The following is a 114,340-nucleotide window of genomic DNA, read 5'->3' as shown; positions in this document are numbered from 1 at the left end:
CAGCTGCAAATAAAAGATTATAAAGAGGTCCTTTATGCAGAATGGCAGGAAGACAGCGGATTACAACTATCGAAATATGAATATTCATCAAGTACTTAATTTTATTTAGGAAGGTGATTATATTGAAAAAAATGTTCATGTTGCTGCTTTTAACAATACTCCTTTATAATGGTGACCTTGTGTCTGCAAAAACAGAAGAGAAATCTGAAAAAGTAGATGGGTATTTTACAGCGGAGGATATCTTATTTTCTATTATTGAACCAAAATTAATCAGAATCGTACATAATCAATACGACAAAGACATGATCGTTAATCCAGTTAAGGTTGAAGATGTTGCCATGATGCAAAAACAGATAGAAAAAGGCAAATATAACGGCTGGTTTGAGGTTAAGCTGTCCGTATTAGTTGGCGAACCTGATGGCGAAACGAATATGGACACCGTCATTTTAGAAATTGATGCACCTAATATTGGCGGAACAGCTCCTCGGCTCGAAAAAGATGGGGTAAGCGGCATTGAGATCAAGCTTGTTAAATATTATAAAGGAAACTAAAAAAGGGCTGCCTCGCTGGCAGCCCTTTTAACCACTTTTTCTAATGCCCTTAATTAGACGTGAATATCTCTTTTCTACACTAGATTCAGACCTGTTTAATAGCTTGCTAATCTGTTTATAGGTTAATCCCTTTTCAATCAGCACATGCAGCTTTTTTAGCTCGCTTGTTGTCCAATGACGGTAGCGAACACTTGTTCTCGCCGCTTTTATGTTGCCAGACACCCATTCAGGCAGGGTTGAAAAATCTTTTTTTGACAGCTTCGTAAAGTCAATTAAGCTTTTATTCTGTTCGGCCCATTCCCAAAAATTCTTCATTTTAATGAGAATAAATTGCTTTTTATATCTCGTTACCCTCGTAACTGTCTTAAGTCCATATGCTTCCCAGCTTACAACCGTTTTCGTCGTTACGCCAAGCTTGTTTGCGAGTTCTCTTGCCGTTAACATGCCTGTCTGCTTCCTTGTTGCACCAAGACCAAGGCGGCTCAGTTTGTTGGAAACTGCTCCTGGTGTCCGCCCGAGCTCTTTTGCAATTGCAGTCACTGACCTTTGTCCAACTAATGTTTGTAGAAGATTAATTTCTTCCGCTCTCCATGGTTTTTTGCTCATACATTCTCACCAAACTTTAGTTTTAGATTTTAAATTGCTTAATAAGATTGTTTAATTCTTCTGCAAGCTGAGCCAGACTAGTGGAGGAAGAAGCAATTTCCTGCATGGATGCGAGCTGTTCTTCTGTCGCGGCAGTAACATTTTGCGTGCCAGTCGCAGTTGTATCCGCAAGTGATTTAACTTCATCAACAGATGTGTGCACTTGTTCGTTTGATGCAAGCAACTTATGGACTAGCTGCTTTTCTTCCTCTATTTGCGGCGTCACATCAGAAATAATTGTTTCAATATTAGTAAAATTAACACCAACTTCTTGGACGACCACTAAACCTTCTTGTACTTCCTTTGTAGCCTGATTGACCATGTACATTGTTGAATCTGTATCCTTTTGAATTTGGCTGACAAGCCTGGAGATTTGCTGCGCTGAAGCCGCGGATTCGTCTGCCAGCTTTTTTACTTCCTCGGCGACTACACCAAATCCCTTGCCAGACTCCCCTGCCCGTGCTGCTTCAATCGCAGCATTAAGCGCTAGAAGGTTCGTTTGGCCAGCAATACTAGTAATCACATCGTTAATATTGCCGATTTCCTTTGATCTTTCTCTAAATTCCTTGAACGATTCAGCCACAGAATGAACGGTATGATTAATTTGTGTCATTTGACCGCTGACTTTATTAATCACTTTTCTTCCATCAGCTGAAACCTCTGCAGCATTTTGGACGTTTTCTGTGATAACCTCTGTATTGGCAAGAACTTGCTTTGACATGACTGCATTATCGTCGATGATAACAGAAACATGATTCATATTGCTCGCTTGTACTCCGCTTGCTTCCGAGACATCTACAATTGTAGCGGTAATGAACTCACTCGCCTTCGTATTCTCCTCTGCGCTGGCACTTAATTGTTCTGCTGCCGCAGCCACCTGCTCAGACGTAACTTTTACCTTCATCATTATGTTATTTACATTTTGAATCATGTTATTAAATGACTTGCTTAAAAAGCCTAATTCATCCTTTGCCTCATACGTTCCTTTCACCGTGAAATCACCTTTTTCGACTTCTCCTAGAAGCTTGACAATTTCTCTAATCGGCACATTTATTGCTTTAACGATGAACAGACCAATCACAAAGCTGGTAATTGCTGATACGCTAATGGTGATGATGAGAAGGATGGTTACCTTTTTTTGCATATTTATGGAATCATGATATGCCTGTTCTGACTCTGCTTCTAATAAGCTGGTAATTTCGTGCAACAGACCGTTTACTTTCTTTCTAATTGATTCTGCCTCTTGTAAAAAAATAGCATAAGCTTCCTTGTTTTTATTTTTAACTGCCAGTTCTATTATCTTGTTATTTGTTTCAATTAAGTCCCCTCTTGCTTTCATATAATCAGCAAATAGAAGATTCACTTCTTTCGTATGATTATATTCGGATGAAGGAAATTGTTTTGTTAACTGCTCCTGGTCTATTTTCAATAAATTTAAGTTATCTATATATTGTTCATTCAAGCTATCATCACTCGCAAGCATCAGCTTAAAAATTTCCATATTAATCATTAAGCTTTTAGTTTCCATATCGTGTATTAACTTAATCGGCCCAAGGTTTTCTTTAAAAATAATCTCAGAACTTTCTGATATCTTATTTATAGTGACAATACTGAATACTCCGAGTGCTATTAATGGCACAAAAAAAGTGACAAACAGTGTCAACAATTTGTTTTTAACTTTTATATTTTTGAAAATTTTCATTTTCCACACCTTCCATTATTATTCATACTATTAAAAATATTTCCTTCACTAATGGTCTGATAGTAATCTATCAAATTAATAATCGTAAACAGATTCTGATTGAATTCTATTGTTCCTTCGCAGAACGCTCCATAAGGCATATCCAAAGCCGTTTTTTTAATACCATTTTCCTTTAAATACTCAATATAAATAGCATCGTCGATTACAAATGAAAGATATTGATCGCCAACATCATACACAACAAGTTTTGAAGAGGAAGATAAATCAGATTTCTTTTGGAACAAAAGTTCACTTGTATCAATGATTCCTGTAAGCAGCTCTTCTGCTTCTTGATTAGGATTAATTGTTAATAGCGGCGTGTATTTAAGCTTGGTAAAACCAATAAACCTGGAAGAATCCTTTATCGTTCTATTAAAAAACTCAGAGTCTTGAATGGAATCTGTCAAACACAATGTTTTCATATTTTTCAGTGACAAGGCGAAAAAGTCCTCTCCTATAAGAGTCAATAAATAACCAGTCATTCGTAACCTCCTATAATTTTTAAAATAATGAATGAAAGCTTAATAATATCCTTTTCAAATGTCTGCTCCTAACTGCTTGGCCAGCAGATAAGCTTCATGTGTTTCCACACCTTCGTGAATGAAATAGATGGATATATACTGTTAAATAGATAACGTTTTCAATAGTGTATGGATGCTTTTAGATAACTTGTTCTAAAAGTCACTCAAGACTTATTTGGGCTGCATAGCTGCATATAGTTCTGACTGACAGCAATAAATTGGTTGAAATTGATGTGTAATCATGGTGATTTGTTCTTCCAAGCAGTTCTTTTTCACCAACCGGTCTCCTGTCCTCCTTTAAGTTTGAATAGGTAAATGCAAGCACAACTTTTTACTAGTGCCTGCAAACTGAAGTCTAATATAGAAAAACCGAAGCGTAAATGTAAGAAAACTAAACACAGTGTAAAGAAAAACTTACTCTCAAAGCTAGTTTAGGAAGGAAAACAGAGGCTTAATGCTCTAACAAAGCCAATCATTAGTTTCTAGTTCTACTCTCAAATATTCCATCATCTTCTATATTTCTGTCAGTTATCTCTAACATGAAACTTCCCGTTCTAAAATTGAGACAACGAGAAAAAATTTTTTTAGTACTATTGAGATAGTGCAAATGTTATATATCCATCACTTCAGTAGTAAGCCTTAAATCCATTGTCTATTACAAGCAGGAGGACCAAGATGAATTTGGAACAAATTGATTATTTATTAGAAGTAGCAAAAGAAAAATCTATCCGTAAAGCAGCAGACAAATTGCATATAACCCCTTCGGCAATCAGCCAATCCATCCTTCAAATAGAGGCAACACTTGGAGTGACTATTTTTCAGCGTTCTAATAAAGGAACCATTCCTACATCAGAAGGGAGTATTGTTTTAAAGCAGGCATTTGAGCTGCAGTGCAAATTTAAAGAGCTGTATGAGGGAGTAAAAGGCATTGCCCAAGGAAGCTTAAGTGTTCCATTGCGAATTGCCTTCACACCAACCTTTGGAAATGTAGGCTACAATGCCTTCATGGCTTTAAAGGCTGAACATAAAGAGCTGAAGGTTGAAATACAAGAGGGAATGCATGAGGATATTATGGAAACAATTATTAAAAATAATGGCGCATTCGACATTGCCTTTATTGTAGAAAACAGAAATCTGTATGCTTATGATGACTTGTTCCATATAGAGCCCCTTTATAGCAGCTATGTCTGTGTTGCAGTTGGCAAAAACTCCTCCTTACGATCAAAGAAGTTTCTGACCACAACTGATTTAACAAATGAAAGCATCGCTATATTTGAAACGGCAACACATCGAGAACTAGTGAAAAAGACAGGACTAGAAGACAATTCTGTGTTTGTAACATCCAATAACAGTTTCCTAATCAGAAAGGTTGTAAAAGATGGTCATGCTATTTGTGTACTTGACGATTTTTCCTTAATGAATCATCCAGACACACTGAATGGCGAAATTTTCGTGTTGCCTTTTAGAAATCCACATTATATTTATCGCGAAATGTGGGCGGTATATCCTAAAGAAAGTGCTAAAAATGAGAATGTCATGAACTACTTAAACACAGTCAAAAACTTAATACGGCAAGGATGTCCATTAGAAGCATTAGGATGACATTTGTTAGGAGGGTCCATAATGGAAGCCCTCCTATCCCGCTTCATCCTTCTATTTTTATGGCAGCATTATCTCTTTGGACCACTCCATATGAATTCTTTTTAACTGTAATAAACGCAATAGTAAATGCAGTTCCGATGGCGAGGATAATGCCTATAATCGCGTATGGAAAATATGGACCAACATAGGCAACAAGGCTGACAATGCTTGAGAGAATATATCCATAAATTCTAACTCCCATTGCTGCAAAAAATGTTGCTGCAACAGTACTTCCAATTGTACAAGCAATAAATGCCTTACGGTTTTTTATCAGCACTCCGAACAAGGCCGGCTCTGTTATTCCTAAAATGGCAGAGATTGTCGCAGATAATATAATAGACTTTTCTGTCTTATTATTCGCTTTAAAAAACATCGCGAAGGTTGCTCCGGCTATGGCCATATTTGTCATAAACATCATTGGCATCAGCATATCATAGCCCTTATCTGCAAAGTTCTGCAAGGCAATCGGAGTAATGGCATGATGCACTCCGAACACAATTTCAATTGGTCTTGCTCCTCCCATTACAACCCCTGCTAATACTGGAGAGATGTCAAACAGCAGTTCTACCATATAAGCCAGCCCTTTTCCTACATAACTGCCCAGCGGACCTGATGCGATAAGTGTAAATGGAATAGTTAAAAATAATGTCAGTGTTGGTGTAAAAACTGTGCGCAAAACAGACGGCATAAACTTATCTACCCATCTATAAATATAACTTAACGCCCAAACAGAAAGAATAATAGGAATAACAGTGCCTGAGTAATTAATTACCGGAATAGGCAAGCCTATAAATTGAAATTGACTTACCTCGCCAAGCTTTGCTGCATCAAGCAAGGATGGGTACATAAAACCGCCTGCTACTGCTATAGCTAAGTATTGATTTGTTTTAAATATTTTGGCTGCCGATGCTGCTAAAAAGAACGGCAGAAAATAAAAGACACCGCTGGCAATTAAATCGAGAATGACTACTGTTTCGCTTTCCTTTGGCAATATATTGAGTGCCAGTAAGCCTGCCAAAATTCCTTTAATCATACCTGCACCTGCTATAGCAGGAACAATAGGTCCAAAAACACCAGAAACTACGTCCAGCAGTCTCCCGAATAAGCCTTTTTGCGTTTTATCTTCCTTCAATTGGCTCCCTTCATCATTCTCATTCATCTCCAGTTCCTCCATTAAAGAAGAATAGTAGGATTGTACATTTGTTCCGATTATGACTTGATACTGATCACTCTTTAATTGCTCTCCGATTACTCCGTCTATCTTTTTCATATTTTCATGATCTATCATAGACTGGTCTATTAAATCAAAGCGAAGTCTCGTCATACAATGCCAGGCCTTCTTTATATTTTCTTTTCCGCCAACATAGGCTATGATTTTTTTAACAGCTTCTTTTTCCTTCATATTCAGCATCCTTTCATAATTCAGGTAACGAACAAAGTAAAACTTGCTAAATGGAGCCTTGATTTGACAAGCAAATAATAGCACAGCATCAGCATTTATGAAAACGGTTTAAAAATAACCAAAAAAAGAGAGAATCCCTTTATTCACTTGGGTTTCAACCTTCCTGTCTCCGCAAATTGGTATGGTAAATGAACTTATACTGATTACTTACCTGACCAAATTGACTTCTAGATTGGCTCTGTGCTTAAATGAAATCACTAAATGACTTGATTTGACACGAATGAAATGAAGAGAGAAGGAGATTAATAGTTGGAACCGACAATCATTACTGACATTGCATCATTTGTCACTAACCCGCATCGCCATAATCTTATTGTGGTGAAAGTAGTAACAAACAAAGGAATTTATGGATATGGATGTGCGACTTTTCAACAGCGCCCATTAGCAGTTCAAACAATTATTGAGGAATATTTAAAACCATTGCTCATTGGCCGGGATGCCAATCATATTGAAGACATTTGGCAAGTAATGATGGTCAATGCGTATTGGCGCAACGGACCTGTCATCAATAATGCGATTGCAGGTATTGATATGGCGTTATGGGATATTAAAGGAAAGCTTGCTAATATGCCACTTTATCAGTTATTTGGAGGTAAGTCTAAGGATGCCATTGCTGCCTACACACATGCGGACGGCCTAACGATAGAAGCGCTATTCAGTGAAGTCGACAAGCTGATTGAAAAAGGCTATCGTCATATTCGCTGCCAGCTCGGCAAATATGGCGGGAAGAACCATAAGATGCATTTGCCTACGCAAATTAGCGGAGGGGAATTTTTTGATCAGGACATCTATCGCAGGGATGTTGTCGCAATGTTTAGCGCCTTGCGGGAAAAATACGGATTCTCCATTCATTTCCTGCACGATGTGCATGAAAGGCTTTTTCCTAATGATGCCCTGCAGCTTGCGAAGGACTTAGAGGCATATAAACCTTACTTCCTGGAGGATATCCTTCCGCCTGATCAAAATGAATGGCTTGCACGATTGAGAAGTCAATGCAGCACTCCGATTGCCACAGGAGAATTGTTCAACAACCCACTTGAGTGGCGCAATCTGATTGTCAACAGACACATCGATTTTATCCGTTGTCATGTCTCCCAAATTGGTGGCATCACACCTGCATTAAAGCTTGCTGCCTTATGCGAAAATTTTGGTGTGCGAATAGCTTGGCATGGACCTTCGGATATGACTCCAATAGGTGTTGCTGTTAATACACACTTAAATATTCATTTACATAATGCGGCGATCCAGGAAGTACAGGAACCTGATGAAGAAACGAAAAAAATGTTCCCAGGAAATGTTGAAGTAGTGGATGGCTATATCTATCCTATCGAGAGAAATGGGATTGGCGTTGAATTTAATGAGGATTTGGCACGCAAATATCCTGTCATCTACCGTAAGCATAAGTGGACAGAATCACGTATTCCAAACGGCAGCATTCACACACCGTAACAGCTACATCTATTGCTTAGCCTCCTGCATGAATATGAGGAAACTAATCTTATCATAGAGGTATAATGATGAAAAAACGAGATTTCATTGCAGAAGATATTCTTAGTAAAATATATCAAAATAAATACAAGGCTGGACAAAAGCTCCCTACAGAACGGGAGCTTTCTAGTATATATGCTGTTTCAAGATATACCATTAGAGAAGCGTTAAAAAAACTTGTCAATATTGGGTGTGTATCCATTATTCAAGGTTCCGGTATCTTTGTTTCAGACACTAAATATAAAAGCCCCTTGATTTATAATTCATTAACTGAAAAAAAGTTCAACGAAATCACTTCTGAAATAATCTATTTCAAAAAAATTAAGCCTAATCAAGAATTAGAAAAGATATTTGATTTGCGCCAATTGCCTCATGCACGATTATGGGAATATAAACGAGTCAGGATTGTCGACTATCAAAAAATGCAGATTGAAACGTCGGTTCTTCCTTTTACCTATTTTCCAGATCTTAATGAAGAAAAGATAAAAAGCTCTGTTCATGATTATGTTCAGCAATGCGGTTATCACATATCCCACTTTATCACAACATATCATGCGATCAATATTACGAAAGAAGATGCAGAACTGCTTAACTGTAAAAAAGGAAGCGCAGCTATGCGGATTATTAATAGAGGAATTTTAGAAAATGGTAAAGTGTTTGAATACAGTGAAATCATTAATTTGGATTACTCTGTATCTTATTTCACTCCGTTCAACAAACACAGTCATGAATATAGAAAAAATTAAAAAGACCAGGTGCAATTTATGCCACTGGTCTGTATTTTCTTATTCCATAGTTTAAGAGTGATGCTCTACAATCTTATTCATATCTTCAAGCTTTGCCGTAACCTTCCCGGCATATGTATAATCACCGTAGCAATAAGGGTACCGGAAGTTTAGTTTATCGTTATTGCAAGTATACAGCTCAGGCGATTTTTCTACCATGTATTCAGAGTAGGATTTGGCTATTTCCTCACTGTGATTTGTCTCCTTGCTGACAACGTAATCAATATAGCCTGGTCCCATATTATAACTTTGAATAATCGTATCAATGTCTACCCCATTTGCCTCTCCATATTTGTACATTTCAGAAAAATGGAAGACTCCTTGTTTAATACTTTCAGTCGGATCGGTGATTTCATTTCGGCTCAGGCCCGCAGATTCTGATGACTGCATCGGGTCAGTGCCTTTCCCATGACTTTCCTGATCCATAATCGCAAGCAAAACAGGTGCAAACTCATCAGGTTCGAGGTCATTTCTTTCTAATTCATTGATGATATCAGGCAAATAATTCACTAATCTAGTTTGTTCCGTATGTTTAATGGTTTTAGCGGTCACTAAGTATCCAATATACACAATCATTATTAACAGAATAAGAATCGGCAGCTTCCTTACTTTTCTTCTTTTCTTCAATTTAACCCCTCATTAAAGCAATATAATAATTTTTCGTCGTTATTTACGTTTTCCATTATACAGGATATAAGCAGAAATTTCTTTCTTCAACAGAAAGGTCAGAATATTTTTACCTTTTCGTTCTTCTGAGAGGAGATTATTAAAAAAGGAGATTGATTGGAGCGTAAAGGAAAGACTGCTACTTAGGATGAATGGGACAGGCGAGAGCCTAACACAAATCTCTTCGGTACATATTATCCTTTGCAGATCCTTGAAGAATAAAAAAGAGCAGCTATCCTTTAAGTTACATGGTGTAGAGTGAGAAAGCTGCTTTTACTAGGCTGTACTATTAAACTAACAATCATCTTCTTGCTAATAGTTCGACTGCTTCTTTCACTGGAACAACTTTCGCAAACCGCTTATTCCAAATTTTGTAGTTATAAAATTGATAGGTTTTTTCCCCTGATAAAAACTCATTATCATATGTACTGTTCGTTTCTTCTGGTATGATTACTTCGAATCCTAGCTCGAAAGCGCTTTTGCAGGTCGAATCAATACAATATTCTGTTTGCAGGCCAACTAAAACAATCGTGCTCGTTTCATTGTCTTGTAAATACTGTGTCAATCCGGTTTTTAGAAAAGCACTATTATAACGTTTTCCAAATCTCTTCTCATTATTTATGGGAGCAATGGCAGAAAAGACTCTCCACCCATCTGTGTTTCGTTCAAGTTCCTCGCCTGGATCGTCTTCATGCTGCACATAGATTACTTCTTGATTATTATCCCTTGCAGCACTTATCAGCAGCTTTATATTCTCCACCAATTTTTGCTCATTATATGGATGTTCTGCCATCAATGCCTCTTGAACGTCAACTACCAGCAAGACTGTTTTGCCCATTGTATTCCCTCTCCTTTAACACGATAATAAGCTTTATTTGATAAATAAGGATAAATTTGAAAGGTTTGCTGCTTATACGCACCAAACCTTTTTTAAGTTCCATATGAGATTAACGTTTCGCTTTTTTGTATCTATATGTTAAAAATTTGTATAATCCATAAACTAAAGCAAGCAGCACTAGTAAGTTTAATAGCTGCCAAGCACCAGTTAAAAATGACATAGTTTTCCTCCGACAATTTCCTCGCAGATAATCTTACCATGTTTTTCAATTTGTTAATAGGGGCTATGGAAGAATTTCTTCCTAGATTATCTAGTTCTTGCGGAATGATTTCTGATAATTACAACAGATTACTTCTTATTAAACTTTTTATATGGTATATTTTAGCTATTAAAATTAGCTAGGAGGAATAGGAATGACAGTAAACGATTTTCGCAAGCCTGATTTTGAGATATCTCCCCAATTTATTAATCGCTGGTCGCCGAGGTCTTTTGTAGAGAAGGACATTCCCGAAGAGGTTTTATTCAGTGTCTTTGAAGCAGCACGTTGGGCTCCTTCAGCTTCAAATATGCAGCCTTGGAGATTTGTTATTGCTCGTACACAGGAAGATTTAGAAAAGTTTCATTCCTTTATTGTGCCAGGAAATCTTACTTGGGCCAAGCATGCTTCTGCTTTAGCTGTTATTATTTCAGAAACAAAGACGGTAAGAGGAGAAAATGCGTGGCATGCATTTGACGCTGGTACTGCATGGAGTCATCTTGCGCTAGAAGCTGCCAATAAAGGCTTGGTTACCCATGCTATGGGCGGCTTTGATAAAGAAAAAGCTCGTCAAGTTTTGAATGTGCCAGAGGAGTATGCACTTCATGCAGTAATTGCAATCGGCTTTCAAGGCGAAAAAGATGCCTTGCCGGAAAATTTGCAAGAACGGGAAATACCAAGTGGCAGACGCCCATTAAAAGAATCTCTTTTCGAGGGAACCTTTGGTAAAGAAGCTCTTAAATAACGACTAAATACATAAGAAAAGGGAAGATAGAGCAATATTCCCTTTTCTTCCTTTAAGCATTATCATCCGCATTTTCTTGTGTCGGTTCTAACCCATCCAAAATCATATAGCCTTCTTCATATTTAAAAATTGGCCTATAAACATCTCCCCAGCTTTTTAATGTTTCTTCAATGAGCATACGCAAGGAAGAAGCCGTTTCGTCTTTCTCGTTCGTATTATTCGTTTTATGTCTGCGATGATAAAGCATAAGCTCGTCAATCCAATAAAAACGGTGTGAGACAATAAGCTTTAGCAATATTCTAATATCCTCGACATACCTTCCGCCATATGGATCATCTACAGGCCAGCCGCCGACCTCTCTTACTGCAGAGGTTCTGTAGCATCTTGGCCATATAGACGTGTTTGCAAGTAAAAAATCATATGGATTAGTATAATGTCTGCCTTGTTTGATTCGCGACATATAAACCTGTCCATTTTCATCTTCAAAGCTAATATTGATATTGCCGCTGATCACAGCAACATCTTCCGGCTGTTGTTTCGCTTCATTAGCCATGCTTTGCAATGTGTTCGGATAAAGCCAATCATCAGGATCGAGCTGTACAAAAAAAGGTGTATCTATATGGCTCAGCCCTGTATTCAAGCTAGCCGATTGCCCTAAATTCTCTGGATGTCTTACATATGAAATTCTAGGATCGACAAGAAACTGTTTTACTAACTCTGGACTTTCATCGGTAGAACCATCATCAACCAACAAGATTTTCCAAGAGAAATAAGGCTGTGCGTAGATGCTGCTGATTGCATCAAGTATATATCTCCCGGGGTTATAAAACGGAATCAGGACTGTAATAATATTATCCATCTTTATTCCCTCCAACCTTTCATATTAAATACATATTTATTCTATGAGAGGAAGTATAAAAATGTATGTTCAAACATCTGCCTTTCGCAATTTTGGCATTCGCGTAGTAGATTTCAATATTTATATGTCTATTTAATATAAGCAAAAGGCCTTTTACTTTAAAAGAAAAGACCTACTTAAAACCTATTCTGTTATATGTACTATAAAAATATAAATATTTAATTCTTATAATTAAATGTCCATATTGTTTATAAGGTATTAATAATGAGCTTCAATCGCTAAAATCCCTTCAGTATTAAAAGTATTTTATGCCTATCAATAAGGAATATTTCTTTGCACTATCCATCCTTGTCTATATTTTATAAATGAGGTTATACCAAGCTGTCCCTGCATGCTGGGACTCTGATAGACCATGGTTTTTAAATCCTAATTTCTCATAAAAAGGAATCAATTCTTCCTTGCACGTTAATGTAATTCCTAGTCTGTTATTTTTAATTACAAGCTCTTTTAATTTGTTCATCAAAAGCAGGGCAACCCCTTTGTAACGGGCCTCTTTTGCTACCGCTAATCCAAGAATACTTTGAAATCCGCCTGCAGACGGATTTTGCTGAATACTTTCAAACAGATTATCTGTTATATATGGATAAGGAATGATTGGACCATTAATATAGCCAATGATTTTCCCCTCTTTTTCCGCAACAAGAAACGTATCCTTTATTAAAGCAATTCTTTCTAAAAAGGCTTCCTTTGTTGCTGCTTCTTCTTTTGTAAACCCTTCATTTTCAATGGTTAGCAATCTTTCCAAATCCGTTTCTTTCACATTCCTTATTTGAATCATTTTTCCTATCAACCTTCCGTTTATCTATTATCCGTTCAAGCTTATTATGTATTTTTTCTAGTAACATACCGTCTAACAATTATTCTATTTTTCCACCTACTTCTTGTAAAGAGAGAATTACTTCTTACATAAAAAAACAGGAAAAAGCCTGTTAACTCTTTCCTGACATCATTCAATATGAAGGTAAATTCCATTTGATAATAAGACCTAGATGTGTGAGTCCCCCTCCGAAACCATACAAAAGCAGGCTGTCTCCCTCTTTAATTTTTTGGTCATATAATCCTAGTTGAATCGCCAGTGGGATAGAACTGGAGGATGTATTCCCATATGGTACCATGCTTGTTAAAGTCTTTTCGATTGCCGCACCTGATTTATCACAAATAGACTCAATCATTCGCAGATTCGCACTATGGGGAACGAACCAATCCAGTTCCTCTATCGTCATATCTGCCTTTTTTAAAAGCTCTGCCATTGCTCCAGGCACCGTTCTTGTCGCCCATTTATAAACCTCGCGGCCATTTTGAACCATCTTCCCGTTTGTCTTTAAAGGCTCACCATTCATTTGCTCCGACATGGCAGTTCGGTACACATGAATTCCTCCCTCTCCGTTTGTACCCATATGGGATGCCAGAAAGCTAGGATTTTCCTCATCATATTCAACGAGCATGGCACCAGCACCGTCTCCAAATAAAATACATGTCGTCCGATCTGTATAATCAGTCACCTTAGACAGCGTTTCTGCAGCTACGACGAGCACTTTTCGATGCATTCCTGAAGTAATCAGACTATTCGCGAGATGCAAGCCATATGTGAAGCCCGCACATGCAGCACTTAAATCGAATACTCCAGTAGAGCTCATGTGAAAATGTTTTTGAATTTGGGCAGCTACACTTGGGAAGCTGAAATCAGCTGTAGTTGTCGCAACAATAATAAAGTCTACGTCTTCAAGTGACTTTTTTGAGTTTGCAGCCAAATGTTCAATCGCCTTGATTGCTAATGTGGAAGAAAACTCGTCTTCTGCTGCTATCCTTCTTTCTTTTATGCCGGTTCTTTGCACAATCCATTCGTCATTTGTCTCTACCATTTGGGCCAAATCATCATTTGTCAGCCTTTTATCAGGCACGTATGTCCCGATTGCCGTTATTCTTGCTTTAGATATCATGATTGTCTCTCCCTTTGTTAATTTATAACCAGTTTATATATCCAACTATTAGTATCAGGTACTAAATTTATAATATTATTTTCTCGCTTCATTTGTCAACATACTAGTATTGGAAAAGGCTCTGTCCTTTAAATAAGAAAAAGCTATTTTATATAAAATGTTTAAAGCCTTGCATCTGCGACTCAGCTCTTCAAAAACGGGCCATTACCATAAAAAAGACGCTCCTCTAAATAGGAACGTCTTCATTCTTTATCCTTGTTTTGCTGCAAGCTTTTTCTTGGAACTGCGGAAGGCATGCTCAATTTCTTCAAGTGAGCGTCCTTTCGTTTCAGGAACAAATCGTTTTATAAAAATTAGACTCAATATTCCTAATCCTACAAACAGGAAGAAGGTAGTCGATAATCCGAATGCATCAAATAAAACAGGGAATAGCAATCCTACAAGGAAATTCATCATAAACAGACAGAATATTGATATTCCCATCGCTAACCCGCGCATATGAAGGGGAAAGATTTCAGATTGCATCAACCATGTGACAGGTGAAACGGCACCTTGCTGGAATGCTAAAAATAACACCGTCAAACTGAGAATAATAAATGGCAGCATGGCAGATCCTTTCATTACAATCGAAATGATACCGATAAGCAGCAGAGATGTGCTTGTCCCTGCCATGCCGACAAATAGCATTGGGCGTCTGCCCACCTTGTCAAGCAAGGCTATTCCTACGAAAGTCGCCAATACGGAAATGACTCCATTGGCAATATTGCCGATAAGGGCAGCTTCCGTTGAAAATCCTGCATCCTTTAATATTTCTGTTCCATAATACATAATGGAGTTTACTCCTGTTAACTGCTGTATCATGGCGATTCCAATTCCTATAAGTATAATTCTGCGAACATGCGGAAGTTTTAAATCCTTAAAAGTAGCTTTTTTAAGCTTTCCTTCTTCTTTGATTGTATTTTCAATTTCCTTCAGCTCTCTTCGTGCTTGAACTCTTTCTCTTATCTTTTCAAGCACTGCCTGTGCTCCTTTTATATTACCTTTCGAAGCTAACCAGCGCGGACTTTCCGGAACGATTAGCATTCCTATCCACAACAGCACTGCTGGAAGTGTTGCGATAACTAACATATATCTCCAAACATTACCCATTTCTCCGAAAGAATTCGCAAGGATTGCATTAAATATGTAAGCGAGCAGTTGCCCTGTAACAATCATTAATTCATTTTGTGTAACAAGTCTTCCCCTTTTCTCTGCAGGAGCCATTTCTGCTAGGAAAGCAGGAACTGTCACCGATGTAGCTCCGACGGCAAGACCTAAAACAAATCTGCTTAACACCATGATTTCCATATTAGGTGCAAATGTACAGCCGATTGTTGCGATAAGAAATATAAATGCGACGCTGATGATTGTTTTCCGTCTTCCCTTCCTGTCAGCCAGCCTGCCTCCGAAAATAGCACCAAAAGCTGCCCCGAACAAAAGAGAACTAGTGACTAGCCCTTGTGTAAAAGGAGTCAAATTCAACTGGTCTTCTCTTGACATATAGGGAAGAGCACCATTTACTACGCCGGTGTCATAACCATATAAAAGACCTCCAAAAGTTGAAATGAATGTAATGAGTTTTAAGTATGCCTTTTGTGAAAGCTTCTGTTTTTTCTGCACATTTCCTGTCTTACTTGTGCGGTCTGTAGAAGATGTTCTCACAAAACCAGGTTCTTCGCTTGTTTTCATGTACTACTATCTCCCTTATAAGAAAAAATTGTGAGTTATACTTCCATTATTCTAAGAAGTGTATACAAGTTAATTACCTTTTCAGGAGATTGTTTAAACATAGAGACAGAAAATACAAGGTAAATGAAAAAAAGCTGCCATTTTGGCAGCTTAGTGTCGGACGACTTATTCTTGCTCATTTTCGACAATGAATTTTGCTTGCTTGTCCATTTTTAAACCAGCAACACATAAAACAATAATAAGAAGAAAGGCAATCAATGCCATCAGAGGAATCGTAATGAACCCAAATAAGTTAAAATAATCGGTCGTACATGATACTCTTCCACATGAGCCTAATTCCGGTGGAAACAGCATAATATAATTATGGTAAAGAGAAATGATAAACCCTATACTCGCTAATGATAAAAAGCTCCAGATTTGATTATAATCTTTCCTTATAAGAGCTAATCCAACAATGACCGGCAGAGGATACATAAATATACGCTGTAACCAGCAAAGCTTACATGGTTCATATTTCATAATCTCTGAAAAAAACAGGCTGCCGAATGTGGCAATAGTCGAGACTAGCCATACAGCCATCAAAAGTCTCTCTTTATTTTTATTTTTCACCTAACATATCCTCCTTGCTGCAGACGAAAAGTTATTGTTTTATAACTGTCATCCATGTCTTCACATTCTTAATACGATAACATAATTTTCTCCTATTAAACATGGCTTGTCTATCCAATTATGGGTATTAAGACAACCATAGGAATTAACTCTTTGTTTGCCAAACATTTTACTCACTTATTATAGTTTATTTGCGGCAATTAATGTAGGTATGAAAACAAGGTATTGACTTTTGCCAATACCTTTTATTTATTTCACTCTGCTTGTGCAATCACTTCCAGACTGCTATCCTCTGCATAATGAATGATATTAGTGATTTTGTAAAATTTTTTGTCGATTTTAATGGTTTCTCCTATGGATGGAGATGTCTGAAAGATGATCTGTTTGGATTGCCAGCCTCTCTCTTTGTCTTGATACAGTGTATTTAATCTTACCAAAAGGATCACCTCCTATCAGTGTGCTCCCCATAACATATAATTTTTTTTGTTATTTATGACAATTTTTTCTGTTACAGCTATATCTCGTCAGCAAGCTAAATGGAAAAAACAGGACATTGCTGTCCTGCTTTTTTCTAATCTTTTTGGTTATGTACTATGCTGTTTTTATAAATTCTTATTTTGTATCTTCCAATACATCTCGGATAAATAACCCTAAATTTCCGCTCGAATCAAAAAAGATTGACCATAAAAACAAAATTGGAATAGCTACTGTTAAATAACAGTATTTGAATACTTTTTTCATATCTTTTCAAACCATCCTCTCACTAAACATTACTATATTTTACCATAAAAATTTCTTTATTTCGAATAATCTCACTTTTCCGTCGTTGTATTGGAACAGAATCAAAACTTTATAATAAAATAATTTAAATAAGTCTGGTTCACTAAATGACAAATAAAGGGAAGGATTTTTTATGGGTGTAATCAGTGGCAAAGCTTTAATTGAACGTATTGACAGAATGAATACAGAAATTTGGCTGGACGGCTCCAAGCTAGTGGAAAAGCCTTCCAACCATCCAGCATTTAAAGGAATTCTTCAAGCAAAGGCTGCTTTATATGATATGCAGACAAATCCGAACAGATTAAAGGACATGACCTTTCCCTCTCCACTTACAGGCAATCCTGTCGGTTTATCCTATTTGCAGCCAAAAACGATGGAGGATTTACGGAAAAGACGTACAATGATGGAAGCCTGGGCTAAAGCGACTTATGGAATGATGGGCAGAAGCCCTGATTATTTAAATACGGTGATAATGAGTCTGGCTTCATCTGCTGGACTGCTCGCTGGTGAAGAAAATTGTTTTCCAGAAAATATTAAAAATTTATTTGAAGAAGCACGTGAAAAAGATTTGACTTTTACACATACATTTATCACCCCACAGGTTAATCGGTCCCAGGTATTTTTGGAAGACAGCAAGGAACCAATTTCCGCAAAAGTTGTAGCAAGAACCAAGGACGGCTTAATAATTAAAGGGGCACGGCTGTTGGCCACTCAAGGCGGTATTACAGACGAGGTACTCGTTTTCGGAGCACCTAAATTTGATAAAAATGAAGCGTTCGCCTTCAGTATTGCATCAGATACACCAGGGCTTAAGTTTATATGCAGAGAATCCTTTGCAGGCGGCGATTCACTCGTTGACTACCCTTTAAGCGCAAGATATGAGGAGATGGATTGTATTCTCGTCTTTGACAATGTTCTTGTTCCGTGGAATCGGGTGTTCTACTATGACAATCTTAAAGCAGCCAATGACTTTTTGAATAGGAGCTCCTTTCACCACTACGCATTGCATCAAGTGCTGATAAGACAAATAAAGAAAACTGAATTCATATTAGGCATAGCCGAATCTATAATTGACACCATTGACATTAGAGAGTATTCACATATACAGGAAAAAATGGCGGAGATTATCATCGCATTAGAGACTATGAAAGCTTTATTAGAAAAGTCCGAGCATGATGCACAGCCTGATCAATGTGGACATCTCGTACCAAATATCCTTCCTCTTCAAGTTGCAAGCAATATTTTCTCGAAAAGTTATCCCCGTTTTAGTGAAATTATTCAGTTGATTGGTGCAAGCGGACTTGTGACATTGCCGCAAGAGAAGTCTTTTCATTCTGCTATTCGCAATGATTTACTTCAATACATGCAAGGTGCAAGTAAAAAAGCGGAAGATCGCAATAAAATATTTCGGTTAGGCTGGGATTTGACGATGAGCGCTTTTGGCACAAGACAGACTCAATACGAACGATTCTTTTTCGGTGACCCAATACGCTCAGCAACCAGTTTATACAAACATTATTCATTGCAGCAGCATGTACAACAAGTAAGCGAGTTTTTAAACTTGCAGCAACCAGATGAGCACAGTTCATAAGAGCCTGTATCTTTTGATAATAGGCTTTTTTGTTTTTTATTATCTCATTGCTTTGCCCTTCTATACAATAAATGGCACAAATCTTCCTCATACATATTCAAGTTTGTTATAGGGAAAACTGAATTTGAAACTTATTAAGGAGGGTTCTAGCGCCATGAAAAAAGTAAAACATTTGCTTGCAGTCGCAGCCTTGACAGCAGTTATGACAGGGTGCGGCAATGATGATGATAATAACGGCACTGCCATGAATGATAATAATAATAACAATACCGAAAACAACTTGAACGCTGACAATATCGGCAATAACTCAGACGAACGCAATAAAGCGGACCTTGACGTAGCTGATAAAGCGGCTGAAAAGATAAAAGATATGAAAGAAGTGAAACGTGCAGTTGTCATGAAGACAGATGAAAATGCCTTTGTTGCTGTACAGCTTGAAGGAAATCAAGAAGATGGTGTAACAAATAAACTAGAAGATAAAATCGCTGACAGAGTGAAGGATACGGATAGTGAAATTGATAATGTGTATGTATCTTCAAATCCAGATTTTTATGATCGCTTCACTAATTATGCTGATGATATTGAAAATGGCAAACCAATCAGCGGTTTATATGATGAATTTGTTGAGACAGTAACAAGGATTTTCCCTAATTCCCGCTAGAAAAGTAAAACACCCAAACCAGTGGTTTGGGCGTTTTTAGTTTATTAATAAGGATAGTATGGGTATGGGTATGGGTATGGGTATGGCGGATATGGATAATACGGATATCCTCCATAATACGGGCCGCCAATAAGAGCACCAGCAGCTAGACCCCCTAGCAGTCCCGCAGCGAAAGGTGCACCAAAGCCGGGCCGAAAACCCCATGGACGATAAAATGGGCGTCTGCCAAAGCCAATTGGTCTTCTTAAATCATTTTGGTAAAATCCATAATTTGCAGCTATCTCATTCATCTGTAGTTTACCTCCTCTTTATAATCCCTAATAAGATATTCACCCACCCAGCGTCTTGCTTAGGTAAAAGCACTAGTCATTACGGAAAAAAATCGGAGACAAAATCAGAGGCATTCAAGAATAGCGATTTTCTTTAAATCCTTATTATTGTTTTTTGTTTTCCTGTAGCTGTCTTTTGATGATTTCCGGTAAACGGCTAAGAAGTCTTTAACAGACAACACCTTAAATCTCGCTTCTGCTTCCACCTTCATTTCTAACAGGTTATAAGCAACTCCTGCAAAGTGAGGCAGGTCTTCTTCATAGGCGAACCCTATTTCAAACCCATTTTTCTCAAACTTATGCTCGTGTAAATCTGTCAGTTCATACGACAGCTTTTCCATCATTTCCTTTAAAAGGGGCCATTTCTCCTCTATATAAGATATTGGCACAAGAATATCAATATCCTGTGGGTTAAAGTTAATACCCGTTACGACTTCAAGCCCTAATGACCCATATAAAACAGGAGTTATACCAAGGTTTTTATTTAAGGCCTTTCCTATATAGAGGAACTCTTGATAAAGTTCGTCACTTGTCACTTGACCATCTCCCTCCTTTACACCTAACTTCAGTATAAAATACCTTTAAGGATGAATAAATCATTATCTCATTTAAACAAATCAACAAAATAGCCGATATAAATATATAGTAAGACAAAAGGGGTAATAGATATGGAAAGAAAATATTTAAATGTGATGGAAGAAATTGTAGAGTCTCTTGTTACCTATTTATTACTAAGTCCAGATTTTCAGCTTTTTTGCAAGTGCGAAAAGTGTAAAATGGATATAATTGCATACAGCCTAAACAACCTGCCTCACCATTATGTAACAACAGAAAAAGGCAGACAACATGTGTTTGACCACTTAAACACAGAAGAAAACAGAAAATGGATAAATAAACGACTTATTAGCGCCATCTATCTTGTAGGAAACTACCCAAAGCATGAGCAGCAGTAACTAGCTGTTATAGAAAAATAAAAAAGGAATGAACTGGACTCACCAGATCATTCCTTTTTTGCTGTTAGTTTGTTGCTGGTTTTCTATTTGGGCTTCCTTGCTTCTCAAGCTCTTTAACTGCTTCTTGACTTGTATCGACTCGTTTAACAAACAGTGCCAGAATTAAAGCAATAGCATTAATAGCAAGTGTCACGTAGAAGGAATATTGAATTCCCTCAAGCAGCGCTTTTTGTGTAAGCAGTGCAGCTGAAGCTTCTGTCACAGAAGCTGGATCTACTCCAGCCATCATACTTTCCGCTTCGTTTTTTGTGACTGTATTCATAATTGTAACAAGTATCGCTGTCCCGATTGATCCTGAAACTTGCTGAGCTGTATTATTAACAGCCGTTCCATGAGGATTCAAACGTGTTGGCAATTGGTTTAAGCCGTTTGTCATGATTGGCATCATTACCATTGACATTCCGAACATACGCAATGTATAGACAAGAATAATGTAGGCATGTGTTGAATCTATTTGCAAATGTGCCAGCATATAAGTCGATACACCTGTAATAGCCAGACCTATAACGGCAAGAACACGGGGACCGAATTTATCGAACAGCCTTCCTGTGACCGGCGACATAATCCCCATAATAACTGCACCAGGAAGCATCATTAAACCAGAATCAAGTGGCGATATCCCTCTGACGTTTTGTACATATGCTGGTGTCAAAATCATCCCGGAAAACATCGCAACCGCATTAACTATCGCAATAACAGAGCCTAGCGCAAACATTGGATATTTATAAACACGCAAATCAAGCAGCGGTTCTTCCATTTTTAATTGTCGCATGATGAATACCGCCAATGCTATAGCACCGGCAATCAATGATATTAATACAACTGGATCAGACCAGCCGTCGGAGCTTGCGGAGCTGAAACCATATAACAATCCGCCGAAACCGATGGAAGATAATACAACCGATGTATAATCTAGTGTTGCATTTTTATTTTGTGTCATAACATTCTCAAGCTTCCATGCTGCCAGCAGCAAGCTGATTACAGCAAGCGGAAGAATCATTTCAAATAAAAGTCTCCAGTCATAAAATTCAACAATATAACCAGATAATGTTGGTCCGATTGCAGGAGCTGTAATCATAACCAATCCGAAAATCCCCATAGCAGCACCACGTTTTTCACGGGAGAAGCTAATTAGCATGATATTCATTAACAGCGGGCCCATAACCGAAGACCCTGCCGCTTGGATCATTCGTCCTGCAAGCAATGTGCCAAAGTTAGGAGCAAATGCTGCCAATGCAGTACCTGCTGTAAAAATGGCCATGGAGGTAATGAATAGGCTTCTGTTCGAAAATCTAGTTAACAGGAAGGCTGAAGCTGGTATTAATACACCACTGACAAGCATATAGCCTGTTGACAGCCACTGTACCGTCGAATAATCGTCAATTTTTAGGTCAACCATAATTGATGGTAATGCAACATTCAAAAGTGAGTTGTTTAGAAATGATACAAATGCACCTACAAATAGAATGGCAATCATCAAATATGGAGGTTTCTTTTGTTGTAAACTGGAATCCATATAGTTTTTGTCTCCTTACCCTTAGTAAATTAATTTATCTTTTTATTATCTGCACATGCTAATTGGAGTATGTCAGGACGTTTGATAATTTGCGCAGAAATGTTTTGCTTCTGAAGTGTGTCGACAAGCTTTTTTAATTGCATGTTGATTAAATCCTTCATCATACTTCTTCCCTGCCGAATCCCCTTTTAAGAAGATCCATTTGCTTCAGATAACTGTCAGTCGCCTCTGCAACGGTTAAATCCTTCACATACATTTGAACAATATTATGGAAGGTAACGGCTGTCATAACTCTTACCATGTGATGCAATTCACTTTCATCCTTTAGGTTCAGGTTGCTTTTGTTAATCGATTGGGAGATATTTAAGAAAAGACTTTTTTGCTTTTCTTCGTATACATTATTAGCTAATGTGTTCTCCAATTTATAGTTCATATTCAAAAAGGCGTTTTTAAAAAAGTTTTCATGATTTTGTTCTTTATGATTTGTCACCATAAATTGAAAGGACTTAATAAAGGTTGCGAATAAATCTCCGTCATTTTCCTCTAATATGGAAAGGAATCGCTTCGTATTTTTCTTGGAGATTTCACTTAATAAATAAAAATACAAATCCTCTTTGTCATCGAAATACTGATAAAAACTTCCTCTCGGAATACCTGCGCTTTTAATAATATTGGCAATAGATGCCTCATGTAGCGGAACTCTTGAAAATTCTTCTTTTGCAGCATGAATCAACGTATCTTGCTTATCTGCTGCTAAATGGAAAAATGTTTGTTTTGGCATAAGACAACTCCTACTTCCTATACATGACACAGTGTCACATCTGATAACAAAATTTATTATATGTGACAGCGTGTCATCTTGTCAATATATTAAGATGACATCATGTCACTTTTTTCGGAAAAAATCTTAAACAGATACAAGTTAGCATTTTCCTATTATTTCAAATCGATTATAGGTCTAAAAGATTACACAGTGGCACAAAAGCCCTGCAAGAGAAAAACAAAAAAAACCAGAACAAGACTCTTTCTAAAAAGGTCTTGTTCTGGCTATCTTTGAATGAGCCTGTTATTTGTTTCCTTTTTGTCTGTCTATTTCCTGCTTAAGACGACCTTCCGGTGCGAAGTCCTTTTCCCAGTTCGGCGGCTTAATGATTTTTCCGTCTTCTTCTCTAAATCTTGGTTTACCGTCTTCAAACAGCTTGCCCATATTTGCTTCTTGAACAATCTTAAACAGATTAAATGGCTCTACGCCTGCAATGACAAAGCTTCCCTGGTTAAAATACTCCACATCTGTCAATGCGTCCATTTGTGCAACAAGCACATCATCGACAGGCTTTTTCTCTGTCGTAATTTTAGCAGCGGCTTTATGAAGGCCAGCAAGAAATGCTTGAAACAGCTCCTGAAATTTTTCTTCTTTTCCGTCAGCTGTTGCATAAAGAAATTCTACAAGCTCTTCTCCTGTCCATACAGCTCTGTTTACAGCTGTTTTTTCTTCAATCGGTGCAGGTGTTTCTCCGACTTGATGTCCGAATGCTTGGTGAAAATCTTTCACCATATTATACATAATATTAAGGTCTTTATTTTGTTCGTTTCCCATAATGACTCCCTTTAAAAAAATTCTTCCATGAGTATTTTACCATTAATGCTACCAATATGGGACTTCCATTCTGTTTTTTTTGTAATCCTTGTAAGAGAATATGCGATTTCCTTTTATATAACAACGTTTTGGCCACCGCGGCCTGAACCAACAAAGCAATGTGAAAAAACATTAATTTACTAGTATTTAAACCCCTGTTATAATACTAGAGGAAAGAGGTGTTGAATCAGTGGATATATTCAGTGTTAAAGAATTGTCAGAGGTTGTACGTCATGTAGAAGTCGAAGGTCAAGGGGGTATTTTTACAGAAGAAACTGGAAAACTGCCAAAGGATTATCCAAAAGAATTTCTGAGTAGAATTGTCAACTATATATCCGATCAAGTGTTGATTAATAAGATTGATGCTTTAACCGAGGATGAAGCACTTCATATGTTTGTTAAATCCGTTTATATTGTACGAATCAAACATTTGGAAAGCCCTAATAATTTCGAGGAAAATGCACTTATAGAAAAAGTTTTTGAAGATTATATAATGGAACCTTCCGCGCTTAATTAACCTGCGCTCTTTAGATAAATGTTTTCAGGCTGTTGAGGGCATACCCAACGGCCTGAACTCTCCATATATTTAAGTCCTTATCGAGTCCGTTTGTTGCGATTTAGATTACTTACGATTATTTCCACCGTATTTTTCTTTGCAAGTAAATTCTCATATTTTCTTTGAGACATTAAGTTATATTTCCAATCCGCTTGCCATTTTTTTGTTTTCAACTCATAAGTATTCACAGGTTTCCACACCTTTCCAATCATTCTAACAAAGTTTTACCCGCCTACATCATTCTGTAAACATCTTTTTTTATTTCAAAATAATAAATATTCGCTGTCTCTTTTTCAGCTGTTGGAGTACAATAATAAACAGTGAAAATAGGAATGGAGCAGTTAAATGGAAATTAGACAATTAATGTACTTTGTTGAAGTAGTAAAGCAGAAAAGCATGACGAAAGCATCTGAAAAACTGCATGTTTCCCAGCCTGCCCTTAGTAAAGGTGTCAAAAGTTTGGAAGAAGAAATCGGCATCACGCTAATTAATCGATCAAATAAAACACATGAACTAACAGATGCTGGCCAGATCGTTTACGATTACGCGCAAAAGATAATGGCTCAAATGGATGAGATGGCAACTACCCTCCACGATATGACTAATCTTGCTCGCGGGAACATTAACATCGGTATTCCGCCAATGATCGGCAGCCTCTTTTTCCCTAAAGTTATATCTGCATTTCACAAGGCGTATCCGAATATTCAAATCAATATTAAAGAGTATGGAGCGGCTAAAGTAGTCAAGAGTGTCGAAGAAGGAGAAATTGAAATTGGTATTGCCGTATTGCCAATAATGGATGAGTCTTCGTTCCACGTCTTCCACCTTGTGAGTGAAGAAATTAAATTAATTGTCCACAAACAGCATCCTCTTTCCAATCGAAAAAAAGTCCATATGAAAGAACTTATAGATGAAGAGTTTATTTTTTACAGTGAGGATTTCGCCTTATATGAAATGATGAAACGTGGATTCATCAACGCAGGATTTGAGCCGAACATCATCTTTAAAAGCTCACAATGGGACTTCATGATTGAAATTGTTGCTGCGAATTTAGGGATTTCCATGCTTCCAGAATCGATTTGCAACCGCACAACAAACAATCAAGTAAGATTTATTGATTTAGAACCAGTAACTAATTGGCAGCTTGCTGTCATAACAAAAAAAGACCGTTATTTATCTGTCGCCGGGAGAAGATTTATTGATTTTATTCTTCAGCAATAAATGATCATCTCCCCTGCTCCTCCCCCATTTACGCATCACCTTCTGCACGCACCCATTATAACTATTGGTTATTATAATTATAATAATTATGTATTTTACGAATAGCAACATTCAGCGTATGATAACTTATATAGTTAATCTAAGGTTTAAGGGCGAGCATTTATTCCATTGATTGACAGGGAAGGTGATCGTATTGAAATTTCTAATCATTATCGGGCAAATTGCTTTTATACATCTTTTTCTTTTTCTTGGAATGGGAGTAAAAATGGTTGTGTCAGTTCCGCTGCCAGCATCCATGATTGGTCTCATTTTTTTATTTATAGGTTTACAGCTTAAGTGGATTAAACTGAAGTGGGTAGAAACTGGTGCAGCCTGGCTGCTGGCTGAACTGCTGCTGTTTTTCATTCCATCTGCTGTTGGTATCGTTAACTATGAAGAAATCCTTAATATGAAAGGAATTGAAACGGTTCTTCTCATTGCTGTCAGCACCTTTATCGTGATGGGAGCAACCGGATTTACAGCAGAAAAAATCTATAATAGAAAGAGAAGTTTAAATAAATGAACATTATAATGTTTACTGTATTAACGTATATATTTTACAGAGTGACAAAATGGAGTTATAAAAAATGGAAAAATCCATTGCTGCATCCGCTCCTGCTGTCACCACTGCTTTTAATTCTGTTTATCAGCTGTCTCCATATTCCAGCAGGAAGCTATTTAGAATCATCGCGGTTGTTGACACACCTGCTCGGCCCTGCAACAATCGCCTTTGCGGTGCCGATATATAAACATAAGCATCTGTTGAAAAAATATTTCGGTGTTATGCTAATAAGTGTCACAACCGGTACTGTAGTAGCTATCACGTCATCTTTTTTTCTATCACAATTAATTAATTTGCGAGCAGATTTCATTATAAGCATATTGCCGCGATCCATCACAACGCCAATCGCAATTGAAGTATCGCAGGAAATTGGCGGACTTCCGACATTAACAACCGTGTTTGTCATCATTACTGGAATCATCGGCGGGATAATTGGACCATATGCAATAAAACTTTTATCCTTGAAATCGCCTATTGCTAAAGGATTAGCTTTAGGAATGGGTGCACACGGTGTCGGAACAACAAAAGCGATGGAATTTGGCGAACAGGAAGCAACCTTTTCGACCTTGGCAATGATATTAGCTGCTTGGATTACGGTGATTTGGGGCAGTTCGCTCATTCCTTTGTTAATGAATATTACAAGCTAAAAAAAAACTAAAATCCAAAGGATTTTAGTTTTTATTTTGAGTAAATGCTATTATTATTGACGACTTGCAACTCTCTAGTCGTTTTTTCCATATCACTGCCGCATATTGGGCATTTTGGTGTTTCAGTGCTTTTAAAATTGTCCCGAATCCAGCATTTGCATGTTTCAGATACACAATCCCAAACTACAACTTCTTCTTTTACAATTTCCTCGTTATTCTTTCGGCCAAATCCCATTGCCAAATGAAACACCTCCATGAAGCTTTTGTTTGATTAGAGCCCACTATCAAAAAAAAAGAGCCCGTAAAACATAAAAAATCACTTGCAAACGTAAGAAATCTACAGACTAGACCTTAAAAACAAGTGACCAAACATATCTATCTTTCTTTTAACCTATCTTCCTATTATAACATACATATATAAAAAGTCAAATAATTAATATTCCATCTTATCATATTCCATTTCAATTGAAAAGCATTAGCTATCCTGTAAGCAATATGATATTATTTTCGAGTATGCAATAAATTCACCCATACTTTGAAATACTATGCAGTGATAGATATAGGAGGTCATCAATAATGAATATAACAGAGTATACAGTGGAAAAGATCGAAGATCCAACTGGCATTTTATCAGGAGAACGATATGAATTCTTTTTAACTCTGGAAGAGGATGAGGAGGACGAGCTGTTTGAGGACGGCACCATTCAATTAAAGGTATTGTTCTTCGTTGAGGAGTCAGAAATGAAAGTGTTAAATTATGACTTTTATAACAGCAGCCAAGACAAGTACTTGGATTTTGCTTTAGAAGAGGACGAGCTTCAAGAAGTATTTAATTTTTGCAGCAGTCATTACAAAGAGGCTTAAATTACATAAAAAGAGCAGGAGACATGTCTCCTGCTCTTTTTATTATACTTCGACCGACTTGCCATCTTCCACAATATGATGCATTAAATGCGCAAGATAGTGGATTGGACCAAAAGCGTCCTCTGCTTCTTCCTCTTCATCCTCATCAATTTGCAAATCATTTAAATGAAGTGCTATAAATTGGTAGAAGTCCTTTAATTCAAAGGAAAAACAAGCAGATGGTGTTTCACTTTCTTCCAGATATTGAAGAACTAAATACGATTCTTTTCCACTTTCATCAACTGCATCAAAATAGATGAAGTAGCCGATATTCGTATCCAACTCAAACAACTGTCTAGTTCCACCGCTAGTTACTCGGTTAAAATCTTCTTCACTCAATTTTTGGACTGTAATGTTTTCCATTCCATCTTCTTTATGAAATTCAACAGTAAATTCTTTCATTATGTAGCACCTCTTTCTTTATCAGCCTTTATTGTAACAGACTTTGTCCAATTAACAAAAATATTGCTTCTAAAAAATTATGCTAAAAAGAACCCTGTCATTAGCAGGGTTCTTTATCATCAGCATATTAAAGTTTCGTTACGTTAACAGCTTGCGGGCCACGTGCGCCTTCTTCTATATCGAAGTTAACTTCTTGACCTTCATCCAAAGTTTTGAATCCGTCTGTTTGAATAGCAGAAAAATGAACAAATACGTCATCTCCACCTTCTACTTCAATAAATCCAAAACCTTTTTCTGAGTTAAACCATTTTACTTTACCTGTTGCCATTTTATTGCCTCCTAGATTTAAATAACCAGGATATACATTTATATCCTTCATTTGTTTATATTAACCAATTGGAAGAGAAATTAAACATAAAAGAGAAATATTTTTATTAATCTCTATTTCTGTTTCTGTTTCTGCTTCTTCTTTCTCCGCCGCCGCTGCCGCCGCCACGGTTACGGTCATATCCACGTCCGCCTCTGTCATTACGACGACGTCCGCCAGAACGGTCACCTTTCGGCTTCTTAGAACGAAGCGGTTCAACTGCAGTCAATTTAACTGGCGTTGCATCTGGCTCTTTTGTAAGAAGCTTCAATGCACTTGCAAGCAATGTCACAGAATCAGTTTCTTCCAATAATGTTTCAGCAAGACGCTTATATTCTGCAAATTGATTTTCTTCAACTGTTTTTTGGATTTTGTTAATTGTTGCCTGTTGGTTTCCAGCCAATACATCTGTAGTAGAAGGTATCGGGTTTTTCACCATTTTTTTCTTCGTAACATTTTCAATGATGCGAAGATGATCCAATTCTCTTGGAGATACAAATGTTACAGCATAACCTTTTTTACCTGCACGGCCAGTACGTCCGATACGGTGTACATAGCTTTCAGGGTCTTGCGGAATATCAAAGTTGTAAACATGTGTCACACCGCTGATATCCAATCCGCGGGCAGCTACATCTGTCGCTACCATGATGTCAATTGTTTGTTCCTTAAAGCGACGGATTACTTGATCCCTTTTGCCTTGCGGAATATCACCATGAATTCCTTCTGCAGAATATCCACGCTTGATTAAGCCTTCAACCACTTCATCAACACGTTTTTTTGTTCTACCGAATACAATTGCAAGTTCTGGTGATTGGATGTCAAGAAGACTGCACAACACATCAAACTTTTGGCGCTCTTGTAATTCGATAAAGTTTTGCTCAATATTTGTAACCGTCATTTCTTTTGCTTTAATTTTAACAAGCTCTGGTTCAACCATGAAGCGTTCTGCTAATGATTGAATTCTTTTTGGCATTGTTGCAGAGAAAAGCAATGTTTGACGTGTTTTTGGTGTTTCACTTAGAATTCTTTCGATATCTTCAATGAAGCCCATGTTTAACATTTCATCTGCTTCGTCCAAGACGATCATTTTTGTATCTTGCAGACGAATTGTTTTACGTTCGATATGATCGATTAGACGACCAGGAGTCGCTGCAATAATTTCTGGTTTTTTCTTCAATCCGCGAATTTGGCGGTTAATGTCTTGCCCACCGTAAATTGGTAATGTACGGATGCCTTTCACTGCACCGATACGGTTAAGTTCTTCTGCAACCTGTACAGCCAACTCCCTAGTAGGTGCGATTACAAGACCTTGAACTGGTTTACCCACTTCAATTTTTTCTAAAAGAGGCACACCGAACGCTGTAGTTTTACCAGTACCTGTTTGTGCTTGTCCAATCATATCCTTGCCAGCAAGACCGATTGGAATCGCCTGTGCCTGGATTGGTGTTGGCTCTTCAAAGCCCATATTGGATAATGCTTTTTCTAAACTGCTGCTTAAATTAAAATCTGAAAAAGTGGTCAATACTTTTTCCTCCTTCATTATTGCTCATTGCATTTAATACTTATAAAGAATGGACGTTATCTATTATGATTGTCCATTTTGGATACCCTAGCCTATTTTACCCAAATTAGTAGGCATTTAAATAATCTTATCTTGAAAAATATTGGAGCAAGAGCGTTTTATAAATAATAATAAATATATACTCTCCACTTCCATTCACTTTTTTTCATGTTCTAAAACATTCTGGAAAAAAATATTAGGGGATTTAAATTCCTGATGAAAATGATTGGGTTTATGGAGAATGGCGAAGCACTTTTTGTACTACACTAAAAAAAGGTGATGCATTAAGGAAAGGCATCACCTTTAATCTAAAAATTATTAAGCTTTAGTAACGTTAGCTGCTTGAGGTCCACGGTTACCTTCAACGATTTCGAAAGTTACGTCTTGACCTTCTTCTAAAGTTTTGAAACCTTCTGATTGGATAGCGGAGAAGTGAACAAATACGTCTTGTCCTTCAGTAGACTCGATGAAACCGAAACCTTTTTCTGCATTAAACCATTTTACTTTACCTGTGTTCATTGTAAAACCTCCAAAATTGTGTTACACCTTTAAGAACTTATATAAATCTTTAGGAATCAGTGAAGCATCGCTACCTTTTCGGACATAAGCTATATTTGCAACTATGACCATCTATCCTTAAAAAACATATACCGAACTTACAAGCGTTAAATACATCATATATTCAATAGTGACTTTTGTCAAACATATTTTTTTCTTAATTAAATTCCTTCAGCAGAATCCACTGTGTGCTTCAGCAGCATACTTATTGTAACAGGACCTACTCCGCCTGGTACTGGAGTTATTGCAGATGCGTTTTCCAGGCATGCCTCATAATCGACATCACCGATATTGCCTTTATTATAGCCTGCGTCTAATATTACCGCGCCTGGCTTAATCCAGTCTCCTTGGATGAAGTTCGGCTTGCCGACTGCTGCCACTACGATATCAGCCTGTTTTACGTGGTCTGCTAAATTTGTTGTGCGGGAATGGCATGTAGTTACTGTTGCATCTTCATTTAACAGCAATGCAGATACCGGTTTACCTAAAATCGGGCTTCTGCCGACAACAACAGCATGTTTTCCGCTCGCTTTAATACCGTAATGCTCCATTATCTTCATAATGGCTGCAGGTGTACAAGATGGGAATTTGCCAAATCCAAGAGCCGTTTGCCCATAACCGAAGCTTGTTACCCCATCAACATCTTTTTCGATTGCAATCGTTTCAAATGCCTTTCTTTCGTCAATATGACCAGGAACAGGATGCTGCAGCAAAATTCCATGGACATTATTGTCGTCATTTAAGGCTTGTATCGTTTCAAGTAATTGTTCTGTTGTTGTCTCTTTATCAAGATGGATTCTTTTACTGTCTATTCCTAGCTTTGCACACGCATTTCCTTTCATGCGCACATATGTCTCGGAAGATGGATCGTCTCCAACGAGAATTGTCGCCAGACAAGGTGTTACGCCTTTTGTCTTTAACGCTTCAATTCGGCCTTTCAGTTCTTCCTTAACAGCATTCGCTACCACGTTTCCATCCAGTATTACTTTTTCAGACATGTATATCCCTCCAGGTATTGTGTTAGAAAGGTTAATTTACCTTTTGCCCAGACGACCGGCTATACACTTTTCACAGCTCCCATATGGTTCATTCCATTATTGTCGTCAGTCACTGCGAAACGAATCGTTTTTACTACGTAATCATAACATAGCTTTAATTTCATGAAAACATGTTTCGACAATAAAAAAGGCATCTCCGCATATTTGGGAGATGCCTGCTGTTTTGTGCTTGTGATAGATCTTTACTCATTTATTATTCGAAAATAATTAGACCTATGTAAAAACCGCACTTCTTGGCATATACTTAAGGGTCATGCACCGTGAAACGTGCCATACCTAAAACAATGAAAGCCCTGCCTCTCTTTCATCCTTACGGCTCCGAGGCCGTGCCAGTGTGAATTAGTTCTATGAATTAGAACGGTGGCAAAAATAACATTAACTAGAATAATTTTTTGGAAGGGTTAATCCGCATTTAGGAGATTATTTTAATGTGATTTTTGGAGAAGATTGTTAAAGTGGTGTTTGTTCTATATATCAACTGTTCCTTGTTGTCTTGCTTCTACATAACTTTACACAAGTTCTTTATGATCAATTCCGTTCTTACCTCAAATACATACAAGCAATATCATATCCTATTATTTACAGTTTGTCAATTCTATTTAAACCAAAAGATTAGTCACGGGATTGCCCGTGACTTAATTTTTTTACATTATATGATCCAATAGCTCTTCTGACTGTAAATCAGCTGGCACTGTAGCATGGAGGATTTCCTTTTCAAGCTGTTTTTTATAAAACAGCTGTTCTGCTTGATCCCATCCATAGTAGCTCGCCATATATGCCAATACCTCTTCCTTATATTGAACTGCTTCTTTGATGCCAAACAGCAGCAAGCCTGTTCTGCGCAGGAGCACATCGACTGGAGTCATCGCAAGCTCGTGTTCCAATGCATAATGCACTTTTGCCCATAAAAGCACAGGCATATTATTTTCAGCAGATGCTTTCTGTTCTTTAACAATGCGGTAAACAACCGGAGCATTGCTTCCATACATTCTCGCAACAGCTTCTGCATCTTCCTTCGTCAAGCCAGCATCCATTCCATCTGGAACAATTCCGGCAACATAGCTGTCAAACTTGCTCGATCCCCCCACTTTCCCGCCAGATATTGGCAAATGCTTTGTCTGACATTCTGAAAAGCTTTTATTTGCTTTTGCAAATTTCCCACTGACTAAATTGACAACTGTTTCCGCCATTTTACGGTAGCCAGTCAGCTTTCCGCCAGCAATTGTCACAAGTCCAGACTCCGATTCCCAAATCTCGTCTTTTCTTGAAATTTCAGACGGATCCTTACCGTCTTCTAAAATCAACGGTCTAACTCCAGCCCAGCTTGATTCCACATCATCCTCTGTCACATTGACAGAAGGAAACATATATTTAATTGCATTTAAGATATATGTTCTGTCCTCCACTGTCATAGCTGGGTTAACAGGGTCTTCTTTATAGAAAGTATCTGTTGTTCCTACATAAGCTTTCCCATCTCTAGGAATGGCAAAAACCATTCTGCCGTCTGGTGTATCAAAATAAATGGCTTGCTTTAAAGGAAAAACCGATTGGTCGATAACAAGATGGACTCCTTTTGTAAGCTGCAATGTTTTCCCTTTTCTGCTGCCATCTTTTTCCCGAATGCTGTCAACCCAAGGACCGGCAGCATTAACGATAACTTCTGCGAAAACTGAATACTTCTCGCCAGTTAAAACATCTGTTACTGCTACTCCATTGATTTTCCCTTCTGTATCGTAAAGGAGATTTTCTACCTTTGTATAGTTTAATGCTGCCGCCCCTTTGTCTATCGCTTCCTTCATTACTTCTATTGTTAATCTGCTGTCATCTGTTCTGTATTCCACATAATAACCGCCGCCTTTTAATCCATCCTTTTTAACTAGCGGTTCATATGCCAAGGTTTGTTCTTTCGAAAACATTTTCCGTCTTTCCTTTTTTTTCACTCCTGCAAGAAAATCATACACCCTTAATCCAATGCTTGTCGTAAACTTGCCGAAAGTGCCGCCTGTATGAAAAGGCAACAGCATCCATTCTGGTGTTGTAACATGAGGTCCATTTTCGTAAACAACAGCCCTTTCCTTTCCGACCTCTGCTACCATTTTCACTTCAAACTGTTTCAAATATCGGAGTCCGCCATGAACAAGCTTTGTAGACCGGCTAGATGTGCCTGCCGAGAAGTCCTGCATTTCAACTAAAGCAGTTTTCATGCCTCTTGTAGAAGCATCCAGGGCAATACCAGCACCAGTAATTCCCCCTCCGATTACAAGCACGTCAAATTTGTTTTCTTTAAGTTGTTTTTTCAGTAAGTTGCGGTTTGTTTTCATTTTGGAAGTCCTCCTAAGGAATAATGTCCAACAAAAAAGAGACCACAAAGCATCATTACCATTATTTGATAACGACTTTGTGGTCTCTCCTGATCTCCGGACATTTTATTAACTTGTTTTTAGTATAACATACTTTTTTATATATTCACAGTATTTTGAATTAAATGATGTAATTTTAGTTTTTGAATGCCATTGTAGCGTTGACTGCTTTTTTCCAGCCAGCATATAGCTCTTCTCGCTTTTCTTCCTCCATGGCAGGATCGAACGATTTTTCTAACTTCCATTGTTCAGCGATTTCAGCTTGGTCCTTCCAGAAGCCGACAGCCAATCCCGCTAAATAGGCCGTACCAAGAGCGGTTGTTTCATTGATGACAGGTCTTTGAACAGGTACATTTAAGATATCTCCTTGGAATTGCATCAAGAAATTGTTCTTAACTGCTCCTCCATCTGCTCGTAATGTTTTTACGCTAATGTTCGAATCCGCTTCCATTGCAGATAAAACATCTCTCGTCTGATATGCAAGTGATTCAAGTGTAGCTCTGACGAAATGCTCTTTTGTTGTTCCTCTTGTTACTCCGAACATAGCTCCCCGCACATCACTGTCCCAATATGGAGTTCCAAGCCCAACAAATGCTGGCACTAAGTAGACACCATCTGTTGACTCCACTTTCGTCGCATATGCTTCACTGTCTTTTGCATCCTTCAGCATTCTTAAGCCGTCACGAAGCCATTGAATAGCAGATCCTGCTACAAAGATACTACCTTCTAGGGCATACTCCACTTTTCCATTCAATCCCCATGCAATTGTTGTCAGCAAACCATGATTGGAACGGACAGCTTTTTCTCCTGTGTTCATCAACATGAAACAGCCTGTTCCATACGTATTTTTTGCCATACCTTCCTCAAAGCATGCCTGACCAAATAATGCTGCCTGCTGGTCGCCAGCCACACCAGCAATTGGAATATTCTTTCCGAAGAAATGATAGTCTACTGTATGAGCATAAACTTCAGATGACGGCTTTACTTCTGGAAGCATTGACTTTGGAACAGTTAAAATTTCAAGCAGTTCCTCATCCCATTTAAGGTCATAAATATTAAACATTAATGTGCGAGATGCATTCGTATAGTCTGTTACATGCGCCTTTCCGCCAGACAGCTTCCAAATAAGCCAAGTGTCAATCGTCCCGAACAGCAATTGACCGTTTTCCGCTTTCTCTCTTGTACCTTCGACATTATCTAGAATCCACTTAACTTTTGTGCCTGCGAAGTACGCGTCAATTAACAAACCCGTTTTATCTCTGAACAATTGGTTGTATCCTTGTGCTTTCAATTCTTCACATATTCCGTTCGTTTGTCTCGATTGCCACACAATCGCATTATAGACAGGCACACCAGTCTCTTTATCCCATACTACTGCTGTTTCCCGTTGGTTAGTAATACCGATGCCTTCAATTTGATCTGCCTTAATATCTGATTCTGATAAAACTGTTGCGATTACAGAGAGAATCGAACCCCAAATTTCACTAGCATTATGTTCCACCCAGCCTGGCTTAGGAAAAATTTGTGTAAACTCCTTTTGTGCTGTATGAACGATTTCCCCTTTTTTGTTGAAAATAATCGCTCTTGAACTTGTTGTCCCTTGATCTAAAGATAAAATATATTTCTCCACAAAAATACCCCCTAATTAGTTTTAAAAATTAATCTAGTATGTGAAAACTAGTATTATGCTGCTTTTTTCATTTTAATAGAATTGTTGCTTTTTGTGCCAAAAAATGCAAGCACTAACACCACTATACTTACGATGATAACTAGCCAAAAATAAGTAGATACTGTTCCTTTATAGAAATATTGATAAAATACAGAAGCTAATCCGCCTCCAAGAATTGGACCTACTACAGGAATCCATGCGTACTTCCAGTTTGAATCTCCCTTGCCTGCTATCGGAAGCAATGCATGAGCGATACGGGGCCCTAGATCTCTTGCCGGGTTAATGGCATAACCAGTTGTTCCGCCAAGAGACATACCGATTACAACAATTAATAGTCCAACTGCGATTGGGTTTAAACCTTCTGCAAACGAATTAGCTCCAATGTAAAGCAAGCCTAAAACTAACATGAATGTCCCAATTAATTCTCCAAGCAAGTTAGAAAATGTGTGCGGGATTGCCGGGCCTGTAGAAAATACAGCTAATTTCGCGCCTGGATCGTCTGTTGCCTTCCAGTGAGGTAAATAATGTAAGTATACGATGACTGCTCCGATAAATGCTCCAAGCATTTGAGCTATGATATATTCAGGCACTAGGCTCCATGCAAAATCACCATTAAGAGCAAGTGCTATTGTTACGGCAGGATTTAAATGGGCACCGCTGATACTGCCGACAGCAAAAGCACCCATCGCAACAGCTAATCCCCAGGCAACCGTTATCACAATCCACCCGCTATTATTAGAAAACGTTTTCTTTAAGTTGCTGCCCGCAACTACTCCTCCCCCAAAAACGATTAAGATCATTGTACCAATAATTTCACCTAAAAATGCAGACATTCAAAATCTCCCCCTTTACACCGAATGAAAAACAAAGTTAAAAAACAGCAAAAAAGGAGAGCACAACAGAAAAATATCACATCAAAATGTGAAAATCTGTGTGCATCTCCTTATCTCCGACACGTTTTATTAACTTGTAGGTTCATCATAACCCACTATGAAAACGCTGTCAACACATTTACAATATTTTCTCTAGAAAAATAGTAAGAACCTATTTATCCCATAATGTCCGTCTGGAAGTAGTTATGCCAGCTGCTCCAGCTTTAATCGCATTATTGACATCCGCTTCCGACCGTATTAGTCCGCCTGCTAATATCGGAACATCCAGCCGTTGTTTAATTTCTTCAATCATCCATGGCATCGTCCCTGGGAGAAGTTCAATATAATCAGGTCTTGTCCTTTGAACCAGTTTAATGCTTTTTTCAATGGCGTGGCTATCAAGAAGGAAGACTCGCTGTATAGCAATTACATTCTTTTGCTTAGCTTTTAGAATGACAGATGATTTTGTCGAAATCAGTCCATACGGCTTAAATTCCTGGCAAATAAATTCTGTAGCAAAGTCATCGCTCTTTAACCCTTGGATTAAATCCACATGATAAATCATTTTCTTGCCTGCACTTCTTGCCAGCTTGCTGATATTTTTCAATTGAGAAATATGTATTTCCAAGAAGACTCCTACTTCATAATCGCTTTCCAAAAAGGCTTCGAATTCCTTTAAATTTGATGATGCAGGTATTATTTTTTGGTCCATCTTTTACCCTCTAGTCATTTATTTTTTCTCTCTTCATAATAGCGGAAAACAAGGATGCATACTAGCAAAAATGCAAACCCAACTGCAAAGCCGCCAACAACATCTGTCGGGTAATGAACACCTAAATAAATCCTGCTTATGCCAATCATCAGAATGACCAAGCATGCAATAATAATCGTTGCTGCTTTTTTTCCTGCTGTCTTCCAGATATGCAAGAATACATATGCGGCACTTCCATAAAAAATTAAGGAACCCATGCTATGTCCACTCGGAAAACTGTAACCATGCTCTGTAATCAGCGGCAAAATATCCGGCCGCTCCCGTTTGAATATCCATTTCAAAAACTTATTAAGCAAGCCTCCAAGAGCCGGTGCACAAATCAGAAAAGCGGCAAGAGAAAATTTCCTGTAAAGGCATAAAAGCACTGTGCCAACCACGACTGCCACCGCGATAAACTTAATTGAGCCTAAATCGGTCAATATCACTGTCCATTCGGTTGTAGCATCACTTTCAAAAGACTGAATGTAATCAATAATAACTTGATCAAATGCGATTATTTCCGCTCCCTGTATTCTCGAGGCAACAAAAATAAACATGACGATAAACAATACGACTATGGTTAATATGGTAGTTACATATTTTAATGTCATTTGCTCTGTTTTATTCAATAATTCTCACCTTTCTTATAATGGATTGCCCATTTACATAGAACTGTAGACATAATTACCTAAAAAGGAAAATTTGTCAAACAAAAGCATGCAAAGGGGCAATCCCCCCTTGCATTATGCTTCTTTCGCGACTTTTTTTCTTGTTTTTGTTTTTGTCTTTACCTTTTTTTCTTCTGCTGCTGGCTGTTCCGGTTTAGTGTTGTCTATTGATGCTTGCAATGCTGCCATTAGGTCCATGACATTGGAAGTTTGCACCTTTTCTTTACTTGTAACAATTTCTTGGCCAGTTTTCTTGGCTTCAATCAATTCAAGGAGGGCTGTACGGTACTCATCCGTATACTTTGTCGGATCAAAAGCTGTTGTAAGCTGATCAATTAGCAGGATCGCTGTTTCCAGCTCTTTTTTGGCGATAGTTGCTTCTGCAGGGACATTAGGGACATCTTCAGCTTTCCTGACTTCATCAGGAAAATGAATAGTTTCCATTACTAGTGTATTTTCATACACCCTAATGACTGCAAGCTGCTCCTTCGAGCGAATGATTATTTTGGCGATACCGACCTTGCCTGATTCTATTAATGCCTCACGGAGTAGTCCGTAAGCTTTGTTACCTCCATCACCAGAAGACATATAATAACATTTATCATAATAAATAGGATCTATCTCTTCCATCTTAACAAAGTCGATAATTTCTACTGCCTTATCTTCATTTTCTTTTTGGAGCTTTTCCAAATCCTCTTTATCAAGAACAACATATTTACCTTTTGCATATTCATATGCTTTTACAATATCCTCAGGTGCCACTTCTTGTTCACATGCAGAGCATTTTTTTTCATATTTAATCGGCGCATGACATGTTTTATGCAATGTCCGCAGCTTTATATCTTTATCCTCTGTTGCTGTGTGCAGTTTTATCGGGATGTTAACTAATCCGAAGCTGATGCTTCCTTTCCACATTGTGTGCATACCATCTATTCTCCAATCCTAAATATTTCTTAGTTAGTGTGTTTCTTATTAATAAGTTGGCTATTCCGCATGTCTTTCATGCAATGAAATCTTGGAAATGAATGAATTAGTCTCACTAGCGTACACTATTTCGTAAATAAACATTGTTAGGAGTACTGGTTTTATGAAATATACTGCTTCCTTTACAATAACAGAGTACCGCAAAGCTGATATTCTCTTTTCAGTAGGTGTTTCTGACAATGGAAACATCAAAAATGTCGGACAATTCAGTGAAGGATTAACAGCAAAAGAGTTAACCGCCTTATCAGGCATCTTAGAAAAGAATAAACAGTCTGAAGAAAAAGGCGTAATGACAGTCACACCTGGAATTTGTGTAGATTTAGAATTTACTTCCTTTGCCAATGGGCAAATTGAAAATCCAGTATTTCTCCAATTTGTTTTTGAAAAGTCTTGGCAGGAATGCACCTATGAAAAATTACTACAACAAATTGGCATAGAGCAACAAATTACCCACCCAGATAAGCCATTATTTCCGGGTAATGAGTTGCGCAAAATCGACTTTATTGAATATTTAACAGAAGTGAAAGATGTAATGCTTCCATTTTTACATAACCGCTTGCTAACTGTTATTCGTTTCCCGCATGGATTGTTTGGCGATTCCTTTTACCAGAAGCAATGTCCAGAGTATGCGCCTCCCTTTGTCCAGACAAGCTGGAAGGAGGATATTAATTACATTGTTTGCAATAATGAGCAGACACTTATGTGGCTTGGCAACCAGCTTGCATTTGAGTTCCATATTCCATTTGAAACGATTCTGTCAGATAGCATGCCGTCTGAAATTGTGTTTGATCTCGACCCGCCATCAAGAGATCATTTTTCACTTGCCATTAAAGCGGCCCAAATATTAAAGACCATTCTGGACGGCCTAAAATTAATCGCCTTTATAAAGATATCTGGCAATAAAGGTATCCAAGTTTATATCCCGCTTCCAGAAAAAACGTACACATATGAAGAGGCGAGAGTCTTTACTGAATTTATCGCTAATTATATGGTAACTATGGAACCAAAGTTATTTACGATTGAGCGCTTGAAAAAAAATCGCCATAACCGCCTGTATATTGATTATATCCAGCATAGTGAAGGAAAAACGATTGTTGCTCCGTATTCTATAAGAGGAAATGAAGGCGGATATGTTGCCTGCCCAATTCATTGGGAAGAGCTGACAGACAGCTTGACACCGCAGTCATACTCAATGAAATCCGTACAAAAGCGGATAAAAAACAACATAAACCCGTTTGCAGATTATTTTGAGGCGAAAAAAAAGCAGTCCTTAAAAGCTGTACTGCAGTTCATTCAGTCAAATAACTCATGAAATGAAACGGCATACAAAGAAAAGAGAACCAGCGAGTTCTCCTTTTTTTGTTTATATAAAGATTTTACATAAGCGTTTCATTAAATGGATAAATCATTTCCTTTGTAATTCCTAAATTCTCAAAAAAATGCTGCTCAATAAAGTAACTTATTTCTCTCAATTCAGAAGAAGTCGGAAAAGATGAAATATTGATTTTGGGTATATGCTCAATACATGTATTTACAGGATTTAATTCACCGGCCGATATAAGTAAATCAAACTCCTCATACATATACAGCAGATTTAAACTGGAAGGGTCCAAGCTGGATATTTTTAGCTTACTGTCAAAATGATAGGCTAATATTTCACGAATATAATCTTTTTCACTGTATGTTCTACACACAACAGCTACTTGGATTTTGTGATGGTTCCATCTCCTTATTACAGCTGCTTGTACTAAGGAGAAAATCTCAAGTGTATCAAGCTTTTTAAATAGGAGTGAGTATGGAGTCAGGCATTCCTCAGCAAGCTTTTCTATTGCTTGAAAAAGCTCGTTCTCTTCAAAAAAATCTAAGTATTGCAGAGCAGAATTTTTCACTGTTTCTGTCTCAAATTCCGTTTCAACAGATATTCGCTTTAGTGACTGATACAAGTGGAACAAGAAAATATCATCCTGTGAAATCGGAAAACCAATAAACCGATCAAGCTTTGCCAAATATTGAGCCATTGGATAGCCTCTTTCCGTTTTCATCGAGCTATGAATATATTTTAGATGCTTTGTTCGGTTAAGTGGCCTTTCCTCGCTCATTATAAATATGGAAAAATAAAGGATTTCCTGGAGCTGAACCTCTCTGCGCGGACATTTGACCATATATGGCGACAGCAGTTTAGTTAATTCGAAGTATTTGCTTCCAGCATGTGTATTCAACACTTTATCAGGATAAGAAATATAATGACCCATTGAAGCCCGATGATTGGCTATAAACAGAATAATAGTCAGTCTGTGCAGCGCCCCGGTTCTGTATGACATGGAAAAGTTGGAAAACAGCCTGACTAAATGCTCTTGGAACTTAACGGCATCAAGCCCTTCCTTCACAATATTTGTTTCAAAGGACATGAAGTCCAAATATTGCATAATGAAACGACGAATCTTCTTCTCGTCCCCGACCAAACGGAAGGGACTCGCAGTCAGCATTACTTCTGCCTGTTCGACAACTTCCTGCAGCTTTTCAAGATGCCTATAAGCGGTTGATCTGCTGATATGGACTTCCTGACATATTTGCGAAACATCAACTCCATCATTTAATAAAATGATCTTCAATGTGTGCAAATACGTGTTTTTTTCTCTGATTTGTCCCAATAGATTTTCCAGCGTTCCATTCTCCGGCTTGATAAGCCTTACTCCAAATGTTTCATTCTTTTCAAAAACCCAATCCTCCGGCAGGATACTTTCCAAAAACTCTAAATCACGCCAAATGGTCGTTTTTGAAAAACCTGTTTTATCCGAAAGAACCGCGAGGCTGTTCCACTTATCTTCACTAAGCAGCTGAAAAATTAAGTCAGAATAACGTTTATAAAATCGATTCATCCACATCACCTTTATGCCAAAGATATATTCTATTTTGTTTAATTTAATGAAATTAATGCAGAATAGACCAGTTTTTGAATGTAGTTACTAAGTTTTTTTATTAAACGCCTTATCAAAGATTGACCCATCTGTACTTAATTGCTTTGACAACAGCCCTAGTACGGCTTTTTGTCCTAGACTTTTTTAATATACTGCTAATATGGTTTTTAACCGTCTTATCACTGATTTGAAGATCGTCCGCTATATCAAAATTGCTTTTTCCCTTTGCGAGAAGCTGAAGAACAGTAAGCTCTCGTTTTGAAAAGATATGAAGACCAGCCGAATTATTATCATTCCGCTGTGTTATATGACGGTATTGCTGCAGCACCTTGCTTGTAATAAACGGGTCCATATAGTTTTTCTCAGCTAGCAGACTTCTAACTGCCTCCTTCAGCCAAATCTCTATTTTCTCCATTTTGACAAACCCCATTACACCAATTCTTAATGAGGCATTAAAGTCTTTTTCCTCATCTTCCTGAAACAGCATAATAATCTTCGCTGCTGGATCTTCATCCAATAGCTCTTTCGCTGCTTCTATGCCATCAACATTAGGCATTAAGCTTGAAATAATAAAGACATCCGGGTTATGAGCCTTCTTAATTGGCAGAGCAAATCTGCCATCTTGTCCTTCTGCAATAATTTGAAAGGACTGGTCTTCTCTCAGCATTTGTCGCATTTTCTCTCTGGCACGCGGATTATTGTCTAAAAGTGCTATTGTAGCCATCAATTATTGACTCCCCTTTGAAATACTTGTTGCTTATTTCCAAACACAGCCAAAAATTCGAACCAAATCCCAACTTTTTGAACAATAAGCAAATGTTGAAAAAGCTAGAAATTTTGATGAAAGAGGGTGCTTATTGATTAAAAAATAAGGAATTGAATGTGAATGAAATTAATAACAATCTACATTTTACAATGAGGATTAAGTTGGCTTCATCCCAATAATGAAATGCAGCTTTTCATTATCTATCATTAATTCTTTAATACTTGTTTTTATCTTATAAAAATTGAAAAATTTCTGTTAAAGCAATACATTCTTAGATTTTTATATATTAAAAATAAATCCCGGCAAAGAATTATCTCAAATGTAAAACGATTCGTTCCGTTTGAGAGCATCAACTTATGCCATTTACATGCTATTCTTGCATAGAAGACTTGTTAACCTTTCTTATGAAGGAGGAATCATGCTTTGAATAACCATATTCAGGATTTAACATGCAAATTATTGAAACATTGCCGCAGGACATTAGGACACTCCATGCGCGTTGCTGACGAACTGCATCAGTTTAGTGCTTTTATTGGTATGGGTTCATCTGCGAAGATTTTTTATATGGGGGCTTTACATGACATAGGGAAGCTGAAAATCGACCCTTCCTTGCTTAACAAGAAGGAAAAGCTGACTGAAATGGAAATGCGGGAGCTTAAGCGTCACACTCTGTATGGTAGACAGCTGTTGGAGGACAGACAAATCTTTTCCGATGAATTTTTAAATACTATTTTATATCATCATGAGAATATAGATGGGAGCGGTTATTACGGATTAAAAGGCAAAGAAATACCTCTTTTTGCGAGGATGATTCGCATCATTGACACATATGATGCTATGGCTTACGGACGAGTCTATCAAGATCCGTTATGTGAAGACCAGGTAAAACTAAAAATGGAAAAGCTTATAAGAACTGTATTTGATGATATGCTTCTTTACTCTTATTTTAGTTATCTGGAAACAAAAAAGCTTCGCTTGCTCAAGGGCGCATTGCAACACTCCTAATAAAGCGTTGCATGAGACGCGCAACGCTTTAAAAAAACTAATTTTCCATTCTGCACTCCAGGGGATCTGCTGTTACGAATGCTTCAATTATAGGATGTCTTAATGTATGATTCTCAATCCATTCTAGAAAACTGACCTTCACTGTAAGCAGCGGCTTTAACCAAACCATATTGCCTTTGTTTGCCATACTCGCAAAAGGGCAGTTGCCAGTTTCAATGGTTTTAAGAATTTTGGTGAGTTCTGCCCAATCCTTATTTGTTAATTTGCCATTGCCGACACTGCCGATATAAACCAAATGATCTGTTTGATCATAAAGACCAAGATGCAGGGAATTGGCTACACCATTTTTATATGTTACTCCGCCTATAACAGCAATCAAGTCATGTTGTTTTTTTCTTTTCAGCCAGCGCTTATCCTTGCCTCCAATGGAGTAGCTGCTTGTCAAATCCTTAAAAACTACCCCTTCTAAATCATTGCTAAGGCAGGCTTGCAGCAGCCCCTCCTTGTCGTGAAAGCTTTCGACAAGCTGCACATGCTCATTCGGTATAAAGTACTTCTTTAAAAGCTCCTGCCTTTCTGCAAGACTATGACCTGTCAGCAACTCGCCATCTAGCTGTATTATGTCAAATACCATATAGGTTATTGGCACTTGTTCTAGCATTCCTCCATTAACGCCGACACTTTTTAGCCGATCCCGTCTCATTACTTCGTAAAAAGATGGCTTCCCTTCCTTTAAAGCAATCAATTCTCCGTCCAAAATAAAAGAAGCTGCTGAAAAGTAAGCAGTTGTATCGATCAGTTCTGGATACTGTTTAGTCCGCTCATTTAATTTACGATTAAAGAGCTTTGTTTCACCAAATTCATGGTATGTTAGTATTCTTGTGCCATCCCATTTCACTTGGGCGATCCAGTTATCACCTGTAGGTATAGTTTCCGTTACGATTGGTTCGAAAGGGACAATTGGTTTCATTGTTTCAGTCCTTTTTTCTTTAAGATTCCTCAAATCGCCTGTTTTTATGCTTTGGCGAACCAAGAAATCACCAGGACTAATTAAAGTATGAATATGTAAGTAAATGAACTAGGAAGCCCTTTCAAATCTAAACAACTTATATATACTTTACACTTAACCCAAAATACACGACAACAGAGGATAGTAAAATAACAGCAAAAAACAAAATTTTTCCTTTGCTAGACCATTTATCCATCCAGCCCCATCTTTTACGATTTCTATCCAATAAGAAGAAATCCCCTGCAACTGCTAATATGATAATAAGGTACACAAAAAAAGAATTCAAAGCTGTTTACCTCCTTCATTTTCCTAGCTGTTTATTACAAATTATACCATAAAAAAAAGAGCTGCATTAAAATGCAGCTCCATTAAATTAAAAAGTTTTTGCCAGATCCTTTGCTCGTGCTATGCCGTTTTCCTTGATTTCCTGCGCCTTATCCGGCATTGCTGCATGGCCTTCAATAAACAGACCTTCAAATGTCGGCACCCCAAAGAAGTGCTTAATAATAGCGTTTAAATAGCGGTGACCCATTTCTAAATCGGCTGTTGGACCTTCTGAATAGATGCCTCCGCGAGCTTGAATATGAAGGGCCTTTTTGTCTGTCAGCAATCCGACAGAACCTTGATCTGTATACTTAAAGGTCTTCCCTGCAACAGCAACAGAATCAATATATGCTTTCATAACAGGTGGGAAAGAAAAGTTCCACATCGGTGTGACGAAAACATATTTATCGCCGCCCACAAATTGATCACTTAATTCAGCCAGTCTGCTTACTTTAGACTTTTCTTCATTAGAAAGCTCATCAAACCCTTTTCCTGATTGAAGCTTGCCCCATCCACTGAACACATCACTGTCGATTTCAGGAATGTTTTCCTTATACAAATCGATATGAACAATTTCATCATTTGGATTCTGCTCTTTGTATGATTCAATAAATGCCTGTCCTGCAGCCATGCTGAAGGATTGGGAATGGTCGTGCGGATGTGCTGTAATATATAGTAATTTTGCCATTGTTTATTGCCTTCTTTCCATTAGTTTAGGCACTTATTTTTTGATGAAAGGAAGAAAAAAATACTGCTGTTGCTGTTTTAGATTCTTCCAATCGATAAACATTATTACCAATTAAAAAACCCGGAAGGCAAGTCCTTCCAGGCAAAATTTTATACAAGCTTTTCTTTTAAGTATGTTTGTGCTGCTTCCTGCAGTTTACTGTACTGAGACTCTTCCTGTTCATTGACAACTTTATCATGAAGAATAAAATCACTTAGATTGTTAAGATCCGCTTCCACACCTGCTTCATAAACATATGTTGCATTGCCGATAAGATCAATACGATACTTGCCATCATTTTCATGAACGTAACAGCGGACTTTTCCGCCATTATTGTAGACCTCGATAAATTCACCTGTGTTATTGAAGCCGTTTAAGATGGACACAAGTGATGATGCTGACATAGCTGTTCCGCATGCATTTGTAAATCCAACGCCACGCTCATATGTGCGAACATAAATATTGCCTTTGTCTAATATAGAAACGAAGCTGACATTCACTCCATCAGGGAAAAGTTCATTAGGTCCATTTACATAGCTGCTTATCTCTTCTTGCACCGAAGATTCGATTGTCTCTTTGTCGACAATTGCAATCAGATGAGGATTTGGCACAGCTAAGGCAGTAAATGTAAGCTCCGGATGAAGGCTTTCAATCTTTTCATTTAAAAGCGTCTTCTGCTCGATACGTAATGGCAAATCTGTTGTTTGGAAGGAAACGGGGGAAATCTCCACCAAATATGTTGGAATCTCTGGGAAAATGTCTGCTTCGTTGTTCACTTCAAGATTCGCTTTCATTGTTTCTATAACCGCTTCTTTCACATCAAGAAGTTCACAAACATAGCGGGCAACACAGCGTATCCCATTGCCGCACATAGATGCTTCTGACCCATCTGCATTAAAAACTCTCATGCGGGCATCTGCTTTATCACTCGGCATCACATACAATATTCCGTCTGCTCCTAATTGGGAGCTCCGGTCGCAAAAGGCAATGGCCAAATTTGCGCGGTCTTCTTCTGAGAAGGAATAGCTAGGATTGGAAATCTCGTCGATTATCAAGAAATCATTCCCGCTTCCGTGGCATTTAGTAAGTTTAATATTCATCTGTAATTTCCTCCAACGTTAACTTATATGTTACATTGTACTTCTGCAGTTGCCATTATTGCAATCATAAAACCATTGTTTTATGGACATTCGCTAAATAAATAAGCCTATGTCCTTTTGTTTAGCTTTAGGACACAGGCTCTTCATTACATTTTTTTGTCTTCCATTAATTCTTTTGCCCAATTAAGGGATTCTGCATATACTTTGAACAAGTCTTTTTCCTCAATCCCAAGCTTTCTGCAGCCTTTGCTAATTTGAACCCAGTCTGCTTTTTCGACTGCAAGCACTAGATCAAGCACATCCCTTTGTGTATTGCTTTTTCCAGAGAGCGCATCCATGATTGCTTCATCAAGGGGAACTTGAACTAATATCTCTTCCATATCAAGATTCAAGATTGAATCCATTAATGAAAACATTCCTGTCAAGAAATGTCCGGAGGTATTGATTTTCCCTGGTATGAGTTTTGCAACAGACTCACACATTCTCGCCCTTATAAGACAGTTAGACATAATCTCATACGAAATTCCATTATTCCAGTCTTTTTCTCTTACAGCCAGAACGTACAGCCATTTTTGCAGTTCCATCAGCCCGATAAGAACAATCGCTTGCCTGATGCTTGTAACCTTATGCTTAAGGCCAAAACCTAGTGTATTAATTAATTTAAGGAGCTTGTACGATAAAGAAATATCCTGTTCAATCAAATTAGAAATCATATCAATGTCTGGATCAATGGAACGAATATGTTTGGAGATACCATAATATGTATGAATATAAGCAGGTACATCATGTGTAGACATGATAGAAGGCTTTGAGAAATAATAACCTTGAAAATAATGATAGCCGGCAGTCCTTGCTGTCTCATAATCTTCCCTAGTCTCAAGCTTTTCAGCAACCATCTCTTTGCCAAGCTGTTTGGCGAGGGTCTCAATTTCAATCCTTGCAGCTTCATCCGTATTCATGAAATCAACTTTAATGATATCTGCCGTGATAAGCAATTCATAGGCATATGGATTTGTATTGTCAAAAATATAATCATCCAGCGCAATTTTATATCCTAACGCCTTTAACTCTTTGCATATATTGATTATTTTTCTGCTTGGCTCGACAGTTTCTAATATCTCTATCACGATTTCTCTCGGTTGAAAATATGTAGGCAGCCCTAGATCCAAAAGATTTTCTGTAAAGTTAATAAAACAAGGTTTTCCATCCGATAACTTTTCTATGCCTATATTTAAAAAACTATTTATGATAACATCTGCTGTCGCATGGTCTCCGTCAATATTTGGAAACATATTAACTTCGTTATTTCGATATAACAATTCATAACCGTACACTTCTTCCATTCTGTTGAACAGCGGCTGCCTAGCCACAAAAACTTCCATTGAAATACCTCCGAACTTCTTTTCTACTCATTTCAAAATATTTAGTATTATTCTAATAAACAAGGCCTTCAAAGGCTGTCGAACTCTGTAGCATTTCTAAAAAGTGACTATATGCTCTATTATAATGGGTAATTTAGCTCAGCCCAAATTTATGTGGCAGATTTTCCCCAATATCTTCAATAAAAACTGGCCGCCATAGGCATAAAACCTATAGAAGCCAGTTATTATCAGTGTGTATATTGAAGGACAAAATTTATTAGGAACAAGGAAGAAATGAAGTATAAAGGTAAAGATACTTCTTTTGCTTTTCCGAGCGCTATTTTCAAGATTGGATATAAAATAAATCCAATTGCCATTCCATCTGCAATGCTGTAAGTGAAAGGAATCATCGCAATGATAAAAAAGCTTGGAAAACTTTCACTTAAATCCTTAAGATCTAGATTACGAATATTTTGCAGCATCAGCCCGCCGATAATAATAAGAATCGGTGCAACAGCACTATTCGGAATCAGCTTTATCACAGGGATAAAGAAAGCAGAGCAAATGAAAAGCACCGCTGTCGTAACAGATGTCAGGCCTGTTTTCCCACCTGCAGCCATGCTAGCAGTGCTTTCAACCGTAGATACAGTCGGGCTGCTGCCGAAAAAGCCGGACAGAAAAACAGATACAGCATTTGCTTGAAAAGCTCGTTTAAAACGTTCCGGTTTTCCGATATATTGAACATGATTGGAAACGAGTCCAATATTTTCGAAAACTAATACCATTGATAAAGAGAACACCGCTACCCAAAATGGTATCGTAATAATCTTATCAAAGGACATATGACCAAATACACTCCAATAATCCTTTAACTGTACTGAATCGCCAGCAGCTCCTGTGTCTATCAAACCGAACATCCATGAAATCAATGTTCCAACTAAGATAGTAATCAGGAAGTTCCCTTTTACATTTCTTAAAAATAAGATAATGCTGATGATTAATGTAATGACTGTTGCCAATACATGCAAATCACTAAAGGAACCAAGTGCAATAATAGAATTACTGCCTTTTTGGACAATTCCGCCCTTTTCGAGGCCAATTAGCATCAAAAATAAGCCAAGTCCAACTGTAAGCGATTCTTTAAGGGAAGATGGTATGGACTGACTAACAATGCTTGCCAGCTTTGTAAACGCAATCAGCATGAACAAAAGCCCTGAAACAAACACGACAGCAAGCGCTTCCTGCCAGCTCAATCCCATTGACTGAACGATTGTATACGAGAAAAGCGCATTAATGCCCATTCCTGGTACAAGCAATACCGGTACATTCCCTAGAAACCCCATCAACAAACAGCCGAAAACAGATGTCAAGATGGTCGCGATAATAGCAGCTTCAAGTGGAATTCCAGCCTCTGATAAAATAAGCGAGTTGACAGCGACAATATAGACAACTGTAAAAAACCCAATCAGACCTGCAAAAAATTCCCCTTTGAAAGTAGCTTCGCTTTCTTTCATTTTAAAGAATTCTGTTATATAGTTTTTCATTTATTAAACCTGTTTAAATATAGCCCTCTCCCTACCCGCATCACTCTATAGAAGTTTTACTTCTTTGAACATAAATTTCAGTCCAAAAACTGCTTACCACTTTAGGTGAGCCACAATTGAATATGATAGCAGATTTCCATTACTTTGCCAATCCTTTTACAATAAAATTGGCCAAATCCCTTTCCGCTTCCAGAAAAGAATTTGGCCAATAACTAAGATTATATCCTTTATATGTTAAACCATTTCTTTATATAGATTCGCCATTTCAATAGCGTTAGTTGCAGCTTCCCAGCCTTTGTTTCCAGCCTTTGTACCTGCGCGCTCAATCGCTTGTTCAATCGATTCCGTTGTTAATACGCCAAAGATAATTGGTACTCCTGTTGCAAGAGACGTGCTTGCAACCCCTTTAGCTACTTCATTGCTGACAAAATCGAAATGTGGAGTCGCTCCGCGAATAACTGTACCTAAAGTTATAATTGCATCGTATTTATTTGTTTCAGCTAGCTTTTTCGCAGCAAGAGGAATCTCAAATACTCCTGGCACCCATGCAACATTAATATTCTCTGCTTCCACACCATGACGCTTCAAAGCATCTTCAGCACCTGATAATAGTCGTGTTGTGATGAACTCATTAAATCTTGAAACGATGATTCCTACCTTTAAGCCGCTTCCAATTAAATTACCTTCGAATATTCTAGTCATTTTACTGTCTCCTTTTCATCTTCTCTTTTTTGTCTGTATTCTGCTAAGTCTTTTATTGTAATCATTTTCAAATCGAATTTTTGAGCTATTAATTTTAAGTCATCTACTCTAGCCATCGTCCCATCCTCTTTTAAAATCTCACAGATAATACCAGACGGGAAACTGCCAGCCAATTTTGCCAAGTCAACCGCTGCTTCTGTATGGCCATTTCTTGAAAGAACTCCACCGCTGTGTGCAATTAGAGGAAAGATATGACCTGGTCTAGTAAAATCAGCAGCTTTGGCATCTTTTTCTACCATTTTTTCAATTGTCAGTGCCCGTTCAAAAGCGCTGATTCCTGTCGTTGTGTCTTTATGGTCTATACTGATTGTGAAAGCTGTCCCACGAGGATCATTGTTGTTGCTTACCATCGGCGACAGTTCAAGATGGTCTGCAAGCTCCTTTTCTATCGGAACACAGATAAGCCCTCTGCCTTCTTTTGCCATAAAGTTAATCATATCAGGTGTCACTAACTCCGACAGACCGACTAAATCCCCTTCGTTTTCCCGGTCTTCATCATCTGTTACGATGATCAGTTTACCTGCTTTTAAATCTTCTAACGCTTCTTCAATGGAATGAAACATATTATTTCCCCCTTTTTTTGAGTTTAAATGTTTTGCCTTAATAGAAGCCGTTTTCCTTCAAAAAGTCAGGGGTAATGTTGCTGGCACGGCTGCTGTTTGCCTTGTCTCTGTTCATAAACGAATAAAAATATTTTGCCATCATATCAAATTCAAGATTTACGATATCTCCGACCTGCTTCTTACCGACAACCGACTCGGAAGAAGTATGGGGAATGATGCTTACACCTACAGAATGGTCTTTCGTCTCGAAAATGGTCAGGCTCGTTCCGTCCACTGCAATAGATCCCTTCTCTAAAATAAGATGAGAGAATTGTTCTGGGACTTCTATTTCCACGCTGATGCTGTTTTCGATAGTTTTTCTCTCCAATATTCTGCCAACACAATCTATATGGCCTGTTACAAAATGACCACCAAACCTGCCATTTGCTGCCATAGCCCTTTCTAGGTTGACAAACGAACCATTTGTCAGGCGGGATAGAGATGTATCCTTAAAGGTTTCGGGCATTACATCTGCTGTGAATTCATGTTGTTTGAAGCTAGTAACAGTAAGGCAAACTCCGTTTACGGAAATACTGTCCCCTAATTTCATATCTTCCATGATGACTTTCGCTTGTATGGCAAGGACAAGGGTTTTGCCAGTTTTTGAAATATTTTTTACCACACCCGTTTCCTCGACAATACCAGTAAACAATAAGCTTCCTCCTCTAGTTAATATTGCAGGATTTTTATTAAATAGCTGCCTTAACACCATAATTGGGGCGTTTAAAAGCAAATCTAGTTTAGTTATTAATGAGAACAAAATATAAACCGCTGCTGTATGTAATCCAGTTTTTTTCATTTTGACCATTCCTTCATAAAATCATGCAGTGCCTGCCTACAGTTGATAAATCAAATAAAAATAAAAAATCCCGTATAAATATTTATACGGGAGATTGTACAACAAATAAGCGGCTTCATATTTTAAAGGTTACGCCAAAAAAGAGCAGCTTTTTTTGATTTTTAACTAAAAAGTCATCGTCAAAAAAGCGTACCTGAAAATACACCTGTTCATACTAAACACACTTTCATTCCATTTTAGAATGATAGCAGCTTCTGTTTGCCTTCTCCCATCCAGACTATACTGTCGGCTTTGGTTTCTCACCAAATCCACCGTCTTATTATTCATAAGCCGGGTCACGGGCTTAGAGTATTTATACACTCATCACCGCCGGTTGGGAATTTCACCCTACCCCGAAGGCGACCACAACGTCGTGGTCCTTTACTATTTAATTGTTGCTAGTTTACACTAGATATACGCATAATGCAACTACTCTGCTTCAATTTTTTTAGTGCATTTATTTGAGAAAATAAATGTAACTTATTGATAGTATTAAACGTATTAACAATAAACAAACGAAAAATATTTAGTAAGAATGGAGCTAATGTATGACAGAAAATGAAGCTTTTTTATTAAAAGAATTGGATGAGGTGAAGAAATGGGAGAAGGATCAAAGCGGTCTTTGGTTTTGGGAAAAGCTAAGCCGGCTGCCCTTCAAGTTGATTGATAAATTAACACCAGCTTTCATTCAAAATAAAATCGGCCAATTGCTTGATGAAATGGGAAATTACATTCAAAGCGGCGGAAAATTGCTGAGCGACATCTCTTCTTCCAAAAAATATTATAAGCATCTTAACGTTGAAAATTTTGAAGAAGTAAAGGAACTCCCCCTCGTTGAAATGAAAGCAGCCGTCGGAAAGCTCACAAAAAGCCGAAAAACAATAGCAACATTACAAGGTGCAAGTACAGGGATTGGCGGCTTATTTACTTTAGGCATCGATATTCCCTTGCTGCTGTCGATGCAAATAAAAATTCTTCAAGACATCGCCATTTGTTATGGCTATAATCCAAATGAAAAAAAAGAAAGAATCTTTATTATTAAATGCCTACAATATGTTTCTGCAGACGTTATGGGCAAAAACACCATTCTGGACCAGCTATCCCATTTTGATGATAATTCTGAGAAGGTCCAAAGAGAGGTTGTCCTTGAAATGCAAGGCTGGAAAGAGGTTGTATTCGCCTATCGGGATGCTTTCGGCTGGAAAAAGCTATTTCAGATGGTGCCGGTCTTCGGGATTGTATTCGGCGCCTTTTCCAACCGCTCGATGATTCACGACATAGCCGAAACAGGCGAGATGTTTTACAGAAAACGTAAAGTTATCGAGAGGCTAAGCAAGCCAACAAATAATGTTGCCGGTGATTAAAAGAGCTGCATACAAAAAAAGAAACGGATCAAGAAGCTTGATCCGTTTTTTCTAGTTTTGCAGGATATAATATCGGGAGCCGAATTACAAATTTAGTGCCGTTTCCTTTTTCACTTTCAACTTGAATGCTCCCTCCCATTTCTTTTATACAATTGTATACAAACATCATACCAAGACCAGTGCCATTTTTTCCTTTTGTAGAATAATATGGTTCTCCCAATCTTGACACTTCCTCCTTACTCATGCCAATACCTGTATCACTTATGGATATCACGGCTTCTTGTTTTTGTTTTATTGTTTTTATCACAAGAATGCCGCTGGAGTGCTCCTCCATTGCCTCGATTGCATTTTTGCATATATTCACAAGGCATTGGCTGAAATATTGCTGGTTGCCCATAATATGTATGGTGCTTGTCTCCACTTCCATACGTATGGAGCTCTTATTCGCCAGAGGATGAAGCACCTGAGTGATTCGCTGTATTTCTTCTTCCACGTTTAATGCTTCTATTCCATCCATTGGGTTGGGATTAGCAAATGCCAGATAGTCCTCAATTACCTTAACTGCCTTGTCAAGCTCACTTAACGATATGTCTAAATAATTTTTTTGATTATCATTTAAAGCCGTTTCCTGCAAAAGCTGCATAAAACCCTTTACAGATGTCAACGGATTTCGTACTTCATGGGAAATGGAAGCTGCCAGTTGACTGACTGTTTCCATCTTTTGAGCTTGAAATATTTTATTTTGAACGTTCCACAGTTTTTGAATGACCTCTACTACATAAATAATTAAGCATAATACGATAGATTGGATTAGCGCATATTGCAATGCGAGCTTAATAGGAATACCAATACCAGACACCCATCTGACTGCCGCTAAAGTAATTATCGTAGAAAAAATCCCGATTAAAAAGCTGTAAAAGACTTTCTGCTTAATAGATCTCTGCAAGAACCACCTTCGCACAAATAACAGTCCAATCAAATGAATGGGAGCAACAACAAGAGTATTGATTACACCTATTCCATCAAACAAGCTTCTGTATAATATATTTACTAAAGCTAAAACGAGAGCAGCAATGGGACCTCCATACAAGGAACCAAAAATCTGAGCGACCAATCGCAAATCAAAAAGAATACCATTACCAACCTTAATAGGAAAACTTATGCATGCTATAATTGCAGCAGAAGATGATAAGATGAGGAGTGATTTCTTATTTTCCATTTGGCCATTCCTTAAAACAAATAACAGCGGAATAAAGCAGCAAAATAAAAAAAGAAAGAAACCGTTTACTAAAAAGTCGTCAAGCATGATGTATTCACCTTTCTTATCCTTTTTCTTTCATTTTATATGAAGGGAAATTGTTTCACAATGGCTATTTGCTCTCCCTTTTAAGCAGCTGCTTCAGCTTTTCCTCTGTTCCTGATCCATCTACTGGTGTGTAGATGCTGCATCTTAAATCATTCATCCCATGAACCTGAAGCGAAGTGAGATTGTACAGCATTTTCCCAGCCTTTGAATGGCGAAATTCAATCATCACCTCTGGAGCTGAGCTGACTTCACTTTCATTCCACATCACTTCAAAATCAGGGTATTTATCAATCATTGTTTCGATAAACTCAGAGTACCAATCATCTGCCATATACTGCCCTAGGTACGTGCGAAAAATAGAGAGAAAACCTTTAGCGAAATGTTCCCAATTTACAGCTAGGGCTCTTAATTCTTTTCTAGCAAATAACAGCTCAATTAAGTTTCTATTTTCAAGGGAAAGCATATTAAAATCCAAAAAAACTTGTGCAGCTGCTTCGTTCCAGCCGACAATATAGCTTCGCCTGTCTGTAATGATGGTCGGACAGTAGTGAAGTTCGCTCAATATTCTCCTTATAGAAGGTGTAATCAGTTCCCCTTCCTCCATTGGAATACCAGCATTTTTTGTCTCCTCCAATGCCAGTCCAAATAAATACCGCTTTTCATCCTTGTTCAATCGTAATGCATCTGAAACGGCTTCTAATACAGAAATGGACACTTTTATGTCTCTGCCCTGCTCAAGCCATGTATACCATGTGGTGCTTACACCGGCAAGCTGGGCTACTTCTTCCCTGCGAAGCCCTGTTGTTCTTCGCCTCCCGCCTAAAGGCAGTCCGACCATCGCCGGCTGAAGCTTTGCCCGTTTCATCTTTAGAAACTCAGATAATGCTCGCAATCGAATCTCGTCATTCATTCTTTTCACTCCTTTTTAAGATAGTACTATTTATACTAGGATAAACTACAACTTGTAATAGGATAAGTAAACGATAAAATAAAGAAAAAAACAAGCTTTTGGAGGAATGTATTATGAAAAGAGTCGTTGTGACTGGAATGGGTGTTATCTCACCAATCGGAAATAATGTAGAGCAGTTTTGGGGAAATCTCTCTAACGGAATATCTGGCATTCGCAAAATTGACCAGTTTGATGTATCTAATTCCAAAACAACTATTGCAGGAATGATTGCAGATTTTGATGCAGTCGGCAGATGGGGAGCAAAGGAAGCAAAAAAACTGGACCGCTTCGCACAATTTGCATTAGCGGCAGCAGAAGAAGCTTTAAATAGTTCAGAACTTGATTTGGAAGTAGTCGACAAAGAAAGGCTTGGAGTATACGTCGGTTCAGGAATCGGCGGCTTGAACACACTCATTGATAATGTAAATATATTAAATGACAGAGGTCCAAACAGGGTTAGTCCAAATCTAGTTCCGATGATGATTTCTAATGCAGCTGCGGCGCAAATCAGCATAAGGCTAGGCGCATTAGGTCCTTCCCTCTCCCCTGTTACGGCATGTTCCATTGGAAATACGTCAATAGGTGAAGCTTTTAACGCGATTCGCAATGATGATGCAGATATTATGTTTGCTGGTGGTGCAGAAGCTGCCATATCCCCATTATCTCTCGCAAGTTTCGGAAATGCACGAGCTCTATCGACACGAAACGAGGAACCTGAGCTCGCAAGCCGTCCATTTGATGAAGAACGAGATGGGTTTGTGATGAGTGAAGGTGCAGGGATTTTAGTGCTAGAATCATTAGAACATGCAGTTAAACGAAATGCGCCTATCCTCTGTGAAGTAATTGGATACGGAGCAAGCTCTGATGCTTATCATATGGTTGCTTCCCACCCTGAAGGCACAGGTGCTTATTCAGCCATGCGAAATGCATTGAGAAAAGCCAACATTTCACCTGCAGATGTTGACGTAATCAGTGCCCATGCAACGAGCACAAAGGTTGGTGATTTATCAGAAACGCTTGCGATCAAAAAACTGTTTGGCCAAGATGCCTATCGCATACCTGTAACAGCAAATAAATCAATGCTTGGCCATATGTTGGGCGCAGCAGGCGGCGCAGAAGCAGTCGCTCTTATTAAAAGTCTTTTGCATCAGCTTATTCCGCCAACTATCAACTTGAAAAAGAATGACGCTGACTGTGATTTGGACTATGTGCCAAACGAAGCGAGAAAAGCGCCAATAACAATTGGATTATCTAATTCCTTCGGTTTTGGCGGCCATAACTCGGCAATTGTATTGAAAAGCTATCAATAAAGTTAAGGCTGGCAATCACTTTGCCAGCCTTAACTTTATTCCATATGTGTTTGAAAGGAGCAATTCACCAATCAAGTATTTTTATTAATGATCCTTATAAGCAAATATTTTTGCCAATATGGCATAAATATGAATAATATCCTTATTAGAAGCAGAATGATGGATGGAAACAACAGGATGGTTCGGATCTAGAAATCGCTTTTGCCAATCTTTTGGCATCCATCCCTTTTTGACATTTACAATGGCAATGCCTCGTTCATCTTCTAAACAATAATCGGTAAAAGCAAGCGATCTTTTCAAGCACAGCTCTTTTTTTTCATATTTATAAACAGTTTTCGTTGCTTTGTCTGTCCGCTTCTCTTCCAACTTGCTGATAAGCTGTTTTTTTCTGTTTCTAATTTCAACACATTGTTTTTTGACTGTAAACTGATATTGCAGCATGTTTTCCCCATTATAGAACCCATACGTTTTTGCTGTGAATATATCGAAAAACGGCGGCAAATACCATCGAAATAACGTAAATTTGTCATCCCTAATCTCGCCGAGCACTGTGCCCTCACTATCAAAGATAAGCATTCTTAAAGACGGTGCAGGTAAAAAGGATAACAAGACCGTCTTCGATTGGAGAATAGAGGTAACCTTCTGCGCCTCCAATGTATCTGTTAGCCTCTCACAGCGCCTTCTTTGAATTAAATAAGAGGCAAACGCTGTAATGCTGTATAAGCAAAATGGTATGATTAGAAGAAGAAATAGACGATTCAGCTTAACGCTAATGAACAGTGCAATAAAGAAGATGACTGGAATACAGCTAATAAGGCTCGCGTTTAAGAAGGCAGTGGCTGATTGTCTGTAGTACTTTTCTATATTCATCACAAACATGGCTCCTTACTGATATTTTCCGTTATAATCTAGTATTCTATATTCTATTAACAGCCTCTATCATCTATGATTGATTGGAGTGATATTTTTGAAAAAAATGAAATTCGTTATTATTTTTTGTGCTGTTCTATTGCTTGCTTCTACGTCTTATTATTATGTGAAGATGAAAAGAACTGCTTCTGCTGTTCCCCCTGAAGGTATTCCTTATATCATTATTCTCGGAGCAAAGGTGGATGGTGACGAGTTGTCCAAAGTATTAAAAAACCGGGCTGATGCTGCTATTTCCTACTGGAATAATAATAAACAGGCAAAAATCGTTGTTACAGGAGGCAAAGGAAATGGCGAAAATATAACAGAGGCTGCGGCTCTCAAAAACTATCTGCTCGCAAATAATATTGCAGAAGATAAAATCCTTTTAGAAGATCAGTCTACATCGACGTATGAAAACCTGCAAAACAGCATGGATTTATATAATATTACAGAAGCGGTTATCGCAAGCAGCGACTTCCACCTATACAGGGCTGTCACAATAGCCGAGAAAAAAGGGATGAAGGCCTATCCTCTTGCAGCTAAAACACCCGCTTCTGTTATTATCCCGCTTACTATTCGTGAATTTTTGGCAATTGGCAAAATGAAGATACTAGGTTTTTGACTCTTCTACTAATCGAAAAACCCCAATGGGAATATTACCATTGGGGTTTCTAACTTTAAATAAATTGTTGCTCTTTCCATTTTCCCAGAGCTGCCTTCGCATCGCGATAGCCTTGCATGTATAGATTTTCCAGCTTTTGCGGATTTCTCTCCATGCGTCCAACGACCAGCTTTTCCTGCGGTCTTACTACCATGATATTTCCTTTTTTCTCTTCCTGTTCCACATATTCCAGTGTTTCATTATATAATTTGTATCTTGCTTCCATTGCTTGCTGCAACCCTTTGAATTGGGGATACTTTCGTCTCACAAAAAAAGCAAAACGTGATTTAGATTTACGATAACCGAGATTCCTTGTTAAAATGACAACATTTCTTTTAAAGCCATCCTCCTGCGCCCTTTTTAAGGGAATCGGATCGGAAATGCCGCCATCTAGCAGTTTCCTCCCTTTGAAATCAACAACGGGTGCTAAAAATGGCAGAGAGCTAGAGGCTTCCAAAGCTTTTAGGAGCTCCTCTTTATAATCTTGTTTGCCATAAAATACACTTTCGCCTGTTTGAATATCTGTTGCACCAATTTTAAATTCTGCTTCATTGCCATAAAACGCTTCATAATCAAACGGAACCATCGTGTTAGGAATCTGATTGTAAATGAAGTCCATCCCGAAGAATTGACCTGTTTGTCGAAAATTTCGCCATGACATATATCTTGGATCTGTAACATAATCCAAGCTTACCTTTTTGTTTCTGCCAGCTTGCTGAGACATATACGAGGCCCCATAGCTTGCCCCTGCTGAAACTCCGATTACATATGGGAAATAGACATTATGCTCCAGAAAGCACTCAAGCGCACCGGCAGTATAAACCCCGCGCATGCCTCCCCCTTCCAGCACTAAACCGATATTTTCCTTCATTTCTATCCTTCTTTCTCTTACCTTCATTCTTAACTATCATAATCGATTAAGCTCATGAAAGGAAAAAAAAAGACTTTCTTCGTTAAGAAGAAGTCTTAAAAACGCATCAGAATATATAGTTGCTCCCAAACCGAGCATTTTTAACGGCAACTAATCTTAAAAGAAAATTCTTTAGTTAAAAAATTGTCTCTTTTTCTCCAGTTACCTAATAAAACGAATGGTAAGAGGTATACGATAATCAGAACCTTCATATGACTTAATAGCAGCTATAATCGTAAAGATGAAGCCAAGAAGTGCAACAATTGGCATTAGAACAAAGCCGACAAGCACAAAAATCAGCAACCAGCTAATAAAACCGTAAATGGCGTACGAGATAAGGAAATTAAAATACTCTTTACCATGATATTTTACAAATTCTGAATCACTTTTTATTAAATAAATAACTAATGGACCAAGAAATGCTGTGAAAAAACTGGAAACATAAATAAGCATGGCAAATATTCTTTCATCATGAGTTACTTCTTTGTGGAAATTCATTTTGTCCTCCCTTTTGGGTTTCAATAATATGTTGTCTTATTATATACGAGCATAGTGTTAATATGTTTCAGTTTTTATGCCCTTTTTTCTTAATTGGGATGTTAAGATAATTTTAAGGTAAATGGACTATTATTCCTTTAGGTATTCACCTATTAATCTTTCATCCTAAATTCTTATTTCATTTTTTCTTACACGTCATGTATACTAATGATTGTCTATTCTACAAATAAAATACAAATATTTTCAATAAGCGGGAGAGATGTAAGTGTCTGAACTAGTACATACAATCTTTGACTTTTTATCATCCTTAGGCTATATGGGTATAGCTTTAGGTTTAATGGTCGAAGTAATACCAAGTGAAATTGTTTTAAGCTATGGAGGCTATTTAATCCATTCTGGCCATATTAATTTTTTCGGTGCTCTCATTGCCGGTGTTATCGGCGGAACGATTGCCCAGCTGTTTTTATATTGGATTGCGCTGTATGGCGGAAGACCATTTATCGACAGATACGGGAAGTATATTTTAATCAAAAGCTCTCATGTGGATGCTTCTGAAAAATGGTTTCTTAAATATGGGACGGGCATGATTTTTCTGGCGCGGTTTATCCCTGTTGTCAGACATGCTATTTCGATTCCAGCCGGGCTTGCAAGAATGCCAATTGGCCAATTCACCCTTTATACGACTGCAGCGATTATTCCATGGACCGTCTTATTTCTGTTGCTGGGAATGCGTTTAGGTGATCATTGGGAAAATATTGAAACATATGCAAAACCTTATATTACACCAATTATTATTGGAGCTGTTGTGCTGCTGGCTGCATATGTACTTCTGCAATTCCGCAAGAAAAAAAATAAATAAAGTATTTACAAAAACATTACAATTACCTATATTATTTTCAAGACTTTTTTTGTAAAATAGAAGCAGTACGATATTATTGCAGGAAAACAATAAATAAAATATAGGGAAGGCAAATGGTGCGCCACCTAATTAGGTTCTAGTGGGTTCGATTCCCACCCCGAAATTTTTTACAAGCTACAAGTTGATAAAAAATTTCGAGGGCGGAGGCACTTTTTGTTTTTCCTTTGCACACACTGCCCTCATGTATAAGGAGGGTATTTTTATGCTGAAAAAACGTGAATTGGAAGATTGCGCTGTCCTATTTGAAATGATGAAGCATCCGGATGTATTTCCCTTTGTCCGCCAAAAAGCGGCATCTTATGAAGAATATTTATTTATCACAAAACAGACGATAGAAGCAGAAGAAAAAGGTGAACTGATCTCTCGTACCATTCTTGATGAATGGCATAATCCGATAGGAACCATTAATCTTTATGATATTCAAGACGGCATTGGGTTTTTAGGAACTTGGATAGGCAAACCTTATCATGGAAAAGGATATAATAAAATAGCCAAGGAACTGTTTTTTTCAGAAGCCTTCTTTGAGCTGAATATTAACAGTATTTTAATGCGCATAAGAGAGCATAATCTCCGTTCCGTTAAAGCAGCAGAAAAACTCCCTTATGCCGTACATGCTAATGAGACAAGAAAATCGATTGTAGAAAAACTCAAGGAAGAAACAGGAGTAAGCTACGAATTATTTGAAGTCCCTAAAGATGTTTTTACACTATATACAATGCGCTCCAACCAGGAACAGACAGACGATCTGATGGAGGCATAATTATAAAGGTCAAAAAAATGCTCAGGATTTATTCCTGGGCATTTACTCGTTTGGTACAGTCAATATTTCCTTCCCATCACTTTCACCTGAACTTCCAGTACATTCGCTTAGTATGTACTTTTTTTCCGTTTCTTCCACTTTCATAAAAATATCCTTACACATGTATTCCTCAAGAGAATCACCATCAACACTTGCAGAAATATTGATTTGCTTTCCGTTAAAGATTAATCTTTCAACCATACGCTGTCCTTCTATCCCGTATGAAACAAAGTTCACTTTTGCTTCTTTTCCCTTCTTTACCTTATCTATAAATCTATTTAATCCATCTAAATTTTCAATTTGATTATGATTGTCAACAACCTGTTCTACACCTATATTTTTTATCCCATATTGCTGACAACCAGACATCATGTGAAGAAGCAACAGCAGACCGATAGTAGCTCGTCTCATAAACCTATCTCCTTGTAATTTTATACAGATAATACCATAAATAGTTATTACTTACACTTATTTTGCATACAAGCTTACTTCGTGAGTCATACTTACCTTCCCTTCCTAATATAGTACACATAGGACAACTTTCTATATAGGAGTGTATTTTTTTATGATTGAATTTTTGAATACTCATATTTGGGCAAGTATATTGCTTGCAGCAATCGTATTTGGAGCAAGCCTCCTGCTGCGCAAATGGTTTACTAACTATTTTTTTAAGTTAATTCTCAGCTACACAAAAAAGAAAAAAATTCATGCTGCAAGCACTGTTCTTGTTGCTTTTGAAAAGCCTGTACGCTGGGTGTTCGTTGTCATTGGCATACAGTTAGCCTTCCTGTTCCTCCCTATTCAGACTGTAAGTTTTGAATCTAGTCTCGTCCGCTCCTGTTTTATCGGGCTGTTAACATGGGGATTGTTTAACTTGAGCAGTGTGACCACCCTATTGTTTCCTAAGCTTATGACAAAGCTGGATATTAATGTAGATAAGATTATCGTGCCTTTTATAACAAAAATGTTAAAAACACTTGTTCTTATGCTCGGTTTTAGCATTATTGCTCAGGAATGGGGTTTTAATATAAATGGATTTATCGCAGGACTTGGGCTTGGGGGACTTGCGATTGCTCTTGCAGCAAAGGAAACGGTCAGCAACCTTTTTGGCGGAGTAGTCCTGGTGACAGAAAAGCCATTTACGATTGGGGACTGGATTAAAACGCCGAGTGTAGAAGGTACAATTGAAGATATTACGTTTAGAAGCACCAAAGTACGGACTTTCGCACAAGCACTTGTAACGGTTCCAAATTCAACGCTTGCCAATGAACCAATTATTAATTGGTCTAAAATGGGAAAACGGCAAGTTTCGTTTTACTTAAAGGTTGATATTCACACGAAAAAAGAAAGATTACAAGCTACCATTGCCAATATGAAAGCAGTGCTCGAGCGTCATCCTGGTGTTCACCCTGAAACCATTCTTGTTTCTCTTGAGTCCTTAAATGACAGCAGTGCTGATATATTAATTTACTTTTTCACAAAAGCTACCGATTATAATGGGTATTTACAAACAAAAGAAGATATTAATTTTCAAATTATCGAAATTATCGAGAAAAAAGATGTAGCATTTGCTGTTCCGAAAAGCACTGTCCATGTAGAGATGCCAGCTGAATTAAACACCGCAGACAGATTATTCTCTCATGGCTAAATTAACAACAGAAAAGTCATGCTGTTTTGCCATATTTTCCTTTTATCTGTGATATAATCGAAACGTTATTGAACAAAAGTGAGGAAATATGATGAATCAAACCTTTACAACAAAGCAAAAACTCAAGCAAATGTTAGTTATTTTACTGCCTGTTCTAGTCACACAGGTGGGCATGTTCGGTCTTACTTTTTTTGATACAACGATGGCTGGTCATTACAGTCCGATTGATCTTGCTGGAGTTGCTGTCGGAAGTTCTTTATGGACCCCTATTTATACTGGCTTAAGCGGTATATTGCTTGCTGTCCCTCCGATTGTCGCTCAAGCAGTCGGCAGAAAAGAGGAATCGAAGGTCAGTTTCTCCGTCGTTCAAGCAATCTATCTGTCATTATCAATGGCAGTTCTATTAATCATTCTAGGAGCCGTTTTCCTAAAACCTATCTTGCAGAGTATGGGTCTTGAACAAGAGGTTCAAGACATTGCCTTCCATTACTTAGCTGCATTGAGCACAGGCATTATTCCGATTTTCTTTTATTTTGTGCTGCGGTCCTTCATCGATGCCCTTGGCCAAACACAAGTAACAATGTTTATTACGCTTTCTGCACTGCCGGTCAATATTGGGCTGAATTACGTATTCATTAACGGTATTTGGATATTCCCAGAGATGGGCGGTGTCGGCACAGGCTACGCTACAAGTATTACATATTGGTACATGCTGTTAACTGCACTCCATATTGTTTATCATAATCAGCCATTTGCTGGATTTAAATTGCTTAGTAAATTCCATGCTGTCTCTTGGGAAAAATGGAAGGAAATCTTGAAGATTGGTGTGCCAATCGGATTCTCGATCTTTTTTGAAACAAGCATTTTCAGTGCGGTGACATTGTTAATGAGCAATTATGACACGAATACCATTGCTGCTCATCAATCAGCTATTAATTTCGCTTCCCTTCTGTATATGGTTCCGCTGAGCATTTCAACGGCGCTGACAATATTGGTTGGTTTCGAAGTTGGTGCAGGCAGGCTGAAGGATGCAAAACAATACAGCTGGATGGGTGTTTTCACTGCCATCAGCATTGCTTTTGTGAGCGGCATCATCCTGATGGCTTTCAGAGGTCCGATAGCAGGCATTTATACAAATGATGCTGAGGTGTTAAAGCTGACAGCAAGCTTCCTTATATATGCGATATTCTTCCAGCTTTCAGATGCCATCCAGGCACCTGTTCAAGGAGCATTACGAGGTTATAAGGATGTTAATATTACCTTGATTATGACACTTGTCAGCTATTGGGTGATTGGACTTCCTTGCGGTTATCTGCTTGCCAATTATTCAAGTCTCGGTCCTTTCGGCTATTGGATCGGCTTAATTGCCGGTTTGGCAACAGGTGCTGTTTTTTTAAGCAGCAGACTGTATTCCGTTCAGAAAAAACAGGCCTTGGCACATAAATAAAGGAGGAATCAAGACGATTCCTCCTTTTTTCTTTCACACTATTTATTGGCTCATTTTTAGCCATCATTTCAATAAATGCATCCACCATTGTGTGCCTCTGCCTTCATGCAAGATGGACAGGGCCTTAGAAACTGGCATCCCCTTTCTGTATGTCCTGTCTGACGTCATTGCATCAAACGCATCAGTAACTGCCAAAGAAGGATATTTCTTCGCCTTTTAGTCCGTCAGGATAGCCTTTTCCATCAAATCTTTCATGATGACTTCGCACATCTTCAAGAATGGTGGCCATTTCTTTTTGCGGCTGTACTTGTTTAAGGATGTTTTCACCAATGACTGGATGTGTTTTATGTGCATGAATCTTCCTCTGTCAGCTTCCCTTCTTTTAACAAAACATTATCAGGAATACCTATTTTGCCAATATCATGCAATATCGCTGATTTATACAATAACTCCAACTCACTTGTAGGCAGCTTTAAGTTTTGCCCAATTAACTGCGAATAGACGGCAACCCTATTTGAATGGCCTGCGGTGTATTGGTCTCGGCATTAAGGGTGGTACTGAGCACCATCATAAAACTGTCTAAGAGCTGTTTATTAAACTTTTCACGCTGAATGATTGTTTCATTCATTTCATGAAAGCCTTTGAACAATTCAGCAAACTCGTCTGTATATACCATGCTGTTTGGCTCGGAATACTTGCTTGTGCCAACACTCTCCATTAAATTTTTCAGCTGATAGATAGGTGTGATTATATCCTTAGAGAGGAATCTTGCCGTTAAAACGGATTAAACAATCGTTATAAAAAGGCTTATAATGGCCCAATTCCAAAACGGAAAATCTTGAATATCACCACTGTCAATCAGCTTGACTCTTGTGGACAGCAAGATAATTACTAATGGAAGAACACTGATGCTGACTACCGTAGTTAAAAACTTCTGAAATAACCATAATAAAACAGAGTATTCGCATATCTTTGTCCTAATATTTAAACTGGTGAACATAAAGGCACCGCCAACCCCAAAAACGGCTAAAAAAGATCCAATCATGTAGTTATATAACAAACTGTTCATCAGTTTTTATAAGTATCCAAATCCATGCACCTAATTTTCGTAAAATAATATTATTATCTTATCATCAATAGGATAAAAACAACTGTTCCTTTTACCCGTCAACAGAGTGGAAAATTAATACAAGCGATAATAACACGAATTGGGTACAAATGAATATGATATAAAAAAATCGAGCACTTCTGAAAGAAAGGATGAATTTCCAATGTTCCCATGGAATTTATTCCCTTTTAATAAAGACACGAAAAACAAAATGCAGCAAATGAGACCTGCCGAGATTCAAAAGTATGTACATGATATGATGGATAAGCTGATGCCAGAATCTCTGCAGAAAATGAACACTGATGAAATGTTCCAAAACATGTCACAAATGACGAATCGACAAACAGGAGCTGAGCCGAACAAATTTGATTATCTAGTATTTGAAACACACCATCACGTCTATGTACGAATTCCTATTAAGGAAGAAATTTGGCTGGAAAGAGTAAAGGTATACTACACCTCCAGTCAATTGATTATTCAACATATACCAGATGAAGAAAGCAAACATACAATTAATCTTCCTTCCCTTGTCAGAAGAAAGGGATCAACAGCCAATTATAAAGATGGTGTATTAGAAATCATGATTCAAAAAAACACACAGGTGCAATATTCTGAGATCGAAGTGTCGGATCTACATTAATCTTCCGAGAAAGGGTGTGCCGAAAATTATGTCGTTTGAAAACCTGGAAAAAATTTATCAGTTTCATGAAAATCCAACTAATGATATGCTCTGGAATAACTTATTTCAAGACTCGCCAAGCCAGCAGCATTTTTTTAATGGTAGGAATGCCATTAAAAGCAATAATCAGTTTCCCCCTTGTGATTTTTATACAAAGAATGGAGTTTGTTATATTGAAGTAGAGCTTCCGGGCATGACCCCGGAAAATGTTGCCGTTAAGTGTGAAGATCATACGCTTCATATTGCTGGGCATTTTAAGACACTTTGTGAAGAGTATGCCTATTATTTAAAAGAAAGGCAAAACCGGAGTTTCCATAAAGTGATTACATTGCCATATGCCATTAGGAAGGAAGAGCTTTCTTTCCAATTTAAAAACGGAATACTAATCATCCAAATACCGCCTGCATCGAAATAAAAAATCAACTCGGTTGCTTTGAGTTGATTTTTCTTGTTTGTTACCCATTATTTAAAGCTTTTATCGAAGCAGTAGAAAGGTCGTTCTTTTCCAGGAAAATGTAATTCTCCTACTTTGTTAAAGCCATTTTTCAGAAACAGATTTTGTGCTTTTTCATTGATGGCATATGTGTCTGTTTTTAAATAGAAGGTGTCATTTTCAATAGCAAAAATTTCAGCGAAAGCAAGGAGCTTGCTTGCTATTCCCCCGCCGCGTATTTCAGGATCAACCATTAGCCTGTGAATAACATAAAAGTTTTTTTCCGTTAATGTCCATTCAATTAAATCATAGTTTTTACCGCCGATACGGTCAATCGCAATAGAGCCGACTACTTCTTCATCCATGATTGCAACAAATGCAGAACTGTTTTCAATATCTGTTTTAAAATCCTTTTCAGCAGGATATTTATCAGACCATTGGTCATTTCCTTCTTCATTCATTATTTTTATTGTTTTTGCTGCTATATTCATAATTGCATCTAAGTCATTTATCGTTGCTAGTCTAATTTCCACGCTCAATTCTCCTATTATAGTATTTCTTTATTATTCCCCGTTTACTTGAGACTATTTCATTTTTTCTAAAATGAACTATATGAAAAACCATTATATAAATTTCTCATCAAAAAAACCACTAAAGTACACAGCTACAGAAAATAAAATAAAATTCAAAAACGCGGAAATTTTCACATAAAGAAAAAAACCAAAGGAACTATTCCTTTGGTTTTTTCAACAACTATTATTTACCTATAAATTGCTGTGTCCAGTAATTCCCGTCAGCTACATAGCCTACCCCAATATGAGTAAAATTGCTGCTTAAAATATTAGCGCGATGGCCTTCACTGTTCATCCATGCTTTCACCACTTGCTCTGGTGTTGTTTGACCTTTAGCAATGTTTTCGCCAGCTGCTTTATAGGAAACACCAAATTGCTTCATCATATCAAATGGGCTGCCATATGTCGGGCTTGTATGATCAAAATAATTGTTCTTGCTCATATCCTCAGACTTAGCTCTTGCAACTTTGCTTAACTCTGTATCTAGAGTTAAAGCAGGAAGACCTTGTTTAGCTCTCTCTGCATTTGTCAATTCAACAACTTCTTTTTCAAATGCACTCACACTTGAAGAAGTTTGTGTGGCTTCCGTCTTCTGTTGGTTTGCCGTTGTATCCTGTGCATTAGCAGTGTTTGCTGTTGTAGTTGTTTTATTGTCAGTTGCTGTTGTGTTTGTAGGTGCTTTTGTTGTTGCTGTCTCCTTATTTACAGTGTTGCTTGTGCTGCCATAATAGTTTTTAAGCAACTTATTTATATCAATATTACCTGAAAACTGCTTCATTAAGGCATTGATTTGCTCTTCATTAAGATTATATGATTGATACGTTACTTTCACCGCTTCTCTCTCTTGATTAGAAGCTGCATCTGCCTGATGCATAACCGGATTTGACATGAATAGTGCTGCAGCTGCTGCTGTTGAAAAGATTAACTTTTTCTTCATCTAAAAAATCCTCCTAAAATATGAATTTCTTAATATCGTATTAAAGGCTTGCTTACAGAAAAATCATATCATACGATTTTTGTCATATTTGTGGATAAAATATCCAACAAGTAAAAGCTAATTAGCTGCAGCAGCTTTTATTTCGCTTAAACCACTTATCGCCCAAAGCATGGTGAAAACTTTTCTAATTCATTAGAAGTTCAAATTATTTTACTTAATTATCCAGCAGATACATATTAAGTATGAAATTAAGTATTGACAAGTTTTGAAGCACAGTCTGTTCATAACAAATATGACAATAACTTGACTTACATAACAGGAAATCAATAATTGTTACTACTGAAAAAAGGGCTGTATATATCCAAAAAAAGGTGGAATAGTAAAAAGGAAGAAGAAGATATAAAGATGGAAGGAAGTATAGTTATGAGTACACCTTATGCTTGCCCAAATTGCCGGACAAATAGAAGCAGATTCAATATTATCCGCCAAGTGCCCCAATCTGTAAAGTTAGACCCTCAAACTGGAAATATTGTAGAAGAGTATACAGCAGATAATCTTTCCCCCTTTCATATTGGCTATAACGGTCCTGACAATCGTATCCAATGTGCAGCTTGCGGACTGGTAGATGAAGAAAGAACTTTTGCTAAATTTGGAGAGATGCGCTAATAAACAAACAAGATAAGCCGTATGCATCTGCATACGGCTTTTGTTTCTATAATGGAAAAAACTCGTCATCAATTAAAACTTTCCACGGCTCAATAGGTGAAGTTCTGACTAACGTCAGCCTTTTCATTTCACTTTTTCTTTTTTCATTTTGAATATAAAGCTGCCACTCCAAGTTTATGTGTAAAACAGTTTCAAATTGATAGTCCTTTGTCTCCTCCACTTTAAACAGCTTTACATTTTCCAGTTCTTCCAAAGCAGCTCGCCAATCCAGTTTTTCTGTACTTAAGTGGTTTAAGATTGTATTATCCTGCTCTTTCATTCCTGCAACAAAGGAGCGCACAGTATCATTTGGATCTTGCTTGTCTAGCTCCATTTTTAAAATACCAGCTGCTTTATATACCATGAGCTTATGTGATAAATCCATATTGTCGGTCTTATGGGTAGTGCTTCCTAAAAAATGAATACAAAAATGGCCTGGAAACTTATTCTGTAATGCTCCTGCCCCATGTGGCATCCCATGCATCGATGCAGCTAGCACTTGATCATCCTTCAAAACAAGAATCGATCTTCTTTTCCAGCTCCATTTTCCGCCGTAGATTTCTTTCATAATCTTTGTATCAGCTGTTGTAAGTGGCTGGACATCAGCATGCTGTGACCCTGCTCTCCGCTGTGCATGAAATAACTTGCCTGTTTCCATATCATAAATGGAAAACTTGCTGTAACGTGGAATGACCTTATCTGCTTCCTTCCATTCGAGCAGCTGAATGCCGTATGTGATTGGAGCATTCTCCTTTGTTTCAGCATGGACGTTTGACACCATAAAAAGACTTGCGGCAACAGCAACAAAAAGAATGAACTTTCCCTTTTTGAACAAAATTACCCTCCTCTACACTTTAGCTAAAGAAAGTTTGCCCGTTTTATTGATAGTTCATTCTAAGTTATTGCGGCAACTTGTCAGATTACAGATTGTCTAACTGTTCTTTGATATGCTGCCAATCAATATTTTCACCGATAAAGACTAGATTTAATGGCATCTTCATATCTTCTCTCATCATTAAGGGCATTCCGTAGGAATACTGAAATAAATCAGGGTAGTGATTTTGATGGAATTGCACATAGCCTTTAATGCGATATATAGTGTCAGGAAGCTCCTTAAGAAATGCTTCAAATTTATCTGAAGCAATTGTATGTTTAAAATGATAGACAAACGAACTAAGCTGTAACGTTTGAATTGTTGTTTTGACTGTTTCTTTCGCGAATTGCATCGTCATATCTTTCAATTTTTGTACTGGAAGCTTTGAATAACTTGTTAATATAGCGAATGCTTTCGGATTGATGCTTTGAAGCTCAAACGTGACTTTTAATTTTTCCGCCTCTGTTAACTGGTCCTGTTTATTTATTAATATCATGTTGGCATGACGTATTTGCTCAATTAGAAGCTGCCCAACTGCTGGACTCATTTTGGAACGCTCTAGCCAAAGCTTCCCATCCATAACCGTTATAATTCCTTTAAGCAATAGTTTATCAGCAAAAATGGGTGAAAGGATGCTGTCCATCGTTTCAACAGGATGTGCCGCACCAGTAGTCTCTAGGTAAATTACATCTGGCTTTTCCTCTATCAGCAGTGATTGCAGCTGGCCTTCAAGCTTATCTTGAATCGTGCAGCACACACATCCTCCTAACAGCTCCTTCAGCGGTACATCTGCTTCGACTTCATTTGAATCAATCGATATATCACCAAATTCATTCATTAAGACTGCAACTTTTCTGCCTTCTTCCTTTTCATGAGTGAGCAGTCGCTTCAACAAAGTTGTTTTCCCGCTCCCTAAAAACCCTGATAATATAAATACTTCCGTTTTTTTCATCGTTATCCTCCTTAACTATAAAAGCATAACAATGGAAAAAGGAGGGCAAGTAGAAAATGCCGCTCCTTTCCATATTACTTTTTCAGTTCTTTATTTAGTATTTCGATTGCTTTTTTCATTTGCGTATCATTCTTTTGGATTTTTTCACTTAACTTTTCCATGAGCTTAAGCGTTGTATCTCCAGTAATGACGCCATCTACCTTTAATTTTTCTTTTTCTTGGAATTCCTTCGTTGCTTCCTCTGTACTTTCATCGAAATAGCCGTTCGCATTTTCAACTTTATAGCCAAGTGCATTCAGCATTTCCTGTGCAGTTTTCACTTCATTGGAATTCGAATCCAGTTTTAACTTCGTATCTGGATTAATAATCGTCAATTTTGCATAGCTTGGAAGTTCTACTTTATAGGTCGGTTCAATTCCTTTTTCATGAATCCACCTGCCATCTGGTGTCAACCATTTATCAGTGGTGAATTTAATATTGCTTCCATCTGATAATTCAATAGCACTTTGAACAGTACCCTTACCGAAAGACTTCACTCCGACTAACGGAACGTCTGCAGACTGATTTACAGCAGCAGCAAGGATTTCAGAAGCGCTGGCGCTTCCCTCATCAATCAATACTACTAATGGCAGCTTGTTTGCATTCGTGTTTTCTGAAGCAACTTGTTCAATTTTACCATTTTTATGCTCCACTTGGAAAATAAGCTCTCCTTCAGGAATAAACAGGTTGGCTATTTCTTGAACTTGTGTCAGCAATCCGCCTGGATTTTGTCTTAAATCAAGAACAATCCCCTTCATGCCTTTCTCTTTGAACTCATTCAGTTTATCAACAAGTTCTTGGGCTGTGTCTGACGAGAAGCTTGTGATTTGAATTTCAGCTATGCCGTCATCACGAAGTTCTCCATAAACCGTCTCAATTGGTATGGTGTCCCTGACAATATCAATTTTTAACGTATCTTCACTGCCAGCTCTCTCTATTTCAAGGCTTACAGTTGTCCCTTTTTTGCCTCTTATAAGTGTGACAGCTTCAGATGAGCTCATGCCTTGCAGGCTTTTGCCATCTACAGTCAAAATATTGTCATTCGGTTTCACTCCGGCTTTTTCTGCAGGAGACCCTTTTATTGGAGACACAACAATAATGCTGTCATCCTTTTCTTGTATTTCGGCTCCAATTCCTTCAAATGAAGAAGAAATACTTTCATTAAAGCTAGATGCCTCCTCCTGGTTCATATAATCAGAATAAGGATCATCTAATGCTGTGAACATGCCGTCAATGGCTCCATTCACCAAGTCTTCTGTGTCGACATCTTGATAAAATTTATCCTTTATCGTATCGTACGCAGAGTAAAGCTTAGAAAATTCGCTTCTGTCTGTACCAACCGTAACAGCTGGCTCTTCGCCAAACGCGAGTGCAACGGTTGTAATCCCTGCAGCTAATATAACCGTAAAGAAAATAAGCATGACAAAGTGAAATTTCTTTATGCGGATAAAACTGTGATCTTTATCTCCCGCTTCGTTTTCCTCATTTATGTTCTTTTCATTCTCCAAATAATTCACCACTTTCATTTGCCCTTTTGGCACCGCGATACATGCCTTTTATAATCAACAGTATCAAAAAAATTGGGTTAATTTATGACATAATTATGAATAAATTTTGAACAAATATCTTTTCTTTAGATTTTTCTAACTTGTTCAAAATATTCCTCTAATGTCCAATTGTTTTCAAAGATATCTTTTGCTGATTTTTTGCCGACATACCGGTAATGCCATGGCTCAAATTTATATTTGGTGATATCCTCTTTTCCTTTCGGATAGCGAAGAATAAACCCGTAAAGATGGGCTTTATCATGGAGCCATTTTCCTTCTTTCGTGTCTTCAAACTCTTCGGTGAGCAGGAAATCGGCACTTTCAGCAGAGATATCCATTGCAAGCCCTGTCTGATGCTCACTGTTTCCTGGATATGCGACTGCTTCTTCTGCTTTTTTCTCTCCGACCTTATCAACTTCTGCCTTAAACAGAACGGACTGACGGTCGTAGGATCGGTAACCTGACACTGCATACAGGATGACACCGTCTTTTTTTGCAGCATTGAACATTTCTTCCAAGGCAGATGCTGCTTCTTTTCTCAAATAGCTTTTTTCGATGTCTTGATCTCCAAAGGAAAACAGCACATCTGGCCTTACCATATCTTCCGGTGCATAACCATCAGGTAAACCGAAATCCTTGTTGACAAGAGAGACAGTATTCGTCGGATTTTGAATAATGTTCCGGCCGTCCACCACTTTAATGTCATTGAAAAATGCTGCTTCAAGAGTCCAAGGGATTTCCTCCTCAGAACCTTCGCTTTCTGAGTCATTTTCCTGTGTGCTGTCTGCAGTTCCTTCTTCATTTGATTGCTCTGTGTCTTTATCTCCATTCCCCGTTGTTTCTTCTGAAGCCTTATCCTTATTTAAAAAGGGAATGTGTTCTGTAATGCCATCCAGTTTACTGCACCCTGTCAAAAGGGCAGTAAGCAACAGCAGCAGCGCTAGTTTTTTCATTCTCCACCCCATATTACACTTGTACAAAAGTACGCTTATTCTTTAATTGCAGCTTCGAGTGACACCTCAATCATTTCATTGAAAGTTGTCTGTCTTTCTGAAGCTGTCGTTTCCTCTCCTGTCAAAACATGGTCACTTACAGTTAATACAGACAAAGCTTTGCGGTTAAATTTAGCTGCTAATGTATAAAGTGCTGCTGATTCCATTTCAATCGCTAGAATTTGGTATTTAGCCCATTTTTCCAGCTCAGAATTATCGTTATAGAACATATCTGCCGTAAATACATTCCCGACTTTAAGAGAAAGGCCCTTTTCAATGCCTGCATCATATGCCTTTTTAAGCAGATCAAAGTTTGCTGTCGGTGCGTAGTCTACGCCACCGAAAGTAATGCGGTTCATTTGCGAGTCAGTTGAAGCGCTCATTGCTAAAATGACATCGCGAACTTTAACATCCTGCTGGATAGCACCGCAAGTTCCGACTCTGATTAGATTTTGAACGTTATAGCTTGTCATTAATTCATTCACGTAAATTGCGATTGAAGGAGCTCCCATGCCTGTTCCTTGAACAGAAATTCTTTTTCCTTTATATGTACCTGTATATCCAAACATATTTCTCACTTCGTTATAGCATACCGCATTCTCCAAAAAATTCTCCGCGATATACTTTGCTCTCAAAGGATCTCCAGGAAGGAGTACCGTTTCTGCAATTTCGTTTTCTTTTGCGCCAATATGTACACTCATTTTTAAGTACCTCCATTGATAAGAACATTTCAATAAAAAATATATTAGGAATCATTTCCATATCCTAAACATTCACTATTTGTACTATATCATATTCTAGATTTGGGATAAATACAATTAATAGCAGGATAACAAAACTTTAATCGGCAATACTAATTTTAGCTTTTCCTTTGGGTTAGGAAAACATGCTAATACACACAAGTAACTTTTAAAATTTAAATGTTGAAGGAGATATTATTATGGGAAAAAAGCATCGCAATCGAATTAACTCTCCTAAAAAAAATAATCATATACCGAAAGAAGCCATTATTGCTGAACACGAAGCACATGGCAAAGAAATGTCTGCTAGAGAAAGAAAGAACTAAAAAAAGCAGGTGTGACCAAAAACAGTCACACCTGCTTTTTTAACCTGCATATTTGTTGATTAAATGATAGAGATTCCCCTTTAAGTCTGCCAGCTCCTGCTTATGAATACGCAAGGAGACATAGCTTTCATCCATATCAAGAGCCTCTGCGAATAATCCAGATAGCCCCCTTTGTTTTCTGTCAATCTGAAGCATAACATCGAGCTCATTTTCTGTAGCTGTTAGAATGACTAATTCAACCTCATCCAGCTTACCCCTAAAAGAACCGGAGACCGGAACGAATTCAAACTCCTGCACGAATGGAAGTCGCATTCGATGTGCCCGGCCTGCCTCTTTACAGCCGCCGCTTTTCATATGAAAACCCAGCTCCTCAAAAGCATGGAACACTCCTCTAGTGAATGGAGATGGAACGATATTAATATGGTCGACATCATTTGGGTCAATAGCTTGTTTAATATCAAGGCCTGTTGAGATCCATACTTTTGTTCTGCCTATCGTAAAGGGAATATCATATGGAAGCACACTCGAAAATGGGATAACCTTTTTCTCTTTTGCCTCAATAGTAAAGGCTCCTGCAGCAAGGAATTCTCCAATCAAGGCCGTTTGTGATTCCTTTTTATCGTCTCTTTCTATTTCGTATTGTGTATACAGTCTGACATATATGGCGTCAATATTTTGAGCAACATTGCCTCCTGTAATATTTATTTCTCCCTCTATCTGTTCACCTGGTAAATAATCGGATTTTTTCAGCACCGTATCAAGTTTTGCTGCGCCAACGCCTACACTTGCCAAGGCTTTTTTAAATATAGACATAATAATTTTTTCCTCCCGCTATTTGCAAAATGATTTTGTTGTAATCATTTACGGAAGGGATGTTATAAAAGTTTCAATTAAACTAAAAAAAAAACAATAAAAAATGGCAAGAGCATTCTCCTGCCATATGAACGAAATAACCTGCTTTTATATTAAACTGTTTTTTCCAAACTTACATTCACTATTCATCCAATTCCTCATCAATAATGTATTTCTCAAGAAGATATTCAAAAGTTATGTCAGCTAATTCTTCCATTTCATCTTCTGTGGGAACGTATCCCCTTTTTAATAGCTCACGAAAGAAAAACTCAGCAATTTCCTCCGTATCTATTATTACGTCAATCTCTTTCAAGCATATCGCCCCCTTTTGTAAGAATATATGTGACATAAGGTAAAACATGCAAAGCTTTTGTACAAATTATCGGATAAATTAAAATATTTTTCAAGAAAAAAGAGACATGTTTAGAGGGCCAGGTTCATATTTATTACTATTGACACTGCAAAACCTAAAATATCGTGAATTATGGGGGAAAATACTGTGAATAAGTTCCAGCATTTAGTCGAAGCTTTTAAAGAAGATGTGAATGAAGATAACAGCAGTATTTTAGGAATATTTGACAAAGGACTCAAAGCATTGTTTTCATTAGTATTGTTCGGCTGTATTCCTTACTTCCTATACCTTATTCTCTAATCTAGTGTAGGTCAAGCTTAGAGCTTTTGCTTATCATCCTTGCTGCTTAACTGTTTTAGCTTTCTAATGGTCAGTCTCATTGCATGCTCATACTCTAAATCTTCGAACATCTCATACAATAATTGATAGTCATTATATATATCAAGCAAACCATCAATCAATTCTTGCTTTTCCTTCGTGCTTTCAAGCAGCTCTTTTTCCGACTTACGGTAAGAGCTGTTAGTTTTTTGCAAGTTTACCGGTTTCTTTTTCTTATCCATTATATATAAGAGACCCAGCTTTTGAATAAAGCTGTCAGCATTTTCTGCATCTGCCACTAAAGTGAGTTCTTCTTCCCCTGCCTCAAGCCATTCTCCATCACTAACTCTTGACAGTTCATAAATGATATCTTCCCATGCATCTGATTTGTAACGCCAAATTTCTGTGCGGAAACCCATGATTTTAAAAAGATTGGATCCATAGCCTTTTACTTTGACAAGGTCACCTATAAAATAGCGATATTCAATGTCTATTTTTTCCGTATCCATCAGCTCTCCTTCGAATTCTGACAGCATCTGCAGACTGGATTCCAAATATAATCCTTCACTTTTATTCACTTCGTAGACATGCATGTCATCAAGCCACTTCACGTCTGTGATTTTGCCAACGGTTCCATAGATAGTGATGACAACAGTATCGCCAATTTTAAACTTCGGTTTTTTTCGGTTTCCCATAGTAAAAAGTCCTCTCTAAACAGATTGTGCGATATTCGGTCCGCAAAAAGCAGCACCCTTGCCCCCACAGTCATGCTTAAAGACTTAACAACTAAAGTGGGGGATTTTAATAAGAAACTACCCTTTCATAAATCCACATCTCATCTTCATCCTTTTTTTGTTCGCTGTTTTTCTTATCTGAGATAATATATGCATCATCCTTGCTAATCGCCAATACTCATGTTCTATTTCATTTCGTTTTTTTCTAAATCAGCCATTATACAGGGAATGGACGTTTTGTTAATCCAATATATGTAGCTGACAAACTATTTTAGAATACACTTTAACCAAAACACGGGTTTCATTAAAAAATGGGCAAATAAAAAAGCATTTCGCAAAAAATGCAAAATGCTAATAACGGATTTCCTTTTCTTCTTGAAACAGATACGTTTCCCAAGCTTCATCAAAGATTCTCATACTATCCAAATAATGACCATTTAGCTCTAAATAATTGCTTATTTCATCATAATCAAAGCTGTTTTTTGGGAAGCTGTGATCTAAATAAGCATGATTGGCAAAGTGACTTATGTTATCTTTTGGCTGGGGATGGCGGAATTTCATTAAAAAATGATAAAAAGATTTAGTCATCGTTCCTCTTCCTTATCCGAAATAATATACCGTATACTATACATAACAAGAAATAATGGTGCAAGCATTATTCACTTTTTATAAGACTTCCAATCTATGCCTATTTAACGCTCCTCTTGGTTCCTATTATGTTTAATTCAGAAAAGGCAGGATATAATATAGCATGGCGATATTTAAGAAAGCGGGGAAATACAGTAACTTCTATGAAAAACAAAACTTTTATTCTAGTAATTACCAGTGTATTTGGGATAGCCTTATTTTTGCTGTATTGCCTCTATCATCCCGGCAAAACAAGCTCCAGTACTAAAAACGTCTACGACAAAATAAAGGCAAGTGAACCAGTATCCTATCTTGTAATCGGAGACAGTATCGGAAGAGGTTCTGGTGCGAGCAAGGATCAGACTAAATGGTTTTATTTGCTTGAAGATAAATTATATGACAATTATGGTTCTCCATTAAAACGGAACATGATTGTTCAAAGTGGAGCCACAGCTTTTGAAGGCTTATATAAATTCAAGAATTCCAGTATCCAGAATATTGATCTAATCTTTATCGTCTTTGGAGAAAATGACCGTAAATACATGAATAATGACGTTTTTTATTATTTATACAGCCAGCTTCTTCTCCAAGTAAAAGAAAAATATCCTGCAGCTGAAATCATTACCCTTACAGAAAGCAGTTTAGATAATGAAAATTTTGCAGATGTCATCTCTAAAGTGTCTGGGGAATACCAGGCAACAAATCTTGACATGAGAATTCCATTTCGTGAATCAGGAAAAAGAGCAGAAGAATTAACGAAGGATTTGGTTCATCCAAATGATAAGGGCTATCAGCTTTATGCTGAATATATTTACAAGCATTTCAACAAACAGATACAGAACAAGGAAAAGAGTACAGAACTGCCCTTGAATGACTATGCGGCTAAAGCAATCAATATGGTAACAAACAACGATTATACATTTAAAGACAGCTCTTATGTGAAAAAGCAAGGATATTATACTACTGATGATAAGGGTGCCGAACTTGGCTTTACCTTTAAGGGCACCTATCTTGGCGCAAATGTAATAAGAGGTCCGCTGGGCGGCTTAGTTGATGTCTATATCGACGATGAATTTGTAACAAGTATTTCGACATGGTGGCCATTTGAAAAACCAAGGTCTGAGTTTATTGCCGGCGGACTTCCAGATGAAACACATAAGGTAATCTTTCGCTCAGCAGGTAAAGCTTCCTCCCATAACACTTCAGGGTATCACAGAGTGCAGATTTCGTCTGTGATTGTTCAAGACAAATAGTTAACATAAAAAAGGCAATCCTCTAAAACGGATTGCCCTTTTCTTTGTATTGATTAATCTTCAATCAAACAACACTTTGTATTTGCCGTAGCCTTCTTGCTCCAGATCTTCCTTTCTGATGAAACGAAGAGAGGCTGAGTTCATGCAGTATCTTAAGCCTGTTGGATCAGGGCCATCATTGAATACATGGCCAAGATGTGAATCAGATTCTTTCGTCCTAACCTCTGTCCTAACCATAAAGTGACTAGTATCTGTTTTTTCTACAAGATCTTTCTCACTAATAGGCTTAGTAAAACTCGGCCAGCCGCAGCCTGCATCATATTTGTCATTTGAACTGAACAAAGGCTTGCCAGAAATGATGTCGACATAAATACCATCAGCAAATTCGTTCCAATATTCATTATGGAAAGGAGGCTCTGTTCCATTGTTTTGAGTTACTTCATATTGAATTGGTGTCAGTTTGTCTTTTAATTCTTTTTTATTCATGCTTTTCCCCCCAGTTGTTTTTAATAAAAGCAGCTCTTCCTGAGCCTACATGATAGGCGTTATAATGCAGCGAATTTTTTTTGTAGTAACCTTGGTGATAATCCTCTGCGTCATAAAAAACAGATGCCGGAAGTATCTTCGTTGCAATCGGCTTGTTAAATTTGCCGCTTTCTCCTAATGCTTTCTTTGAAAGTTCAGCAAGTCGTTTCTGTTCTTGATTATGATAAAAAATAGCTGTTTGGTAGGATTGTCCTCGATCAAAAAACTGGCCGCCTGGGTCTGTCGGGTCAATCTGTTGCCAATATATATCAAGCAGTTTTTCGTAAGGGAACAATTCGGGATCGAATGTAATCTGGACTGCCTCATAATGACCTGTCGTTTCAGAGCAGACTTCCTTATAAGTAGGATTTTCCTTATGGCCGCCCGTATAGCCGGAAACAACAGAAATAATTCCAGGCTCCTGATCAAACGGCTTCACCATACACCAGAAACAGCCGCCGGCAAATGTTGCTTTTTCATATTGTTTTTCCATACCATACACCTCTATTCCATTTAGTATGTATACTATCTATTCCCTATAGGGAGTGTAACAACACTTCTTTTATTAGCTTAAACAAAATCGCCTGAGAAAGCAAAAAAGAGGCTTGCTGAATAATAAGAGGGAGAGCATGCCTGCACTCCCCATTCTCATTATTATTTTCGCTTTGCTTTTATCGTTTTTTTGATACTCTTCCATTTCTTCTTCTCATCTGACTGAGCTTTTTTATTCTGCTTTCTGTCAAGATAAGCAAGTTCTCGCTTCATTTTGAAATAGCTGTTCAGGCGGCCTGACTCCAGCTCTCCGTCCTCTATTGCCTGTTTGACAGCACAATTAGCTTCCCCCATATGACCGCAGTCTCTAAACCGGCAATTTTCAGCCAATTCCTCGATATCAGTGAAACTCTCTAAGATACCGGCACTGCTGTTCCACAGCTGCAATTCTCTCATCCCTGGTGTATCAATTAAAACACAGCCATTAGGCAGCACGAGCATCTCCCGGTAAGTTGTCGTATGACGGCCTTTGTCATCGTCTTCCCTAATTGTTTGCACCGCTTGCTTCTCATAACCTAATAAATAGTTCGTTAATGTAGATTTGCCTACACCGGAAGATCCTAAGAGGGCAATTGTTTTTTGCGGCTGCAAGTAGTCGTTCAAAAGATCAAGCCCCCGATTCTCATGGACACTTACCGCGATTACCGGCACACCGAATGCGACTGCTTCAACTAAAGCGACTGAATCCTCTACATTGTTAGAAAGCTCTGATTTAGTAAGGAGAATCACTGGATTAGCGCCGCTTTCCCATGTCAGTGTCAAATATCTTTCGATTCTGCGCAAGTTTAAATCCTCATTCAGAGAATTAACTAAGAATATCGTATCCACATTTGCTGCTACGATTTGCTCTTCTGTAGTCTGGCCAGCTGTTTTTCTTGAAAATTTACTTTTTCTCGGAAGAACTGCCATTATCGTGCCTTTTCCTTCATTAAGCCGCGGCAGCACAGCGACCCAATCTCCTACTGCAGGATAGTCCTCTCTTCCGACAGCTTCAAAGGAAAGTTTTCCTGACACCTCACACAATAGCTCGCCGAATTCCGTAAAAATCCGGTAAATCCTCTTATGCTCTAATGCAACCCGACCTGCAATAATACCCTCTTTATTTAAGTGCGCTAATGCGCTTTTTAGCTCTTCATTGAACCCGATTTTATTTAAATCCATTTTAATCCTCCATTTTTATGCATAATAAAAAACCATAAGCACGTACAGCCCATGGTTTTCACATGCATTCAAATGCAGAATGTAATTCACTTACTTCATAAAGTAAGCGTAGGGCTGTACGATATATGCAATTGCCTTATTTACACAGATTAACTTTTTCATCGTACATCACCCTTTCCGTTATAATTAGTTATAGTATATACCATTTTTTTCTTTTTGTACATATAATTTCCGATTAGAAGATTATTTTTTAGATAGGCACTGTATCATTCGCTTTGCATAAGATGAAGCAAATTGAGCAAATAGGAGTGATACTATGAATAAACAAGGAGACAGCTTTCCCATTCATGAAGCGGGCATGTACAATCTGTTAAGCGATTATTATAAGTATACAAATCCAGAACTTCATATTTACTATTACCAAAAACATCTTCAAAGCCTGAAAATGGCACTCCCGCAAAACATAACAGCAGATACGGAAAGGCAAGCAGAATACGGCAAAATCCGCTTTATCCATGCATCTGTTCAAAAGCCAGCTGTCGATATTTTCATCAATGGAGTAAAAATATTTAAAGAGGTACCCTTTAAAAGCACTACAAATGATATGACCCTGCCAGTAGGCCGCTATCAAATAGACATTTATGAAACAGGGAAGATGGTTGATTCGCTCTGCAGCCAAAAAATCCTTGTAGAAAGTAACATCTATCATACTATTACCTTTTTAGAATCTGCCAATCAATATTTAAAGCTTTACTCCTACCGGGAAGATCCTTTTGTGCATGCAGCTGAAACAAAACTGCGTTTCATTCATCTTCATCCAAAATTGCCAGCATTAAATATTGCTGTCCAAAAAGGAGATGTTGTTTTTCCTGGTTTACACTTGAAGGCATCTACTTCTTACTTAGGGCTATACCCGATGACTGTCTATTTAGAAGCGCGAGATGCAGACACAAATAGACAAATTGCAACTCTTCCTCCTTTAACATTAAAGGAAAACAAAGCGTATTCTGCTTTGATTCTTGAAGGTTCCTCAGAGGAAGCTCCCACAGATATCTTGCTTATATCTATATAAAAAAGGCAGAATATCCATTCTGCCTTTTTACAATTGATTATTCCGTTGGCAAGAGCAAGTTGAAGCGAATTCGATTGTTTTCCAAATCAAATTCCTCTACTTCCGCCGCCATACCGTCGCCGATTTTCATATTAGTAAGATGCACATCAATAGTCTCATCATCGGGATTAATATTAACCCATGATGGAAGCTTATACTGATTCTCAATAAATTTCATTACATAGGAAACGGGAAGAGACAGCTGTCCGATACTGATCGATTTCTGTCTTAATGTAAGGTCCCCATTGTCCAATGGAATTGGTTCAAATGTAAGCTTCATTTCTATATCACTGCTAAAGATCGGCAAATAGCCAAAAAGCTCTACTTCGTCATTAAGATTTACTTCATAATGAACAGGCCCATTTAAGCCTTCTTTTTCCAAATAATTGTTGATAAGCAAAGTTAAGTCTTCTTTATTTGTTGTCACTTGAAACGGAATAACATCTTCGTTCTGTGAATCCACTCTGTCTGCCGATTTGTCAGCAGGTAAAAACACAAGGGTGACAAGGACTAACAGGATAATTATATTGATGGTTGCTAATATTAAAAAAGCTGTTTTCCATTTTTTCTTAAACAAACTCATTCTCCTCTGTTTTCTCTATTCAAGCGCTTCATTGCTAATATTTCCCCAATCGCCTCTTCTTTTACTGTCTGATAAATTTCGTCAGCAATCAATTTATAGCCTTTATCGTTCGGATGAAAATAGTCTGTATAAAGAAGGTTTTCAGATGAATCAGCAAAAATGTGTTCAATGGGCACAAAATAAGTATTGTTATATAGAGTAAGAATATTTTCTCCCGACATATTCCATTCTGTCACAATATCATTCATTTCATCCACGTCAGAAAACCATTTTGTAAAGGGATTATATACACCAACGAGGACTATCGCAGCTTCTTGATTATCTTTGCGAATTTCCTTCAGTATATTATAAAGATTCGTCTCAAATGTCTTCATTTGCCCTGTAAAATCATCGAGCTGCAAATTTGAGATATGATCGCGAACAACTTTCATAATATCATTGCCGCCTATTGTTAAAACAACCATATCTGCATCTCTGATGGAATTCTTGACTTCATCAGATTTAATTTTTTTGAGCAGCTGGTCTGTCCGATTGCCTTTAACACCAAAGTTGCTGATAGTGACGTTCCCTACTCCCTCTTCCTGCTTAAATAGTTGCTCCAGATAAGGGACATAGCCGCCTTTGCCAGTACTGTCACCAACACCCTGTGTCAAGGAATCACCGGCTGCGACAACATTCAAGTCCTCCGATATAAAGCTTTCTGGGACTTCCTGCTTCATGGCTACAACCGTTTCTTTCGAATCATTCCTATGAAAGGAAGTGTTGGTTGTACAAGAAGTAAGCAAAAAAAGCGTTATAATTGAAATCAGTAAGGTAAATGGTCTCATTGGCTAACACCTACCTTTATTGCATTTTTAATCATTATAACATATGGATAAAAGAATGGTTTTTACATTTTTATCCTTCTACCATTAGGCCAAAACTATGCAAATACTTTTTGCCTTTATTGAAAAAAGACCTATTCATTAGGCCTTATATTGTTTTACAGAATGAATGATAGGTAAAAAATAGCTAAAACATTTAGTATGTATGATTGAATAGGCATTTGAAAACAAGCACTTAACTATATAGTGGGATATAAACCTTAAAAGTTGTACCCTTGCCTTTTTCACTTTCGACTTCAATCTTGCCTTTCATTTGTTCAATCATTTGATAGCTGACCATCAATCCCATGCCAGTACCCTTTTCTTTTAAGGAATAAAAAGCTGTTCCTAGTCTGCCTAATTCCTCTTCTGTCATTCCAATACCCGTGTCCTTAATTTCAAAAACCCCAAAACCAGCTTTTTTGTATAAACACACGCTTAACACACCTCCGTTAAGCATGGATTCTATTCCATTTTTAAGAATATTGATCAGCACTTGCTTCAATTCACTGCTGTTTGCGCGTATATAAACCTGCTGGATGTCACGTTCAAAAGTAATGCTTTTCGACATCAATGCATAAGAATGCATTAAGTCAATTACCTTCATGATTAAATCTTCTCCATCGACTTTTTCACTTTGTTCAATTCCAGGCTTCGCTAAAGATAAGTAATCATTAATAATTGTCTCTGCTCTGTTCATTTCTTCAATCATAAGCTTTATGTACATTCGTTCCTCTTCACTAATATGTTCTTTAGCAAGAAATATCTGCAGGAAACCTTTAACAACAGTCATTGGATTTCTTATTTCATGGGCTACAGAGGCTGCTAATTGGCCAATCGCATTCATTTTTTCCGCACGCTGCAGCTCCCGGTGGATTTTCGTGTAGTTCATAATATTGTCCATCTCGTTTAAAGCTTCTTCTACTGAATTCAGCTCAATATCCCGAGACAATGTCCCTAATTCTTTCGAGGTTTTAGAAAGTCTTGTAAAAAGCATAGCAAGCTTTCTAACCATTTCGTTAAGACTGTCGCTGATTGCCCTTATATCGGATGCATGATGGCTGTTTAGCTCCACTTCCAAATTGCCGCTGCTAATCTCCTTAAGTCCCCATATTACCTCTTTTAAAGGCAATAGAAGCTTGCTGATTGCTCTTTTCGTATAGATAAACAGAAGTGCAGCCAAAAACAAGAATAGAACCACAAGCCACAATGACAGCTTGTGAATGCTGCTAAACAAACTATCTGCTGAAATGTCCATTCCTATCGCGCCGATAACATTCATGCGCTCGTCTGTTATAGGTATGAATGCAGTATAAATATGGCTGCCATTCTCCTTGCGGAAGCCGCTGTAATCCGGAATTTTTATTAGAGGAATTTTGCTCGTTAACGCTGCACTGCTTGATGTGAAATAGGCTCCATCTTGTTGAAGGACTGACCATTCCTTGCAGGAGGAAGCTTCGTCATATATACAAATATATGTTTGAAGCACTTTTTCTTGTTGGAATGTATAGCTCGATAAGAGGTGTTCCTTATCATCATCACTCATAGAGCCGCTGGCGTAAAACTCCCCATCCGTTAAATGGTGTGCTGCAAAGTTTAACAGACTGTCCGTGTGTTCAGAGACAGCTTTCTTCCACTCATGAGAAGTGATGACATAGATGGATATTATTGCAGCAATTAACAGGAAAAAAGGCATACAAAAAGAGAATAATTGAATTTTATTTAAAAGAGGAAATTGCTTCACTTTTTTCATCATGTTACCCACCAAATCCTTTTAATTCCTTTTTCTAGAAATATAACTAAAAGAATTCGACAGAATTAAACGAAATTCCTCTTATTCCGCTAACTTTTTTTATGAAAGAAGGAGACGTTTAATTGTCCCCTTTCATTTTAGCGAGTTGCTCCTCATATAAATTTCTTAATATATAGACTTTATATAACTCTAATTTTCTTTGTTCTTGTGGATGCCGGTTCAACCCTAACTCTTTTAATCGGGCAACATACCAGCCTTTTGAACCATAATATGCCATTATTCTCTCCCCCTTAAAAAAAGATCCCCTTTACACTATATGTTAATAGGTTATTTCCTATGACCTAAAGCTGTGTACAAAAAAAAGAGATTGATTAATATCAATCTCTAAAAAAAGCTATTCCGCATAATAGCTAAAACCTAAAGCTCCTTGACCTGTGTGTGTGCTAATAACAGGTGTTGTGAAATCAATTTCTATTTTATTAAACCCTGAAACTTTTTCGATTGCATCTGAAAGCATTTTCGCATAATCAAGGCTGTCGGCATGAGTTATGCCTACTCTTTTAATCGTTTTCCCAAAGCATTCCTCCGCGAACGCATTTGCTAAGAACTTTACTGCCTGTGCTCTGCTTCGCACTTTTGTAACGGGTGTGTATACTCCGTCTTCCAAGGAGGCGATCGGCTTAATGTTTAAGAGTGAACCTATAAAGGCTTTTCCTTTACCAATCCTTCCACCTTTAATTAGGTTTTCAAGGGTATCGACGACAACAAATAATTTAGTATGCTTTTTGACATGCTGAATTTTTGCTAATATGTCCTCTTTATCGATACCGTTTTGTGCCATCATAGCAGCCTCAATAACTTGGAAGGATAAGGCTTTAGAAATATACTCAGAATCAATTACGGTAACATCTGCCTCTGTTAGTGCTGCAGCGCTTCTTGCAGAGTCAACTGTTCCGCTCATTCCTCCAGTCATATGGATGGAAATAACCGTATATCCTTCGTCTGCCAATTTATTATACGTTTCAAGAAAAACTCCCACTGGAGGTTGGGATGTTTTCGGAAGATTTTCTGCTTCCTTCATTTTTTGAATAAATTCTGCTGGGTTTATATCTACTCTATCTAAAAAGGTTTCTCCGTTTATTGATATTGATAACGGGATTACTTCAATGTCATATTTTTCAATTAATTCTGATGCCAAATCTGCCGTTGAGTCTGTAACAATTTTAATCTTTTTCATTTCACACTTCCCTTAGTAAAAATCTTGCCTTTTGTAAAGCGTTTTCTTAAACTAAAATTATACATCATTAGTCCTATAAATGGCAAGCAGAAACCTAAACTGGCAATCTGGCAATAAAACACCGTCTACAACTATATAAAAAAACCCCTAATGGAATCAGGGGTTTCTCTAAAAACTGTTAACGCCTTTATACAAGCAAGTTAAACAGGTTTGAATCCTTATTCAGCTCTGTATACGGAAAGCCTTTCAGATCCATTCTTTCAATAAGTCCTTTATAGTCTTCTCTGTGCTTCAGCTCCAAGCCGACTAATGCTGGACCATTTTCTTTATTGTTCTTTTTGATATATTCAAATCTTGTTATATCATCATCAGGACCGAGAACCTCATCAAGAAATTCCCTAAGTGCTCCTGCTCTTTGCGGGAAGTTAACGATGAAATGGTACAACAGCCCTTCATATAATAATGATCTTTCCTTAATGTCCTGCATTCTGTCAATATCATTATTTCCGCCGCTTATAACAACAACAACATTCTTGCCTTTAATCTTGTCCTTATATAAGTCCAACGCTGCGACAGGAAGCGCTCCGGCTGGCTCTGCTACGATTGCGTGCTCATTATAAAGAGAAAGAATCGAAGTACATACCTTTCCTTCCGGAACGAGCAGGATATCCTCGAGCAGCTGTTTACATACATCATAGCTTTTCTCCCCAACACGCTTAACAGCAGCACCGTCAACAAACTTATTAATTTTATCTAGTGTAATAACTTTGCGCTGCAGAACCGATTCTTTCATCGAAGGTGCTCCGGCAGGTTCGACACCAATCATTTTTGTCCCAGGTGAAACACCTTTAATATAAGTGCTTAACCCTGCCATCAGCCCGCCACCGCCGATGCTTGCAAACACATAATCGACAGGCTCCTCGATGTCATTCATGATTTCAATGCCTACCGTTCCTTGACCTGCAATGACATGCTCATCATTGAACGGATGGATGAACGCTCTTTCTTCCTGTGTTGCACATGCGACTGCTTCTTCATAGGAGTCATCAAACGTATCACCTACAAGAACGACCTCTACATTACTTTTCCCGAACATCTTCACCTGCGTTACTTTTTGTTTCGGTGTTGTTGCAGGCATAAAGATTTTCCCGTGCACACCTAAATATCTGCAGGCATATGCCACTCCTTGTGCATGGTTGCCAGCACTCGCACAGACTACTCCATTTTTCATCTTTTCTTTTTCCTGCATGACCATAGAATAAAAGGCCCCTCTTAATTTAAAGGAACGCACATGTTGTAAGTCTTCTCTTTTCAGATAGATATTACAATCATATTTTTCTGACAATCTATGATTTTTTTGTAAAGGAGTATGGGCCACTATGTCTTTAATTCGCTGGTACGCAATCAGAATATCCTCCAACTGCACCGTTTTTTTCATTACATTTTGTTCCATATCCACACCCTCATTTCACAGCTTTTAATTTGTACATTATAACATGTCAGAGAAGGAAATCCATCATAATAATTCTAAATTTTTTGTTTTTTCTCTACAAATCAATCGTTGGAATCAGAAAATTTTTATGATTTAAAATACATGTCAAATAGCAATAATGCTAAAATATAGACATCCTGATCGTCATTAACCGTTATTGTATGAACACCACTGACTAGATTGTTTCTTTTGATGCTGCCGACAACTTTATTGTCACACATCATTTTAGCTTCTCCATTGATTGTTCTTGAAGTGATGGTGAATCCTTCCTCACCTAACGTTCCTCTCATGGATTCCTTCAGATGAACAGCATTTTTCAAGTTAAAAACAGTCGCTGCTTTTCCGAACAATTCTCCATTTTTATAAATAAGCCAGCTTTCATTGTTTGCCAGTAATTTCTCCCGCTCCCATTCTACGCTATACACATTGTCACCAATCGAAAGTCTAAAGGATAAATACCATGGCGCTTTTCCTTCTATACAGCTGTCTACTACTCTGTGCCAGCGCTTTGTAAATAGGCGCTGATAGACACCCTTTTGCTCTTTTCCTTTAAATAGAGGTTTTGGCGTGTGCAGAAATTTTTGCAGGACATAAATAGACCAGTTCTCTGTGTTAGCCGGTATATAAGCCTGTTCCTTTTTGGAAAGAATGTTCGCAACGATATACAGCACAACAGCAGCAACTAAGGAGAGCGATGCTATCATAATCGTTGTCACATCAATCTGTCCGATGATAAAATACCTGACGACAGTACCAGAGAGTATTAGGAAAAACAGAATATATAAATGCAGCAAAGCATTTCCCCTCCTTTTCTCTTCTTTATGTACGAGTCAAGTAAGCTTTTAGTTTCCATTTTATTGCTTCATTTGTTTTAATTGCTTCAATCCAGTAAAATAAACAAGAAGGAGGGATCGAATGAAATTCTCTGTAAAAGAAGAAATTGCTAACAGCATCACCCATGGAATCGGCTTACTATTAAGTATTCCAGCGCTTGTTTTTTTAATTGTTAATGCAGCTGAAACAGAAAATCCGTGGAGGATTGTCAGCTTTTCGATTTTCGGTACGACCATGCTGCTCCTGTATCTATGCTCGACTCTTCTTCACAGCACAACATATGAAAAACTGAAGGATTTTTTTGAAATCCTGGACCATTCTGCCATCTATTTGCTCATCGCAGGGACATACACACCCTTTTTGCTTGTAGCTATTAGAGGACCCCTTGGCTGGACATTGTTCGGAATTGTTTGGGGACTTGCTGTTGCCGGAATTGTCTTTAAATGTTACTTTGTGAAAAAGTTTATTGTCGCATCCACCATCTTGTATGTTATTATGGGCTGGCTGATTGTTTCAGCGATAGTTCCTTTATTTCAGGCTATCGGAACACAAGGTGCGGTGCTGCTCGTAATTGGCGGTATCCTTTACACAATCGGCAGCATCTTTTATGTACTGCAAAAGACACCTTACTTCCATGCGATCTGGCATGTTTTCGTCTTAGCTGGAAGCTCGTTCATGTATTTTTGTATCTTATTTTATGTATAAAAAAACCAAATCAGCAGCTGATTTGGTTTTTTTCTTAGCTTTTTCGTTCATATACAAGGAAGCGGTAATCATAATCATTCTGTTCATTTCTAATCCCTTTTTCTTCACTGATAACACGCCATTCATTCCAGTCAATTTCGGGGAAATAAGTATCTGCCTCAAATTCACCACTGATTTCCGTTATGTACATTCTGTCTGTAATTTCAAGCGTTTCTTTAAATATTTCTGAGCCGCCAATAATAAAGATTTCCTCATCCTTCGTTGCCTGCCAACTATTGAATTCAGCAATGGAATACAGAACGGTACAGCCTTCACAAGAATAGTGCCTGTCTCTTGTCAGTATAACGTTTTCGCGATTAGGCAGATTCCGCCCGATAGAATCCCGCGTTTTTCTACCCATGACTATAGGATGTCCTGTTGTTACTTTCTTGAAGTACTTTAAATCTTCCGGCAGATGCCAAGGCAATTGGTTATTAAACCCTATTGCCTGCTTGTCATCCATCGCTACGATCATGGAAATCATACACTTACCACTCCTTTAATATGAGGATGTGCTTCATAGTTAACTATTTCAAAATCTTCATATTTGAATGAGAATATATCTTTCACATCTTTATTCATCACAAGCTGCGGCAGCGGCTTTGGTTCTCTAGTAAGCTGAAGCTCAACTTGCTCGATATGATTATTGTAAATATGAACATCACCGAACGTATGAATAAACTCTCCAACCTCAAGGTCACATACTTGGGCAATCATATAAGTCAAAAGTGCATAGGACGCAATATTAAACGGCACCCCTAAAAAGACGTCAGCAGAACGCTGATACAGCTGACATGAAAGCTTTCCGTCAGCTACATAAAATTGAAACAGACAATGACATGGCGGCAATGCCATATCAGGTATGTCCCCGACATTCCATGCACTGACTATCATCCTGCGAGAATCAGGATTGTTCTTAATTGTGTGAATTAATTCAGCTATCTGATCTATTGTGCTGCCGTCGCGTGCGGTCCATGATCTCCACTGATGTCCATACACAGGGCCAAGATTTCCGTCCTCATCTGCCCACTCATTCCAAATTCGCACATTATTGTCCTGTAAATATTTAATATTCGTATCTCCATTTAAGAACCACAACAGCTCATGAATAATCGAACGCAAGTGGAGCTTCTTTGTCGTAATCAGCGGAAATCCTTCTGCCAAATCGAAACGCATTTGATATCCAAATGTACTGACTGTGCCAGTTCCCGTGCGGTCCTCTTTCTTTGTTCCCGTCGTCAAGACATGCCTGCATAGATCTAAATATTGCTTCATTTATTCAACATCCTTTTCCTGCTAAAATTTCTTAGTTAATGCTGGCAATCTGTTTGTAAGTTAAAGGTGCCAGCTCCTTTAATGTTTCCTTCGTTGAACCGCCCAAATAATACATGGCAAAGGTTTCGGCAAAATATTCCTCTGGATAGTTCAAAAAATATTGGCTGTACGGAAACAGCGTTGCTTTCTCCTTATTCCAAGCAGCGGTAAAAGCTTCCGTTTTACTATAATAATTCAAAACCTTATAGTCAATGGAATGGGCAAGCTCATGAAACTCCAAATTAACGGAGCCATGCCCGCTGCCCTTTGGGCTCGCTCCAATTTTTACAAGCACTGTTTGGCCGCCGCCGATTCCTGGGACATCATCCCACGTTTTTTCGGACCGATAGCCTCTTGGTACAATTCCGGCAAACTGTTGTGCCGTTGGATTATCTGTCAGCTTCCCCGTAAACAGCTTCACTTTTATGCCTTTTTTCTCGATTTTCTGCAAAAGTGACTGCGGCAGTCTATTTATACGTTTCGCAATTGCTGCTGCTTCTTTCTGGTCAAAGGCTGGTTTTGGCAGCAAAATAATATTTTGCAGGTTCATTTGTTCAGATTGAGTCAGCTCTCCCTTAATAATGGACTGAACTGGAAAATCCTTTAGAAATATGCCATCTATGTCTTGTTGAGAATTCCCCATCAGGAAGGAGACTATGCCAATCATAAAAAACGGCATAAATCTTCTTATATGCTTCATCCTTTTCTCCCCATCTTTCTTGCGATGTCTATACATTATGTTTGAGGTTCAAGCAGATTCCTAAATTAATAATCTACTAGATTATAGCATATATTAAATCGTAAGAGAGCAGTAAAGGATATTGGAAATACCTTCAAAAAAAACCTTTCAAACAGAACCAATGAAGGCTTCTATTCTGAAAGGCTAACTTGTCGTTATTAACTTACCATAACTTTTCTTTAAACGTCGAGTCCATAGTTGCGGCATAATGCAGCAAGTCCGCCTGAGAAGCCGCTTCCGATAGCATTAAACTTCCAGTCACCATTATGTTTGTACAATTCACAAATAACGACTGCTGTTTCCACAGAGAAATCCTCTCCCAAGTCAAAACGAAGAATTTCCACATTTGTTTCTTCATTAACGACTCTGACAAACGCATTGGAAACTTGGCCGAAATTTTGGTTTCTTGAATCGGCATCATGAATTGTTACAGCAATGCCTACTTTTTCTACATGTGCAGGCATCTTAGAAAAATCGATGACAATTTGCTCATCATCTCCGTCTCCTGCGCCTGTCCGGTTGTCGCCTGTGTGCTCGACACCACCGCTCGGATGTGCAAGGTTATTATAGAAAATGAAGTCCACATCATTTACTACCTTGCCGTTTGCATCTGCCAAAAAAGCAGATGCATCTAAGTCAAAATCAACCCCGCCGTCATAGCGGTTCGTATCCCAGCCTAATCCGATTACCGCTCTAGTTAAGCCCGGGTTTGTTTTTGTTAAGTCGATTCTTTGTCCTTTAGATAGATTAATGGACATCCTTTTCTCCTCCTTTTTTCTTCTGGTTAAAGCCACTATTCCTTAAGAATAAGATTTTACGACTTCACCAAGACTGCCAGCAGATGTGCCAGATCCGATTGCGCCAAACTTCCATTCTTGGCCGTGTCTGTAAAGTTCACCAACAATCAAGCTTGTCATCCCATTATAATTATCTGTCAAGTTATAGTGAAGCATAGTATCGTTTGAGCTTGGATTAACAATGCGTATAAAGGCATTTTGAATCATGCCGAAATGCTGTTTTCGTTTGATTGCATCATAAATATTAACAACAAATACAAGCCTATGAACAGATGCAGGCACTCGGCTCAACTCTACGAAAACTTGCTCGTCATCCCCTGCACCGTCTCCAGTCAAGTTGTCGCCGGAGTGCTGCACACTGCCATCTCTGCTCTTTAAGTTGCCAAAGTAAATAACATCACTGTTGCCCTTTACTTTCCCGTTCTCATCAAGCATAAGCACAGATGCATCACAGTCGACATTTCCGCCAGAACCGCCGCCGCCGAACAAGGAGCCAAATAAGCCGCCGCCACCCTTTTGCTGAACAGGATCCCAGCCTAGTCCTACCATAATTTTTGATAAACCTGGATTGCCTTTAGTCAAATCAACTTTTTGTCCTTTTTGCAGATTGATTGCCATATTGTCCACCCCTATGTATTTGTTTTTTTTATATAGTAGGGCAGAAATGTTCTGCCCTTATATTTAGCCTTTTAATTTCATTTGCTTGAAATTGTTTTGCAGCTGCTCGAGTTTTTTTGTGCCTTCTTCACGAAGTCGCTTATTCTCTTCCTCGATAGACTTTGTCTCCTGCATACCCTTCATAATGATATTCCAAGACTCTTCGATTGTCTCAATCTTAATGCTCGGCGCACCTGCCAGCCTTGCGATATCAACACTTTGCTGAGATATGTTCTGCGCATTTCGGACAAGCATCTCATTTGTACGGCGGTCAAGCTCGCTCATACTGTCTGCTACAAGCTTCTGTCTTTTAGCGGCAACAGCTTGAATCAAACCATTTTTGAAGATTGGAATTGTCGTTACAAATGCAGAGTTTATTTTACCTATCAGCTTCGTATTTCCCCGCTGCAGCAATCTGATTTGCGGTGCTGTCTGCAGGGCAACCATTTTAGCCATTTCCAAGTCATACACTCGTTGGTCGATAAGCTCGATTGCATTGCGCAATGTATCGAGCTGCATGGCTGCAAGCTGATCGCCTTGAATTGCTTTTGCTTCAATTGGAGGTAGCACTTCCTCTTTCAGCTGGTCAGATTTCATCGCACCTGCAACAGCATACTTCTCGAGTGTTAAGTAATACTGATAGTTTTGCTCATACATATTATCGAGCATATTTGTCGACTCGACCATTTCATTTTGGTACTTAGAGATTTCGACATATACTTTATCGATTTCCTGCCCCATAGACTGGTACTTGCCGAATAGCTTCTCCATTAATTTTTCGCTTTTCTTAAATAGCTTCCCGAAAAGTCCTTTTGAGGATTGTTCAAAATCCTTCTTATCAAATTTATCCATAATTCTGCCGAGCTGTTTCAAAAGTTCACCTGAGTCTTCAACTTTTGTCATTCTCATATTCCCTAAAATTTGATCTGAGAATTTCGAAATTTGGACAGCAGGCTCTTTTCCAAACTCCAATATTTGAATTTGGTCTCTTTCGTCAATCGATCTTGCCAATTGCTGCACTTCAGGCTCATTTCTTAACGAAAGCTTGATTTCAGAAACCTTATTTTCCGTTAACACATCTATCACTTGATGTTCATTACTTGAAGAATTAGATGATTGCATATTCACTGCTAATCTCCCCTTCTATTTTTTTTGAAGCCGTTTAGAATCATTTTCTTAAAGAATGATTCTTCCTTATATTCCATATCGAAAACAACATCCTCCAGCCAGTGAGCATCATAGGAGCCTTCTTGAATGAATGTCTCCATATCTGAATGACCTGGCGGATTATAAACGATAATATCTACACCGAATGAATTCAGTAAAAGCAATATAGCCGCATCTTCCCTTGTGAACAGACCGTTAAGCTCTGTTTTGTAGAGAATGACACTCGGCACATCCTGTGAATAGTCAAACTTCTGAAGCAGCTTCAGGATATCTGCAGGAATAATCAGCCCTTGTGTAAACAGAAATATAGCTGCTTCCTCTTCTGTCTCATTCGGCAAAAGCTTCAGCTGCGGCTTATCGCATATTGTGCGTATGCTTGAGGCAATTCCCTTTTGCAGCCCTAGCGGCAAGCGGCTATAGTTCCAGTAATTGGCTGTCATCATTTTGTTAATATCTAATTTCCCTTCTCTGTCGAGGGCACTTCGGTAGTGGAAACGGTAATCGCTGACAACAGCTCTTGTAAACGGGAAATTCTTGATTAAAAGAGCATGGTCGACATTTACAAGACTATGCATCCGATCCCAGTATTCCTTTCTATTGCTGCTTACACCAAATACTTTAGCAAAAATAGTTGGAATTTTCACTACTCCATTGCTGACTTCAAAGTTAGGGCGAATCATTGCTTTTTCTTTCTCCAACAAAAAAAGCTCATCATATGTCGTTTTTAAGGTGACAGAAGTAGGAGTATAATCCCTTAGTTGCCATGGTTTATATAGACCAGAACCTTCATGATTAAGAATGCTTTCAATTTCTTTGGACGCTCTGTACGCAACCGTTGCCGTTCTCCGCCGTTTTTCAGTTGGAAACTCTTCTGCCTCTTTTGCTTGCGGATATATATGTGTAAAAGCCGGCTGTCCTTCACCGGATATTTGTGTGAGGATGTCATCACCATTTGGACTGACGACCACTAAATCACAGCCTATTGTAGCCAAGTATGTCAAAAAATAAGCCTGGCTTTTGCTGCCTGTCCCGTACCACAAAAATTGCGGCAGCCGATCTTCCTCTCTGCACGCTTCAAGACTCGGTTCAAGATGATTGATGGACCATTTAATGACATCGACAAGAATTCTTCGCAATTCGCTGCTTTTTAAGCCACTCGGCTCTGCTTCTGCAAATCGCTCCAAAACCTTAATCATCCCTTCCCTTAATTTCCTATGAATGGATGGGACTTGAGATTTCAACAGCAAATTCTCTCCATCTAAAAAAGCGACAAAGCGATTGACCGAAAGATTTTGTTCTTGCAGCAAATTCAGCACTCTTTGAATCGCCTGAAAATGCTTGTTGTCAAGCACCCTATTCAAGTGATGGTTGCTGATAAGCACAAGCCTGCTGTCATCTTGACTGACCCAATCATACAGCTGGTTGTAGTATTCGTCTTCATCCATCGGAACGCCAAGCAGCTTTACAAGCACTTGTCCGAATGTGATGACACCATTTTCTTCTTTATAGAGCGGCCTGCTTTTTGGCGGCTGCTGCAATGTTGTATACCAGTTTTCCATTGATACAGGAAGTATCTGCCCATTCAGCGTGTGTAAATTAACATTCATTTTCCCACTTCCCTAAACGAACTGCTCTGTTAAATATGGCCTTGTGATTTGAAAAGGCTTTATATGTATCATAGCAAAAGTATATAGATATTGCTAAATATTTACCGTATATAAATTAGTACGTTTACTAGTCTAAAAAGTTTCATATTTTTTAAGCACTGCTTAACTTTCTAGCCTTCCAAGCAATATCTTTTGGGCTTTATATACCTATGTTCAATCCTTTTTAACGTCTCACCATTTTGAAGCAATTGCATATTATACAGTAAATCTAGGCTAAGCAGGTGTTATAATATGAGATCATTATATCGAAAAAAGTCTTATCATGAACTCGAGTCAGAACTGGAACAATTGGAGCAAGTTATAAGTTCCAAAACCTATCTTTTCTTTGATTTGTTTTTTATCAGTTTAATAATCAGTTTTGCCATAAGTGTGACCTTCAAGTCTCTTTTGCTAGGAATATTCACCTTTTTTATTTTTTATTCTGTTTTTATTGGCATCTATCGCTTGCTTTCCAAATGGTTTAAAGATTCTCCAACAGAGGAGTAGCATTCCTCTTATAAAGCCGGTGCACCGTTTCGATGATTTCTTCACCAGCATCAGCACCAGAGAAATTAGTAAGATTATAACGATTAGCATCTCGCACTTCGTCTGCTAATTCACCATGCTTTGGCATCCAAGCATGAGTACAAGCATCCAGTAAAGGAAAATCAAGGAGAGAGTCTCCTGCCCCTGCTGTAATTTTGATGCCTTCTCTTTTTTGGATAAATTTTACGGCTTCTCCCTTACACACAGGTGCTGGCATAAAATACAGCTTTCGCCCTTGCAGGGAAACCTTCCAGCCATTTTCTAATGCTATCTTTCCAATCAGTTTTTTCGTCTCAGAAGTTATTTGCTGTTCTAATATATAATAAAAGAAGAGATCATCTGCTATTTTCATAGAACCAGGTAAGGCTTGCCCGTTGACTAATTCCATCAGTTTTTCTTTTTCAATACATTGCTCTGCAAGCTTTACCTGAACTTCTTTCGTCCAATCTGACAATATTTCTCCTTTATAATGGATATTCGCACCATTGGAGGTCACACTGTAGGTGATTGGAATGTTCTCTTCGAAAATAAAGATACGCTTATATTGCTCATACGTTCTTGTCGTCACAGGCACAAATTGCAGCTGAGATGCAAGCTCCTTTAATTTTCTTAGTGCATCTATCTTCATATAGGAGATATAGTTTCCCTTTAATCTTTCAACAGGTACCATGCTTTCATTTAATGGAGTTCCCATTTCAGACAGAGCGCGTTCTGAATAAATCAAGGTTCTGTCTAAGTCTGACGCGAACATCATCATCATTTAGCACCAACCTTTTTAATAAGACCGCAGCATGTATAGCTCATTTGAGGATATGGAATGATTTCCACATTTCGTTCTTTTGCAAGCAAAACAATATGGCGCACATATGGGCTACTTGGGTCTTTCATGAGAATTTTCCACGGAACTCTCCTTAAAAGCACCCTAGTCGTCTCTCCGACTCCTGGCTTTACGTAATTAACTGTTTCAATTCCGAAAGATTCTTTCATTTCGAGGACTTCCTTCATTCCCTTGAAAGAAACTTCCTCTTCTTTTATAACATCCGAAATTGCCTGCTCCAATTTTTCTGTATCAATATGATGAAACTCAGAAGTGATTTCTTCCAAATACTTCTCTGAGACGTCATATTCTGTTAGTTCTTCGTAAAATTTTGCACCATGGAAATCTGACTCACCTATATAGGCATCATTCAGCACGGTTCTGCTGATAAGACCAGAGACTGTTGAATTTAAACATGCGCTTGGAATTAGAAAATCCTCTCTTGTTCCATATAAATTTGTGCAATGCCCAGGGTCTGCCACTACAGCGAGTGCATCATCAAGCTCAAATCCGTGGCTGTCTTTGAATTCAGCTAGAGATTTAGTTAATTCGATGGAAATGGCTCCTTTGCCTGTCCAGCCATCGATAAATTGAATATTGCCCTCAGGATGTGTTTTTAGGATGTACAGAAGAGCATTTTCGTCAATCCCTCTGTCTCTGATGATGGAAATGCTATAATGCGGGAAGCTCATGCTGTATTTCTGCTCTAAGTAACGTTTAATCAATATACCGATCGGTGTTCCTGCCCTAGCTAAAGAGACAAGCACCGTATTATTGCCCTTTTTTCTGTAAATCTGCTCAGCAACAACAGCAGTGCAAAAGGCAACCTTCTCCTTATATTCATCCAGAGTTTCCCAAAAAACTTGGAGATATTTTTCTGGAGGATTATATTCCTTCGGCAGCGTTTCACTGTAATGCTGTCCACCCTGAATGCGGCGCTCCCGCTCCTCTGTATCGCCTTCTAAATTTAAGCTGCTTAAATCCTTTAACAGAAAAACAACATCTTCCTCTTTATAAGAGCCAAACTTTTTTAGATCGGTCTTTTCCATCATCTACACTACCTCCCACTGCAATGCACCACATTTATTTTTTTTACTCCCGTTTCTTTAAGCTTTGCAAGCAAGAGCTGAAGCTTATCTTCTTCCACTTTTCTCTCAAAGAATATAAAAATATCATCGTATGCATAAGACGGAATATTGTATAAATAATGGTCTATATGCTCATCTTCAGGGTTTAGAAAATGGATGGCTGTTTTGGCTCCATAATGGTTTTCATTATGAGGATAAATCGGGCTTCTCGTGCTGGATTGGTAGGAAACACCCTGTCCCATTAGACTTGCAATTTTCATTGGAATATACATAAACTCGCCAGTTCCAATACAGAGTGTTTGGGTGCCAAGTCTCTTTTTAGCCAAGTAATCAGCTGCTTTATCCATCCAGTGATTTTCACTTGACAGAAGTCCGAATCTTCCAGTATCCCCTAAGTAATAGCCAGGATTTTCCTTGCCTGCTAATGTTCGTGAGTAATAAGGAAGCTGGCTGTTTTCCGTAAAATCATCAAGCGAAATAAACTCCGTCTCCACATTATCCGTGATTAAAGGATTTGTTTCCTGTTGAATATCTTCGATTTGCAGCGCTCCTTCAAGACTGAATTCTCCCTTTAATAGACTCACAATGCGAATATTAATCTTGAGCTCCTGCTCTAACTGTTTTAGCTTTTGGTCATTTTCTTTGCTGCGCCAATCCAGAATGGAGACAATTGTATACTCTTTCCGCGGGAATTTCCCCTGAATATCCTTAATAATATTAATGGCAGTCTTTCCTGTCGTCAGTTCATCATCAACAAGAATGACTTCGCGAGTATTATCAAGCATGGAAACATCTATATAGCAGCGATGAGACGTAGCATGGGAGTGCTCCTCCTCAAAAGAAATTATCGATTCCATACCCTCCACTAACTCCCGAGTCGTGTGAAAAAAGGACGCATGTTGAAATGCTTTATAGAAACTGTGGCCCAGTGCAGTTGCTGTTTCGGCAAACCCGATAATAACAGGATCAGCCGTCTCCTTCCTGATGAAAGGGGCATCCTGAAAATTCGCAATGGAATGATGATAGCAGTCAAGCAATTCCTCTCTTTTTGCAGATAGACTATCTATCTTTAATTCTTCATATCTGGCAGCAAGCGCGAAACCCGTCCATAATCCAAGCTGTGGCTTAATCGGAATATGTTTTCCTAATAGCCTGCTGACAAACAAAAACGACCTTTTTTTATTGATTCTTGCCGCCATTTGAAATAGTTCTTCTGCATGCAGCTCAAATGGATTTTCCTTTATTTCAATATGCATCTTTAAATCATTTAGAATTGGCAATAAAATTTTCTTGTTTGAGTAAGTCAATGTATGTAAATTCTTCATGGAACACCCCATAAACTCTAGATTTTAGCATGATTTTCTGAGCCCAATAGAAATGGGGCTTTATTTCATTCATTTTATTGGAGAAGGAGCTTTTCATTACTCCAATCTCTCCATTACTGCTTGCAATTATATTTGCCGCGTCCAAATATTCCTCATAGCTGACAACATTTAACGCTTGTACAGGCTTAATATGGGTTGGGTGAATGATTGTTTTTCCTGTCAGGCCATTCGTAATGTCCATCAGTACTTCTCTAATCAAGCCATCCATATGCTTATCAATAAGCTGTGTTCTCATCTGCATGCCTGCCTTGCCGTATCTTTTTCTAAATGGCGTTTCCCGCAGCTGTGGTATCAGCATTCTCTCTTTGGAAGAAAAGTACTCCCAAACTGGTCCTGAAACAACATATGGACTGTCAGCGCGTAAAAATACATTGATGATATCTGTGATGCAATCGCGGATAATGGCCACATCATACACCGTTGTATCACTGTTTCTCCGAATGCCATAAAGACCGCAAAAATCAGTCGCTCCAATGCGGACATTTAAAATAAGATGTTTATATGTATCAAGAACTTTTTTAATCGATAACAGTTCTTCGAGCCTAGTCTCTTTTTCTATTATTTTCTTCGTTTCTAGTATCGGCATTGCATACAGCAAATTCCCCTTCGTATTATAGGCATCCAATTCTTGCAAAATGATGCTGCCAATTTGGGCATCAAACTTAGGAATCACAATACCTGTCAGCAAATGCATACAATCTTTAAGAGCGTTCATCAGCCGTAAAAACTGGTCAACAGAGCGAATTCTAATAAAAATCATTGGCATTTTGCTTTTCACTAATATTCCCTGCTCTATACTTGCCTTTATGTTAAGCAGCTCTTCTTTTAATTTCGCTTCTGCAAGCTCTACTTCATGATCACCGATAGAATCTTCTAAGCATATAACCATTGATGTTAAGCCGGGATGCTTGTTTATCAGAAGATCATGATAAATATTTGGTCTAGTTGCAGGCATATACAGGGTGGAGGCAAGGGCATAGGATAAAATCTCCTTATCAGAAGTTATCGACAATTCCTCAGGCTCCTTATAAAAAAGCTTTTCAACAAGCTGATTATTTAAATCGGAAAATAATTTCATTTCAGTAACTCCATTCCACTATAAAGCCTTTTGTGATTAGACTATTCTGATAATTATTATATAAAAAAAATTAGAAATTACCTTTTATTTTAATATAATATCGGTTTTCTTGCATTAATATTTTCTTGTTATGGGTAAATTTGTAATAACATGAGGATTATGTCTTTAGATGGAAAAAAGAAGGGATGACAACTTGTCATACCCCTTCTCTCTCGTTACTTTATTAAGCTTCGCCTTGCTCTGCTTTTTTCTTATTACGATTATGAACAACAAATGTTGCTGCGAAAGCGATAATTAATATGCCAAAGAATACAATATGGTGTACATGAACACCAAACACACCTAAGAACATCTTTACAGAAATAATTAAAATCAAAATATATGCTGTGCTTTCCAATTCTGGCACACGGTCAATCAATTTCAGGAATACACCTGCAACTCCGCGCATCATCAGAACGCCGAGCATACCGCCGACAAGCAGCACCCATACTTCGTTGCTGACACCGAAAGCGGCAAGAACGCTGTCTACTGAAAAGGCAATATCCATTAGCTCAACAGCGACAACTGTTCCCCAAAATGTACCGAACAAGCGGATTAACAAACCATTTTGGTTAATGCCATGCGATTCTTCTTCGTTTTCTGCTGCTTCCTTCTCTTTTCGTTTATCGATAAAGTACTTGATTGCTAAATACGCCAAGTACGCTGCACCGAGTACCTTTACCCACCACAATTTAATTAGTAATACACCGACTCCAATTGCGATGAAGCGGAATATGTATGCTCCAAGCAAACCGTAGAAAAGAGCTTTTTTACGTTTTTCAGGCGGAAGATGCTTAACCATAACAGCAAGCACAAGTGCGTTATCAGCTGATAGCAGTCCTTCCAAAATTATAAGTGTTCCAATATATCCCCAGCTCACTGGGTCTGACAGTACTCTTCCCCACGCTTCCCAATCAAAAAACATAGAATATGTTTCGATAAAGGATTGAATAATAGCATCCATTCGTGTAAGTTCCTCCTCATTGATCGCTGTATCAGTTTTGTATTTTTTTATCTGCAATCAAATGGAAAGGCAATTGAAAAGGTTATCCCCTCTAAAAGCAACTAACAGATTAGCCGACTTGCAGTCCGAAATCTGTTGCTAATGCTGCCAAGCCGCCTTGGTAGCCGCTTCCGATTGCACTGAATTTCCATTCGTTGTTATGGCGATAAAGTTCTCCGACAACAAGCGCTGTCTCAATAGAGAAATCTTCTCCTAAGTCATAGCGGATAAGCTCTTCATTATTTTGTTCATTCAGAATACGCGCATATGAGTTAGAAACTTGTCCGAAGTTTTGGTTTCGTGCGTCACCGTCATGAATTGTAATAGTAAAAGCAATCTTTTGAACACTTGCAGGCACTGCTTGAAGGTCAATAATAATTTGCTCATCATCACCGTCTCCTGCTCCAGTTCGGTTGTCACCAGAGTGAACGACAGATCCGTTTCCGCCAGATGTGTTGTTGTAGAATACAAAATCAGCTTCAGATGTTACTTTACCGTTGTCACCAAGCAAAAATACAGAAGTATCCAAGTCGAAGTCATTTCCGCCGTCATACTTGTTTACATCCCAGCCAAGTCCTACGATAACTTTCGTTAATCCTGGGTTTCCTTTTGTTAAGTCTACTTTTTGTCCTTTTGATAAACTGATTGCCATGATTAATTCCTCCATTTTTTTCATTTTTATTATCTACGTTTCAAATGCTTCAATAGTTTCGCATTTTTATTATTTGTCGGGATTTTTTTTTAACTCATCCATTTAGGCGGAGTATTTTTATCCCAGTAGATATTGCCTAGTGCATAATGATTTTGGAAATTATCCTGAAACGTGTGATAATGAAAATTGAACCAATAGCCATCTTGCGGGGGGCGATCCCTTCTTACATGAAAGCGAATCACGTCTTGATTTTCTTTCACTATGTGGAAAATCCGCTCGCTCGTCCCAGGGCTCGGCATTTCTGTAACCGTAAGCTGGCTCAAATCTTCATCAGGGAAGCTTGAAGTCACATTGTTAATCGCTTTTTCAATATTCGGTAAAATCGCAATTCTGAATTCATCCTCAATCACCGGTTTAATCTTGCTCCCGAATTTCGTATAGCTTTGCACTTCTGCTTCTTCCATCAGCTTGCCCACGACCTTATCCCTTTCCGAACGCTCATCCAGAATCCCCGTATCAAGGGTTAATTCTTCTGAAGAGACTGGCAGCTTGCTTTCATCAGCAGGCTTCTTTTCATCACCATTGCTGGTATTGTAAAAAGCGGAAGGGGACGGAGTTACCAGTCCAAATGTTAAGATCGACACAAAGACAACAAGACTTTTTCGAATCCAATTAGGCATTGTAAACACCTCACTTTCAAAAATCCTGTTAATCCTATGTAAAGCCAGTTTTTTTCTTTGTTTAATGGTGCTCTAATATATATACAGTACTATTCAAGTATATAATAAAGTACAATTATTCAGCCACTATTTATACAGTATTATTTAAAAATTATAGCCTGTTATCCTTAATTTTTCCTATAATTCAATGATGCCATAGTGAAATTTGGCTGTTTTCCGCTGTATTCGCTGAAAACCAAAGGCTTCAAAGCGCGTGCTTTTATAATGGTCCTTCAGTACAACCCTTTCTTTGGCGACACGGCGTGCTTCTTCTATCATCGTGGTTGTCCAGTCTTCATAAACAGCTAAATGCTTTAATGGTTTAATTCCATCTGAATCAATGCTTTCCTCAAACATTGGATCTAAATACACACAATCGATACTGTTTGTCTCTTTTTTTCTCAGCTCAACAAGTGCATGTCCGCTCGTCACCTTCACCCTTCGCATAGCTTCATCCATTTGCTCATCATGGGACTGCCAGACAGCAAGACCTTCTTTGACAATAAAGGCAATGACCGGACTTGCTTCCACTCCTTCAACTGCTCCTGATTTTCCGACTGCAAAGCTTGCGATAATGCTGTCAGACGCTAAGCCGAGCGTACAGTCAAAAAGAGACTTTCCCTCTGTTAGATTGCAAGCATCAACGAAAGGATCATGCTCCTCTTTTTGCAGTCTTTTAATTCGGAACATTGCAGAGCTAGGATGAAAGAAAAAAGGCTCGCTCGCATTTGCTGCAAACAGTTCATATCTTTCCTTGCCCGCCACTAACACATCTTCTTGATACTTAGTGATCAGAGATTTGACTGTCCTTTTATTTCTGTCCACATAGCTGCACTGCAGCAAGGCTGCTGCCGTTTTCGCTTTGTCTATCATTTCTTGATTTGTTCTTCCTGCAGTTGTAACTATCATTTTCATTCACCTTTCTTAACACTTAAAAGGAATTGCCTTTATAAGAAAAAAAGAGGGGCTGCTAGTGTGCCCCTCTTTGCTTGTTCTATTGCTTTTATTATTAGCAGTTTTGTTCGAAAGCAGACATCAAATTTTCCATAATCGCTTCCATGGAGTTGCCTTCAATATCATAACGAGGGATAAAATGGACAACCTGATTGTCTTTAATTAAAGCCATAGAAGGAGATGATGGCTCGATATCTCCAAAGAACTCCCTCATTCTTGCAGTCGCTTCTTTATCTTGACCTGCAAATACTGTAATAAGATTATCCGGTTTTTTCTCTGCTTGTAATACGGCCTGTGTTGCAGCAGGTCTTGCAAGACCTGCTGCACACCCACATACAGAATTAACAACAACCAGTGAAGTTCCTTTATTGCTGCTGATAAACTCCTCTACCTCTTCTTCTGTTGTTAATTCCTGAAAACCTGCGTGCACAAGCTCTGCTCGCATCGGCTTTACCATTTGTCTCATATATTCTTCATATGCCATCGACATTACTATTTTCCTCCTTTATTTATGCATGTGCTATAAGCATACAATAATGAAATGCATACATGCAACGAAATGAATCTGATTAGGCGTGTTTCTTTCTTTTTTCTTTTCCCACTCTTTTTACCTGTAAAAGATGACATGTTCGGATAACTGGACGAATAAGAAGCAAGACGCTTCCTGAGATATAAAGAACGGCACCTGTTATCTTCCAGCTCAACAGCATGTTGAAAATCGTTCCTAACAGGAATAACAGTCCAATCAGGATATCATTGATTGTATATATCGCCTGATATTTATCCTTTAAAATGATAGCTAAAGAACCGATAGAGATAACATGATTTTCTTCTTCTTCTGACTGTTTATTCATGTTTTTTAACACCTCGCTAAAAGAAATACTAGTGAATGTATTCCTTTTAACGGGGAGTCTAAACACAATTAGTCCAACAAGAAATATTTTCTAAAGTCAATCCTGCTTGCGTGCTTCAGTCATCTGTTTCCAGACAGAACCTTTCGCCTCTTCTCCAAGCTCAATTCTTTCGATAGCCATTTTAATTTGCAGACTTACTTCAAATTCAGGATCATCTTCATGAGCCTTTAATGATGGCAAAGCCCTTTCATCTCCCACTTCATACAAGAACATTGCAGCACGCCATCTTACAAGCTTGCTTTTGTCATCTAAAGCTTTCATCATTTCTTCCATTGCTTCAGAGAAGCCTAAATCTGACAAGCAGTCACCTGCAGTTCGTCTTACTGTTACCGTTTTATCTTGAAGTGCTTTATAAAGGGACGGCAGCACGATTACATCTTCAATCATTCCGAGATATACTGTTGCTAGCCTGCGAATGGACGGCTTTTCATCATCAAGTGCTGCCGTTAACACTGGTATATCATCAACCGTCGGATCCTCACTTTGTTCTAATCTCTGATATCTAATCTTCCAATCTTCATGCTCTAAATCTTGAAAGGTCAGTTTGATTTTTTCCCGCTTGTTCAAAGTTGCTTCTGCTGTTTCTGGGTTCTTTGCAGCTTCTGCTAGGCTTGCAATTCTTTCATCAGGATATGCAGCCATCAATTCCTCTTGGACAGCTTGACCAATTTCGTCAAACTCACCGTAGCGCACTCCGAATTCCTGCCATTTTCTGCTTGCCACAACATTATCTTGCGGCATTCTTACCTCTGAAACGGCCTTCATGAATTGCTCTGGCAAGCCGTAACGCTTTTCTTCCGTTCCATCCGTCAGCTTTACTTGCATAGGTATCCCTTTGTACATTTGCACAAGCACTTTTATTTCACCGAAATGCTCGTTCACTTCCGGCTCTTTTTCTAAACTTTCTGCTTCTTCCCCAAAAGCATTTCGTACTTGGGCAAGAAGTTCCTTCCAGTCATATTTGGCATTTCGTTCAACTGCCAAGAAATCAGCAACATGGTAAACCCCTCTAATACCTTCAATTGCCAGAATGTCCTGGATTACCTTCGGTGCTTCTTCGGCATTGTCCTTTTTATAGTTATTGCTTGTTCCCATCGGCAGTTCTTCATTTAAATTGATTTTCATCGTATTCGGGCTAGGAGTAGGTTCAATCGCCATAATTTTCATCAAAAAATCCCCCTCAAAATCATTTTTTAACGGTTAACTTTCAGCAATCTCAGACAGATAGCTCCACCGTTCTATTAAAAATTCCAATTTCTCATTTAATTCTTCTTGTTCTTTAAGCAGAGCGTTGGCTTTTTCAAAGTCACTTCCTGTGTTTTCCATCTCTGTTTCAATCGCTTCAAGGCGGCTTTCGCAGTTTTCTATATCACTGTCGATTGTCGCCCATTCTCGTTGTTCATTATAGCTTAGTTTAACCTTCTTCTGTTTCGGCTGTTCTTGCTGCTTCGGCTTTTCCTTCACCGCTTTTTCTGCCTGCTCTTTTTGTTTTTCGGATTGGAGATATTCGGTGTAATTGCCGTAGTAGCTCTCTATATTACCTCCGCCTCTGAGCACTAACAGCTCTTGCGCTACTTTATCTAGGAAATAGCGGTCATGGGATACTGTAATAACAACACCTTTGAACTCATCTAAATAATCCTCCAACACCATCAGTGTTTGTGTATCAAGATCATTCGTCGGCTCGTCTAAAAGCAGGACGTTCGGCTCGCCCATTAGTATTTTCAGCAAGTATAATCTTCGTCTTTCCCCGCCAGACAGCTTGCCGATAATGGTTCCATGCGTATGGGGCGGAAACAAGAATCTTTCGAGCATTTGTGCAGCAGAGATCGTTTTCCCGTCTGTTGTCTCAATGATTTCAGCCGTCTCCTTTAAATACTCAATCATGCGCTTTGATTGGTCCATTTCTTCGTTTTCCTGCGTATAGTAAGCAATTTTCACTGTTTGTCCAATAATATAGTCACCATGGTCTAGCGGAATCTTGCCAGCAAGAATGTTAAGCAGCGTTGATTTTCCTGTACCATTATGACCGATAATGCCAATTCTGTCTCCAGGCTTTACAAGGAGATTAAAGTCCTTCAGAATCGTTTTGTTTTCAAAGGATTTGGAAGCAGACACAAGCTCAAAAACCTGTTTACCTAGCCTGCTGCCTTTTAAGGAAATATCCAGCTTGCCTTTATCCTGAACGGATGCAAGTTTGTCATCTAATTCTTCAAAGCGCTGAATTCTTGCTTTTTGTTTAGTTGAACGGGCTTTAGCACCTCTGCGAATCCATTCCAGCTCTCGTCTGAACAAATTCTTTTGTTTATCAATAGTTGCTGCCTCGTTTTCTTCTCTGATTGCCTTTGCTTGCAGAAACTCTGCATAATTGCCTTTATAGCTGTATAAATTGCCTCCCTCTAGCTCAAACATCCGGTTGGTAACCTTGTCTAAGAAGTAACGGTCATGTGTGACAAGCAGCAGGGCACCATTAAATTTACCTAAATAGTCTTCCAGCCATTTAACCGCATCAAAGTCAAGATGGTTTGTAGGCTCATCCAAAATGAGCAAATCCGGCTCTTGAATAAGGACTTGCGCAAGAGAAACACGCTTTTTCTGGCCGCCTGACAGCTCACCAATCTTTTTGTCATAAAAGCTGACGCCAAGCTTTGTTAATACAGTCTTCGTATTCGTATGAACATCCCAGCCGTTTTGGGCATCCATTCTTTTTTGGATCTCGAACAGCTCGCCGTGCAGCTTATTATTTTCCGGGTCCTTTTCTAACTTGAGCAATATTTCCTCATAATTCCGGACTACTTTCCATACTGGTGCATCACCTGTATACACATAATCTAAAACAGTCATTTCGGGATGGATTTCCGGACTTTGGGAGGAGTATGCGATTCGGTAATCTTTCGGGGCGATAATCTCGCCTTCATCAGGCAAATCGATACCTGCCACTATCTTCAGCAGCGATGACTTGCCTGTGCCATTAATACCAATCAGTCCAACTCTTTCTTTTTCACTTATAGAAAAGGAAATGGAATGAAATAATTCTTTTTCCCCGTAAGTTTTTGTTAAATTTTCAATTGAAATACTCTTCATAACTACCATTCCATTCTTTATAGAATTCTTTTAAGTAATTTTCCATCAATTGATGCCTTTTTGCTGCAATCGTTCTGGCTGTATTCGTATGAAGCAAGTCCTTTAATTTCAGGAGTTTTTCATAGAAATGCTGGATGGTGCTAGACTGGCCGCTCCGATATTCCTCTTCTGTCATGTTTTCTCTAGCACCTACAGAAGGATCATATATGACATGTCCCTTTTTTCCGCCATATGCAAAGGTTCTAGCGATACCGATTGCGCCAATCGCATCCAGTCTGTCCGCATCTTGAACAATTTTCGCTTCAATCGACTCTGGCTCCGCGTTGTTTCCGCCGCTGTATGAAACCGTTGCAATTGCCCTCACTATATGATTTCGATCATTCTGTTCAAGCGGGAGACTTTCTAAAAACTGCTCAAGCAGCCGAGTACCTTCCTCTTTAGATTCGTTCAGTTTTGCATCTGCCACATCATGTAAAATAGCGGCAAGCTCTATAATAAATGGATTTCCGCTTGATTCTTTTTCACAGATGAAAAGCGCAGTATTTCGCACTCTGTCAATATGATGCCAATCATGGCCTGTCACATCATCTTTTAATTTATCTTTCACAAAATTCTCTGTTAGTTGAATGATATCCATTATTTGAATGAACTCCTATCTATATCCTACCGAAATATTGTAACACGAATGAAAAAAATCAACTACAAAACCGTTTGAAGCACCGATACTCTTTTCCTATCCCGTTTAAAGTTTGCAAAAGAGGAAAAAGATAACTAAACAATAGGAAGTGGAAGATAAAAAGATGTCTAACTCAATGCCAAAAGAAGCAGGGATAGATCACAGCTTAGACGTGCTAAAGGAAGGCTATCAATTTGTATCAAACAGATGTCAAGCTTATCAGTCTGATATATTTGAAACACATCTTTTAGGGGAACGGGCCATTTGTATGAGAGGGAGTGATGCGGCAGAGCTTTTTTACGACAACAGTAAATTCAGCATTATAAATGGCAGCAAGAAAGAATATGTAAAGAAAGGAATCTACCATTTAAACAATATTAATAGTTACCATTCCCGTTTAAAGAAATGGATACGTCGGGTTTAATGGAGTTTCTACAAATTTACTATTATATTTCGTATGGTTTCAGTTCCTTGTCAATAGGAATACAGAGAGTGAATTAAGTAAGAAAAAACAAATGCTTATCCTAGCAAGTGTTAACGGAACTTGGGAAACAGCAGAAACTTTACGACTTAGAGATACGGCATTTTAGGAAGAGAAAAAAACTTGGTAACTGCATTTCCAAGTTCTAAGTAGGTATAGGGAGCATAGACTCCTAACTTTATTTGATTATTGTTTCAGCTGGTGTAACTCCTTCATATTGTTTATACAATGTAACGATTTTCGTGATATACCAAGTTCTTTTGCTTGTAACCGGATTTTTCTCTAAAGTAATTAACTTATGTCCTGTTCCAAAGCTCTTGTAAGAACTTTTTAAATCATAAGCAATGCTATATATTACATTTTCATCGTTAATTTTTTCATCCTTCTAAACTATTCTATTCTTATACTTTAGACATACGAACGTGATTATATGAGCATATGTGTATACTTTAACATAGCCAATCTAAATAACAATTTCTTCTTAGTATTTTTTTAATAACAATATTCGAAAAAGAGCATTAATCGTAATTGGGTTAATGCTCTCGTTAATAGAGGCATAAGTTATTTATTTTCTTTTGTAAGTCCTAAGTATTCACCGGTTTTAGGATTAAATAAAACCTCTGCATTTAGACCATTTATTTTTCCATCTACACCAAGAAAAATGTAATTTTCATCTCGCATTAATCTAAAATGATATCCGTGTGAGAAAGGGGCATCTTTTGGGCTTGGTTGCAAATGATATTTTTCAACGGCAATTTTAATAATTTGACTACTATCAATATTAATTTCTAAATGTGGAATAGTTAGTTCATCGGAATTGCCAATTATTCTGTGACTTTTATGTTTGCCTTTTTCAATAACAAATACCATCTGGCGTTTAACTGATGGTAAAGCAAACACGCCTTGCCAATTTCCTTTTTTTCCATTATAGCCACTTAAAGTTTCATCATCAACACTGTTCATAAATAAAAGAATTGCTTCTTTATCGAATTTTTTCCCTAGTTCTAATCCTAAATTATACGCTTCTTTAAGAGTTAATTCTTTCTCTGGTAAATCTACTTCATAATTCCCATAGTCTATTGTTTCTTTAGCAAAACAGGAGATAGAACCCATGAGTATTAAGATAAAAAAACAAGCTAAAATAGTTTTCATTTTATACACCTGCTACCTATTGTGTAGGTAGTAGTTTTTCCATTTTCCAAATTAATAATGCTTATAGGACTATCTTTTTAAGATAGTCCCTAATGTTTTTTTAAAAATCAACCATAAAGAAACTTCTTGATTTTTGGAAAAACCTTCAAGGCTGTGTTATAAAACACATCTTCATGATACTCACTCGGAATAAGGTTTTGAATAAATTCAATATATGGTTGGAATGGAGCTAACGGCCAATCTGTCCCGAACAAAAGCTTATCATAGGAGTTGGCATATACGAGCGCATGCCTTAAATGCTGTAAAAATATTCCTTCTTGCGCCTTCTCTAACTCCGCTCTTGCCCCAACAACCAGCCCGGAAAGGTCAGCATAAACATTTCGGTTTTTATATAAAATCTCTGCACCAGTCAATGTCCATGGATCGCCAAAATGGGCCATCATAAAACGAATATTGCGATATTTCACCGCAACTTCATCAATTGCAAGCGGATGGGAATATTTCAACAACCCTCTTTCGGAGTATGTATCTCCAGTATGAAACACAACTGGCAAGTTATACTTTTCCGCTAGTTCATACACAGGATTGTATACTTTATCATAGGCATAGAACGGATAATAGCCTAAATAAATCTTTATGCCGACTACATGATCCTTGTGGATTTCCCGTTCCAGTTCTCTGATAGAAAAAGAATCTAGCTTGTATGGATTAACTCCGGCACAATAGACGATATTAGGCGGCAGTATATCTCCAAGATCAAGCCCCATCGGTGTTTGGGCCTTATAGTCGGGAAAGCCCATATGCGGCGTTTCTGTCACTCCCATGCCAATTGCTAAGACAATATTCGCATCTTTCATTTCTGATTGAACTCCGTCCGTGCTGTAATCAACTTTAGACAATGATTTTGCTGTTTCTTTAAATGATTCGATATTAGACAAATGGATGTGAGCATCAATAATTTTCATTGGTTCTCCTTTTCTATCACTCTATAATTTAGTAAACCAAAGGGATTTAAGTATGTCTAACTGTGATGATGTGACATTCATCTTATCAAAATAAAGGAAGCTCGGCAGTGTAAATACTCTGTTCTGATTGTCTCTTTCACAATTTGTCATGGAAACAAGCTGAATGATTTCATTATTTGTGTAATATTGTGTACTGATTCTGTTTCTGTCTGTGAGTAAATGCAGCTTATCCTCTGTACCTTGTAGTTTAACATGAAAGTCTTCCTTTAAAGTAATATCCTGCTCCATAGCTCCTGAAGTATAGACTCGGTTATGCAATTTATGATCAGCTAGCTGCAAAGTACAATTGTTATGCAAAAAGAGATTTGTATGCCATTGCTCCTTCTCCATTTTTCTGCCTGCCGTTTTATGCACAGACACAAACACAGCAAGAAGAGGCAATCCTGGCATTGTGACAAAGTATTGAGAAAATGAAAGCCCTCTCCATTGTGAGTGCTGGTTAATATCTGTATCGATTCTGATACCAGACCATTTGTTTGCGAAATTATCCCACACATCGACAAACGCAAGCTTAGTCGATTCTTTCATCATAGAATAATCATTCAAATCAGGCGGACCTGCCTTCATCCCGCCGGCCCAAGGGTTCCACCAGCTTTTTGCAATCAGCTCTGGAAATGCCTGATCAAGCCATTCTGTTTCGTTTACTTGTAAGGAAAAGATACCTGGATAATAATCGGCTGCAGCGGAAATTTCCAGGATGCCGTTATGAAGACGATATGTTTCAAATCCTTTTTCGTTTATGATGTTTTTTGTTATCCTTCCTTGCGGATAAAACAGGATGTTATCAAAATAAGATTCTCTTATTTCCGTCTTCATTACTATCGTCATTTTATTGACTGCCTGCCACGCAGCTGCTTCAAACGGTAAATGGAGCGGAGTATTGACTTTTAGATCTTGCAGATGGGCAGAAGCATTATTAATAATCAAATCCATATCAAATTTAAGCGCATTGTTGCGGTAACTGGCAAACTGATAGGATAAAGATGTATTTGCTTCAAGCATCGGGTTGCCGCCATTCCAGATTAACTCGAGACCTTTATGGATTTCCTTCTTAGAAGCTTGAATACCTGCCGCTGCTGATTCTACTTCTCTCCAATTCCTATAAGCGCCGATAGACATATACAGAGGCGGGAAGGAATAGACATTACCTTGCCTGCTTTTTTGTGACTCGAGATGCATTTTCCACCCTTCCATCCTTATTTTACTGCCTTGCGTCCAATATACACCGACAGGGCTCGACTGATCTTGAGAAAAATACCAGTTGCTGCTCATGTCTTTTGACGCAATGTCTCGCGGCTCCACCATATCGGCTTCCTTGAATACAACAACCTCCCCTTTTAAAGGTAAGTATACCTCTGCCCAATCATGATAAAAGGTCTCCTGCAGATGGATATCTAAAGAAGTCTGTTTGTTTTCAAGGAGAACCCATCTTTTCACAAGTCCTTCTGCAAATAGCTGGATGTTAAGCTTTATACTATTGTCTGGATGTTCAGTAGATTGATAATGAAGAGTGAGAATAATAGATGTCTTTTCGTAGGAGGTTTCGACTTTTTCTGGCTTCTTTTTTGACAGCTCATTGGAGTAGGGCTTGCCAAGCATCGGGGCAAACATGGCGAACGGTAAGTTCCCTGTCTGATTGGTGCCTGCTGTCATTACATTATCTGCCTTTCTGACATTCACTTGATAAATCCCATTAAAAACATGATAGTAATCTTTTGTTTCACCGAAAAATCTCTCACCAATTCCCTTTAATGCCAGTGCAATTGGTTTATTTACCGTAAGCTCACCACCTTGCCATTTCACTTGAACAAGGATGTCTTCATTCGTAAAGCCTAAAGCTAATATAGAAGCAGGTATTGATACGAACCGCTTTTCTTTGCCTTTTAGCAAAAGGCTGAATGTGGAATCTTTAAAAGACAAATATTCACTTTCAGGAAGCATAATGGTTGCCTGTACAGATTCAGTAAGATTATTTTCTAATTCCAAATCAAGAGCAATCTCGAAGCCTTCCTGCAATGCATAGTGAATCGGTTTTGCCATGATAGTTACTGGCGTTTTTGGACAGATTCCTAGTTTAAATGTCGTCATAGTGCCACCTGCTGCTATATTGACCGCAATGGTTGGGAATGTTTTGCCCTTTTCTGCCTCAGGTCCCTCGGTTAAAAAGAATGTATCTGTTATCGTCATTTCTTCTTCAACAAAGAGGCGGTGGTTAAAATCACAAATAACTCTTTCATTTGGACAGGATGATAACTCAATTAAAAGAGGAGTGGTGGACTTGTTCTTAATAAAACATGTAACTTCATGTTCTTGTCCTACGAGCAATTCATGATTTTTTAGAGATAATTCAATCGAGAAATCATCTGTTTCTAGTGCACATAAACCTCTGCCCGTTTTTTCAAAGCTTGCTTTAAGTGCGGTCTCTTTATTTACCCATTCATAGTCATAATAAGTAAACCCATCTACATTCTAAAGTGTACCCTTTGTAAAGGACATTTAAAAAAAGCCTAGGCAGTTTTAAGAAGATGATCTCTGTATTGAACAGGGGTCATCTTTTTTAAGTTCCACTGATATCTATAGTAATTGTAATAAATCAT

General features: G+C 38.1%; 128 protein-coding genes, 2 pseudogenes and 2 riboswitches (1 of these 132 cut by a window edge). Of the genes and pseudogenes, 33 read left to right on the top strand and 97 right to left on the bottom strand.

Features of this window, described 5'->3' with window-relative positions:
* A protein-coding gene (locus tag M3600_RS09185; protein WP_233313556.1) for a DUF421 domain-containing protein crosses the window boundary here: on the top strand, positions 1-99 show its 3' portion. Its footprint begins 591 nt before the window's first position; 99 of the gene's 690 nt are visible here — the last part of the coding sequence; its start codon lies off the left edge, out of view; it ends in the stop codon at positions 97-99.
* A gap of 23 nt (positions 100-122) precedes the next feature.
* The gene (locus tag M3600_RS09180; protein WP_233313555.1) at positions 123-551 is read left to right on the top strand and encodes a hypothetical protein; all 429 of its coding nucleotides are present in this window, start codon (positions 123-125) and stop codon (positions 549-551) included.
* A 27-nt stretch (positions 552-578) separates the two neighbouring features.
* On the opposite strand, the gene M3600_RS09175 is transcribed toward M3600_RS09180, so the two are convergent.
* Genes M3600_RS09175 through M3600_RS09165 form a run of 3 tightly spaced genes read right to left on the bottom strand, consistent with a single transcriptional unit; the run spans position 579 to position 3,419 of the window.
* The gene (locus tag M3600_RS09175; protein ID WP_251645488.1) at positions 579-1,157 is read right to left on the bottom strand and encodes a DNA-binding protein; all 579 of its coding nucleotides are present in this window, start codon (positions 1,155-1,157) and stop codon (positions 579-581) included.
* Positions 1,158-1,179: 22 nt separating this feature from the next.
* Positions 1,180-2,898, bottom strand: coding sequence for a methyl-accepting chemotaxis protein (locus M3600_RS09170; RefSeq protein ID WP_251645487.1), 1,719 nt, complete (start codon positions 2,896-2,898; stop codon positions 1,180-1,182).
* On the bottom strand, positions 2,895-3,419 hold the full coding sequence (locus tag M3600_RS09165) for a hypothetical protein (RefSeq protein WP_251645485.1): 525 nt from the start codon (positions 3,417-3,419) through the stop codon (positions 2,895-2,897). Before M3600_RS09165 ends, M3600_RS09170 begins: the two co-directional genes overlap by 4 nt.
* Before the next feature lie 714 nt (positions 3,420-4,133).
* On the opposite strand from M3600_RS09165, the gene M3600_RS09160 reads away from it, so the two are divergent.
* Positions 4,134-5,060 (top strand): LysR family transcriptional regulator, encoded by a 927-nt coding sequence (locus M3600_RS09160; protein ID WP_251645483.1) that lies wholly within the window; start codon positions 4,134-4,136, stop codon positions 5,058-5,060.
* A gap of 43 nt (positions 5,061-5,103) precedes the next feature.
* On the opposite strand, the gene M3600_RS09155 is transcribed toward M3600_RS09160, so the two are convergent.
* Entirely contained in the window at positions 5,104-6,501 is a 1,398-nt protein-coding gene (locus M3600_RS09155; protein WP_237941595.1) for a PTS transporter subunit EIIC, read from the bottom strand.
* 309 nt (positions 6,502-6,810) lie between these two features.
* Here M3600_RS09155 and M3600_RS09150 point away from each other — a divergent pair, with 309 nt between their 5' ends.
* Together M3600_RS09150 and M3600_RS09145 are read left to right on the top strand one after the other, a co-directional pair.
* Positions 6,811-8,010, top strand: coding sequence for an enolase C-terminal domain-like protein (locus M3600_RS09150; protein ID WP_251645481.1), 1,200 nt, complete (start codon positions 6,811-6,813; stop codon positions 8,008-8,010).
* 65 nt (positions 8,011-8,075) lie between these two features.
* Positions 8,076-8,795 (top strand): GntR family transcriptional regulator, encoded by a 720-nt coding sequence (locus tag M3600_RS09145; RefSeq protein WP_233313548.1) that lies wholly within the window; start codon positions 8,076-8,078, stop codon positions 8,793-8,795.
* A 51-nt stretch (positions 8,796-8,846) separates the two neighbouring features.
* On the opposite strand, the gene M3600_RS09140 is transcribed toward M3600_RS09145, so the two are convergent.
* Positions 8,847-9,461 carry a lysozyme family protein gene (locus M3600_RS09140; protein WP_282581393.1) on the bottom strand — a complete coding sequence of 205 codons (615 nt, stop codon included), beginning with the start codon at positions 9,459-9,461 and terminating at the stop codon, positions 8,847-8,849.
* Positions 9,462-9,801: 340 nt separating this feature from the next.
* On the bottom strand, positions 9,802-10,338 hold the full coding sequence (locus M3600_RS09135) for a cysteine hydrolase family protein (protein ID WP_233313547.1): 537 nt from the start codon (positions 10,336-10,338) through the stop codon (positions 9,802-9,804).
* Positions 10,339-10,751: 413 nt separating this feature from the next.
* On the opposite strand from M3600_RS09135, the gene M3600_RS09130 reads away from it, so the two are divergent.
* Positions 10,752-11,339 (top strand): nitroreductase family protein, encoded by a 588-nt coding sequence (locus M3600_RS09130; RefSeq protein WP_251645479.1) that lies wholly within the window; start codon positions 10,752-10,754, stop codon positions 11,337-11,339.
* Between the two features lie 52 nt (positions 11,340-11,391).
* Here the strand turns inward: M3600_RS09130 and M3600_RS09125 are convergent, their stop codons facing one another.
* The 6 genes from M3600_RS09125 to M3600_RS09100 all read right to left on the bottom strand — a co-directional run bounded on the left by M3600_RS09125 (position 11,392) and on the right by M3600_RS09100 (position 16,972).
* Positions 11,392-12,198, bottom strand: coding sequence for a glycosyltransferase family 2 protein (locus M3600_RS09125; protein WP_237941597.1), 807 nt, complete (start codon positions 12,196-12,198; stop codon positions 11,392-11,394).
* 352 nt (positions 12,199-12,550) lie between these two features.
* Entirely contained in the window at positions 12,551-13,036 is a 486-nt protein-coding gene (locus M3600_RS09120) for a GNAT family N-acetyltransferase (protein ID WP_251645477.1), read from the bottom strand.
* 172 nt (positions 13,037-13,208) lie between these two features.
* The gene (locus M3600_RS09115) at positions 13,209-14,198 is read right to left on the bottom strand and encodes a ketoacyl-ACP synthase III (protein ID WP_237941598.1); all 990 of its coding nucleotides are present in this window, start codon (positions 14,196-14,198) and stop codon (positions 13,209-13,211) included.
* Positions 14,199-14,447: 249 nt separating this feature from the next.
* On the bottom strand, positions 14,448-15,926 hold the full coding sequence (locus M3600_RS09110) for a sugar porter family MFS transporter (protein ID WP_233313542.1): 1,479 nt from the start codon (positions 15,924-15,926) through the stop codon (positions 14,448-14,450).
* 165 nt (positions 15,927-16,091) lie between these two features.
* Positions 16,092-16,535, bottom strand: a complete 444-nt coding sequence (locus M3600_RS09105) for a disulfide oxidoreductase (RefSeq protein ID WP_233313541.1) — start codon at positions 16,533-16,535, stop codon at positions 16,092-16,094.
* A 254-nt stretch (positions 16,536-16,789) separates the two neighbouring features.
* Entirely contained in the window at positions 16,790-16,972 is a 183-nt protein-coding gene (locus tag M3600_RS09100; protein ID WP_233313540.1) for a hypothetical protein, read from the bottom strand.
* A 476-nt stretch (positions 16,973-17,448) separates the two neighbouring features.
* Here M3600_RS09100 and hpaB point away from each other — a divergent pair, with 476 nt between their 5' ends.
* Positions 17,449-18,906 (top strand): 4-hydroxyphenylacetate 3-monooxygenase, oxygenase component, encoded by a 1,458-nt coding sequence (gene hpaB, locus M3600_RS09095; RefSeq protein ID WP_233313539.1) that lies wholly within the window; start codon positions 17,449-17,451, stop codon positions 18,904-18,906.
* Between the two features lie 154 nt (positions 18,907-19,060).
* The gene (locus M3600_RS09090) at positions 19,061-19,567 is read left to right on the top strand and encodes a YhcN/YlaJ family sporulation lipoprotein (RefSeq protein WP_233313538.1); all 507 of its coding nucleotides are present in this window, start codon (positions 19,061-19,063) and stop codon (positions 19,565-19,567) included.
* A gap of 44 nt (positions 19,568-19,611) precedes the next feature.
* Here M3600_RS09090 and M3600_RS09085 read toward each other — a convergent pair whose 3' ends face one another.
* Both M3600_RS09085 and M3600_RS09080 read right to left on the bottom strand, forming a co-directional pair.
* Positions 19,612-19,857, bottom strand: a complete 246-nt coding sequence (locus M3600_RS09085) for a spore coat protein (protein WP_251645475.1) — start codon at positions 19,855-19,857, stop codon at positions 19,612-19,614.
* Between the two features lie 104 nt (positions 19,858-19,961).
* Positions 19,962-20,432: a hypothetical protein gene (locus M3600_RS09080; protein ID WP_233313536.1), complete on the bottom strand. Its 471-nt coding sequence runs from the start codon at positions 20,430-20,432 to the stop codon at positions 19,962-19,964.
* 132 nt (positions 20,433-20,564) lie between these two features.
* Here M3600_RS09080 and M3600_RS09075 point away from each other — a divergent pair, with 132 nt between their 5' ends.
* A complete protein-coding gene (locus M3600_RS09075; protein WP_233313535.1) occupies positions 20,565-20,849 on the top strand; it encodes a late competence development ComFB family protein in 285 nt (94 codons plus the stop codon).
* A gap of 64 nt (positions 20,850-20,913) precedes the next feature.
* Here M3600_RS09075 and M3600_RS09070 read toward each other — a convergent pair whose 3' ends face one another.
* From M3600_RS09070 to M3600_RS09060, 4 genes are all read right to left on the bottom strand, one after another.
* The gene (locus M3600_RS09070; RefSeq protein WP_237941599.1) at positions 20,914-22,425 is read right to left on the bottom strand and encodes a DHA2 family efflux MFS transporter permease subunit; all 1,512 of its coding nucleotides are present in this window, start codon (positions 22,423-22,425) and stop codon (positions 20,914-20,916) included.
* A gap of 29 nt (positions 22,426-22,454) precedes the next feature.
* On the bottom strand, positions 22,455-22,589 hold the full coding sequence (locus M3600_RS28905) for a hypothetical protein (protein ID WP_267913270.1): 135 nt from the start codon (positions 22,587-22,589) through the stop codon (positions 22,455-22,457).
* Positions 22,586-23,206: a TetR/AcrR family transcriptional regulator gene (locus tag M3600_RS09065; RefSeq protein ID WP_233313533.1), complete on the bottom strand. Its 621-nt coding sequence runs from the start codon at positions 23,204-23,206 to the stop codon at positions 22,586-22,588. Before M3600_RS09065 ends, M3600_RS28905 begins: the two co-directional genes overlap by 4 nt.
* Before the next feature lie 285 nt (positions 23,207-23,491).
* A complete protein-coding gene (locus M3600_RS09060; protein WP_233313532.1) occupies positions 23,492-24,022 on the bottom strand; it encodes a pyrophosphohydrolase domain-containing protein in 531 nt (176 codons plus the stop codon).
* 229 nt (positions 24,023-24,251) lie between these two features.
* Between M3600_RS09060 and M3600_RS09055 the strand changes: the two genes are divergently transcribed.
* The 4 genes from M3600_RS09055 (at position 24,252) to M3600_RS09040 (ending at position 27,086) form a co-directional block, all read left to right on the top strand.
* Entirely contained in the window at positions 24,252-24,578 is a 327-nt protein-coding gene (locus tag M3600_RS09055) for a hypothetical protein (RefSeq protein ID WP_233313531.1), read from the top strand.
* A gap of 384 nt (positions 24,579-24,962) precedes the next feature.
* On the top strand, positions 24,963-25,838 hold the full coding sequence (locus tag M3600_RS09050; protein WP_233313530.1) for a LysR family transcriptional regulator: 876 nt from the start codon (positions 24,963-24,965) through the stop codon (positions 25,836-25,838).
* Positions 25,839-26,022: 184 nt separating this feature from the next.
* Positions 26,023-26,400, top strand: a complete 378-nt coding sequence (locus M3600_RS09045; protein ID WP_233313529.1) for a CidA/LrgA family protein — start codon at positions 26,023-26,025, stop codon at positions 26,398-26,400.
* Entirely contained in the window at positions 26,397-27,086 is a 690-nt protein-coding gene (locus M3600_RS09040; protein WP_233313528.1) for an LrgB family protein, read from the top strand. The genes M3600_RS09045 and M3600_RS09040 overlap by 4 nt, the downstream gene beginning before the upstream one ends.
* Before the next feature lie 31 nt (positions 27,087-27,117).
* Here M3600_RS09040 and M3600_RS09035 read toward each other — a convergent pair whose 3' ends face one another.
* Positions 27,118-27,321 carry a cold-inducible protein YdjO-related protein gene (locus M3600_RS09035; protein WP_233314732.1) on the bottom strand — a complete coding sequence of 68 codons (204 nt, stop codon included), beginning with the start codon at positions 27,319-27,321 and terminating at the stop codon, positions 27,118-27,120.
* 341 nt (positions 27,322-27,662) lie between these two features.
* Here M3600_RS09035 and M3600_RS09030 point away from each other — a divergent pair, with 341 nt between their 5' ends.
* Positions 27,663-27,950: a DUF6509 family protein gene (locus tag M3600_RS09030; RefSeq protein WP_237941600.1), complete on the top strand. Its 288-nt coding sequence runs from the start codon at positions 27,663-27,665 to the stop codon at positions 27,948-27,950.
* 42 nt (positions 27,951-27,992) lie between these two features.
* On the opposite strand, the gene M3600_RS09025 is transcribed toward M3600_RS09030, so the two are convergent.
* The 11 genes from M3600_RS09025 to ku form a co-directional block, all read right to left on the bottom strand.
* Positions 27,993-28,391 (bottom strand): cytosolic protein, encoded by a 399-nt coding sequence (locus tag M3600_RS09025; protein WP_233313526.1) that lies wholly within the window; start codon positions 28,389-28,391, stop codon positions 27,993-27,995.
* Positions 28,392-28,518: 127 nt separating this feature from the next.
* Positions 28,519-28,719, bottom strand: coding sequence for a cold-shock protein (locus M3600_RS09020; protein WP_233313525.1), 201 nt, complete (start codon positions 28,717-28,719; stop codon positions 28,519-28,521).
* A gap of 106 nt (positions 28,720-28,825) precedes the next feature.
* The gene (cshA, locus tag M3600_RS09015) at positions 28,826-30,280 is read right to left on the bottom strand and encodes a degradosome RNA helicase CshA (protein ID WP_233313524.1); all 1,455 of its coding nucleotides are present in this window, start codon (positions 30,278-30,280) and stop codon (positions 28,826-28,828) included.
* A 357-nt stretch (positions 30,281-30,637) separates the two neighbouring features.
* Positions 30,638-30,838 (bottom strand): cold-shock protein, encoded by a 201-nt coding sequence (locus tag M3600_RS09010; protein WP_233313523.1) that lies wholly within the window; start codon positions 30,836-30,838, stop codon positions 30,638-30,640.
* Positions 30,839-31,038: 200 nt separating this feature from the next.
* Positions 31,039-31,875, bottom strand: a complete 837-nt coding sequence (locus tag M3600_RS09005) for a bifunctional 5,10-methylenetetrahydrofolate dehydrogenase/5,10-methenyltetrahydrofolate cyclohydrolase (protein WP_233313522.1) — start codon at positions 31,873-31,875, stop codon at positions 31,039-31,041.
* 38 nt (positions 31,876-31,913) lie between these two features.
* A riboswitch (ZMP/ZTP riboswitch) is annotated at positions 31,914-31,998 on the bottom strand.
* A 581-nt stretch (positions 31,999-32,579) separates the two neighbouring features.
* Positions 32,580-34,256 carry a glycerol-3-phosphate dehydrogenase/oxidase gene (locus M3600_RS09000; RefSeq protein WP_251645473.1) on the bottom strand — a complete coding sequence of 559 codons (1,677 nt, stop codon included), beginning with the start codon at positions 34,254-34,256 and terminating at the stop codon, positions 32,580-32,582.
* A gap of 175 nt (positions 34,257-34,431) precedes the next feature.
* Complete coding sequence (gene glpK, locus M3600_RS08995; RefSeq protein ID WP_251645471.1) at positions 34,432-35,925, bottom strand: glycerol kinase GlpK; 1,494 nt, start codon at positions 35,923-35,925, stop codon at positions 34,432-34,434.
* Positions 35,926-35,978: 53 nt separating this feature from the next.
* A complete protein-coding gene (locus M3600_RS08990; RefSeq protein WP_233313519.1) occupies positions 35,979-36,797 on the bottom strand; it encodes an MIP/aquaporin family protein in 819 nt (272 codons plus the stop codon).
* Between the two features lie 211 nt (positions 36,798-37,008).
* Entirely contained in the window at positions 37,009-37,548 is a 540-nt protein-coding gene (locus M3600_RS08985; protein ID WP_233313518.1) for a glycerol-3-phosphate responsive antiterminator, read from the bottom strand.
* Between the two features lie 14 nt (positions 37,549-37,562).
* The gene (locus M3600_RS08980; RefSeq protein ID WP_233313517.1) at positions 37,563-38,216 is read right to left on the bottom strand and encodes a phosphatase PAP2 family protein; all 654 of its coding nucleotides are present in this window, start codon (positions 38,214-38,216) and stop codon (positions 37,563-37,565) included.
* A 114-nt stretch (positions 38,217-38,330) separates the two neighbouring features.
* Complete coding sequence (ku, locus tag M3600_RS08975) at positions 38,331-39,179, bottom strand: non-homologous end joining protein Ku (protein ID WP_237941602.1); 849 nt, start codon at positions 39,177-39,179, stop codon at positions 38,331-38,333.
* 163 nt (positions 39,180-39,342) lie between these two features.
* Here ku and ligD point away from each other — a divergent pair, with 163 nt between their 5' ends.
* On the top strand, positions 39,343-40,551 hold the full coding sequence (ligD, locus tag M3600_RS08970) for a DNA ligase D (protein WP_251645466.1): 1,209 nt from the start codon (positions 39,343-39,345) through the stop codon (positions 40,549-40,551).
* Positions 40,552-40,615: 64 nt separating this feature from the next.
* Here ligD and M3600_RS08965 read toward each other — a convergent pair whose 3' ends face one another.
* Positions 40,616-42,118: an AcpB/EbpR/MafR family transcriptional regulator gene (locus tag M3600_RS08965; protein WP_237941603.1), complete on the bottom strand. Its 1,503-nt coding sequence runs from the start codon at positions 42,116-42,118 to the stop codon at positions 40,616-40,618.
* A 112-nt stretch (positions 42,119-42,230) separates the two neighbouring features.
* The gene (locus M3600_RS08960; RefSeq protein WP_233313513.1) at positions 42,231-42,881 is read right to left on the bottom strand and encodes a LuxR C-terminal-related transcriptional regulator; all 651 of its coding nucleotides are present in this window, start codon (positions 42,879-42,881) and stop codon (positions 42,231-42,233) included.
* Positions 42,882-43,346: 465 nt separating this feature from the next.
* Between M3600_RS08960 and M3600_RS08955 the strand changes: the two genes are divergently transcribed.
* A complete protein-coding gene (locus M3600_RS08955) occupies positions 43,347-43,928 on the top strand; it encodes an HD-GYP domain-containing protein (protein WP_233313512.1) in 582 nt (193 codons plus the stop codon).
* A gap of 37 nt (positions 43,929-43,965) precedes the next feature.
* On the opposite strand, the gene M3600_RS08950 is transcribed toward M3600_RS08955, so the two are convergent.
* The 9 genes and pseudogenes from M3600_RS08950 to ribE all read right to left on the bottom strand — a co-directional run bounded on the left by M3600_RS08950 (position 43,966) and on the right by ribE (position 52,009).
* Entirely contained in the window at positions 43,966-44,898 is a 933-nt protein-coding gene (locus M3600_RS08950) for an ATP-dependent DNA ligase (protein WP_251645457.1), read from the bottom strand.
* Between the two features lie 136 nt (positions 44,899-45,034).
* Entirely contained in the window at positions 45,035-45,223 is a 189-nt protein-coding gene (locus M3600_RS08945; RefSeq protein WP_233313510.1) for a hypothetical protein, read from the bottom strand.
* Positions 45,224-45,310: 87 nt separating this feature from the next.
* A complete protein-coding gene (locus M3600_RS08940) occupies positions 45,311-45,949 on the bottom strand; it encodes an FMN-dependent NADH-azoreductase (RefSeq protein WP_233313509.1) in 639 nt (212 codons plus the stop codon).
* 149 nt (positions 45,950-46,098) lie between these two features.
* Entirely contained in the window at positions 46,099-47,088 is a 990-nt protein-coding gene (dapF, locus tag M3600_RS08935; protein WP_233313508.1) for a diaminopimelate epimerase, read from the bottom strand.
* Positions 47,089-47,234: 146 nt separating this feature from the next.
* Entirely contained in the window at positions 47,235-48,470 is a 1,236-nt protein-coding gene (locus M3600_RS08930) for an EAL and HDOD domain-containing protein (protein ID WP_233313507.1), read from the bottom strand.
* 227 nt (positions 48,471-48,697) lie between these two features.
* Positions 48,698-49,993: an NCS2 family permease gene (locus M3600_RS08925; RefSeq protein WP_233313506.1), complete on the bottom strand. Its 1,296-nt coding sequence runs from the start codon at positions 49,991-49,993 to the stop codon at positions 48,698-48,700.
* 234 nt (positions 49,994-50,227) lie between these two features.
* Positions 50,228-50,695 carry a 6,7-dimethyl-8-ribityllumazine synthase gene (ribH, locus tag M3600_RS08920; RefSeq protein WP_233313505.1) on the bottom strand — a complete coding sequence of 156 codons (468 nt, stop codon included), beginning with the start codon at positions 50,693-50,695 and terminating at the stop codon, positions 50,228-50,230.
* Positions 50,696-50,715: 20 nt separating this feature from the next.
* Positions 50,716-51,318 (bottom strand): annotated as a pseudogene (gene ribB / locus M3600_RS08915) (3,4-dihydroxy-2-butanone-4-phosphate synthase); the annotation flags it as partial.
* Positions 51,319-51,355: 37 nt separating this feature from the next.
* On the bottom strand, positions 51,356-52,009 hold the full coding sequence (gene ribE, locus M3600_RS08910) for a riboflavin synthase (protein WP_237942306.1): 654 nt from the start codon (positions 52,007-52,009) through the stop codon (positions 51,356-51,358).
* Positions 52,010-52,412: 403 nt separating this feature from the next.
* Positions 52,413-52,560, bottom strand: a riboswitch (FMN riboswitch).
* Between the two features lie 183 nt (positions 52,561-52,743).
* Between ribE and M3600_RS08905 the strand changes: the two genes are divergently transcribed.
* Entirely contained in the window at positions 52,744-53,559 is an 816-nt protein-coding gene (locus M3600_RS08905) for an EcsC family protein (RefSeq protein WP_251645455.1), read from the top strand.
* 28 nt (positions 53,560-53,587) lie between these two features.
* On the opposite strand, the gene M3600_RS08900 is transcribed toward M3600_RS08905, so the two are convergent.
* Together M3600_RS08900 and M3600_RS08895 are read right to left on the bottom strand one after the other, a co-directional pair.
* Positions 53,588-54,865 (bottom strand): sensor histidine kinase, encoded by a 1,278-nt coding sequence (locus tag M3600_RS08900; RefSeq protein WP_233313503.1) that lies wholly within the window; start codon positions 54,863-54,865, stop codon positions 53,588-53,590.
* A 64-nt stretch (positions 54,866-54,929) separates the two neighbouring features.
* Positions 54,930-55,775, bottom strand: a complete 846-nt coding sequence (locus tag M3600_RS08895; RefSeq protein WP_237941607.1) for a helix-turn-helix transcriptional regulator — start codon at positions 55,773-55,775, stop codon at positions 54,930-54,932.
* Between the two features lie 113 nt (positions 55,776-55,888).
* Here M3600_RS08895 and fabF point away from each other — a divergent pair, with 113 nt between their 5' ends.
* Positions 55,889-57,124, top strand: coding sequence for a beta-ketoacyl-ACP synthase II (fabF, locus tag M3600_RS08890; RefSeq protein WP_251645453.1), 1,236 nt, complete (start codon positions 55,889-55,891; stop codon positions 57,122-57,124).
* Between the two features lie 84 nt (positions 57,125-57,208).
* On the opposite strand, the gene M3600_RS08885 is transcribed toward fabF, so the two are convergent.
* Positions 57,209-57,997 (bottom strand): hypothetical protein, encoded by a 789-nt coding sequence (locus M3600_RS08885; protein ID WP_237941609.1) that lies wholly within the window; start codon positions 57,995-57,997, stop codon positions 57,209-57,211.
* Positions 57,998-58,100: 103 nt separating this feature from the next.
* Here M3600_RS08885 and M3600_RS08880 point away from each other — a divergent pair, with 103 nt between their 5' ends.
* Positions 58,101-58,655, top strand: a complete 555-nt coding sequence (locus tag M3600_RS08880) for a YdcF family protein (protein ID WP_233314730.1) — start codon at positions 58,101-58,103, stop codon at positions 58,653-58,655.
* Positions 58,656-58,710: 55 nt separating this feature from the next.
* Here the strand turns inward: M3600_RS08880 and M3600_RS08875 are convergent, their stop codons facing one another.
* On the bottom strand, positions 58,711-59,565 hold the full coding sequence (locus M3600_RS08875) for a patatin-like phospholipase family protein (protein ID WP_237941610.1): 855 nt from the start codon (positions 59,563-59,565) through the stop codon (positions 58,711-58,713).
* Between the two features lie 201 nt (positions 59,566-59,766).
* The gene (locus M3600_RS08870; protein ID WP_251645443.1) at positions 59,767-60,102 is read right to left on the bottom strand and encodes a DUF4870 domain-containing protein; all 336 of its coding nucleotides are present in this window, start codon (positions 60,100-60,102) and stop codon (positions 59,767-59,769) included.
* A 265-nt stretch (positions 60,103-60,367) separates the two neighbouring features.
* Here M3600_RS08870 and uptA point away from each other — a divergent pair, with 265 nt between their 5' ends.
* The gene (gene uptA, locus M3600_RS08865) at positions 60,368-60,961 is read left to right on the top strand and encodes an undecaprenyl phosphate transporter UptA (RefSeq protein ID WP_233313497.1); all 594 of its coding nucleotides are present in this window, start codon (positions 60,368-60,370) and stop codon (positions 60,959-60,961) included.
* Positions 60,962-61,223: 262 nt separating this feature from the next.
* Positions 61,224-61,781 (top strand): GNAT family N-acetyltransferase, encoded by a 558-nt coding sequence (locus M3600_RS08860; protein ID WP_233313496.1) that lies wholly within the window; start codon positions 61,224-61,226, stop codon positions 61,779-61,781.
* A 42-nt stretch (positions 61,782-61,823) separates the two neighbouring features.
* On the opposite strand, the gene M3600_RS08855 is transcribed toward M3600_RS08860, so the two are convergent.
* Entirely contained in the window at positions 61,824-62,231 is a 408-nt protein-coding gene (locus tag M3600_RS08855) for a DUF4362 domain-containing protein (protein ID WP_251645441.1), read from the bottom strand.
* A 154-nt stretch (positions 62,232-62,385) separates the two neighbouring features.
* Here M3600_RS08855 and M3600_RS08850 point away from each other — a divergent pair, with 154 nt between their 5' ends.
* Positions 62,386-63,468 carry a mechanosensitive ion channel family protein gene (locus M3600_RS08850; RefSeq protein ID WP_233313494.1) on the top strand — a complete coding sequence of 361 codons (1,083 nt, stop codon included), beginning with the start codon at positions 62,386-62,388 and terminating at the stop codon, positions 63,466-63,468.
* A 91-nt stretch (positions 63,469-63,559) separates the two neighbouring features.
* Positions 63,560-64,915: an MATE family efflux transporter gene (locus M3600_RS08845; RefSeq protein ID WP_233314729.1), complete on the top strand. Its 1,356-nt coding sequence runs from the start codon at positions 63,560-63,562 to the stop codon at positions 64,913-64,915.
* Between the two features lie 63 nt (positions 64,916-64,978).
* Here the strand turns inward: M3600_RS08845 and M3600_RS28900 are convergent, their stop codons facing one another.
* The 5 genes from M3600_RS28900 to M3600_RS08830 form a co-directional block, all read right to left on the bottom strand.
* Positions 64,979-65,110 carry a hypothetical protein gene (locus tag M3600_RS28900; protein WP_267913269.1) on the bottom strand — a complete coding sequence of 44 codons (132 nt, stop codon included), beginning with the start codon at positions 65,108-65,110 and terminating at the stop codon, positions 64,979-64,981.
* Entirely contained in the window at positions 65,097-65,204 is a 108-nt protein-coding gene (locus M3600_RS29340) for an HD domain-containing phosphohydrolase (protein WP_396953798.1), read from the bottom strand. Before M3600_RS29340 ends, M3600_RS28900 begins: the two co-directional genes overlap by 14 nt.
* 55 nt (positions 65,205-65,259) lie before the next feature.
* Positions 65,260-65,385 (bottom strand): HD domain-containing protein, encoded by a 126-nt coding sequence (locus M3600_RS29335; RefSeq protein WP_237942308.1) that lies wholly within the window; start codon positions 65,383-65,385, stop codon positions 65,260-65,262.
* 17 nt (positions 65,386-65,402) lie between these two features.
* Complete coding sequence (locus tag M3600_RS08835) at positions 65,403-65,633, bottom strand: hypothetical protein (protein ID WP_233313492.1); 231 nt, start codon at positions 65,631-65,633, stop codon at positions 65,403-65,405.
* A 66-nt stretch (positions 65,634-65,699) separates the two neighbouring features.
* A complete protein-coding gene (locus tag M3600_RS08830) occupies positions 65,700-65,984 on the bottom strand; it encodes a hypothetical protein (RefSeq protein WP_251645439.1) in 285 nt (94 codons plus the stop codon).
* A 202-nt stretch (positions 65,985-66,186) separates the two neighbouring features.
* On the opposite strand from M3600_RS08830, the gene M3600_RS08825 reads away from it, so the two are divergent.
* Both M3600_RS08825 and M3600_RS08820 read left to right on the top strand, forming a co-directional pair.
* Positions 66,187-66,663, top strand: coding sequence for an Hsp20/alpha crystallin family protein (locus tag M3600_RS08825; RefSeq protein ID WP_233313491.1), 477 nt, complete (start codon positions 66,187-66,189; stop codon positions 66,661-66,663).
* A gap of 28 nt (positions 66,664-66,691) precedes the next feature.
* Complete coding sequence (locus tag M3600_RS08820) at positions 66,692-67,117, top strand: Hsp20/alpha crystallin family protein (RefSeq protein ID WP_233313490.1); 426 nt, start codon at positions 66,692-66,694, stop codon at positions 67,115-67,117.
* Between the two features lie 47 nt (positions 67,118-67,164).
* Here M3600_RS08820 and M3600_RS08815 read toward each other — a convergent pair whose 3' ends face one another.
* On the bottom strand, positions 67,165-67,668 hold the full coding sequence (locus M3600_RS08815) for a GNAT family N-acetyltransferase (protein WP_233313489.1): 504 nt from the start codon (positions 67,666-67,668) through the stop codon (positions 67,165-67,167).
* A 223-nt stretch (positions 67,669-67,891) separates the two neighbouring features.
* A complete protein-coding gene (locus M3600_RS08810) occupies positions 67,892-68,644 on the bottom strand; it encodes a CAP domain-containing protein (protein ID WP_237941614.1) in 753 nt (250 codons plus the stop codon).
* Between the two features lie 423 nt (positions 68,645-69,067).
* Between M3600_RS08810 and M3600_RS08805 the strand changes: the two genes are divergently transcribed.
* Positions 69,068-69,310 (top strand): DNA alkylation repair protein, encoded by a 243-nt coding sequence (locus M3600_RS08805; protein WP_233313487.1) that lies wholly within the window; start codon positions 69,068-69,070, stop codon positions 69,308-69,310.
* A gap of 46 nt (positions 69,311-69,356) precedes the next feature.
* On the opposite strand, the gene M3600_RS08800 is transcribed toward M3600_RS08805, so the two are convergent.
* From M3600_RS08800 to deoD, 5 genes are all read right to left on the bottom strand, one after another.
* Positions 69,357-70,184 (bottom strand): hypothetical protein, encoded by an 828-nt coding sequence (locus tag M3600_RS08800; RefSeq protein ID WP_251645437.1) that lies wholly within the window; start codon positions 70,182-70,184, stop codon positions 69,357-69,359.
* An 85-nt stretch (positions 70,185-70,269) separates the two neighbouring features.
* Complete coding sequence (locus M3600_RS08795; RefSeq protein ID WP_251645435.1) at positions 70,270-71,175, bottom strand: CobW family GTP-binding protein; 906 nt, start codon at positions 71,173-71,175, stop codon at positions 70,270-70,272.
* A 74-nt stretch (positions 71,176-71,249) separates the two neighbouring features.
* Positions 71,250-72,740 (bottom strand): lmo1851 family serine protease, encoded by a 1,491-nt coding sequence (locus M3600_RS08790; protein ID WP_285854761.1) that lies wholly within the window; start codon positions 72,738-72,740, stop codon positions 71,250-71,252.
* Between the two features lie 107 nt (positions 72,741-72,847).
* Positions 72,848-73,714, bottom strand: a complete 867-nt coding sequence (locus M3600_RS08785) for a M15 family metallopeptidase (protein ID WP_233313484.1) — start codon at positions 73,712-73,714, stop codon at positions 72,848-72,850.
* 35 nt (positions 73,715-73,749) lie between these two features.
* Positions 73,750-74,454 (bottom strand): purine-nucleoside phosphorylase, encoded by a 705-nt coding sequence (gene deoD / locus M3600_RS08780; protein WP_233313483.1) that lies wholly within the window; start codon positions 74,452-74,454, stop codon positions 73,750-73,752.
* A gap of 239 nt (positions 74,455-74,693) precedes the next feature.
* Between deoD and M3600_RS28895 the strand changes: the two genes are divergently transcribed.
* On the top strand, positions 74,694-74,819 hold the full coding sequence (locus M3600_RS28895) for a hypothetical protein (protein WP_282581397.1): 126 nt from the start codon (positions 74,694-74,696) through the stop codon (positions 74,817-74,819).
* 39 nt (positions 74,820-74,858) lie between these two features.
* Here the strand turns inward: M3600_RS28895 and M3600_RS08775 are convergent, their stop codons facing one another.
* Together M3600_RS08775 and M3600_RS08770 are read right to left on the bottom strand one after the other, a co-directional pair.
* Positions 74,859-75,632 carry a sporulation protein gene (locus tag M3600_RS08775; protein WP_233313482.1) on the bottom strand — a complete coding sequence of 258 codons (774 nt, stop codon included), beginning with the start codon at positions 75,630-75,632 and terminating at the stop codon, positions 74,859-74,861.
* A gap of 181 nt (positions 75,633-75,813) precedes the next feature.
* A complete protein-coding gene (locus M3600_RS08770; RefSeq protein ID WP_251645433.1) occupies positions 75,814-75,984 on the bottom strand; it encodes a YozD family protein in 171 nt (56 codons plus the stop codon).
* Positions 75,985-76,170: 186 nt separating this feature from the next.
* On the opposite strand from M3600_RS08770, the gene M3600_RS08765 reads away from it, so the two are divergent.
* The gene (locus M3600_RS08765; RefSeq protein ID WP_233313480.1) at positions 76,171-76,323 is read left to right on the top strand and encodes a hypothetical protein; all 153 of its coding nucleotides are present in this window, start codon (positions 76,171-76,173) and stop codon (positions 76,321-76,323) included.
* 17 nt (positions 76,324-76,340) lie between these two features.
* Here the strand turns inward: M3600_RS08765 and M3600_RS08760 are convergent, their stop codons facing one another.
* Both M3600_RS08760 and M3600_RS08755 read right to left on the bottom strand, forming a co-directional pair.
* Positions 76,341-77,036 (bottom strand): hypothetical protein, encoded by a 696-nt coding sequence (locus tag M3600_RS08760; RefSeq protein ID WP_233313479.1) that lies wholly within the window; start codon positions 77,034-77,036, stop codon positions 76,341-76,343.
* A 390-nt stretch (positions 77,037-77,426) separates the two neighbouring features.
* Entirely contained in the window at positions 77,427-77,663 is a 237-nt protein-coding gene (locus M3600_RS08755) for a YozE family protein (RefSeq protein ID WP_237941616.1), read from the bottom strand.
* A gap of 203 nt (positions 77,664-77,866) precedes the next feature.
* On the opposite strand from M3600_RS08755, the gene M3600_RS08750 reads away from it, so the two are divergent.
* On the top strand, positions 77,867-78,955 hold the full coding sequence (locus M3600_RS08750; RefSeq protein WP_251645431.1) for an SGNH/GDSL hydrolase family protein: 1,089 nt from the start codon (positions 77,867-77,869) through the stop codon (positions 78,953-78,955).
* Positions 78,956-79,015: 60 nt separating this feature from the next.
* Here M3600_RS08750 and msrB read toward each other — a convergent pair whose 3' ends face one another.
* The 3 genes from msrB to rsgA form a co-directional block, all read right to left on the bottom strand.
* Entirely contained in the window at positions 79,016-79,441 is a 426-nt protein-coding gene (gene msrB, locus M3600_RS08745) for a peptide-methionine (R)-S-oxide reductase MsrB (RefSeq protein WP_251645426.1), read from the bottom strand.
* Positions 79,434-79,973 carry a peptide-methionine (S)-S-oxide reductase MsrA gene (gene msrA, locus M3600_RS08740; RefSeq protein ID WP_251645416.1) on the bottom strand — a complete coding sequence of 180 codons (540 nt, stop codon included), beginning with the start codon at positions 79,971-79,973 and terminating at the stop codon, positions 79,434-79,436. Before msrA ends, msrB begins: the two co-directional genes overlap by 8 nt.
* A 161-nt stretch (positions 79,974-80,134) precedes the next feature.
* Complete coding sequence (rsgA, locus tag M3600_RS08735) at positions 80,135-81,193, bottom strand: ribosome small subunit-dependent GTPase A (protein WP_237941618.1); 1,059 nt, start codon at positions 81,191-81,193, stop codon at positions 80,135-80,137.
* Positions 81,194-81,509: 316 nt separating this feature from the next.
* On the opposite strand from rsgA, the gene M3600_RS08730 reads away from it, so the two are divergent.
* On the top strand, positions 81,510-82,265 hold the full coding sequence (locus M3600_RS08730; RefSeq protein WP_233313473.1) for a DUF4397 domain-containing protein: 756 nt from the start codon (positions 81,510-81,512) through the stop codon (positions 82,263-82,265).
* Positions 82,266-82,302: 37 nt separating this feature from the next.
* On the opposite strand, the gene M3600_RS08725 is transcribed toward M3600_RS08730, so the two are convergent.
* From M3600_RS08725 to M3600_RS08695, 7 genes are all read right to left on the bottom strand, one after another.
* Positions 82,303-82,881, bottom strand: coding sequence for a YpmS family protein (locus tag M3600_RS08725; protein WP_233313472.1), 579 nt, complete (start codon positions 82,879-82,881; stop codon positions 82,303-82,305).
* Between the two features lie 2 nt (positions 82,882-82,883).
* Complete coding sequence (locus tag M3600_RS08720; RefSeq protein WP_251645407.1) at positions 82,884-83,714, bottom strand: SGNH/GDSL hydrolase family protein; 831 nt, start codon at positions 83,712-83,714, stop codon at positions 82,884-82,886.
* A gap of 232 nt (positions 83,715-83,946) precedes the next feature.
* Positions 83,947-85,506, bottom strand: a complete 1,560-nt coding sequence (locus M3600_RS08715; RefSeq protein ID WP_233313470.1) for an ATP-binding protein — start codon at positions 85,504-85,506, stop codon at positions 83,947-83,949.
* 115 nt (positions 85,507-85,621) lie between these two features.
* Positions 85,622-85,780 (bottom strand): YflJ family protein, encoded by a 159-nt coding sequence (locus M3600_RS08710; protein ID WP_233313469.1) that lies wholly within the window; start codon positions 85,778-85,780, stop codon positions 85,622-85,624.
* 117 nt (positions 85,781-85,897) lie between these two features.
* Positions 85,898-86,740 carry a DegV family protein gene (locus tag M3600_RS08705; protein ID WP_251645405.1) on the bottom strand — a complete coding sequence of 281 codons (843 nt, stop codon included), beginning with the start codon at positions 86,738-86,740 and terminating at the stop codon, positions 85,898-85,900.
* A gap of 187 nt (positions 86,741-86,927) precedes the next feature.
* On the bottom strand, positions 86,928-88,193 hold the full coding sequence (ilvA, locus tag M3600_RS08700) for a threonine ammonia-lyase IlvA (RefSeq protein WP_233313467.1): 1,266 nt from the start codon (positions 88,191-88,193) through the stop codon (positions 86,928-86,930).
* Positions 88,194-88,318: 125 nt separating this feature from the next.
* Positions 88,319-89,026 carry a tubby C-terminal domain-like protein gene (locus M3600_RS08695; RefSeq protein WP_251645403.1) on the bottom strand — a complete coding sequence of 236 codons (708 nt, stop codon included), beginning with the start codon at positions 89,024-89,026 and terminating at the stop codon, positions 88,319-88,321.
* Positions 89,027-89,147: 121 nt separating this feature from the next.
* On the opposite strand from M3600_RS08695, the gene trhA reads away from it, so the two are divergent.
* Entirely contained in the window at positions 89,148-89,771 is a 624-nt protein-coding gene (gene trhA, locus M3600_RS08690; protein WP_233313465.1) for a PAQR family membrane homeostasis protein TrhA, read from the top strand.
* Positions 89,772-89,805: 34 nt separating this feature from the next.
* Here trhA and M3600_RS08685 read toward each other — a convergent pair whose 3' ends face one another.
* The 7 genes from M3600_RS08685 to M3600_RS08655 form a co-directional block, all read right to left on the bottom strand.
* On the bottom strand, positions 89,806-90,294 hold the full coding sequence (locus M3600_RS08685; protein ID WP_237941621.1) for a dihydrofolate reductase: 489 nt from the start codon (positions 90,292-90,294) through the stop codon (positions 89,806-89,808).
* Positions 90,291-91,085 carry a thymidylate synthase gene (locus M3600_RS08680; protein WP_233313463.1) on the bottom strand — a complete coding sequence of 265 codons (795 nt, stop codon included), beginning with the start codon at positions 91,083-91,085 and terminating at the stop codon, positions 90,291-90,293. The genes M3600_RS08685 and M3600_RS08680 overlap by 4 nt, the downstream gene beginning before the upstream one ends.
* Positions 91,086-91,116: 31 nt before the next feature.
* Complete coding sequence (locus tag M3600_RS08675) at positions 91,117-91,824, bottom strand: anthrax toxin lethal factor-related metalloendopeptidase (protein WP_251645401.1); 708 nt, start codon at positions 91,822-91,824, stop codon at positions 91,117-91,119.
* 218 nt (positions 91,825-92,042) lie between these two features.
* Positions 92,043-92,621, bottom strand: a complete 579-nt coding sequence (locus M3600_RS08670; protein ID WP_233313461.1) for a TerD family protein — start codon at positions 92,619-92,621, stop codon at positions 92,043-92,045.
* A 42-nt stretch (positions 92,622-92,663) separates the two neighbouring features.
* Positions 92,664-93,278, bottom strand: a complete 615-nt coding sequence (locus tag M3600_RS08665) for a TerD family protein (RefSeq protein WP_233313460.1) — start codon at positions 93,276-93,278, stop codon at positions 92,664-92,666.
* A 63-nt stretch (positions 93,279-93,341) separates the two neighbouring features.
* A complete protein-coding gene (locus M3600_RS08660) occupies positions 93,342-94,439 on the bottom strand; it encodes a toxic anion resistance protein (protein ID WP_233314726.1) in 1,098 nt (365 codons plus the stop codon).
* 8 nt (positions 94,440-94,447) lie between these two features.
* Positions 94,448-96,091 carry a YceG family protein gene (locus M3600_RS08655; protein ID WP_237941624.1) on the bottom strand — a complete coding sequence of 548 codons (1,644 nt, stop codon included), beginning with the start codon at positions 96,089-96,091 and terminating at the stop codon, positions 94,448-94,450.
* A 291-nt stretch (positions 96,092-96,382) separates the two neighbouring features.
* Between M3600_RS08655 and M3600_RS08650 the strand changes: the two genes are divergently transcribed.
* Positions 96,383-96,637: a hypothetical protein gene (locus M3600_RS08650; protein WP_233313458.1), complete on the top strand. Its 255-nt coding sequence runs from the start codon at positions 96,383-96,385 to the stop codon at positions 96,635-96,637.
* Here M3600_RS08650 and M3600_RS08645 read toward each other — a convergent pair.
* From M3600_RS08645 to M3600_RS08585, 13 genes are all read right to left on the bottom strand, one after another.
* A complete protein-coding gene (locus M3600_RS08645) occupies positions 96,612-97,436 on the bottom strand; it encodes an HAD family hydrolase (RefSeq protein WP_251645400.1) in 825 nt (274 codons plus the stop codon). The genes M3600_RS08650 and M3600_RS08645 overlap by 26 nt on opposite strands.
* A complete protein-coding gene (locus M3600_RS08640; RefSeq protein WP_233313456.1) occupies positions 97,433-98,545 on the bottom strand; it encodes a cysteine protease StiP family protein in 1,113 nt (370 codons plus the stop codon). Before M3600_RS08640 ends, M3600_RS08645 begins: the two co-directional genes overlap by 4 nt.
* Before the next feature lie 5 nt (positions 98,546-98,550).
* On the bottom strand, positions 98,551-99,906 hold the full coding sequence (locus M3600_RS08635) for a phosphoribosyltransferase family protein (RefSeq protein WP_251645398.1): 1,356 nt from the start codon (positions 99,904-99,906) through the stop codon (positions 98,551-98,553).
* Positions 99,845-101,044: an HpcH/HpaI aldolase/citrate lyase family protein gene (locus M3600_RS08630; protein WP_251645397.1), complete on the bottom strand. Its 1,200-nt coding sequence runs from the start codon at positions 101,042-101,044 to the stop codon at positions 99,845-99,847. The genes M3600_RS08635 and M3600_RS08630 overlap by 62 nt, the downstream gene beginning before the upstream one ends.
* Before the next feature lie 223 nt (positions 101,045-101,267).
* On the bottom strand, positions 101,268-102,047 hold the full coding sequence (locus tag M3600_RS08625) for a TerC family protein (protein WP_233313453.1): 780 nt from the start codon (positions 102,045-102,047) through the stop codon (positions 101,268-101,270).
* A gap of 109 nt (positions 102,048-102,156) precedes the next feature.
* Positions 102,157-102,738, bottom strand: a complete 582-nt coding sequence (locus M3600_RS08620; RefSeq protein ID WP_233313452.1) for a TerD family protein — start codon at positions 102,736-102,738, stop codon at positions 102,157-102,159.
* Between the two features lie 89 nt (positions 102,739-102,827).
* On the bottom strand, positions 102,828-103,418 hold the full coding sequence (locus M3600_RS08615; RefSeq protein ID WP_233313451.1) for a YpjP family protein: 591 nt from the start codon (positions 103,416-103,418) through the stop codon (positions 102,828-102,830).
* Positions 103,419-103,595: 177 nt separating this feature from the next.
* Positions 103,596-104,366, bottom strand: coding sequence for a class I SAM-dependent methyltransferase (locus M3600_RS08610; protein ID WP_251645396.1), 771 nt, complete (start codon positions 104,364-104,366; stop codon positions 103,596-103,598).
* A gap of 100 nt (positions 104,367-104,466) precedes the next feature.
* On the bottom strand, positions 104,467-104,901 hold the full coding sequence (locus tag M3600_RS08605) for a BrxA/BrxB family bacilliredoxin (RefSeq protein ID WP_233313449.1): 435 nt from the start codon (positions 104,899-104,901) through the stop codon (positions 104,467-104,469).
* Positions 104,902-104,980: 79 nt separating this feature from the next.
* A complete protein-coding gene (locus M3600_RS08600; protein ID WP_233313448.1) occupies positions 104,981-105,265 on the bottom strand; it encodes a YrhK family protein in 285 nt (94 codons plus the stop codon).
* A 96-nt stretch (positions 105,266-105,361) separates the two neighbouring features.
* Positions 105,362-106,492 carry a conserved virulence factor C family protein gene (locus tag M3600_RS08595; protein ID WP_251645676.1) on the bottom strand — a complete coding sequence of 377 codons (1,131 nt, stop codon included), beginning with the start codon at positions 106,490-106,492 and terminating at the stop codon, positions 105,362-105,364.
* 33 nt (positions 106,493-106,525) lie between these two features.
* A complete protein-coding gene (locus M3600_RS08590) occupies positions 106,526-108,409 on the bottom strand; it encodes an ABC-F family ATP-binding cassette domain-containing protein (protein ID WP_233313444.1) in 1,884 nt (627 codons plus the stop codon).
* Positions 108,390-109,046 carry an HD domain-containing protein gene (locus M3600_RS08585; protein ID WP_233313443.1) on the bottom strand — a complete coding sequence of 219 codons (657 nt, stop codon included), beginning with the start codon at positions 109,044-109,046 and terminating at the stop codon, positions 108,390-108,392. Before M3600_RS08585 ends, M3600_RS08590 begins: the two co-directional genes overlap by 20 nt.
* A 358-nt stretch (positions 109,047-109,404) precedes the next feature.
* Between M3600_RS08585 and M3600_RS08580 the strand changes: the two are divergent.
* Positions 109,405-109,675, top strand: a pseudogene (locus M3600_RS08580) (IS1595-like element ISSpps1 family transposase); the annotation flags it as partial.
* Between the two features lie 452 nt (positions 109,676-110,127).
* Here the strand turns inward: M3600_RS08580 and M3600_RS08575 are convergent.
* The 4 genes from M3600_RS08575 to M3600_RS08560 all read right to left on the bottom strand — a co-directional run.
* Positions 110,128-110,718 (bottom strand): hypothetical protein, encoded by a 591-nt coding sequence (locus tag M3600_RS08575; RefSeq protein WP_233313441.1) that lies wholly within the window; start codon positions 110,716-110,718, stop codon positions 110,128-110,130.
* A 107-nt stretch (positions 110,719-110,825) separates the two neighbouring features.
* Entirely contained in the window at positions 110,826-111,683 is an 858-nt protein-coding gene (locus M3600_RS08570; RefSeq protein WP_237941633.1) for an amidohydrolase family protein, read from the bottom strand.
* A gap of 21 nt (positions 111,684-111,704) precedes the next feature.
* The gene (locus M3600_RS08565; protein ID WP_251645395.1) at positions 111,705-113,930 is read right to left on the bottom strand and encodes a hypothetical protein; all 2,226 of its coding nucleotides are present in this window, start codon (positions 113,928-113,930) and stop codon (positions 111,705-111,707) included.
* A 320-nt stretch (positions 113,931-114,250) separates the two neighbouring features.
* Positions 114,251-114,340 (bottom strand): IS3 family transposase (locus tag M3600_RS08560; RefSeq protein WP_164849538.1); only part of this gene is annotated, 90 nt, incomplete at its 5' end.

The organism is Niallia sp. MER 6, assembly GCF_023714395.1.
In the GTDB taxonomy this organism is placed as follows: Bacteria; Bacillota; Bacilli; order Bacillales; family Cytobacillaceae; genus Niallia.
Note: the sequence above shows the minus strand (reverse complement) of the source record. Positions and strands in the feature narration are given on the sequence as shown.

What these genes read in the sequence shown, in the direction of transcription:
- fabF (WP_251645453.1), top strand. Translation starts at nt 55,889, where the DNA reads ATGAAAAGAGTCGTTGTGACTGGAATGGGTGTTATCTCACCAATCGGA.
- M3600_RS08680 (WP_233313463.1), bottom strand. Translation starts at nt 91,085, where the DNA reads ATGAAGCAATATTTAGATCTATGCAGGCATGTCTTGACGACGGGAACA.
- M3600_RS08985 (WP_233313518.1), bottom strand. Translation starts at nt 37,548, where the DNA reads ATGGACCAAAAAATAATACCTGCATCATCAAATTTAAAGGAATTCGAA.
- M3600_RS09050 (WP_233313530.1), top strand. Translation starts at nt 24,963, where the DNA reads ATGGAAATTAGACAATTAATGTACTTTGTTGAAGTAGTAAAGCAGAAA.
- M3600_RS08565 (WP_251645395.1), bottom strand. Translation starts at nt 113,930, where the DNA reads ATGACGATAACAGATACATTCTTTTTAACCGAGGGACCTGAGGCAGAA.
- M3600_RS08630 (WP_251645397.1), bottom strand. Translation starts at nt 101,044, where the DNA reads ATGAAATTATTTTCCGATTTAAATAATCAGCTTGTTGAAAAGCTTTTT.
- M3600_RS09060 (WP_233313532.1), bottom strand. Translation starts at nt 24,022, where the DNA reads ATGGGAAACGAACAAAATAAAGACCTTAATATTATGTATAATATGGTG.
- M3600_RS09075 (WP_233313535.1), top strand. Translation starts at nt 20,565, where the DNA reads ATGGAAAGAAAATATTTAAATGTGATGGAAGAAATTGTAGAGTCTCTT.
- M3600_RS09030 (WP_237941600.1), top strand. Translation starts at nt 27,663, where the DNA reads ATGAATATAACAGAGTATACAGTGGAAAAGATCGAAGATCCAACTGGC.
- M3600_RS09085 (WP_251645475.1), bottom strand. Translation starts at nt 19,857, where the DNA reads ATGAATGAGATAGCTGCAAATTATGGATTTTACCAAAATGATTTAAGA.
- M3600_RS08570 (WP_237941633.1), bottom strand. Translation starts at nt 111,683, where the DNA reads ATGAAAATTATTGATGCTCACATCCATTTGTCTAATATCGAATCATTT.
- M3600_RS09065 (WP_233313533.1), bottom strand. Translation starts at nt 23,206, where the DNA reads ATGCCAAAACAAACATTTTTCCATTTAGCAGCAGATAAGCAAGATACG.
- ribH (WP_233313505.1), bottom strand. Translation starts at nt 50,695, where the DNA reads ATGACTAGAATATTCGAAGGTAATTTAATTGGAAGCGGCTTAAAGGTA.
- M3600_RS09170 (WP_251645487.1), bottom strand. Translation starts at nt 2,898, where the DNA reads ATGAAAATTTTCAAAAATATAAAAGTTAAAAACAAATTGTTGACACTG.
- M3600_RS08660 (WP_233314726.1), bottom strand. Translation starts at nt 94,439, where the DNA reads ATGCAATCATCTAATTCTTCAAGTAATGAACATCAAGTGATAGATGTG.
- M3600_RS08585 (WP_233313443.1), bottom strand. Translation starts at nt 109,046, where the DNA reads ATGGATATCATTCAACTAACAGAGAATTTTGTGAAAGATAAATTAAAA.
- M3600_RS09000 (WP_251645473.1), bottom strand. Translation starts at nt 34,256, where the DNA reads ATGAAAACAAACCGCAACTTACTGAAAAAACAACTTAAAGAAAACAAA.
- M3600_RS09120 (WP_251645477.1), bottom strand. Translation starts at nt 13,036, where the DNA reads ATGATTCAAATAAGGAATGTGAAAGAAACGGATTTGGAAAGATTGCTA.
- M3600_RS08925 (WP_233313506.1), bottom strand. Translation starts at nt 49,993, where the DNA reads ATGAAAAACTATATAACAGAATTCTTTAAAATGAAAGAAAGCGAAGCT.
- M3600_RS09070 (WP_237941599.1), bottom strand. Translation starts at nt 22,425, where the DNA reads ATGGATTCCAGTTTACAACAAAAGAAACCTCCATATTTGATGATTGCC.
- M3600_RS09025 (WP_233313526.1), bottom strand. Translation starts at nt 28,391, where the DNA reads ATGAAAGAATTTACTGTTGAATTTCATAAAGAAGATGGAATGGAAAAC.
- M3600_RS08645 (WP_251645400.1), bottom strand. Translation starts at nt 97,436, where the DNA reads ATGATGATGATGTTCGCGTCAGACTTAGACAGAACCTTGATTTATTCA.
- M3600_RS08775 (WP_233313482.1), bottom strand. Translation starts at nt 75,632, where the DNA reads ATGTCTATATTTAAAAAAGCCTTGGCAAGTGTAGGCGTTGGCGCAGCA.
- M3600_RS08750 (WP_251645431.1), top strand. Translation starts at nt 77,867, where the DNA reads ATGAAAAACAAAACTTTTATTCTAGTAATTACCAGTGTATTTGGGATA.
- M3600_RS08730 (WP_233313473.1), top strand. Translation starts at nt 81,510, where the DNA reads ATGAATAAACAAGGAGACAGCTTTCCCATTCATGAAGCGGGCATGTAC.
- msrA (WP_251645416.1), bottom strand. Translation starts at nt 79,973, where the DNA reads ATGGAAAAACAATATGAAAAAGCAACATTTGCCGGCGGCTGTTTCTGG.
- ku (WP_237941602.1), bottom strand. Translation starts at nt 39,179, where the DNA reads ATGCACACAATGTGGAAAGGAAGCATCAGCTTCGGATTAGTTAACATC.
- M3600_RS08675 (WP_251645401.1), bottom strand. Translation starts at nt 91,824, where the DNA reads ATGAAGCATATAAGAAGATTTATGCCGTTTTTTATGATTGGCATAGTC.
- M3600_RS08715 (WP_233313470.1), bottom strand. Translation starts at nt 85,506, where the DNA reads ATGATGAAAAAAGTGAAGCAATTTCCTCTTTTAAATAAAATTCAATTA.
- M3600_RS08805 (WP_233313487.1), top strand. Translation starts at nt 69,068, where the DNA reads ATGAGTACACCTTATGCTTGCCCAAATTGCCGGACAAATAGAAGCAGA.
- M3600_RS08835 (WP_233313492.1), bottom strand. Translation starts at nt 65,633, where the DNA reads ATGGAGAGTGTTGGCACAAGCAAGTATTCCGAGCCAAACAGCATGGTA.
- M3600_RS08880 (WP_233314730.1), top strand. Translation starts at nt 58,101, where the DNA reads ATGAAATTCGTTATTATTTTTTGTGCTGTTCTATTGCTTGCTTCTACG.
- M3600_RS08855 (WP_251645441.1), bottom strand. Translation starts at nt 62,231, where the DNA reads ATGAGACGAGCTACTATCGGTCTGCTGTTGCTTCTTCACATGATGTCT.
- M3600_RS08860 (WP_233313496.1), top strand. Translation starts at nt 61,224, where the DNA reads ATGCTGAAAAAACGTGAATTGGAAGATTGCGCTGTCCTATTTGAAATG.
- M3600_RS08595 (WP_251645676.1), bottom strand. Translation starts at nt 106,492, where the DNA reads ATGAAAATTATGGCGATTGAACCTACTCCTAGCCCGAATACGATGAAA.
- M3600_RS08825 (WP_233313491.1), top strand. Translation starts at nt 66,187, where the DNA reads ATGTTCCCATGGAATTTATTCCCTTTTAATAAAGACACGAAAAACAAA.
- M3600_RS08760 (WP_233313479.1), bottom strand. Translation starts at nt 77,036, where the DNA reads ATGGGAAACCGAAAAAAACCGAAGTTTAAAATTGGCGATACTGTTGTC.
- M3600_RS08590 (WP_233313444.1), bottom strand. Translation starts at nt 108,409, where the DNA reads ATGAAGAGTATTTCAATTGAAAATTTAACAAAAACTTACGGGGAAAAA.
- M3600_RS08960 (WP_233313513.1), bottom strand. Translation starts at nt 42,881, where the DNA reads ATGGCTACAATAGCACTTTTAGACAATAATCCGCGTGCCAGAGAGAAA.
- M3600_RS08720 (WP_251645407.1), bottom strand. Translation starts at nt 83,714, where the DNA reads ATGAGACCATTTACCTTACTGATTTCAATTATAACGCTTTTTTTGCTT.
- M3600_RS08940 (WP_233313509.1), bottom strand. Translation starts at nt 45,949, where the DNA reads ATGGCAAAATTACTATATATTACAGCACATCCGCACGACCATTCCCAA.
- M3600_RS08665 (WP_233313460.1), bottom strand. Translation starts at nt 93,278, where the DNA reads ATGGCAATCAATCTGCAAAAAGGACAAAAAGTTGATTTGACTAAAGGC.
- M3600_RS08850 (WP_233313494.1), top strand. Translation starts at nt 62,386, where the DNA reads ATGATTGAATTTTTGAATACTCATATTTGGGCAAGTATATTGCTTGCA.
- M3600_RS08785 (WP_233313484.1), bottom strand. Translation starts at nt 73,714, where the DNA reads ATGAAAAAACTAGCGCTGCTGCTGTTGCTTACTGCCCTTTTGACAGGG.
- M3600_RS09040 (WP_233313528.1), top strand. Translation starts at nt 26,397, where the DNA reads ATGAACATTATAATGTTTACTGTATTAACGTATATATTTTACAGAGTG.
- hpaB (WP_233313539.1), top strand. Translation starts at nt 17,449, where the DNA reads ATGGGTGTAATCAGTGGCAAAGCTTTAATTGAACGTATTGACAGAATG.
- M3600_RS09035 (WP_233314732.1), bottom strand. Translation starts at nt 27,321, where the DNA reads ATGGGATTTGGCCGAAAGAATAACGAGGAAATTGTAAAAGAAGAAGTT.
- M3600_RS28895 (WP_282581397.1), top strand. Translation starts at nt 74,694, where the DNA reads ATGGGAAAAAAGCATCGCAATCGAATTAACTCTCCTAAAAAAAATAAT.
- M3600_RS09145 (WP_233313548.1), top strand. Translation starts at nt 8,076, where the DNA reads ATGATGAAAAAACGAGATTTCATTGCAGAAGATATTCTTAGTAAAATA.
- M3600_RS09125 (WP_237941597.1), bottom strand. Translation starts at nt 12,198, where the DNA reads ATGGATAATATTATTACAGTCCTGATTCCGTTTTATAACCCCGGGAGA.
- ilvA (WP_233313467.1), bottom strand. Translation starts at nt 88,193, where the DNA reads ATGGAACAAAATGTAATGAAAAAAACGGTGCAGTTGGAGGATATTCTG.
- M3600_RS09165 (WP_251645485.1), bottom strand. Translation starts at nt 3,419, where the DNA reads ATGACTGGTTATTTATTGACTCTTATAGGAGAGGACTTTTTCGCCTTG.
- M3600_RS09135 (WP_233313547.1), bottom strand. Translation starts at nt 10,338, where the DNA reads ATGGGCAAAACAGTCTTGCTGGTAGTTGACGTTCAAGAGGCATTGATG.
- M3600_RS08635 (WP_251645398.1), bottom strand. Translation starts at nt 99,906, where the DNA reads ATGAAGAATTTACATACATTGACTTACTCAAACAAGAAAATTTTATTG.
- M3600_RS08820 (WP_233313490.1), top strand. Translation starts at nt 66,692, where the DNA reads ATGTCGTTTGAAAACCTGGAAAAAATTTATCAGTTTCATGAAAATCCA.
- M3600_RS08950 (WP_251645457.1), bottom strand. Translation starts at nt 44,898, where the DNA reads ATGAAACCAATTGTCCCTTTCGAACCAATCGTAACGGAAACTATACCT.
- M3600_RS09005 (WP_233313522.1), bottom strand. Translation starts at nt 31,875, where the DNA reads ATGTCTGAAAAAGTAATACTGGATGGAAACGTGGTAGCGAATGCTGTT.
- M3600_RS09160 (WP_251645483.1), top strand. Translation starts at nt 4,134, where the DNA reads ATGAATTTGGAACAAATTGATTATTTATTAGAAGTAGCAAAAGAAAAA.
- M3600_RS08900 (WP_233313503.1), bottom strand. Translation starts at nt 54,865, where the DNA reads ATGCTTGACGACTTTTTAGTAAACGGTTTCTTTCTTTTTTTATTTTGC.
- M3600_RS08625 (WP_233313453.1), bottom strand. Translation starts at nt 102,047, where the DNA reads ATGGATGCTATTATTCAATCCTTTATCGAAACATATTCTATGTTTTTT.
- M3600_RS08575 (WP_233313441.1), bottom strand. Translation starts at nt 110,718, where the DNA reads ATGAAAACTATTTTAGCTTGTTTTTTTATCTTAATACTCATGGGTTCT.
- M3600_RS08705 (WP_251645405.1), bottom strand. Translation starts at nt 86,740, where the DNA reads ATGAAAAAGATTAAAATTGTTACAGACTCAACGGCAGATTTGGCATCA.
- M3600_RS08710 (WP_233313469.1), bottom strand. Translation starts at nt 85,780, where the DNA reads ATGGCATATTATGGTTCAAAAGGCTGGTATGTTGCCCGATTAAAAGAG.
- M3600_RS08830 (WP_251645439.1), bottom strand. Translation starts at nt 65,984, where the DNA reads ATGAACAGTTTGTTATATAACTACATGATTGGATCTTTTTTAGCCGTT.
- M3600_RS29340 (WP_396953798.1), bottom strand. Translation starts at nt 65,204, where the DNA reads ATGGCCACCATTCTTGAAGATGTGCGAAGTCATCATGAAAGATTTGAT.
- M3600_RS09010 (WP_233313523.1), bottom strand. Translation starts at nt 30,838, where the DNA reads ATGAACACAGGTAAAGTAAAATGGTTTAATGCAGAAAAAGGTTTCGGT.
- M3600_RS09110 (WP_233313542.1), bottom strand. Translation starts at nt 15,926, where the DNA reads ATGAAAACAAGCGAAGAACCTGGTTTTGTGAGAACATCTTCTACAGAC.
- trhA (WP_233313465.1), top strand. Translation starts at nt 89,148, where the DNA reads ATGAAATTCTCTGTAAAAGAAGAAATTGCTAACAGCATCACCCATGGA.
- M3600_RS08605 (WP_233313449.1), bottom strand. Translation starts at nt 104,901, where the DNA reads ATGTCGATGGCATATGAAGAATATATGAGACAAATGGTAAAGCCGATG.
- msrB (WP_251645426.1), bottom strand. Translation starts at nt 79,441, where the DNA reads ATGAATAAAAAAGAATTAAAAGACAAACTGACACCAATTCAATATGAA.
- M3600_RS08930 (WP_233313507.1), bottom strand. Translation starts at nt 48,470, where the DNA reads ATGGAAGTTTTTGTGGCTAGGCAGCCGCTGTTCAACAGAATGGAAGAA.
- M3600_RS08650 (WP_233313458.1), top strand. Translation starts at nt 96,383, where the DNA reads ATGAGATCATTATATCGAAAAAAGTCTTATCATGAACTCGAGTCAGAA.
- M3600_RS08655 (WP_237941624.1), bottom strand. Translation starts at nt 96,091, where the DNA reads ATGAATGTTAATTTACACACGCTGAATGGGCAGATACTTCCTGTATCA.
- M3600_RS08875 (WP_237941610.1), bottom strand. Translation starts at nt 59,565, where the DNA reads ATGAAGGAAAATATCGGTTTAGTGCTGGAAGGGGGAGGCATGCGCGGG.
- M3600_RS08965 (WP_237941603.1), bottom strand. Translation starts at nt 42,118, where the DNA reads ATGAATCGATTTTATAAACGTTATTCTGACTTAATTTTTCAGCTGCTT.
- M3600_RS08755 (WP_237941616.1), bottom strand. Translation starts at nt 77,663, where the DNA reads ATGACTAAATCTTTTTATCATTTTTTAATGAAATTCCGCCATCCCCAG.
- M3600_RS09175 (WP_251645488.1), bottom strand. Translation starts at nt 1,157, where the DNA reads ATGAGCAAAAAACCATGGAGAGCGGAAGAAATTAATCTTCTACAAACA.
- M3600_RS09115 (WP_237941598.1), bottom strand. Translation starts at nt 14,198, where the DNA reads ATGATATCTAAAGCAAGAATAACGGCAATCGGGACATACGTGCCTGAT.
- M3600_RS08640 (WP_233313456.1), bottom strand. Translation starts at nt 98,545, where the DNA reads ATGATGGAAAAGACCGATCTAAAAAAGTTTGGCTCTTATAAAGAGGAA.
- M3600_RS08895 (WP_237941607.1), bottom strand. Translation starts at nt 55,775, where the DNA reads ATGAATGACGAGATTCGATTGCGAGCATTATCTGAGTTTCTAAAGATG.
- M3600_RS08845 (WP_233314729.1), top strand. Translation starts at nt 63,560, where the DNA reads ATGAATCAAACCTTTACAACAAAGCAAAAACTCAAGCAAATGTTAGTT.
- M3600_RS08905 (WP_251645455.1), top strand. Translation starts at nt 52,744, where the DNA reads ATGACAGAAAATGAAGCTTTTTTATTAAAAGAATTGGATGAGGTGAAG.
- M3600_RS08670 (WP_233313461.1), bottom strand. Translation starts at nt 92,621, where the DNA reads ATGTCCATTAATCTATCTAAAGGACAAAGAATCGACTTAACAAAAACA.
- M3600_RS08795 (WP_251645435.1), bottom strand. Translation starts at nt 71,175, where the DNA reads ATGAAAAAAACGGAAGTATTTATATTATCAGGGTTTTTAGGGAGCGGG.
- M3600_RS08990 (WP_233313519.1), bottom strand. Translation starts at nt 36,797, where the DNA reads ATGTCTGCATTTTTAGGTGAAATTATTGGTACAATGATCTTAATCGTT.
- M3600_RS08600 (WP_233313448.1), bottom strand. Translation starts at nt 105,265, where the DNA reads ATGAATAAACAGTCAGAAGAAGAAGAAAATCATGTTATCTCTATCGGT.
- M3600_RS08610 (WP_251645396.1), bottom strand. Translation starts at nt 104,366, where the DNA reads ATGATAGTTACAACTGCAGGAAGAACAAATCAAGAAATGATAGACAAA.
- ligD (WP_251645466.1), top strand. Translation starts at nt 39,343, where the DNA reads ATGAAATATACTGCTTCCTTTACAATAACAGAGTACCGCAAAGCTGAT.
- M3600_RS09020 (WP_233313525.1), bottom strand. Translation starts at nt 28,719, where the DNA reads ATGGCAACAGGTAAAGTAAAATGGTTTAACTCAGAAAAAGGTTTTGGA.
- M3600_RS08615 (WP_233313451.1), bottom strand. Translation starts at nt 103,418, where the DNA reads ATGCCTAATTGGATTCGAAAAAGTCTTGTTGTCTTTGTGTCGATCTTA.
- M3600_RS09130 (WP_251645479.1), top strand. Translation starts at nt 10,752, where the DNA reads ATGACAGTAAACGATTTTCGCAAGCCTGATTTTGAGATATCTCCCCAA.
- M3600_RS28905 (WP_267913270.1), bottom strand. Translation starts at nt 22,589, where the DNA reads ATGATGAAGGATTTAATCAACATGCAATTAAAAAAGCTTGTCGACACA.
- M3600_RS09090 (WP_233313538.1), top strand. Translation starts at nt 19,061, where the DNA reads ATGAAAAAAGTAAAACATTTGCTTGCAGTCGCAGCCTTGACAGCAGTT.
- M3600_RS08620 (WP_233313452.1), bottom strand. Translation starts at nt 102,738, where the DNA reads ATGGCAATCAGTTTATCAAAAGGACAAAAAGTAGACTTAACAAAAGGA.
- M3600_RS08810 (WP_237941614.1), bottom strand. Translation starts at nt 68,644, where the DNA reads ATGAAGAAAAAGTTAATCTTTTCAACAGCAGCAGCTGCAGCACTATTC.
- M3600_RS09155 (WP_237941595.1), bottom strand. Translation starts at nt 6,501, where the DNA reads ATGAAGGAAAAAGAAGCTGTTAAAAAAATCATAGCCTATGTTGGCGGA.
- dapF (WP_233313508.1), bottom strand. Translation starts at nt 47,088, where the DNA reads ATGAATATTAAACTTACTAAATGCCACGGAAGCGGGAATGATTTCTTG.
- deoD (WP_233313483.1), bottom strand. Translation starts at nt 74,454, where the DNA reads ATGAGTGTACATATTGGCGCAAAAGAAAACGAAATTGCAGAAACGGTA.
- M3600_RS08685 (WP_237941621.1), bottom strand. Translation starts at nt 90,294, where the DNA reads ATGATTTCCATGATCGTAGCGATGGATGACAAGCAGGCAATAGGGTTT.
- M3600_RS08870 (WP_251645443.1), bottom strand. Translation starts at nt 60,102, where the DNA reads ATGAATTTCCACAAAGAAGTAACTCATGATGAAAGAATATTTGCCATG.
- rsgA (WP_237941618.1), bottom strand. Translation starts at nt 81,193, where the DNA reads ATGGATTTAAATAAAATCGGGTTCAATGAAGAGCTAAAAAGCGCATTA.
- M3600_RS08790 (WP_285854761.1), bottom strand. Translation starts at nt 72,740, where the DNA reads ATGAAAGTGGTGAATTATTTGGAGAATGAAAAGAACATAAATGAGGAA.